This window comes from Paenibacillus pectinilyticus (genome assembly GCF_001700435.1).
GTDB lineage: Bacteria > Bacillota > Bacilli > Paenibacillales > NBRC-103111 > Paenibacillus_E > Paenibacillus_E pectinilyticus.
The window spans coordinates 115,722-231,064 of sequence record NZ_LYPC01000027.1 but is presented as its reverse complement, the minus strand read 5'-3'; the positions used below and the strand labels follow the sequence as shown (position 1 = coordinate 231,064).

Below are 115,343 nucleotides of genomic sequence, written 5' to 3'. Positions count from 1 at the left end.
ACTCGCTATCACTAACCACAGTTACCGATGGTTCACTCATCAGATCGCCTCCTCGATGTCATCTTCCATGAGAATTCGCTCGATGTTATGCATCGCTTCACTGAACCCTGGGGATTCAAACGTTCGCGGATGCTCAATCTTGATCGAGAACGTCTCCGCTATCTCGCCATCCTTCATCACTACAACCCGATCGGCCAAATACACAGCTTCACTAATACTATGGGTGACAAAAAGGATCGTCGGCTTCAGCTTCGCACAGATGCGCCTAAGCTCCCTTCGCATCATATCTCGGGTTAGAATATCTAGCGCCCCAAAAGGTTCATCCATCAAGAGGATTTCAGGTGAACTGGCTAACGCCCGCGCGATGCCGACCCGCTGTTTCATACCGCCGGATAATTCAGCTGGGTAATGATTTGCATAATTGTCTAACCCAACAAGCTGTAGAAACTCCCTGCCAATTTCTTTGGCTCGCGCTTTCGGCAAACCCTGTACATCCGGTCCAAAGGAGATGTTCTCCAGCACGGTGTACCATGGAAATAGTGCATGATCTTGAAAAACCATCCCCCGCGATTTCGATGGTCCCTTAACGGGCTCCCCATCTACCGTGATTTCTCCCTCATCGGGAAGCAAGTAGCCAGCAACCATGTTCAATAACGTTGATTTCCCACAACCGCTATGCCCTAGGATGCAAATAAACTCATGTGAAAACACAGTCAAATCCACCGATTTCAGCACCGTACGATCTCCGTAGCTTTTCCCTACCCCTTTTACTGTTAGCTGCATGCCCTCTTCCCCCTTCTTCTACTCAACGTTTCCATCAATCAATACCCGTTGTATGCAATGTAAGCGTGAATCACACACAAGGTTGTATACAATCTTCCGTATAAAAAAAGCTACCTTCTGAGAGGAGCATGGCTGCGCGATTTAAAAATATCCGTAAGTGATTGTGTCTTCGCCTCATGTTCTTCAAAATCCAAAGAAGCTTCGATTTCTCTCAGATGTTCGACCATAAAGTTTTCAGCATCATCGACATTCCCGTCACGAAGAGCTGTTAAAATTTGTTCATGATCATGACAATATCGATTCTTCTTCATCCCGTAAAAGGCGATAATCACATACGTGAGCGACACCAATTCTTCTAGGTAGCGATAATAGTAATAATTGCCGGCGATCTCAGCAATCCGCAAATGAAAGTCGCCTGTTATCCGCAACGCCCCCAACAAATCCCCTTGATGATGTGCTTCATGTTCATCGTCGAGCATTATTGCCAGCTGGCTAAATTGTTCCTCTGTCAGCTTGCTGCTTGCCTTACGAATCGCGGCCGCTTCAATCACTCGGCGCATTTCAAACACTTCCTTCGCTTCATGAGCGGATGGACAGGCAACGAACGTTCCTTTATAGGGAATGACCGTAACTAATTTCTCGCTCGCCAATCGGCGCAGCACATTACGCACCGGGGTTCGACTGACTCCGAAGGACTCAGCCAGCACTTCCTCCACGAGCTGCATGTTCGGGCGAAGTTTTTGCTCAATGATCGCGTCTTTAATCGCGGTGTACATCTCAAGTTCATTCGCTTGTAGCATAGGCACCGTTCTCCAATCACCATGGTGTGAGGTAAGATTTACCATGATCGTAATGAAAAATGGGCATAGCGTCAATATACATAACATCATTTTGGTTGTATTTTAGGATAACAGACAAGAATTAGGCTTTTATTTGTGCTTTCTAATAAAACATTTGAGGAATTTGAGTAAATTCATATATTTAATGTTAGATTATATGACATAATTTTCACTTAAACTTTTTTTACACCATAGCAAAATGGCATGCATCAACGAACAAAGAAATCATAGCCTCATATAGTAAAGAAGGATGGTTATATCGTTATTGGGAATGTTAGTCAAAGGAGCGCAACCTGCAAATAAGTGGTTAAATCATCCAACTAAAAGGAGCTGATCCGATGAGTATCAAACCGAAAATAGCTGCAATTAGCGTCCCTTTTGATCTTGGGGCAGGTCGTCGTGGCGCAAGCCATGGACCTAAGGCCATTTTGGATGCAGGATTACTTCAAGCATTAGGACAAATGGATTACACGGTCGATCATGTTGCTGATATTCGTCTCGCAGACGATACGGCGGCTCCCTTAGATGCGCAAGTGGATGCAACGAATCTGAATTACTTTGCTGAAGTCATTGAAATCAACACCCGACTTGCCGAGCAAGTCGCACAAGTCGTGAGTCAAGATTATTTCCCACTCATTCTAGGTGGCGATCATAGCATTGCAATCGGCACATTAGCCGGATTATCCAGTCATTATCATCATTTAGGGGTCATCTGGATTGATGCTCATTCTGACTTAAATTCAGCCGATACAAGCCCTTCAGGAAACATTCATGGGATGTCGCTTGCGGTCAGCCTCGGGATTGGGCACCCGATGCTCACGGCTATCATGGGGAATAAACCGAAGGTGAAGCCGGAGAATATTGTGCTCATTGGCGCAAGATCATTAGATGAGGGTGAGAAGAAGCTGATCCGTTCACTCGGGATCAAATGTTTTACCATGTACGATATTGATCGCAAGGGTATGGCTCAAGTGATGCAAGAAGCCATCGATTATATACAAATACGGACCGATGGTGTGCATTTAAGCTATGATGTGGACTCCGTGGATCCCATTGAAGCACCGGGAACAGGCACCACTGTTAAAGGTGGACTTCAGTTCCGCGAAGCTCATCTCGCTGTGGAAATGCTGCACGAAGCTGGCATCGTCACCTCTGCCGAGTTCGTCGAAGTGAATCCCCTTCTGGATGACAGCAATAAGACTTCACAGCTGGCCGTCAGTCTGATCAGCTCTTTCTTCGGTGAGCAAATCTTATAATCACGCGGTTAGGGGATGTGTCTTCTACCGGCAGGACTGAAAAAAGGGTGCCCCTCGCCATTACATGGCTGGGACACCTTTTATGTTTTTCACTTAATCCATTGGCCGCAGCAGTCGGTCACCTGCAATGCCTGGTGTGGTCATTTGGATCGGATCCAAGATTTCTTCAATCTCGTCGGACGTGAGCAGACCTCGTTCCAGAATCAATTCTTTCAACGTTAATCCTGTGCGCACAGCTTCCTTCACTAATTGCGCGGCTACTTCATAGCCAAGATGCGGATTCAGCGCTGTGACGATGCCGAAGCTCATCTCAACGTAATTTTTACAGCGCTCACGGTCCGCTTCCAAGCCTTCTATGGCGAAACGCTCGAATACGCTGGCTGCATTACGCAATATTTTCAGAGACTGCAAGAGGTTGAAGGCTAGAACGGGCCCCATAACGTTAAGCTCGAACTGACCCGCTTCACAGGCAAGGCAGATCGTATGATCATTCCCGATCACTTGAAACGCCACCTGATTCACCACTTCAGGCATAACCGGATTTACTTTCCCCGGCATAATCGACGACCCTGGCTGTCTAGGTGGCAGCTTCAGCTCGCCTAAGCCAGCACGGGGGCCAGAAGCCATCATGCGGATGTCATTACAGATTTTCGATAAATTCACGGCACATACTTTCAGTGAAGCGGAAAGCTCCGTGTAAGCGTCCATATTCTGAGTGCCATCCACGAGGTGCTCGGCTAATTCGATCGGAATAGCGACTTCGCCTTTCAAATGGAACATCACGCGCTCCACATATTCGGGCTTCGCATTGAGCCCCGTGCCTACAGCAGTCGCGCCCATGTTTACGATTAGAAGGCCCTTCGATGCCTGCTTAATACGATTAACATCACGCTGCAGTACCCGTGCATAGGCACCGAACTCCTGTCCCATTCGGATAGGGACGGCATCTTGAAGATGGGTTCGGCCCATTTTGATCACATCATCAAACTCAATTTCTTTCCGGGCAAATGCGGTTTGCAAGGAAATCAGTGCCTCTAATAATTGCTCCGACAGCCGATAGGCAGCAATTTTGATCGCGGTGGGGATGACATCATTCGTAGACTGCGACATATTGACGTGATTATTCGGGTTGCAATGAAAATAATTACCTTTTTCCTCCCCGAGCAGCTCTAACGTGCGATTAGCCAACACTTCATTCATATTCATATTTATAGAGGTCCCTGCGCCGCCTTGTATCGAATCTACAATGAACTCTTCGATAAGCTGGCCTTCACGCACTTCTTCAGCAGCTTTGACTAATGATTCTCCTATCTTCTTGGGCAACATATGCGTATCCATATTCGCAAGTGCGGCAGCACGCTTAACTTCAGCCAAAGCTGTAATCAATTCGGCATGGATTTTAACGCCTGTAATAGGGAAATTTTCGATGGCTCGCATCGTTTGAATGCCATAATAAGCTTGAGCAGGTACTTGCTTTTCACCGATAAAATCTTTCTCAATGCGATACGTCATTCTGTTCACCGATCCTTTTTCATCCGAATTCTTACTCACACGAGGCATGGTTATTTTCCGCTGAAAGTCCGGCACTATTCGTACAGTGGTCAATTAAATTATGCGCCGCTTGACTCCTATTATATGCGAAGCCTGTCATCCTTCGCTAATCTAAGAATACAATGGATTACATCCTCATTTCAAAGGTCTAATTTTCTGGGAGGAATCGCCTATGCCAACCAAAAGCTCCTACGTTATCGAACAAACTGAGAAATATGGCGCTCGTAATTACAACCCCTTACCGCTCGTTATTTCGAAAGCAGAAGGCGTATGGGTTGAAGATCCAGAAGGCAATCGGTATATCGACATGTTAAGTGCTTATTCCGCACTCAATCAAGGGCATCGCCATCCGCATATTATTCAAGCATTACTAGACCAATCAGCAAAAGTCACGTTAACGTCGAGAGCTTTTCACAGTGAACTGCTTGGCTTATTCTATGAAAAGTTAGCGAGCTATACAGGGAAGCCGATGATTCTCCCGATGAATACAGGGGCCGAAGCGGTGGAAACAGCCATTAAAGCAGTACGGCGCTGGGCTTATGACGTGAAAGGCGTTCCCGCAGACCAGGCAGAAATCATCGTCTGCGAAGGAAATTTCCATGGTCGCACCGTGACCATCACGTCTTTCTCCTCGTCGCCGGAGTATCAACGCGGCTTCGGGCCTTTTACGCCGGGCTTCCGCATCATCCCCTACGGGGATGTGGAGGCGCTTCGCGGGGCCATCGGGCCGAACACAGCCGCTTTCCTCGTGGAGCCGATACAGGGCGAAGCCGGGATCGTGATCCCGCAGGATGGCTATCTGCGGGCGTGCTATGAGCTTTGCCAAGCGAATCAGGTGTTGTTCGTGGCGGACGAAATCCAGACGGGATTCGGCCGCACGGGCCGCCGCTTTGCCAGCGACTGGGAAGGCGTCACGCCGAACCTGTACGTGCTCGGCAAAGCCCTCGGCGGCGGTGTGTTCCCGATCTCGGCCGTAGCCGGCGATCGGGAGGTTCTTGAGGTGTTCGAGCCGGGCTCTCACGGCTCGACGTTCGGCGGAAATCCGCTCGGCTGCGCCGTCGGGATCGCCGCTCTTGAGGTGCTCGAGTCTGAGAAGCTCGCAGAGCGCTCGGATGAGCTTGGGGCTTATTTCCTGAAGAAGCTTCAGGAAATACAGTCGCCGCGGATCAGAGAGATTCGCGGCCGCGGACTGTTTATCGGTATTGAGCTTACCGTTGCTGCGCGCCCTTTCTGTGAGGCGTTGAAGGAAAAAGGCTTGCTCTGCAAGGAGACCCATGAGCATATTATTCGTCTTGCGCCACCTCTGACTATAACGAAAGAAGAGTTAGATTGGGCTTGGCAGCATTTATTCGATGTGTTGAATGAAACGACGACATAACGACAAATAAGCAGATTTCGCCCTCTGAAGTGACGACGCTAAGCGAAAAGATGCAAATCTGCATCTTTTCCCACCATATTTATCCTTTACCTAACATTCCGCTAAAAAAGGAGGGTTCGCAGGCATTCTTCATGAAACGAACCTTTTACCGGAATAAAGATGTATATTTGCAGTTTTGTGCTCGGATTGAGTCGGATCGGATTTTTCATTGGACACTAGTAGAGGCCAAATCGATTAGCTCCTTTGTTCCTGGCTATTAAAAAAACAAAGCCATCTCTTAGGTCTGTTTAGACCTTTAGAGACAGCCTTGTCTGAGTGAGCACTTGCCGAATAGGGAATCCTCGTGTGCTTATTGATCAGAAATCATGATAATACGTGCGATAAGCCCACGGCGTGTGCGTATGAGTCGCATGAGGTGCCAGTTTGAGCGCATACTTGCATGATAAGCAATCCTAACGTGCCTATTGCTTCTGATCTCAAGATTATTCGTACGATAAGACCACTGCGGGTGCTTCTTGGTCAAAAGAAGTTTGCTGCTCTAAATTAAAATGAAACACACTCGTCTTCACTATTCCCTTACAAACACAAGCTCCCCAAAATGCTGAGGTATATGAAAATTTACAGCACCTGTCGGCGACCACGCCCAGTAGTGGCGGACCCCATCGCGGTCATCATCGATCCGGTACACATTCCAATGCCACACCGTACCATGCGTAGGAACTTCAGCATTATCGAGATCAGCAAATGGAATCCGCACCTCATACACGCGCGATCCTTCATCTGTCCCATCTGTGACCACAGCTTGAAAACCATTTGCGATCCAAGATGTATCGACATCTTTATTCCCATCCAGCTTGTTGTTGATCTTCGCATCGAACAAAACACCTCGCGGACTCACCTCAAACTCATAATAGGTAGTACCTCCACCTTGGGTATCGATGAATACCTCGACAACGTCCTCGTTATATAGTGGCTCATCGCGCTGGGTCATTGTGGACACCACATGGTCATCTTCGCATTCGTAGCGAATGTGCAGACTGTCTTCCGTCCAGTAAGCTCTAAACCGTGTTGCCAGTCGTGGCTGTTCACCTGTAACTACGTCTAACATTCCCTCTACTTGCGCTTCAGCCCAATTCACTTGATTGCCTTTATCTATGTACCTACACACATACTTCATTCGATCTCAAGCTCCCCCACGTGTTTGGTTCATTAATTCTTATATCTTATATTAATATCATCCAGGTTAGAAAGGAAACTTGAAATTTGATCACGTGCTTCTGATTTCACATCTTTCAACCACGATGCTTCCAAACGTTCTACCGCTTCAATGCGTAAATCCTCATATTTGCCCTTCGCCTTCTCTGTTTCACCCGCCCGATTGGACGTGTACATGAAGAGCGAAATCCCCGCGAGTAACATCCCGCATAGGAGCTTATTGGATATCAATAAATCCAAGATAACGAGAGCATTCCCTCCAGATCGTACAAGCACATCACGATACAGCATATAAATGACGCCTAGCAAAATAGCCGCGGTCACAATAGATAAATAGGGCTGCCTCATCTTGAGTTTGTCCCATTTTTTCTTCCTATCCTGCAACTCTCTCAACATCACTTCTGTATCTTCACTTACATTGATATTAGGTCCAAACACAGCATCTCCCCCTCTTTACCATGCTATGCTTGTCTACGCCCATTCTTTCCATAAAAAAAAGACCAAGCACATCACTCTTCACGCTTCGCCGAAGATGCACCTGGTCTACCATCCTATTAGAAATAACAATAATTTCGATTAGAAACGTTTTTTACCTACTAAAAACTTTTTATTTCCTTTTTTAGCCGCTACTGGAACGTGCTTGTAGCTGCGAACCATTTGCGTTTTACAAAGCGGGCATGTCGGTAAAGCTTCCGTTACGAATTCTTTGCGAACCCAAGCTTTACACTCAGTTCCTTTACATTTCCAAATCTCAATCTGTTCAACTTCTGGCTTCTGTTCTTCCGTTACAATACTCGTTGTTGTAGACATTTCAATTATGAACTCCCTGCTTCTTATATTAGACTACTTATTATTATACAGATCGAATCGAATATCAAGTCTTTCCCGTATTCAAATGTATTTACCAATGGTAGAATAGACGAAGCGATTGCAATTTAGACACAAAATACAAAGGCAGGAATATCGCATGACCACTTTACTACGTGAATGGAAGCTACAATTTGAGGGCTACAGCCGCAATATTAAGCTATTCTTCTGGTTTAATTTTGTATGGAACCTGGGAATTAGCATGTTTGGTCTGGTATACAATCTCTATGTTCGAAGCTTGGGCTATAATCAAACGACTGTCGGCAGCATGGTGGGCATGACGTCCCTCGCCGCGGCGATCATTCTGATCCCAGCCGGTATTATGAACGATCGCTTCGGTCCGAAGCGCGTCATTTCTTTTGGCCTTATTTTTACCATTGCCGCATTAACCGCACGTTCTCTCATTGAAGTGGAGCATGGCATGCTCATTGCAGCCTTCCTAGGCGGGATGGCTTTAGCCGTCGTTTCGGCGACGATCCTCCCCTTTATGGCAAATAACTCAACTCCGCAGCAACGTGTTCATCTGTTCAGCCTGAATATGGCGCTCGTGATGCTGGCGAATGTTATCGGAATTGCCCTTGGCGGTATGCTCTGCGATTTCATCCAATTCATGCTCGGTGTTGATGAGATTCATAGCTTGCGGTACACCTTGCTGATTGGTGTAGCGATTGCAGCACTGGGTGTCATCCCGATGTCTTTATTCGAAAAGAGTGATCAAGAAGCCGCGCCACGCCGTGACTCCTTGAACTGGAAGCTCACATGGCGTGAGCATAAAACGTCGATTCAAGTCATCAGCATTTTCTGTTTGCTCGGCTTGCTTTCCGCGCTCGGCGGCGGGATGATTGTTCCGTACCTCAACGTCTATTTCGAGGACCGCTTTGAAGCGTCGAAATCCGCGATCGGAATTGTCGTCGCACTAGGACAAGCTGCCACCGGGGTAGCTTTTCTGATCGGACCGATGATTGCCAAACGTTTTGGCGAAGTAAAGTCCGTTGTGTATTTGCAGCTTAGCTCCATTCCCTTCCTGCTTATAACGGCATTTTCGGCTAACTTTTATTTATCGTCCGGCGGTTATTTATTCCGTCAGGCACTCATGAATGCCGCTAATCCTTTCTACAACTCGATCAAAATGAGTTATGTCCATCGCTCGCTTCGCGGGCTTGCCTCAAGCTCAGGTGAAGCTGTATTCAACCTCGGTTGGTTTATCGCTTCTCCGATCAGTACAGGCCTTGTTTTCCGATACGGCAGTTATTTCGGATATGCTTACGCTTTTTGTATAACAGCAGTTGTGTATTCGGTTATTTCCTTCTTATTTTATTTCTTTTTTGGCAAGCAACGTTTTAAAACGCTTGAATAATCTCACAAAAAATAGGTTCTTTCCATCGTTGACGTAGGCGAAGGAAAGGACCTACAATAGAATGAGAGCGCATTCATAAGAACTTCTGTCGGTTGAGATGGACATTCGAATGCGAGGAGGAGCACTGCCTATGCGGAAAAAAATCATTTTTAATGGACAAAGTATCGTCTTAACGTGGTTGATCTCCTATATTGTCGTCCTCCTTTTACCTGTGGCCATCGGCCTATTATTGTATGTAGAGTCCAATCGTACGCTCAAAGAAGAAATTCAACAAGCGAATGACTCCTTACTCAAGCAGGTTCGCGAAGTCATGGACAACCAGTTCAAAGCGATGGAACAGCTAAACTTCGAAATCACCTGGAATGTGAACGTGCAAGAGCTGCTCTTTTCCAATAAATATGAGACTTATCCGAAGGATTACCCTTATGATGCTTATCAAATCACGAAGAACTTATCCCTGTACAAAACCTCCTATCCATTGATTGACTCTTTCTACATCTATTTGAATAAAGATCAGTCGGTGCTTCTTCCTACTACCGTTCGTTCGATCAATTTCGCTTATCAAACGTTGCACATGAGCAATGAATTTTCTTTCGCTTCTTGGCAATCCATTATGACCCGCACCAATTTCAAAGGATTTATCCCGATGTACCGCATTGGTGATGATAATGCGCTTCGCAAAACCGTAGCTTATGTCAGTACATATCCTGCCGAACACGGGCAGCCACTGGCTACCAACGTCATTATGGTCGATCAGTCCCGCATTCTCGGCGCCATTCAGAACATGGAAATTTTCAATAAAGGGCATGTTCTTATCCTCAATGAACAGAACCAAGTGCTCGCGGCATCCAATTCATCCACTACACTGCCTACTGATTTCCCTTATGCCAGTTTAGAGGGCGCTACCAACTTTTATTTCAAAAGCAACGACGGAGAGAAATATGAAGTATTTAATATCGAATCGCCGCGCTCCAAATTAAAATACATCTCGATCATGCCGAGCACTACGTATTGGCAAAAAGCGTCTCATGTTCGGAATCTCACTTATTTAAGTATGTTGATCAGCCTCTTAGGCGGAGGATTACTAACTGTTATTTTCTTAAGAAGGAACTATAATCCTGTTCGCCGTCTCGTTCATGCCTTTTCCAAAAAGCAATCGCCTCAATCCGGGGCGCGCTATAATGAATTCAATTTCATTCAGGAAGCATTGGATAGCACGTTAATTGAGATGGCTGATTTCAAAAGCAAGGTGGAGCAGCATCGGCATATTGTCCGATCTCATTTTGTAGAAAAGCTGTTAAAAGGCAAGCTCGATGGCAAAATCCCGATCGCCGAAGCGTTAACTACCTTCGATATGAAGCTCGACCGCAAAGAGTTTGCTGTTATGCTTTTTGTGATCGATCAGAGTGAATCCTTCTTCGAGCGCATCACCCACATGCCGGAAGAAGAGAAATGGAAGCTACTCCAATTCATCGTCAGTAATGTGGTTGAGGAACTGGTCGCTCAGCAGCACCGCGGATATGTCGCCGAAATCGATGATACACTCGCTTGTCTAGTGAATCTCACGATGGAGAATGGCGCTGGCTCCAAAGAGGAATTGATTCGGATTGCCGATGAAGCCCAAACGTTCCTTGCCACCACGTATGACATTCACCTGACTATTGCCATAAGCAACATTTATGATCATATTTCCTGTGTTCCGCAAGCCTTCTTAGAAGCTTTGGATGCGATAACCTACAAGCTTGTTATGGGCGGTCATGAAATTCTAGCCTACACGGATCTCCAGCCGAATACCCATTGTGATAATCCGACAGGCTATTATTATCCGATGGGCGTCGAACAGCAGCTGCTGAATGCCCTCAAGTTCGGTGAACTTACGGAAGCGAAGCAGATTCTAAATGAGATTGTGCAGAAAAATTTTGTAGAGACGAGTATTTCGGTTTCCATTACCAAATGCCTCATCACAGGCTTGATTTCAACCATTATGAAAAGTCTCAATGATACGGGCGGCCTGCAGGAAAGCTTCTTCATCCGCAATCCGAAGCAGTTGGATCGGTTGCTGAATAGTAAAACCGTGTCAGACATCGAATTGCAGCTCAGTGAGATGCTTACACAAGTATGTGCGTTCACAGCTGCCAAGCGGCAGCATGCCAATTCGCTGACGAAACAGAAAGCGTTGCAACAGCTTGTTGAACAGGTGAATACATTTATTGAGCATAATTACACGGACGCGAATTTGAACGTATCCATGATCGGCTCCCATTTCGACCGTAAAGCGACGTATCTCTCTAAGCTTTTCAAAGATTATGTAGGCGAAGGGTTATTGGATCGCATCAACAAAGTACGGATAGAGAAGTCCAAACAGCTGCTTGTAGGAAAAGAACATACGGTTGGCGATGCAGCCTACGGGGTTGGCTTCAATGACATTAACGCTTTCATCCGCGTATTTAAGAAGGTCGAGGGTATTACACCAGGGAAATATAAGGAATTACTTGAAAAATAAATAGGCGGGGGCGGCGAAATAGCTGCCCTTTTTGTTATCCTTTCGCTCATTTTATCGATGTAAATACGTGAGAAAAACTTCTATCGAAGTCCTTCGAGGATGTGCGACCGCGTTTTATAGGTAGTTTTTATCGCCAATTATCAAGACGTTTTCGGGAACCGAAAAGTTATACTTTCTAATGTGGTAAAAAAACGTTAAATTGGCTTTTTTCATGAAAGGATTGGATATTTTGTAGAGTATTTTCGTGATTATCGAGAAGCCATTGGAGTTTTTCAAGATACCCAAAATGTAAGCGTTACCATATAGTAAAGGCATAGCACAGGCAACCAACAACAGTGACTTCCGATGCCTGGTTTTCAAGTAGATACCACCGATTTCCGTACTGCTTACGATGCCAGTTTTTTTGGCGAAAAACTTTGAGGAGGTCAACACATGAAAAGAAACAGCAAAAAAATGTTCACCATGTTGGTAACCACATCTTTAATGGGAAGTTTAGTTGTAGCTTGTTCTTCTAATTCATCCACATCCACGAACAGCCCAAGCCCGGCGGCTTCTGCGGGTACAACAACGACAACAACTCCGAGTGGAGCAACTGCTGCTACATATCCGCTTAAATCGGACAAAACCCTAACTTACTGGGGTGAGCTGCCCGGCAACGTAACTGGGGTCAAAGCAACACATGCCGATATCCCCTTCTTTCAAAATTGGCAAAAGGTCACAGGTGTTCCTCTCAAATTCACAGCACCACCGACGAACCAAACTACACAATCACTGAACGTTTTGTTAGCAACTGGCGATCTGCCTGATATGATCGAATATAACTGGCAAGGGGATTTCCCTGGCGGTCCTGAGAAAGCCATTAAAGACGGATATATCTTAAAATTAAATGATACGATCGATAAATTTGCTCCGAATTTGAAGAAGTATTTGAAAGAGCATCCCGATGTAGATAAACAAGTTAAAACAGATAACGGCAGCTACTATGTGTTCCCTTTCATCCGCGGCGACGATTATCTGCGCGTCTATCAAGGACCGATCATTCGGAAGGATTGGTTGGATGATCTTGGCCTTCCAGTTCCACAAACCATCGATGATTGGTACACAACACTCAAGGCATTCAAAGAGAAAAAAGGCGCAACAGCCGCATTCTCCGTCGTCAGTGTGCCTAGACCTTTCCAAGAATCAGGCAACGGTGCCTTCGCTGAAGCTTTCAATGTCGTTCGTGATTTCTACATCGACGATAGCGGCGCCATTAAATTCGGTCCCGCTGAGAAAGGCTTCAAAGACTATCTCGCAACCTTCCACAAATGGTATGCAGAAGGCTTAATTGATAAAAACTTCGCAACAGCCGACGGCAAAGCTTTGGATGCCAACATGGCTTCAGGTGCAACGGGCGTAACTGTAGCGAATGCTGGCGGCGGTATCGGCAAATGGCAGCCGCTCATTACAGCTAAAGATCCTAAAGGCGTGCTCATTGGCGCTCCATATCCTGTTCTTAAGAAAGGCGACGTGCCGTTCTACGGTCAGAAAGACCCTGCGAATGCACCAGGCGGATCAGTAGCGATTACGGCTTCTTCCAAAAATATTGAAACTGCAGCGAAGCTGCTCGATTATGGTTACTCCGATGCAGGTCACATGTTCTTCAACTTCGGAACAGAAGGTACTTCCTACAAAATGGAGAACAACTATCCGAAATACACTGATTTAGTCATGAACAACCCGGATAAACTAGCTCCTGCACAAGCCCTATCCCTCTATATCCGCGGTAACTACAATGGTCCGTTCGTCCAAGACAAACGTTACATTGAACAATATTTAGCGATGCAAACACAGCGTGATGCCGTAACCACTTGGTCCAAAACCAACGTAGATAAACACAAATTGCCGCCAATTACAGCAACACCAGAAGAAAGTACAGAGCTTGCGAAAATCATGACAGATCTGAACACGCTCGTGGATGAAATGACGCTCAAAATCATCTTAGGGACAGAGCCTGTTGATAGCTTTGACAAGTATGTAGAGAAATTCAACTCTGTGAAATTAAGCCGCGCGATCGAAATTAAGAAAGCATCGTTGGATCGTTACAACAAGAGATAATAGGTACCAAGGGGCGGGGAGCTGCTTAGCTCTCCCCCCACGCTTTTAATTTCTGCGGCGAAAGGAGAGTTATTATGCGTAAACCAGCGGCGGTTAGCTTTCCTGTACGCTTTAAACGCGATTTTCTGTTAAATAAATACCTTTACCTCATGATGGTTCCCGTATTGGCTTACTACTTTACTTTCCACTACGCGCCGATGTATGGAGCCTTAATTGCTTTTAAAGAGTACACCCCGATCAAAGGGATTCTCGGGAGCCCCTGGATTGGCTTTCAGAATTTCCATGATTTCTTTACCAGTTACTACTTCTGGCGGATTCTGAAAAATACGGTCATCATTTCTCTTTATTCCCTTTGTTTTGAATTTCCTGCCCCTATTATCCTGGCGATTCTGATTAATGAACTAACGAATAAGAAATTCCAACGTTTTGTGCAAACGGTTACGTATATGCCCTACTTTATTTCACTTATCGTCATCGCCGGAATGATTAAGGATTTCACGAATAATGGCGGCTTAGTGAATACGTTACTGACCTACTTTGGCGCGAATGATACAGCAATGCTCCAGAAGCCTGAGCTGTTTCGAACCATATATATTTTATCGGAAATTTGGCAAAAAATTGGCTGGGAATCGATCATTTATCTAGCTGCGCTTATGAGTATCGATCAGGAGCAGTATGAAGCTGCCCGCATGGATGGGGCCACCCGACTGAAATCGATTTGGCATATCACCCTGCCAGGCATTCTACCAACTATCTCAATCATGTTCATTCTTCGAATGGGTAATCTACTCAATGTCGGATTCGAGAAAATCATCCTGCTCTACAACCCAAGCACCTACGATACCGCCGATGTTATCTCATCCTTCGTTTATCGCAAAGGTTTGCTCGAATTCGGATGGAGCTTCTCCTCTGCTGTAGGCCTCTTCAATTCGGTGATCAATCTTGCTCTGCTTGTAACAGCCAATAGAATTAGTAAACGAATCAGTGAAAACAGCTTATGGTAGGAAGGAGGAACTAGGATGAAAATCAACTTTTCAGACAGAGTGTTCATCACCATTAACCATGTTCTATTACTGCTATTAGTCGTGTTAACCTTGTATCCACTCATCTATGTTGCCTTCTCTTCCATCAGCGACGGCGCTCAACTGCTTACCCATAAAGGCTTCTTATATCGACCGCTTGGCTTCAGCTTGGAAGCTTACAAGAGTGTCTTCCACAATCCCGCAATTCTAAAAGGCTATCGCAATACCTTATTTATCCTCGTTTTTGGCGTTGCCACGAACTTAATCGTCACAGCCTTAGGCGCTTATGTGCTTTCTAGAAGAAATGTCATGTGGAACAAGGTCTTCATGTTCATCGTCGTGCTCACCATGTTCTTCAGCGGTGGCCTTATCCCGATGTATCTCGTCGTGAAAGGGGTCGGATTAATCGACTCCTTGTGGGCAACAATTTTACCATTCGCGGTGAATACGTTCAATTTAATTATTATGCGTACGGCCTTTATGGCGGTTCCTGAAAGCCTGGAAGAATCCGCCAAGATCGACGGTGCCAACCATTTCCACATCCTTTTCAAAATCGTTATTCCGCTGTCTATGCCTGTCATTGCCGTTATGATCTTGTACTATGCCGTTGAGAAATGGAATGGCTGGTTCTACGCCTCCATCTTCCTGAAGAACCGAGATTTGTATCCGTTGCAGCTCACCCTCAGGGAAATCTTAATTGCGAACAATACGGATGCCATGTCTGCCGGAGCGAATGCGGCCGATCAGTTCCAGCTTGGAGAAACAATCAAATATGCCACCATCATGGTAGCCTCTGTGCCGATTCTAGTTCTCTATCCTTTTGTTCAAAAGTACTTCGTAAAAGGCGTCATGATTGGTGCTGTCAAAGGGTAAAAGATAGGCGTCGTCTCCTCCATCACGGAGGGACGACGTTTTCAGTTATTCGGACAAAATAATTTCCTCCGATAGGCTTACGCAGAGACTCCCTTTCAACTTGGCCATACATTATAGAACAGAGTCTCTTTTCCATTCGTCAGGAGGAATCATCATGCATCTAGATCTAGGCTGTGGCGATCATAAACATATAAACTTCTTTGGTATTGATAAGGTGGACGCTCCTGGTGTTGATTTGCTATGTGACATAGACAGTGGTATTCCACTGCCCGACAACACTGTTGAATTTGTGATGGCGAGTCGCAGTCTGCCGTATGTGACTGATCTTCCAGCGGTCTTATCAGACATCTATCGCATCTGCAGTCACAAAGCCATCGTATGTGTGCTGGCACCGTACGCGCACCATTTTCGGCATGTGTCTAACCCGTACTTGAAGCATAAATTTGATGAATATACCCCGCGTTATTTCACCAATTCGTTTCTTCAACCGCCAGGCGGCCAGGTCTGTCCCCCAGTCCCCGACTACAACAATGAGAAGGTACCCTATGATTTCCGCCTGATCCGTATGGAATTTTTTTACGAACCGCCCTATTCCACTACGTTGTACGAGCAAGATGAATTGGATATGTTACAGTATGTTCAACCGAATCTAATTAGCGAAATTATGTATCATTTTGTTGTGTTGAAACAAGAGATTCCAGTTAAGGAATGGCATCGGATCTGCCATCAATCTTATTTTGAGCCAGACCGAGTCTCCTCACTGCGACTTCAAACGCCTTTACCAGAAGTTCCCGCTGAATCCACTGTTCCTGACGATACGACAACAAACAACAGTCCCCTGCCAACCCCCGAAAAATCAAAAGTGACGCCTAAGAAGAAACCAAAATCATCCCGCTAATTTTTTTCCCTGTAAATGATCATGTTTTCGAATTAAGCTCATATCTTAACACCATCGGTCTAATTTCCTATCCAACTCAACCCGTTTACTCACCGGCATCTAGGTGAACGGATTCATCTAGGGGGTGACAATCATCGCTTTCGTCGTCAGGGCCACACTTAATGCAACTGGCGCGATTACGTTCACCGGGAATACACTTGGCCTAAGTCGATCCGATACTGCAGGTCAACCGGGAACACTAGACAGCATTGGTGCTTTTACGACCACGAATACCGCGCTAAAATACGGAACCTATCCCTCAGGTACAACCAGTCTTTATACACAGAACAACTCATCAGCCATCTTAACACTTCCTACAGGTAGTACCATCTTGTATGCGGAGCTAATTTGGGGCGGGACCTATATTAATGGCACGGTGAATTTAAGTGCGGCTATTAATAACCCCGTCAGTTTCACTACGCCCGCGGGCACCTTTAGTGTGACACCTGATTCAGCCACGAGTAGTGAATTCGACCTAGGTGGAGGCGCTTCTGGGTATACGCGATCAGCTGCCGTTACTTCACTCGTTCAGCAAGGAATGGCTGGCACCTATACAACTGGGAGTGTTGTAGGAACCATTGTTATTCCCAGTGATCCAACAGCCAATCATGCTGGTTGGACGCTAGCCGTTATCCTTCAGAACACCAGTTTGCCTTTCCGAAATATGTCACTTCGGGTCGGTGCCGTGCTCGTTCAGTCTACCTCTCCCCCTGTCAATACCACGATCACCGGCTTTGCCACACCTGTCACAGGTGCGTTAGGCGGCAGAGCCTTATTCAGCGCTCAGGAAGGAGACGCAAATCGGACAGGTGACCAGGCGTTATTCGGACCGACTAGCGCTTCCTTGGTCGCTTTATCAGGACCCAACAACTTTGCCACTAACTTCTTTGCTTCTCAAATCAATAACGATGCAGGAAACCTCAATACGACAGGTACATTCGGCTCACTGAATCAGATCAACGGAACGCCTGGCACGAATATCAGTGGAGGCAGGCAAGGCTGGGACATTACGAACGTTGATATCTCTGCACGACTAATTAACAATCAATCTTCAGCAATCTTGCAGCTTACCACATCTGGCGACGCCTATGTCGTTAACGCAAACGGCATTCAGGTGGATATTAATGCGCCTAAGATTAATGTCACCAAAAGCGCGAATGTCAGTGGAACCGTCCTGGGCGACACGATTACGTATACGGTGACAACCAGCAACACAGGAACAGCAAGCGCAGCAAGTATCGTACTTTCCGATGCATTGCCTGCGGGCTCCACCTTCGTCGCCGGCAGTGTCGTTGTCGCTGGCGTAGCCAAACCGACCTTTGACATTACATCAGGGGCTCCGCTAGGCTCTCTTGCGTTCGGCAGTTCCATTACCGTGACGTATAAAGCCACAATCACCAGTATTCCGAGTCCGTCTCAGGTCGCGAATACAGCGAATGCCGCTTTTACCTTCCAAAGTGTCGCAGGCGGTAACGTTATTACGGGCGTTATTCCATCCAATACGGTGACGACTCCTGTTTACGCACCGAAAATTGCCATCGTGAAATCGGCCAATACGGCGAACGGCTCTGTAGGAAGCAACGTCACGTACACGCTTCAAGTGTCCAATACAGGGAATATCGGAGCCATCGTTACGGTTAGTGATAATATCCCTTCTGGCACGGCTTATATTGCAAATAGCTTTAAAGTAAACGGCGTTGCCGTCCCAGGTGCCAACCCGGTAACAGGCGTCAACATCGGAACCGTTGCTGCAGGCGGCACTTCCACCGTCACTTTCGATATTTTAATTCAAGTGCTTCCATCGCCATCTCAATTAATCAATAAGGCGAATAGTACATACACGTTTCAACCACCTGATGGCCGTACCATTAATGGATCTGCTGATTCCAACACACTGACCATTCCGGTCCGATTGCCAAGCGTGAATGCCGTCAAAAGCACGACGGTTATCGATGCAGTCGTTGGGGATACATTCACTTACAGCACTTCTATCACGAATTCCGGGACGGAGAGCGTCACCAATGTCATCCTGACGGATGCGGTGCCTGCTGGTGCCGTATTCGTATCCGGATCGGTTGTTGTTGGCGGTGTTTCCAAACCTACGGCTGTCCCGGGCGGCGGAATCACCGTCGGCACGATTGCAGCAGGCGGTTCCGTCACCGTCACCTTCCAAGTGACTGTTACCTCCCTGCCCGCTTCCTTCCAATTAGCCAATCAGGCAGGGATCTCGTACAGTTCGGGAACATTTAACGGCACTACGTTAACGAATACTGTTACCACGCCAGTCTATCAGCCGCAAGTTTCCGTCACCAAGAGCATCAATAGTACGAATGCCACCGTAGGAGATACACTCACCTATACGTTACTTGTCAAAAATCAAGGAAATATCGCAGTACTACCGACCATCGTGGATACGATCTCACCATCAACCACCTTCGTGGCCGGCAGTGTGACGATTAATGGGGTTTCAAGCCCCGCTTCCAATCCGGCCTTAGGGATTCAACCAGGATCTCTTGCGGCGAATGCGACAACCACCATTACGTTCCAAGTTATTTTAGTGAACTTACCATCGCCTCCAAGGCTCACCAATCAAGCGACGGCGAACTATACGTATCAGCCTCCTGATGGACGTACGTTATCAGGCAGCGTTATTTCGAATACGACGGATATTCCAGCCTCAGCGCCTAATCTCACGTCAACCAAATCGGTATCTCAAACCTATGCCGCAATAGGTGATCTACTTACCTACTCCGTGGATATTAAAAACACGAGTCCCGTTCAGGTCAGTAATGTGGTCCTGAATGATATTGTACCGACAGGAGCCACCTTTCAATCCGGCAGTGTAACCGTGGATGGCATAGCTAAGCCAAGTGCAGACCCTAACGCTGGTTTCACGATCGGTTCTTTGGGTGCGAACGTCACCACGCATGTGGTTTTCAAGGCGTTGGTCACTTCCGTGCCCAGTCCTCCGCAACTGGATAACCATGCGAACACGAGCTTTACGTCCGGCTTGTTCTCAGGATCTGTGACATCGAACACGGTCACGACCTTTATTCAACAGCCGATCGTATCCCTGAACAAAAGCGCAACGCCATCACCTGCCGTACTCGGCGATCTCATTGCCTATACGATTGTCGTTCAGAATTCAGGCAGTACGAGTGCGAACGTAACCATCTTCGATAATATTCCCGCTGGCACAACTTTTGTTGTGAACAGTGTTATCGTGGATAATGCACCCATGCCTGGAGTCGATCCTGTCAGTGGCATTCCTATCGGTACGCTGCCCGTTGGCGCAACTCGGACCGTCATGTTCGAAGTAAATGTGATCTCCCTTCCCACGCCGCAGCAAATTGTGAATCAAGCGACGGCTGGGTATACCTTCACAACGACAGATGGACGTACACTGAGTGGATCTGGAATTTCAAATACCGTCACGGTTCCGGTCTCAGCGCCTAACGTTATTGCCATGACAACCAGCAATGTCAGCACTGCTGTACAAGGAGATACCGTTACTTATACCATCGTTGTGACCAACCAAGGCATTGAGAATGTGAATCATGTCATTCTAACGAGTGTTGCCGATCCAAGCACTTCATTCCTCCCCGGAAGCGTATTTGTCAACGGTGTCAACCTACCGAGCGCAGATCCGTCCACCGGTATTCCTATCGGTATCCTGGCACCAGGTGCGCCAGCTACCGTGACCTTTGAGGTGAAAATCACAATGCCAACGCCACAAATCGTCAACCAGTCAGCCGTCAGCTTTACGTCCGGAACCTTCTCAGGTTCCTCGAATTCCAATAACGTCGTCACGCCTGTCATTCAGCCGAATATGGCAGCTGTTAAATCGGCTAACACCGTCAATGCGACCGTTGGTGATACCGTTCTGTACACGATTGTTGTATCGAATACAGGAAATCTGCAGGGTGATGTAACGGTCACCGATACGATACCTACGGGAACCTCCTTTGTCTTGAATAGTGCGCTCGTTGATGGAACACCGCAACCAGGCGCAGACCCGATTACCGGCATTCATGCGGGTATCATTGCACCAGGTGCTTCCAAGAGTGTCAGCTTCTCCGTGCTAGTTAACACGCTCCCAAGCCCGCAAGTGTTAAGTAATACCGGGACAGCTACCTATACGTTTATGCCGCCAGATGGGCGTCTCATTACGAGGTCCGTATTATCCAATACGGTGTCATTTCCTGTGTCTTCACCTAATGTTCAGGTTGCCAAAAGTACGACGTCCACGGCCTTAACCGTCGGTGATACAATCACCTATAGCACCGTGATCACGAATAGTGGGATTGCATCTGTCAGCAATGTTCTTTTCTCAGATCCTATCCCAGCCGGCGGAACCTTCGTGCCAGGCAGTGTCGTTATTGTTGGTGCGCCAACCCCTGTTGTGCCGCCAAACCCTGCGAACGGGATCAGCCTTGGCTCCATTGCGGCCGGTGGATCTGTCACGGTCTCATTCAATGTCTTGGTCACATCGCTGCCATCGCCAGCGTCTTTTAGTAATCAATCATCGGTCAGCTTTACCTCCGGAGCGTTCTCAAGTACGACCTTCTCCAACACGGTTACAACGCCGATTTATCAACCCATTGTCAGTGTACTCAAAGGTTCCAACACATTAAATGCGCAGGTCGGCGACACGATTGTTTATTCCTTAAATGTATCTAATACAGGAAACTATCCTGCTTCTGTCATCCTGTCGGATACAATTCCAGCAAGTACCACTTTCTTGGTCAATAGTGTATTCGTAGGCAACCTGCCTTGGCCAGGTGCAGATCCAGCATCAGGCTTTTCGATAGGGACCGTTAATCCCGGAGATACCATTCCTGTTTCGTTCTCTGTCGTGATTGATACCTTGCCGAATCCACAAGTTCTCATCAATACCGGGACTGCCAATTATTCGTTCACGCTCCCTGATAATCGCACGTTCAATCGTTCCGTCCAATCGAATTCGGTTACGATCTCAGTCTCAGCGCCAGATGTGCTTATTGTCAAAAGTACAACGGTCACAGATGCTGTTATCGGGGATATCATTCCATATACATTCGTTATTACAAATGCAGGGATTGCCTCTATTCAAAATGTCGTGTTCTCCGATCCGCTGCCTTCCGGCGAATCATTCATCCCGGGCAGTGTTGTCATTACAGGAGCGCCAACACCACCTGTTCCACCTAATCCCGTATCTGGGATTGGTCTTGGTACCATCGCGGCTGGTGGGGTAGTAACCATTACCTTCAACGTCCAAGTCGTTGCACTACCGAATCCTGCACAATTGAATAATCAGGGCTCTGTCAGCTTTACTTCAGGCGTTTTCTCAGCGACTGCGTTCTCGAATGTCCTTACAACGCCGGTGTATCAAGCGATTCTTGCTGCAGTGAAATCGTCAAGCACCACGAATGCCACCATTGGCGATATGGTTATATACTCCATTTCCGTCACCAATTCCGGTAACATTCCTGCATCCGTTTCGCTTACGGATTCGATACCGAACGGCACAACCTTCCAACCTAACAGTGTCGTGATTAACGGTACCACCCAACCAGGAGCCGATCCTTCTGTTGGAATACCTTATACATCCAATCCTGGGGCAACTGACGTCATCTCTTTCGCTGTTGTGATTACGTCCTTACCTACGCCACAAACCATTGTAAATACAGCTACAGCCAACTTTACGTTTATTCCGCCAGATGGGCGCATCATTACAGGAACCGTCAATTCCAATACGGTTACCATTCCAGTGTCCGCACCAAACGTGAATATCGTGAAATCTTCACCAGCTACGGATGCCGTTGTTGGCGATATCGTGATGTACTCTGCTGTCGTAACCAATAGCGGAATTACGACCGTCAATCAAGTACAGTTCTTTGATCAAATGCCAGCTTCCACCAGCTTTGTCCCAGGCAGCGTAACGATCAACGGTGTGACAGCTGCTAACGCAAATCCAGCGAATGGAATTTCGCTTGGCTCAATTCTGCCAAGTAACTCCGTCACTGTGACCTTTAAGGTTACTGTAACTGCCTTGCCAGCTAGTCAAAACCTAACGAATCAATCTTCTGCCAATTTCACGACAGGTGTGTTTGCAGCTTCTGCATTCTCTAACACTGTTACGATTCCGGTCTACCAACCGATCATTTCCGTTGTAAAAAGCGCGAATACCACCAATGCAACCGTTGGCGATACCGTTGTTTACAACCTTACTGTGCTGAATACAGGGAATCTTCCTGCTAATGCCACCGTATTCGATACCATCCCAACAGGCACTGACTTCATTCCGAACAGCGTATTCGTGAACGGCGTGCCGCAGCCAGGCGTGGATCCTGCCACAGGTATTAATGCGGGGACGATCCCAGCAGGGGGCAGCGTCAATGTTCAAGTCACACTTTCCGTGACGGTTGATGCCTTGCCATCGCCTCAGCTGCTTTCCAACCAAGCCACAGCCAATTACACTTACTCACCGCCAGATGGCCGCCAGCTATCAGGCACAGTTAATTCGAATGTCTTAGTCATTCCTGTCTCTGCACCTAACGTCAATGTCGTGAAGAGCTCCAATGTCATTGATGCGATTGTTGGCGATATCATTACGTATACGGTTGTCGTGACCAATAGCGGCATCGAAACCGTAAATAATGTCGTGCTGACTGACCCGATTCCTACTGGAACCACTTTTGTAACAGGCAGCGTCACTGTCGATGGTATTGTTAAGCCGACACTTAACCCTGGTACAGGTGTACCTATCGGCTCGATACCTGCTGGCGGCAGCGTCACGGTGACATTTGAGGTGACGGTCGTATGACGACCGAACCTCAACCTCCCAAACATCTGATTAACCAGTCGATTGTCCGATTTAGTTCTGGCAGCTATTCGAGCCATTCTTACTCAAATATCGTAGATACACCTGTTGTAGGTCCCATCATTACCCTATGTAAGGGTGCCAATACAGGTAAAGCCGAACTCGGCAAAATCATCACCTATGCCATCGAAATCTCAAATAAGGGTAACTTGGATGCACAAGTTACCCTTTTTGACCCTATTCCTATTGGAAGCACATTTATCCCAAACAGCGTTATTGTAGATAATACGCCTGTACCTATGGCTAGGCCCGATTTGGGCATTCCTTTAGGGGCTCTCCATGTTGGTCAATCGATGGAGGTTACCTTTCAAGTTCTCGTCGTTGAAATCCCGCCTGGCCTGCAGTTAGTCAATCAAGCCAATGCGAACTATACGTTCCAAACCGCAAGTGGCCGTGAATCATCTGGGAGCGTAACATCTAATATTGTGACCCTGCCATTCGAAGAAACTAAGATTACATTTTGTAAACGCGCAAATACACTGTCTACTTTCATCGGAGACACGGTCACCTTTTATTTCACGATTACCAATCACGAAGATCATCTCATTCGGGATGCCTTCTTTCAAGATGAGCTCTCCGAGGGAGCTGACTTTGTCACAGGCAGTGTCCAAATCGGACTCGTGACCTACCCGTCAGCGAATCCTTCCACTGGCTTCCCTCTTGGGGATATTCCCGCGAATGCCGAAGTGAAGATACAATTTCAGAATCGGATTACTTCCCTTCCACCATCTGAACATATCGTAAACAAGGCGCTGCTCACCTTTATGAACGGTGCTCATAAGGAACATGTTACGTCTAATCTTGTTACTTTACACGTGTACGATCCTGCTTTGACTATTGTTGAGACTGTCCTTCAGCAAGTAGCTACTTTAGGGGATACCTTGACCTATACGATTCAAATATCGAATCCTGGCAATATCGCTTGTCAGGTATGGTTATCCGACTTTCTTCCTGCGGGCACCTCTTATATCCTTGGAAGCTTAACCATTGATGGTATCCCTTACAGTCAATCCTTCCTTCCTAACAGCATTCCTCTTGGTTTACTGCAGCCAAACCTGCGATTTGTTGTCATGTTTCAAGTTACGGTTAACTCCTTTACGATTTCACCTGATCAGAAAGAGCTTACGAGCAATTCTACGGCGACTTTTACATTTCAACTGCCTGATGACCGAACCATATCTAACCGAGTTGTTTCCAATACCGTTCATGTTGCGCTCCTTCAACCCATGGTGTTTGTCAATTTAAGTGCCTCGCCGCTGCATGCAGAACCTTGCACGATCATTCATTATCGGATAGATGTCGTTAACACGGGGAATTTAGCTGTGAATGATGTGCGGCTATTGGATTGGATATCCCCGTTAAATACACTCCTGCCAGGTTCCTTACGCATAAATGGTGTCGCTGCTCAAGATGTTGAGGTCACTCAGCCCCTGCCAATTGGCAATCTGCCTCCACGAACGAGTACACAGATTGTCTATCAGGCAGCAATCCTTCCTCATCCTCACGCACGACGGCTAACGCTGCGAGTCGCAGCCATCTATGATTTCCATGTTAATGAGCCGATCCATACGAATACTGTTCTGTCCAATGTTGTCGTGATTCGAATTGAGCATGCCGATGAATGAGACAAAAGCCGTTTACATCCTTATTCCCTTCCCTTTGCTGAGGATGCCAAAAAAGGAGCTAAGCAGATTACAAGCTGCTTAGCTCCTTTGTCAAAATATTAGAGTTTATATGTTTCACATGATAAGTTGGCTATATTTGTCCATAAACGCTCCCGTCCTTGGAGGTCGGCTTAGCGTTTATTTTGCATCCTAATTGCGATCATTAATCGCTTTGATGATTTCGACAGGGATTTTCGGCTTACGATCATAGGTCAGCAGCCCATTAATCTCTTGCTCTACATCTGTCAATTGCGTATAGCAATAACCTTGAACAACACCGGAGTTCAGGAGTGGTCGAATGACCGCGCGCAGCTTTTGCTCATAATCCTCATCATTATCTGCACCTGAGTACCCCCAGCCTTCCCATTCGCTCTTCTTGTACGCAATCCCGCCGAATTCCGTGATCAGAATCGGTTGATTCTTGTAAGGGAAGCCCTCGACAAAAATGCGTCGATTCGCAGGCATCGCATGGATCGCTTTATCCGTCGAGCTGTAACGCTCAGCCAGCACTTCTTCGCGCCATTCATAGTCATGAATCGCATAGAGATCCGTATTCACCATCTCCCAGCCATCATTTGAAATGACAGGACGCATGGGGTCTAATGATTTGCTCAAATGATACATCGTAAGTGCATGCTGCTGTTGCAATTTATCGATTTGAATGTTCGGAACACCCCAGCTCTCATTGAGCGGCACCCACGCAATAATCGAGGGATGATTGTAATCCCGCTCCATGGAAGCCATCCATTCTCTTGTAAATTGACCAACGTATTTATCCGAAAACTCATAGGCATTCGCCGCTTCGCTCCAAACGACTAGGCCAAGCACATCACACCAGTAGAGGAATCTTGGATCCTCCAATTTCTGATGCTTCCGAGCGCCATTAAAGCCCATCGCTTTCGTCAGCTCAATATCTTGCTTGATCGCTTCATCACTAGGCGGCGTCAAGTTTCCATCTGGGAAATAACCTTGATCCAGCACCATTTTCAAAAAATACGGTCGATTATTCAAGCACAATTTGCCATCCTCAATGGATACCTTCCGCATTCCGAAATAACTGCTCACAACATCCTCAACTTCGCTATCGGCCAGCAGTGTGAACGTCACATCATATAGATTCGGTTTCTCCGGCGACCACCAGCCACCAAGACCATGATCATTGAAGTCATTCAGGCGAACCTTGCGTGTGCCAGTTGCACTTCGAATGCCGTACACATCTTCTGAAACAAGCTCACCCTTAAAGGAAATAGCCACTTTGAGCTGGTAGTTGGACGCTACTTGTGCAGGGATGCCTCCAATTTCATAGCTAATTTCAATTTGCTTAGCGTCGATATCTGGCGTCATTTTCACCTTATGCAAGTGGGCATTCGCAGAAACGGCCTCGATCCAAACCGTTTGCCAAATCCCCGTCGTTCTTGTATAAAAAATGCTGGCCGAATCCGCTTTCCAATATTGCTTCCCTCTAGGCAGCGTAACGTCTTGGCTGAAGTCGACAGCCTTCACGACAAGCTTATTAACTCCCGGCTCAAGCGCTTCCGTGATGTCAGCTTGAAATGGCGTATGTCCGCCTTCGTGCGTGGCCACCAACGTTCCATTCACCCACACCGATGCGAGGTAATCCACCGCGCCAAAATGCAGCAAAATCCGTTTATTCTCAAAGGCCGGCGGCAGCACAAGCTCACGGTGATACCATACGATATCGTGGAACTCGTTGCTCCCAATGCCACTCAATTGACTTTGAAAAGCGAACGGCACCTGAATCGTCTTCGAAAAGTTATGATTGCCCTGATGCCATTTCTGTTTCGTTCCTACGTTCTCATCATCGTATTCAAACTGCCACTCACCATTCAAATTCATCCAGCTATCTCGTACAAATTGCGGCCGCGGGTATTCGGCTCTCGGTTGGTTGCTCATAGAATGGGAAAACCTCCAATTATGTAATTTAAAAGTTAACTAAATAACGTTATAATACCTGTTTTCATTATGCGATGCCCCGCTTATATTGTCAATATGCGTTATTTAATTAACTTTAAGGTTACATTAATATAGACTTTTTCTCCACTCAATAACTTCTCCATTTAACTTTAGCTGGAAAACCTCCAGTTATTTCTTCACTTTGTTCAATAAAATGTAAAATAACTGGAATTTATGCAGCTAATTTTAGCCTTTTCTCTTTAGTCACGGAAATTATGGATAATTAGCTGTACAAAATCCATTTAATTGCTGCACAGTGAGGAAATCGCAAGAAATAGATGGAGTTTTTCCATTTATTTCGAAATCTTGGTTTTCACCTGCTGAATCCAAACAAAAATGATCAACATAAGAAACCCAAGTTTGTAAACAGCATTCAAACACAAAAAAACTGCCCCCACATAGATCACTCTTCGTGGTGGCAGCTTCTGGTGTCCTAATGCTTTGTTACTCTTCTTGCTCTTCTTGCTCTTCTTGCTCTTCTTGCTCTTCTTGCACTAATACTCTTCTTGCTCTGTTGCTCTTGTTGTTCTTGTTACTCTCGTTGTCGCTAATACCTCATGATACCCTAGTCCATATACCCAGCCATACCGTTTTTCATTAAATACTCCATCTCCGCTTCCAAAATCGTATCCACGGCAAGCTCACTCAGCTTCACGTCTGGACGGCTAAGAATATGATCAATCAGGTCGTCGCTGTCGATATCTACATCACCTTTCGAGCTTTGTTCCGCTTTGGCGATATAAGCTTTCTCATGCTTCAGAACCAGTTCAATTTGCTTCGGGTCCGCCTTTGTTTTGCTGATGATGAATTGAACAAGCTCCTGCTCATTGATTGGGGCAGTCATTCTTCTCACTCCTAGTTGGTTAATTCACCTATTGTACCACAAGTGAGCAAAAAGAGACCCACAGCAACGGGCTGCGGGTCTAAAGTTTATATTTAAAAGGGGGTCGTCTTTTATTATAGGCGATGATCATGAATGCCAGATGAAGATTATATTTCTTTTATATTACAATTTTACATCAATGATGTAAGGAACGATGAACACTTCGTTATTTTGCTGAAACTGTCCCCAAATTTTGTAGATACCCTTTTTAGGAAATTGAATGGAGAACTTCGCGATTGGACCCGAAGTCGCAGCATCATCCGTCGGATGCACATGCACATACTCTTTGCCATCCTCACTAATCGCAACCACATGGCCTGCGCTGCCTAAATAGGGCTGCAAGTTCGTCACAGGCGCTTTCGTCGCCCCCTGTTTAAACGTAAACACCATATCCAGCGGCATCCCCGCCATGACATGGTCAAAAGCCAAGGTAACCTCCTTGTCGCCAATGAGCTTCGTGAGGCTCCTATCCGGCTGCAGCTTCACAGCCTTAGGCTCCTTCCCATTGATGGTGACCCAATGGGATTGCACGGTTTCCCCTAGGCCCGTCGGCGTATAATCAGCGATAAGCTGATAATGGCCGCCCGCGGGGAACGTGGTCTCCACATCGAAGCGTCCCTCGCCCGCGTAGGTCGGATGGAGATGATCGAAGTACGACAGATCTTCGCTCACCACGATGAGATGCATGAGCTTCTCATGCATGATGTCGAAGTTCACGACCGGCCGATCCCATTTATTCTGAATCAGCATCGTGATCGTCGCTTTCTCATTGGGCAAATAGTGCGGTGACACGACCGAAAAATGAGCGACTGCGTCATTCCCATGCTGGTGCGTAGCCGTGGAAGACATCGACATCCCCGCCATACTGGATGGATCGGACATATCAATGGTCGTCGTTGAGGCAGAACCACAGGCTGTTAATAGCATGACCATGCAGCATGTTACAAAAAGGATCGCTTTCATTCGCTTCGGCTTGGCGTGACGGGTGCGGCAAGAATACTTAAGCCTAATGAGCATAGCGCACATAGGAAAATTGCGCCTCCCCACAGCTCCGGCGGCCAGTCGAGTGTGTGGAATAATTTTAAACCTATAAAATATAAGCCCCAAATCAGCACGGGCAGAATAAAGAATACGCCTTTGTAACGCCAGTCGGTGACTTCCCTCTCTTTGATCCCGTGGAACAGGACATCGCCAATAATGCCGCTTATCAGCAAAATCACAATCGATCCATAGTGCGCGAAGCCATCCAGCACCGCTAGAAATATCGCTTCAAACAGGAAGAAGAACGTAACTGTCCCGAATGGGAGCTTCCATCTGCGCAGCACAAACATCAGTGGAATGACGAGAATCATCGTAGTCAACATGAAATCAACAATGGCTCTGCCAATCGCGTCTTGTTCGCGGGCCATCCATAAGTTTTGCCGGAACGACCAGGCATACATCAAGAAGAAAGCGAACACGGTGAAGGTGAGGCCAATGGAGGTTAGTGCCGGCAGCAATTGGCGGAACGTCGGCGCAGCTCCCTTTTCAGCGTGGCTGATCGCCCGATAAGGGCTTGTCAGAATCATCAACGCGCCAGCTAACAATAGCAGATGTGTGGGACTTAGCAGCGCTGCAATATTTTTCTCAATGCCGAAGACCGTATGCCAATACATATCACCAAGTCCGCCGATGAAAAAGAGGATGACTCCAGCTACACCAAGCTTGTAGCCAACGGGGATTGCCTCGGTCCATGTCGCGTAGCGATGGGTGATTTTATTCATGCGAATCATCATAAAAATCCACACGGCGCAAGCCAAATACCCGGAGTATAGAATACCGTGCCATGGTGTGAAAAAGGTTTCAACCGCCCCATGATTATGAGCGAAGCCATCAATAAATAAGCCAATAATGAGCCACATCCCCATGATCATCGTGATCGAGTGCTGGGATGCTCCCGTTCTAACTTGCGATGGTGTTACCGTCATTGGCATCGACACAACCTTCATCTCCCTATCCGATATAGACTAGATTTAACTCCTCAGGTGTGGCTAACCCCTCCTTGATTACTTGCTGGCGCAACGCCAGATATAATTCGGCTCTCGTCGTATTATAGTAAGGAAGAACGAATAGTACACCGATTCCAAGCGCAATGATCCCCAGCAAGTACCAACCGATAAAAGATAAATCGAGAACGAACATACGCCATTTGTGTCCCTTCGTCATCTGATTGCTGAGTTGTACCGCTCGTTTCCGGCCGATGGTTGGGTTGTCACCCAAAATATAAGGCACCATTCTGTACGCATACGTTTTGACGATCCCTGGGATGATGAATAAGAGAAACCAGAGAAAATTCAGTAAGCCAGCCCAAAACATCGCAGCGACAATGCCTAAATATTTGCCGCTTCGGAAGGCATAGAGGAAATAGTTCAATTCAACCTCACCTTGTGAGGCTTGTTTAAAATATTGGTGCGCATTCACCTTAAATGGCGTGATCACAAAGATATTGAAAGCAATGACGCACAACCCTGCCACGATGGCAAATAGAATGATGAAGAGCAGAATCGCAACGCCGACACCACCGCTTATATCTCCAAAATTCGAATCCCCCAGCCCCATATGCATGCCGGAAAAGTGATTCGATGAGTTCGTATTCCAATTCCCCGAACAGCCTCCGATCCCCCCACTAACCAAAGCTAATAACAAACTTACAAGAAATGCTTTCCAATAGGATGTTCGTAGTACTTGTTTAGCTCTGCTTTTTAACTCTTTACGCGACCAACTCACTTAATCACTCCTCAAATTAGCTATATACCATCCTATTTTAACTTACAAAGGACTAGAACAGTACCAATGTTTGCCAAAGTTTTCATTAAGTTTACAACGAAAAAAAGAGCCCACTTACTCGGCTCCCTGCGTCACCCAACAACCAATCCTACTAATTCCGATAAACGGACAGGCCTCCCATTTGCACATAATAGGATCCAAAACTATCTGCCGATGCCTTCGTCGTTAGCACTCTGAGATAACTATAGCTTTGGTTGCCTACCCAAAAGTTCATACGCTGTGTGGCTCCAGGTGCTGTGAAGCCTGTAATGTTTTTCAGCGTTGTCCATGTCGTCCCATTGTTCGATCCTTGGATCTGAAAATCCACCGGGAAGCACCACGTGTCCCCGCTTGAATTCCTCGGATAGAGGACGACTGTGTTAAAAGCCGTCGCTCCCCCGAAATTGATCGATGCCGATTCGCTCACGGCACTTGTCGTATACTTCATGCTGCTCCATGTTGTCAGCGGATCCCCATCGGTCAGCGTGCTGCCTGGCCAACCAGTTAGTGCAGAAGACGTCGTCACTGTCTTGCCTAGCGCGAGATCATTCTGATACACCGAGATTTCGCCAAGCTGCACATAATACGATCCAAAGTTGTCTGCAGAGGTCTTAGTCACATACATACGTAAGTAAGCATAGGTTTGATTGCCCACCCAAATGCTGGCACGTTGACCAGCTCCCGGTGCTTGGAAGCCAACTTGATTAGAGATTGTTGTCCAACTGCTCCCATCATTAGAGCCCTGCACCTGGAAATCAATAGGGAAACAACAAGCAAAATTAGTCGCAATATCGTTTCGCGGCGTAAGAACTACCGTATCGAATTTCGTCGCTGCTCCGAACGGTATAACTGCCCATTCCGTAACCGCACTTGTTGTCTGCAACTGGCTGCTCCATGAGGTGGTCGAGAGACCGTCCGTCAAGTTGCTCCCTGGCCAGCTAGTCAGCGCAGAGGATGTTGTGACTGTTTTCCCTAAGGCAAGATCACTGGATTGCGAAACATTATTCGTAAAACTAATCGTAGCTGTTGCCGTTGAACCACTATTGCCTGTGAATGTGATCGTTTTGGTGTATGGCGTATTTGCCGTTAGTCCGGCTGGATCAATGGTAAAATAGACCTCCTGCTCGCCTCTCAGATTCCCGGAAGGGCTCAGCAAATTCAACCAACCGCCCTGTCCGGTTGCTGTCCAATTCTCCGTTAGTCCGCCGCCTGCGTTGACTAGCTTAATTTTGTGATGCAGATTAACATTTTCATTCGTCACATTTCCGAGTGAAATGGTTGGGTTTGTCACTTTGATTTTAGGAGCTGAAACGGCATTGATGACACCGACGGTGTTCGTTTCGGTAAACTTTTGTACCCCGCCTTTGGAGGCTGTTAATTTCAACTGCAATTGCTTTGAACCCGTAATACCGCTAGGAATCGTGAAGCTGATTGGCTGTGAAACCGTGCTTCCATACGCAACCGCAGACGTAAACGAATTGCTGGCAAATGACGTATACGCACTGGTAGCTGGGTCTGTATAACCAGCCTCCCAATTGATCTGCACCGATGTGCCTGTGTTTAGTTCATCATTGTAAATCAAAACCGTTTGATTAACAGCATTGCCGCCTGTATAGACAGTTGGGCTCGCCCCGATCCGATTCAATTGATCAAACTCCTTATCGAATGCGGCCACAGGCGCGAAGGAGTTCTGATAATAGCTGTAACCATCCCCTTGGATGACTGTCGGATAGTTCGTATCAAACGGGTTGATCAAGGGCCGATACAAGGATACCGGTTTCAAACCGGAAGCCGACATGTCGGACCACACAGGATGGATCGTTGCCTCAATGGGATCAAACGCATATTCATAATTGAAAAACGGTCTGTAATCCGCCACACCTGCGTATCGGGCTCCTCTGGTAATTCGCCCGACTTCCTTCACGTATTGCGCTTGCGAGATGACATTCGGACTTCCGCCAAATGGAGCCGTTGTCAGAACCGAAACCGTTGTACCGTCGGAGCTGATTGTTGGGTATCCGTGCGAAGGTGTCAACGATTCGCCTTCCCCTACTGGTTTCGTTGTCCCTCCGGAATAAATCCCATATAGATTTGTCGTATTGAATACACCTAACGGATATCCGCCTGTGTAATGAAAGTTATACTCATCATCGATGCTTAGATTGGATTGCTGACCATCATTATAGATCGGTCTCGTCGTGTCATAAGCAAGAATAGCCGTGCGAAGATTCGGCATTAACGTAGAAGCATCTAACGCATTCCACGCTTCATTCGTCGATGAATACATGATAAGGGATGGATGATTTTTGACTGCTTTCACCCATTGTGTGACCCATTCTTTGGCATGATTAATCGAGGCTGTGCCATAATCAAGCAGCCGTTCGGGCTGCCAATAGGGTGATTCATCTATCAGCATCATCCCTACGTGATCCGCATAGGTGTAAATCTCATCTGTTAACACGCCTCTGACATGGAAACGCAGTACATTCAGATTCAGTGCCTTAGCTTGATCAATATACGCTTTGATCATTTGGTCAGCCGAAGCTCCAGCTGGGAGATTATACGTATAATTCAGATCATTGGATGTACCTCCTGCATTCAGAAAATCAAGCGTATCCCCTCTGAGATTGGCACGCAGCCCATTTAGCGTATAATAATTCGCACCTGATACACGAGTAAATTGCCGAAAGCCAAACGAGGTGGATAAGGAGTCCACCATCACTGAGCTAGCATCCACCAAGCTGGTTGACAGGTTGTACAGTTTGGGATCCGAAGGCCACCAATACTTCGCATTCGTCCAAGCTATATTCGAGAGAGACACCGCTACACTCGAATTCGCTGGGATCGTCACCGATTGATCGGTCCATGATTTTTCCAAACTTCCCCCATCCAAGGATGCCGCATTTTTCAAAGTCACAGTTTGGCTGGTACTGTTGTTATTCGTAATTGTCTCCTTTAGCGTGATCACATCATTGCTTGGATCCGTATCCCCTTTCAAGTCTGTTATGACTTGCACATCCGTTACGGCAATCTTTGGCTTACTGCTTAAGCTGACGTTGCCTCCGATGCCTCTTCTTCCAATACCTGTGAGATTCTCGGTCCCATATGGATAGGTAGGTTTCCCCGCATTCAATGCATCAGCGGGAAATGAGGCTGAACCGTACACATGAAGCTCCAATGTATTGCTAGACCCAACGGTAACCCAATTCGTAATGTCCAAATCATAGGGAAGCAAGGTCATTAAATAATTACCGGAAGCTGGCAATTGGACGCGGTTCCCGTTGATATAGAGCGCTCCTAAGGACGAAACACCTGCAAAATCCATATAAATTTCCTCACCTGACATCGAGCTAGGAACGGAAAAGTTTGTCTTATAAACGCCATACGTTAGGTTCTGCCAGTCTGCCGGGTAATTATTAGAATTGGTGTCATCCCAGTAAGAAGGTACATTAATCTGATATCGCGTAGTGCCGTTATTGGGATAAAAATTCCAAATCCCATTCAGCGAAACTTGATCTCTTGCGTAGGGGCCAGCATGGACGATGTTACCCCCTGGGAGCAGCAAACTATTCAAAGCGAATAAGATCAGTGTTGCGCATACCATCCTCACCAAGATTTGTCTTGCCTTTTTCATAAAATCCCTCCATTGAATAACGAATTTAGTTTGGTTATCTCTCCACTGCTCCCTTTTACATCGAATAAAACTTGATTTGCCAGTTTCCGTTCTTGCCCGGATTCATCCAAGTCAGCATAATGCGGAAGCATGATGGAAGACCAGCCATTGGTTGATGACCGTCAATTCGTTCTGTCTGCAGCTGGAAGCACTCGCAGTCATATTGCATGACGATATTCTGATCTAACCGTACATGCCCTGGTGAAATCATCTCAGGTTCATTCATCACCATGAAGACACACGACAAGCTATCAACACTTCTTGCCAGCTCAAATTGTTCCTTTAGTTCAACGCGCGAATCACCTCCTCGAAATAGCTTGATATCACGTATCCAGCTTCTTACACCCGCTTCTTCCGGGTAGGCTTTCGCTATATCAAGCGCGAAAGAGACGGAATCGACGTCTAGCTTGTAGTCCACATCAAGAGCTCGATAGTCGGAACCGTCTCTTTGTTCATAACCACCAATCAGCGGTACATTGTGGTGAGAGGATCTAATGTTCCACAAATCGTACCGTCCTTTACTAAACGTCATCTTCGTGTAAGGCTGCATCCCGACATCGATAAGGACCGGCTTACCATCGTAATAGAGAATAAAGTTACCCACATCGTTATGGTTATGGTGGGTTTCCTCATTGTGACCGCCTTTGGCTGCTAGGAAGAAGCCTTGGGAAGAACCTGCATGTTCTCTAGCAATCATGTACGCTGTGTCTGGCAGCCAAACGTCCTGCACATACGGATAAACAGCCGGATGCGCTTTCATTTCGCTATAATCAAAGGCATTTCTCAGAAGTCCATATAGGGATACGATTTGCGTGTCTGCATCCAAGCCTTTCGCAGCTAACAGGGCAGATGCAAATGAGGTGAGATGCGAATCACCGATGCCAAGTCCGTAACGATATACCGTGTATGGGGCTGGTGTAGCCTTGAAACCAGAGTCGGAATAATTCACAACATACTGGCCATCAATGTGTCCACGATATATGAATCGGCCAATCTCTTGAACGAGAGGCTCTTGGAACAAATCCACCTGACCACCGGAACTCCTTTTGACCCAATCACAGAAGTTGCATAACGAACCGCCCGCTCTACTCCAGTAGCCTGGACCTTCCGTACAAGCGCCATCCGCTGGATAGACGTCCATAAAGCAATCCACGATTTGAGCTAATCGCTTGATTGAACGTGTAACCTCACGATCATCCTCCTCCATGAGCAGATAAGTCATGAGTACATTTTCCGAGCACCATGTCGTCCAATTGCTAATCTCCATGCCTTGATCGACCATACCCATCCACCAGAAATCATCCCGCTCCCAAAACGGTTCAAAAATGCGGCGCTTCAATTCAACTTGAATCCGATTCGGAATAAGCGGGCTGATCTTCCGCAATTCACTGCCTAACAGATAATGAATCCACGCTAACATCATCCCCGTTTCTGCAGCAAAAAGATCGATCAATGGCTCTTCGACATTGGGAAGCGGCTCATGCCCTCCTTGCAATGACAAGTAATTATGCGCATGCAGCCACCACGCACTTTCCTCGCACACAAGCCATATCCCATCAATGATGCTATCTAGGAATCTGCCATTGCCTTCGATACACTCTGCGATCACCATCATGCTTAAAGCCTTACGACGCTCAAAATAGTAAGCTTGATAGCCATCACGCTTACCTTCTCGTTCGAATTCCATAAACGAAGTCGCTGGAATGACCGACCACGCCTGACCTAAATAACGTTCACCAAGCTCCATATGGATCCTTCGGACATCCGCCGGTAACGCTTCCCACCTTTCTCTATCTTCAAAAGCAGGCAGATCATTACCACGAAGAGGGGCAGCAAGCAGAATCTTCTCATCGTAAGCTTTCATTTTTGCAGCAAACATGTCATTCGTCTCCTTCGCAACAATTGAAAACACGCTCGCCCCCAGATGTTGGGTAGCGAGCGGTCAAAGCGCTATTCCTTATTTCGATGCGGACTTACCTGGATTCATTGGATCAAAGTTAGGGTATTGAATTTTGGCCGTTTTTCCTGCAGCAATCGCTTTATCATACGCATCATTGTAACGTGTATTTAAGTCGGCGATTCCTTTGTCAATGTCTTGTGCGCCTTGAATGATGGCATTCATCACGAATGCGGAGTCATTGCCTTGCGCTTGAACACCTGTAGGGTTCGGTGGATATACTTTGTCTGTATCCGTAAAGCCAAGTGCCGGCCATTTCTTCAAATTATCCGATTGTTTCGCATGTGAGATCACACTCGGCACCATAACAATACCTAGACCTTTCTCGTGATAACCCGTCAATAGCTCATCACTGTATAAGTAATTCATGACTTTCCAAGCTTCATCTGGATGCTGGGTATGTGCATTCGCCAAGAACCATCTGCCCGCGACGATAATTTGTTGCGCCCCTTTCACAGTTCCGTCAATTGTCGGAATTGGAGCTACATCCCAATCTTCTTTGGTTGGGAATTGCGTCGTGTATACACCTGGTTCTGCATGGGTAAGACCGAAGTACATCCCGATTTTACCAGCAGCAAATTGTGTGCGCAGCGGGTCAATATCTAAGGAAGTCGAGCCAGGGAACATCGCACCAGAGCTATAGAGATCTTTGAATGCATTCAAAGTTGGTTTATAACTGCTGAAATCATATTTGCCTTGTTTAAAATCATACCCGCCATATACGCCGCCATTGCGCATGTTAACGAATTCCAAGGAACGACCGAATGCGGATCCTGGCGATTTTAAATTCATCGCAAAGCCATAAATCCCTTGCCCTTTCAGCTTATCGGTAATTTGCTTCGCATCGGCAGTCAGTTCAGCCATCGTTTTAGGAGGCCCAGCAATACCCGCTTTCTCGAAAATCCCTTTGTTATAAAATAATCGAGCCGTACTGCCAATCGCTGGGATCGAGTACGTTTTGCCGTCTTTCATGTTCACGCCATCCAAGAAGGCGCCATCACCAAATCTTTGCTTAAATTCCGGTGTTAAATATTTATCGAGCGGCAACAAATCACCTTTCGGTAAATGATCCGCATAAGCTGTACCGCCATCGAAGAACACGTCAGGTCCTTCATTCGTTGACATCGCAATATCCAGCGATTGATTATAGTTCTCGGAGTAGATTTGATAATCAATCTTAATGCCATCTTTGTTCGACTTGTTGAACGTATCCACCATGTTCTGCATATAGTCCTGATCATGACGGTTGAGGGTCCACACTTTAATCGTTGTCGTTGTCTTCGGTGCAGTTGATGCGGTAGAAGACGTTGCAGCAGCCGAAGCTTGGGGAGAACTGGTTGCGGAACTTGTCGTTGTACTCGAAGCACAACCTGCCAACACGGACAACGTCAATGGTACTACTGCTAACGTGTAACCGATTCTTTTCTGTTTACTAGTCATCATTCGAACCTACCCTTTCGTTTTTCGTTTTATTGTAACCCCTTACATGTTTACGCTTTCAGTATAACGCAGCTTTTTTTACGAGATAATCAAATATCCTTAGATGTTATGTATGGATTCTGCAGATTGTCGGCTTCGCGATACTCCGTAGGTGTTAATTGAAAGTATTTCTTGAAACAGCTTGAAAAGTAACGTTGTTCTTCATAGCCAACCTTTTCAGCAATTTCCTGGATTTTCAAACTATGGTCCCTAAGTAATTCAGCAGCCTTCTCCATTCGAACCTTGGTCAAATATTCCACGAAGGATTCCTTCATTTGCTGTCTAAATAATTGTCTTAAATAATTGGGATTAATGAATAGCTTCGCAGCCAAATCCCCCAATGACAAACTACTGTCAGCATATGCACTCTCGATATAGACTTTCGCTTTATCAATATAGCTGACCATTTTCGTAGCTCTGCTTTTCTCCATTTCCTTGAAGCAGAGAGTCAACAGCTCCGTGAACCATACCTTCATTTCCTGAAAATGCTCATGCCGGTACAAGTTCCAATACGGATCCGTCGCCTTGTCTTGGAAGAACCAGCCAGCTGGAATGCCGCACTGTTCCATGAGACGTATGAAAGCCATCGTATGATTCATAACAGCAAGCTTAACCCAATGCGGATTCGCTTGGTCATTCTTCTCATAATAGCGAAATACAAGCTGAAGCTGTTCCAGCGCCTGTTCTTTCTCATATAGCTTCACTAGCAACAGGAACTGCTCAAACAAAGCATCCACTTCATTCGCTTTAGGCACTTCGCCTGTACCAATTTCTTCATAGTTAATCAGGATCCTATCCTGTGAGGAAAATGTGTACGATACCGCTTCTACAGCTTGCATATATGACGTATGGACGCCATCTACGGAGTCAGCAATCGCGCCTAAGCCAATTTGTATTCGCAAGGACATCTGCTGTAAGGATTTGGCCAGTCGGACTAAGCTCTGTTGAACCGTTTGGAAGAACAGATGTTTGCGCTCATTCCCTCCAATAATCATCGTCAACTGCCCCTCCTTTTCAAAAAAGGGATAGCATTCGGCCAAGCTCGAAGAGCCACTCATGATTTCATTCACAGCTGCTGTCACCAAGGCTTCATTCATCTGATCGTGCTCGCCATCTTCCCTGCGAACCTTGAGAACAGCGACCAGATAGGCGCTTGACTTACATGCAATACCAATAATGGCTGCTTGCGTTTCGAGTGCAGGAGATTGAATGTCTCCAGACACCCATTTCCGATAGAGTCTTTCGCGATATAACGGTAAACTTTCATTCACCAGGAGTTGAAGCTCTTCTTTATTTTTAAGCAACGAATAGCGTTGTTCGATTTCCAATGCAGCTTTCTGCACACGTTCCACAATGGCCTGCGATTCCAATGGCTTCAGTAGATAGTCCACGACACCAAGCTGTAATCCTCGCTGCGCATACCCGAAATCATCATATCCGCTTAAAATAATAATGTAGACATCCGGGGATTCCGCCTTCAGTTGTTCAATAAAATCAAGGCCATTATACTCTGGCATTTGAATGTCCGTAATCACCAAATCGGGCATGACATTTAGAGCTACCGTCAGCGCCTCATCGCCATCTTTGGCACTAAAGACTTGAAATTCGGGCAGATGTCGTGTGATCGCTTCCATAATTCCTTGCCGAATAATCGGCTCATCATCAACAATCAGTACTTTAAACATAACTCGCCACATCCTCTCGCTGTATTTGCGGAATCCATGCTGTCATACACGTGCTTTCATTCAAGATAGACGAAATCTCAAGCCCATAGCGTTCGCCAAAATATAATTGAATACGGTCGTGTACATTGAACAAACCATAGCCATTGTCTGGGTCGGCCAGCTTTTCATCTAATCGTTTACGCAAAATAGCCAATTTATACGGATGAATACCTGCCCCATTATCCGTTACTTTCAGATAGATGCGTTCCTCGCTAATCCCCACACGAATCTGGATATAACCAGGGCCCTTCATCCTTTTAATCCCATGATAAATCGCATTCTCTACGAGTGGCTGCAGGATCAGTTTGGGCGTCATCAAATGCAACAGACTTTCTTCAATCTCTAAGTCATACGTAAACGCGTCACCATAACGTATTTTTTGAATAGCCAAATAGCTGGACACATGCTCAAATTCCTCTTTGATCGTAATCATCTCTCTGCCTTTACTTAGCGTTGTGCGAAAAAAGGTGGCCAGATCTGTCGCCATTTGGCTGATTTCCTTCTGATCATTTCTTTCGGCCAGCCATTTCATGGAGTCGAGGGTATTATAGAGGAAATGAGGTGTCAATTGCGAGATCAGCGTATTCAATTCGGCTCGCCTTTTCTGGATTTCCTTTTGCTGCACTTTATCCTTTTCCTGCTGAAGCTGAAGAATATAGGTGTTCATACTTTGCACCTGCTCTTGAATTTCCTCAATCATGAAATTGAAAGTACGACTTAATTTACCAACCTCATCGTTATAGGGATAATCAAAGCGAACGTCAAATTGACGAATGCGAACTCGCTGCATGGATTTTTCCAGAATACTTAGCGGACGGCTAATTTGCGTGCTCAACCAGAACCCCAGCAGGAGGCTAATTGCAACGAAAACAAGGACAACCTCCACCACATAGACTTGAATCCCTCGTAATTGCTCCTTCAAAGTTTGTTCTGAGCGCAGCTGAACGATCGTCCACGGAGGTACTTTCGTCTGGACTTGATTGACGAAATAAGCGCCATTGCTTAATTTGACTGTTTTATTTTCTGAGGAGCTTCCCCCTGTTTTCGAATCCTTCAGCTTCCATTTATGTGTCAGAAAATCCGTCATTTCCGCCGAATTATCCGATGCTACAACGTCTCCTTCTTTCGTAACAATAGCCGCATGAATGCCTTTCTCCGATTGCGCTGCCAGGAGGTAGTTCATCAGCATATCTTCATTGAGATTGATCACCATGAGCAAATCTTGATAGCCACTGACGGACATCCGCAGAACGAGAGGAATCGTTTGCTTCGGAACCCGGTATATTTCTTGATCAGATAAGGGCAGCCAGTAGACCGACGCATTCGGCAAACTGGCTATTTTCTGGAAAATCGCCGTATGCGTAAAATCCATCCCAAAAGGAATGGACAGAGATAAATCATAGAAGGTGCTTTTGGGCGTGTAGAGTAACACCGAAGAAACGAATGGTTCTGAATACCGAATTTCAGCGAATACGCTGGAAAAATAGGATAGGGCAGGTGCGTAATATTGCGGCTCCTCATTGATCAAATAATGCTGAGCCATCTCGCTAAACGTGGTATCAGAGCGAATACTATAGACTCGGCCTATCGTTTGTTTCATTTTCTCATCAAAATAATTACTGACCTGTGTCAAAATTTCTGTGGATTGAATTCTGGCCGATTCTCTTGCAAGCGTTACCGAATGACGATAGAAAAACAGTCCTAACAATCCAGTGGATAGTAGGACAAGCAGGAAACAGAGCAGTGCTATTTTCATTTTCAGTCTCGCATTGAGCCAAGCATTCATAAGCTTCATCTGTCTAACCATCCTAATCAGCCTTTTATTGAACCCGCCGTTAGCCCGCTAATGAATTGCTTATTGGTAAAGAAGTAAACAATCAAGATCGGAAGCAGCGCGATCGAAGCTCCTGCTGTCATAATGTGCAATTCCGCTGCCGCATTCGCTGAGTATCGTAGACCCACCACCGCTACAGCAAGCGGACGAATCGCCGGGTTCGGTATACTGAAGACGAGCGCGGTCACATAATCATTCCATGCCGCCCGGAAGGAAAATAAGGCAACCACGCCAAGAACCGGACGGATCAGAGGCAGAATCAGGTTCCAGTAAATTCGGAAATAGCCGGCTCCATCCATATAGGCGGATTCATCTAAGTCCTTTGGAACGCTTTTGATAAAGCCTTGTACGAGAAAGATGTTGCTAGCTTGCCCGCCAGTTAACACGAGCGCAAGCCCTACCAAGTTGCCAGTCAAACCAATCGTGTTCATAAGCTTATACTGCGGATATAGAATAATCGGACCAAGTGCAACAAACATAACAGCTAGGTAACCCGTAATCAATAGTTTTTTACCTGCAAACTGGTGTCTGGCCAGTACATATCCTGTTAGCGAGGACGTGATAAGCGCAATGCCCATCGTGAGCACACTTAGTATGATACTATTTCCAGTATATTTAAGAAATTGCGCCTTGCGGAAGGCGACAGCATAGTTCGAGAATAACCATTCTTTGGGCCAGAAAGAGCCCCCTCCTTGCAGTTCCATATTAGATTTAAGTGAACCTAACAAGGTGTAAATGACAGGATATAAAGTAAATACGACAATAATCAGGAGAAACAATGAAAGTCCAATGAGGCCAGCGATCTTCCTAGTCATAGCTGTTATGCCCCTCCTTTAATAAATTTTATCAAGCTTACGGGAGATGTACAAGAATAGAAGTGTAATCATGCCCAAGATTAATCCTGTCACCATACTAGCCGCTGCCCCATACCCGATCTGAGCGTGGAAGGCGGAATTGGGATCGACTGGGAAAAATAATTGATAAATATATAAGAAGACCACTTTCGTCTTCGCAAGAGGTCCACCGCCTGTTAAGACGAGAATGCTCTGGATATCTTGGAAGGCACTCACAATAGCCAGCATAAGGATAACGCGAAGCACAGGCCCTAACATCGGCAGCGTGATATAGAACATACGTTTCCAGAAGGTAACACCATCCAAATCGGCACTTTCATAAACATCCTTAGGAATCGTTTGAAGTCCGGCTAGGAAGTATACCATATAGTTACCTAATCCTCCCCAAAAGGCCACCATGATGACCGAAAACATGGCGAAGTGGTTGCCCAACCATTCGATTGGCGCATGGATGATTCCAAACATCATGAAATAACGATTAACCTCACCGTTATACACGTTCAAAAGCAGATAAAACATCATCGCCATGACGGCGGAACTCATAATCGTGGGACTGAATACGATCGCCTGCAGCAGACCATTTCCGCGAAATCGAATATTTAAAGCCAAGGCTACTAGAAAGGCAAGTGGAATCACAATGAGTAGCTTTCCCAAAACATAGATGCCCGTCACTTGAAGTGACTGCCAGAACACAGCATCTTTCGTTATGAGCTGAACAAAATTGTCGAACCCAACGAATTTAGGTTGATACACACCATCATAATCATAAAAGGCATAGCGAAGGGACCAAATAATGGGGTAAATACTGAGCGATAAGAAAAGCAATAAATTGGGGACCAGCATGACATATATGGATGCCTTCGATTTCAAGTCCATCTACCTCGTTTCATCTAGGAAATGACCATTCCCGTTGTAGTTAGCGCTTACAAATCAACTCTACCACAACTAAGTCTGTATCCTTTAGGAACAAATGAAGAGGTTATGTTTAAAATCTGCAGTTTTTTCTGAAGGTTAGGCGCTTAAGACTTTCTATATTCAGACGGACTTTTCCCCTCCATGGCTTTGAAAGCCCGGCTGAACGTTTGAATATTGGTATACCCCAATGTGTCGGCAATGTCGCTTAACGAAGCTGTCGAAAATTTAATTAAATTCTTGGCTCTTTCCATCCTGATCTTCTGTTGGTAGTGGATGGGTGTCATGTTAAACTGCTGCTTGAATAAGTGAATCAGGTGGAATTTGCTGATGTGATAATGTGCAGACAGATCGTCGAGCTTTATTTTACTATTCACATTCAGCTCTAATTCCTTCCGAATGCTCATGAGCATATCCGTATGTTCATTCAATCTCATTTGACGATCCCAGTACTGCTCTCGCATAAGCAGAGCGAGCAATTCTAGGAGGCAGCTCTTCATTCGCAGCTCTGAAAAGGGCTGCTTCGTCTCGTACTCGCGGATCAATTCAAACAGCAGCCGCTCCAATTCAGCTGCATGACGGGGGCGAATATGATTGGGTAAATCATAAGGAGGAAATGAAAGTTCATCCGTTCGAAACCACCCCTGCTCGGCAGCGGTCATGTCATGGAACTTTTTGAATGAAACGGTAACTTCATGACGGTCCGGCAGCATATGCAGGTCGAAATGCACATGCGGTTGGCGTATGTGTTTGGATTCATACATCTGAATGGCATGTCGTTGATTAGGCTTAAAAAGAAAAAAGTCGCCAGGTAAGCCTAGATACATCACGTCTTCGACGGTAATGGCAAGTTGGCCTTCCATCACATACAGGAGTTCATAATCCCAAATCACGCGTTCCTCAACCGACCACCGTTCATCAATGGGGCCGTCCATCGCAACACGAATAAAGGGTGAGACATTATCTAATCCGGCTAACATTCGCACATCACTCCACAATAAGTGTTAAATCATTAGCAATCCATGCTAACGAAAATTCCTTATTCCTATTGTACAATGGTTTGCAGATAACACAATAATTGATAATTGAGGTGCTTCGATGAACATGCCATTTGGTTTAGGATCTAGCTTATCTTCTGCTTCACTCGTCAACAACGTTCGCAGTCGTTCTATCTCGGCAGAGAATCCCAATGGAGAGAAGGGAAAAGGCGGTCAGGCCGCGAATCATCTTGGCGTCGGCAGAAAAGGACGCCCTTTCATTCCAATTCCTGCTGGTGCAACGATAACACTGGCGGAGATACAAGGCCCGGGAATCCTTCAGCATTTCTGGCTGACAGTGGCTGATAAGATGCCAAACTGTTATGCACAGGAAGGCAGTTATCTGTTCCGGGATCTGGTTCTGCGCATGTATTGGGACGGCGAAGAGCTGCCTTCTGTAGAAACGCCATTAGGAGATTTCTTTTGCAACGGCTTTGGCATTCGTACGAATGTGAATTCCTTGCCCATTTCCGTAAATCCAACAGGGGGCATGAATTGTTATTTTGCAATGCCGTTTCATAAATCGGCGAAGATTACGATTGAGAATCAGCATACCGAGGAGATTAGCCATCTATTCTATACGGTTAACTACACGTTAGTAGATGAACTTCCACTCAACACCGGGTACTTCCATGCACAGTGGCGTAGAACCCGCAGTACAGAAACTGGGCAGGATTATACCCTTCTAGATGGGGTTCAAGGATCAGGTCAGTACATAGGAACTTATCTGGCGTGGGCAGCACTTGAACGACACTGGTGGGGTGAAGGAGAGATTAAATTTTATCTCGATGGCGACAAGGAGTGGCCGACCATTTGCGGAACAGGCGTAGAGGATTACGTAGGTGGCGCTTGGTGTTTTACAGGAGAGACAGAGCCTGAATCGTATTCGACACCATTTCTAGGCTACAAATACTATAGTGAGTCTGCGAAGGTGGACAGATCCTATGGGCAAAAGGTTCCCATGCATGGGATGTATCGTTGGCATCTGCCAGATCCGATCCACTTTGAAAGCGATCTCAAGGTGACGATTCAAGTCATCGGACATGACTCGAAGCAGCTATTTGAGCGTTCGGATGATATCTCGTCTGTGGCCTATTGGTATCAATTAGAGCCGCATGCTGTATTTCCAGCTCTTCCATCTGTTTCAGAGCGATGGCCTAGATAATTGGAGTACGACAACAAGGTTGCCCTTGATGTGCTGGGCAACCTTGTTTATAGTGCTGATAGTAAATAAGACAAACAAAGCTTTACATAATTAAAAAGAGGTCAGCTAGTTTTTCACTAGTTGACCTCTTTTAGCTAATTTACAAAGGATAATGACAAGCGGCCCAGTGCCCCTCACGGATTTGCAGTAATTCTGGCTGTTCTTCTTTGCATCTTGCAGTTGCTGCAGGACACCGCGTGTGAAACCGACAACCCGAAGGCGGATTCGCTGGTGAAGGAATTTCCCCTTGGATCTCTATCCATGCTCTTTTTTGAGTGGGATCGGTCGAGGGAATCGAAGAAAGCAGCCCCTTCGTGTAGGGGTGGGAGGGGTGCTGAAATAACTGATCGGTTGGAGCAATCTCGACGAGTTTACCTAAGTACATGACACCGATTCGATCGGATAGATGGCGAACAATATTCAAGCCATGAGCAATAAATAAGTAGGTTAGCCCTAGTTTTTTCTGCAGATCCTGCATTAAATTTACGATTTGTGCCTGAACAGATACGTCCAGTGCAGATACGGCCTCATCAGCAAGGATGAACTTTGGATTGAGAGCGATCGCTCTCGCTATACCAATCCGCTGTCGCTGCCCTCCCGAGAACTCATGCGGAAATCGATCATACATCGTGCGATTTAAGCCTACTAGCTCCAACAATTCTTCTACTTTTGCCCGTTTCTCTGTCTTGCTAAATGAATCATGGATATCGTACGGTTCGCCGATAATATCGCCAACCTTCCAACGCGGGTTCACAGAACCGTAGGGATCTTGGAAAATGATCTGCATATCTCGGCGCGCTCCTTGCAATTCTTTGGTCGAAAGCTTGGCTAATTCCTTTCCTTCGAATAGAACCTTACCCTCTGTTGCTCTCTCCAGCTGAAGCAGAACGCGGCCTAAGGTTGATTTGCCACTGCCGGACTCACCGACTAAACCAAAGGTTTCCCCCTTCTTAATCGAGAAGGAAACATCATCAACTGCCCGTATATTGGATTTCGATCGGCTGAATGTGCCTTTTCCAATCGGATAAAATTTACTTAAACCTTTAATCTCGAAGAGTGTCTCGCCAGGTGAAACCTGATTTCCAATTTCATCAGAAGATCCTTGATCTGTATACGTATTTGTATTTGCAGTTGTATCTACAACCGCTGCATCCTGCACCCAGTCTTCAAGCCCCACTAATTCTTCCGCATACCAACATGCCGTAAGACGTTCATTGACTAAGCGTAATGGCGGGCTGTCTTTCGCACATCGTTCGGTCGCAAACGGACATCTAGGATGAAACCGGCAACCTGAAGGCATATCCGACAAATGGGGAATCGTACCTTCAATGGAGAACAAGCGAGCTGTACGATTGCTATCCATCGTCGTAATCGATCGCAGTAACCCTCTCGTGTACGGATGGTGTGGTTTATCGAACAATTGTTGAGCACTCGCTTGTTCAACGATTTGTCCAGCGTACATCACAATGATGGTATCCGCCATCTCAGCGGCAATCCCCAAATCATGTGTGATGAGCACTATGGACATATTGAACTCTTCTTTCAACTCCTGCAGCAGATGAAGGATCTGCGCTTGAATCGTCACATCGAGTGCCGTCGTAGGTTCATCTGCAATCAACAGCTGTGGACTGCAGCTCAATGCCATAGCAATCATCGCTCGCTGCAGCATTCCGCCTGAAAGCTCGCCAGGGTATTGGTTCATCCGGATTTCTGGCTCTGGAATGCCAACACGCTTTAATAAATAGACAGCCCGCTCCCAAGCTTGTTCACGATTCCCTTGGTTATGCTGAATGATTACTTCGATAATTTGACTGCCAATGGTGAAAACCGGATCGAAAGCAGCCATGGGCTCTTGGAACACCATAGCCATTTTCTTCCCGCGTAATGCTCGAAGTTCTTTCTGTGATAAAAGGGTTAAATCCTCGCCATCGAGTACGATTCGACCGCCGGATATCCGACCATTTTCATAATCGATTAAGCGCATGACTGATTTGGAAGTAACCGATTTGCCGCTGCCAGATTCTCCAACGAGACAGATCGTTTCTCCTACGCCAATTTTCAAAGAAATGTCTTGAATGGCTGTGAAAGATCCCTTATTGGTTTTAAAAGCTACACTTAACTTGTCAATCTCCAGCAGTTGCTTCAACTTGCGCCGCCTCCTTGTTATGCTCATCTCTGCTTGGGATCCAAGGAGTCACGTAGTTTATCACCAATTAAATTCACAGATATAACGAATAACGTGATGGCTAGGCCGGGAAACGTACAAATCCACCAAGCCACTGTGAGGTAGCCTCTCCCTTGCGAGAGCAGCGCTCCCCAATCGGGGATTTCTTTGAGCACACCCAGACCAAGAAAGCTTAGCCCTGCACCGACCAATATCGATGCACCCAAGCCGATTGTAGACATCACTAAGAGTGGTGACCAAGCATTAGTTAGCACATGGCGAAAAAATATACGTACTTTAGACGCTCCAATAGACCGAGAAGCTGTAATGAACGAGAGATTCTTAATACTCAGAATCTGACCTCGCATAACTCTTGCATACTGCGGTATGGACGCTGCTGCAACAGCAAAAATCAGATTAAATAAATGAGGACCCAGTGCGGCAGCTATCGCTAACGCTAACAGAATACCAGGAATCGTCATAAGCACATCGATAATCCGCATGAATATGGTGTCAACAACGCCACCGATGTACCCAGATAATGCCCCGATGGTTCCCCCAATGATTCCCCCTGCGAGTACAGAAGAGAAACCAATAATGAGAGAATCACGGCTGCCATAAACGACAAGACTGAATATATCTCTGCCAAAATAATCCGTTCCAAATAAATGAGCTTTGCTTGGCGCATGCATAATTTGATCAGCGAGCATCGCAGTCGGTGAATAAGGTGCAATCCATTGCGGAAATAGGGCGCAACCGATAATAAACAAGGCCACAATAGCCGCTAAATAAACCAGGATTTCTGATGCGTTAAGGGTCCTCGGTATCTGACTAATGCGAAGAGGCCATTTCTGCCTTTGCCAGATAGGTCTTGTGGAAAGAACATCCTTCATTACCTCTCATCTCCTCTCCAATAGGCTTTCATATCCGAACTAGTGTGTTCGACGAACTCGTGGATCGATGAATACATAAGAAATATCGACTAGCAAATTAACAATGACATAGATAATTGCTGAGAAAAAGACAACGCCCTGAACAACAGGCAAATCTTTGGACATGATGGCGTCCGCGAGAATTCGGCCAATCCCTTGTCTGGAAAAAACGGTTTCGATCACGACCGTACCAGCCATCAGATCTCCGATATGAATGCCAATAATTGTGACCGCTGGTATTAATGCATTGCGAAGCGCATGTCGATACATGACTAGTCGTTCAGAAAGCCCTTTGGCACGCAACGTCACAATGAAATGCTCATTAATCACTTCTAGCATCGAGTTGCGAACCATGCGAACGATAAATCCAGCTCCAATAAAGCCAAGTGTAAGTGAAGGAAGCACAAGGGTAATTAGCCCGTTTGATCCCATTGCCGGAAACCAACCTAGGGATACCGAAAAGATCAGAATCAGCAGGATACCAGACCAGAACGTTGGCATTGAAATGCCGAACAATCCAACTATGCGAGCCAGAACATCGATCCATCGATTGCGGTGTACAGCGGAAATGACACCAAGCCCTACACCGATGATTGTGGAAATAAGCGTACTGGCTACAGTAAGGGCCAACGTAGCAGGAAGATGTTTCAGAATCTTGGGTAACACTGGTTCACTATTCAATAGCGACTTACCGAAATCCCCATGGATCATCGCCATGAAATAGTGCCCAAATTGAACGTAGAAGGGTTCATTCAGTCCGAGCTGATGTCTTAGGTTGGCAATCGCCTCCGGTGACATCGAGGCTGGATCAACCATAGAGAGCACTGGATCTCCGGGAAGCACATACAGAATACAGAAAACAAGGATTAAGGAACCAAGGATGACCAGCAAGGAAACTACTAGCCGCTCTGTTAATATCCTGCTCATATCGATTAGCTCCTTATTTCGTTATTTTTGAATAAACGTATCATTAAAGAGCGGGTAACCCAACGAGTCGAATTTCAAACCTTTCACGGTCTTCGATGCGGCAACTGTGTAAGGGAACACGTAGATCGGTATGATAACGGCATTATCAATAATAGATTTCTGAACTTGTTTGTACAGCTCTGCGCGCTTCTTATCATCAGGCTCAACAGCCCCTTGCTCCAGCCATTTATCGACTTGCGGGTCTGCAAGGCCAGGCAGCGTTGGGCGAGCCTTTGGATCGCTCGTATGGTAGAAAGCGTAAAGTGCATTGGGATCTGAGTTCACCTGGCTGTTGCCATAAATATCGTAGTCACCTTTGGTATAGACGACATTGGCTGTATCCTTTGTAATTTCTACTTCAGCAACAATCCCTACTTGTTTCAACTGCTGTTGGATGATGACTGCGATGTCATTACGTTTCTCACGATTTGGTGATCCGTCTACATAATGCAAAGTAAGCTTCTTACCATCTTTGATACGGATGCCATCTGCACCTTTGAGCCAACCTAGTTCATCCAGCAGCTTATTCGCTTTCGCAATATCTGGTTTAACGCCATTTTCTAGTGATGCATCATACCCGAAAACTCCCGGAGATAGAGGTGACCAAGCACGTGGATACGTTCCTAAATATAATGTTTTGACAATTGCATCCACATCGATTGCTGCTTGAAGCGCTTGCCGGGCTTTCAATTCACCCCATGGTGCTTTTCGTTGATTAATAAATAACGTATAGGGTAAGCCATTGGTATTGACTTGGAGCACTTGGAGACTGGTATCTGTTTTCAAAGAAACAATATTCTGCGGAGGAATCGTCTCTCCAGCAAGCACTTGTTTACTCTGAACACTACCGATCCGAGTCGCTTCTTCTGGAACTATACTGAATGTAATTTGGTCCAAGTAAGCTTTCCCTTTATTCTCAACAATCTCAGGTGCCCAGTTATAGTCAGGGCTGCGTTTTACTTGAATAGAGGCATTCTCATCCCATTTTACAAAAGAAAAAGGACCTGAACCTACCGGGTTTTTACCAAATTGATCCCCATATTTCTTGGCAGCCGTAGGTGATACAATCCCAAGTAAAGCTTGGCTTAGATTACCTAGGAACGCTCTGGAAGGTGTTTCAAGATTAATCTTTATCGTGAACTCATCAATTACCTCAGACGATTTATAAGGCTTAATTAAAGCTACGGAATTCGCTGCCTTCGTTGCAGGATCGAGAATGCGATCGTAACTGTATTTCACAGCTTCGGCATTAAAAGGCGTTCCGTCGTGAAACTTTACATCTTTGCGCAGCTTAAACGTGTAGCTTAAACCATCTGGAGAGACCGTCCAATCGGTTGCAAGCCACGGTTTAATCGTGCCATCAGGCAATTGAACAACCAAGCTATCATAGATGGTGCGAAGCACCCTTACGGCAACGGCAAGCCCACTGCGATGCGGATCTAAGGAATCAGGGGAAGTTGCAAGTGCATAAGTAAGCTCCCCGCCGATAACCGCCGTTTGTTTGCCTTCTTGTTTAGGGCTTGAGGATGACGATGCATCCGAGCCTCCACTGTTTGTTGAACCGCACCCCGTTAATACCAGTGCAATAGCTAACGATAACGCACTAAATTTGATCCAGCCTTTTGTTCTATTCATTTTCAACGCTCCCCCCTAAATTCGCAAACTCTATTAGTTATTTACAGTCTCTTTCGCATAACGATTTGTTGGAAAAGGAAGACCCAAATTACCGCGAAGCGTATCCGCCTCATATTCCGTCCGATAGATCCCTCGTTCCTGTAAAATAGGAATGACCCCATCAACAAAATCATTCAACCCATTAGGAACGCCCGATCCCACGATGAATCCATCTGCCGCTCCGCTTTCGAACCATTCTTGAATACGATCCGCAACTTGTATTGGCGTACCAATGAAAAGTGGACGCGGTGTAGCTGATTCCAATGCGACTTGACGAAGGGTTAGGCCTTTCTCCTTTGCATTCTGTTTAATACGATCTGTTGTGCTTTGGAAGCTATTTTTACCCAACTCGCCTAAATCTGGGAACGGAGCATCCAAACCATATTGGGTAAAATCATGATGTTCAAAGAATCGGCCCAGATAAGCAAGTGCTTCCCCAATTGTCACCAAGTTGGCCACTTCCTGGTATTTACGCTCTGCCTCTTCTTCCGTTAAGCCAATGATCGGACCAATCCCAGGCATAACGACAATCTCTTCGGGATTTCTTCCGAAGCCCGTTGCTCTGCCTTTCACATCCTCGTAAAAGCGTTTCGCATCCTCAACGGTTGGATGGCCTGTAAAGATCGCATCAGCCTCTTTGGCTGCCAAATTTTTACCATCTTCAGATGAGCCTGCCTGGAAAATAACAGGTCTTCCTTGCTTCGATCTTCCAATATTAAGCGGTCCCTGTACGGAGAAAAATTCGCCCTTATGATCTAACCGGTGTAGCTTTTCCGGATCGAAGAATACCCCCGATTGTTTATCTCTTGTAAAAGCATCATCTTCCCATGAATCCCATAATCCTTTGGATACCTGCAAATATTCAGATGCAATCCGGTAACGTTTGGGATGATCTGGATGCTCCTCTAGCTTCTTATTGTAGTTCAGCGCTGAGCCTTCCAACGGGGATGTAACCACATTCCAACCTGCTCTGCCATCGCTGATATGATCGAGCGAAGAGAATTGTCTGGATACGGTGAATGGTTCACTATATGACGTAGATAGTGTACCTACCAAACCAATTTTGGAAGTTACCGAAGCGAGTGCGGATAAGATCGTAATGGGCTCGAACCGATTTAAGAAATGAGGAATCGATTTCTCATTGATGAACAACCCGTCTGCGATGAATAGTAAATCAAATTTACCCGCCTCCGCTTTTTGTGCTTGCTGTTTGTAATACTTGAAGTTCACACTGGCATCAACAATCGCATCCGGGTGTTTCCAAGATGACATATTGCCGCCAACCCCATGAATAATTGCACCGAGTTTCAATTGTTTTTGTTTTGGCATCCTAATTCCTCCTCATGATCAATAACTATAATTCCAATTGTTTTACTTGGTTTTAATCTCTATTTGTACTGTATCACCGGCATTTAGAGCGGTCAATCGTAGATAAAGATGTTCTATTGTTAAATAGATTTGTTCTATGTAGCGATTTTTTTCCAATTGAATTCCTTCAATACATCCAGAAATAAGTCTGACACATAGAGACTGGATTCTTTCAATGTAACGAGCGTTGTACGCAGCGACAGCCCTCCTAATGCCTGAATATTGATAGGTACCAGATGTCCCTCTTTCACTTCTTGGCGTACACACAGTTCTGGCAGAAAGGATATCCCCATTCCTTTGGATACAAGTTTCTTGGCTGTTTCCAAATTATCGATTTGATATTCAATTTGAGGCGGATGATCCAGCGTGGCAAAAAGTCGATGAATCTTTCCCCAATCCAGTGACCCACATTCAAAGAAGACAAGAGATTCACGACTTACATCATTCATGGTCAAAGGTTTCTTTGTCACAAAAGGATGGTTAGGATAGACGAAAAGACGAATAGGATCCTCATAGTAACCCAGATTTTCTACATACGGATGAGTCACATTACGGACAAATCCAATATCAATTTCTTTATTGAGCAGCATCTCCAGAATGACTTCTGTTGGCGCAGTTGTTAATTTGATTTGGAGTTGAGACCGTTGCTTTTTAATAAATGGTAGAATTTCTGGAATGACATAATTGGAAACAGATACGGTGCATCCGACTCTAAGTTCACTGAATGCTTTGTTTACATGTTGAATCTGCTGCTTTCCCTTTTTATAGGTTTGAAGTATTTGCCCAGCAAATGGAAGGAATTGCTTCCCTTTATCTGTCAGAGTGAAGTTTCTCCCTTCTCTCTCAAATAGCAGGGTGTTCAAATCACGTTCCAACGATTGAATACGGGCCGTAACTGAAGGCTGAGATAAGAACAAGGCATCTGCAGCCTTATTGAAACTGTTATAATGAATGACATAGACGAAAGCTTCGAGATTTTCAATATTCATTTGCCTATTACTTCCTCTCTCACTCACACATGCAAGCTCTGATCAGCACGCTTAGAATTGACCGCCATACGCATCCATGCGGCTCCAAGAAGTGTTACGCCAGTAAGTAGGAATACGAATTTGATCCCCATCCATCCTCCAATTCCCCCACCAAGTAAAGGACCAAGCACAATGCCGAATTGACTTGCTGATTGGTTCAAGCTCACTGCTCTTCCTCGGAAATCAGCCTCAGCATATTTCACGATAAGTACATTCAGCGCCGGATATACAGCAGCAAAGAACAAGCCATAACTGAATCGGAGGATGCCAAAGCCAATAAGTTGATGTACGCCGAGCTGCAGCAGATTGCCGATACCACCGCCGATCAACCCAATGACCAATATCTTCTCATACCCAATCCTTCCCCCAATAATTCCCCACCGTGGGCCCATAATAACTGTGGCTACACCCACAGCCGAGAAAACAATTCCCGAGCTAAGTGTAGCTTTATTGACACTGCCGCCGATTTGCACCACATAGAGCGTCAGCAACGGCTCCAGAATCATGACGGAGGTGGTAACTAGTAAAGTTAACCCAAAAACACCCATTAATCTTGTGTTATTAGCAGCTTGTTTCAGGTCTCTAATCAAACGAGGGCGAGCCCCAACAACACGCTCACGTACCTCCTTAACGCCTACGAGTACGATCAATGTGGAAAGCAACGTAATAAGTCCCGATGCGATGAAGCATACTCGCAATCCCATCCACTGGCTCAACACGCCTCCCACAAGCGGGCCAATAATTCCTCCAGCTGCTGTTGCTGTTGATATCACGCCGAGCGCATACCCAACGTGCTTCTCCGGTGTATTCGTACCGACTAAAGCGATGGAAGCAGGGCCAAAACCTGCCATAAGCCCTTGAAAAATCCGAACAAGAATGAACGTGAATGGATCATAAACCAAATAATTAGCAAAATGAGCTAAAGCTAAACCAATACCTGAACGAATTAACATCGGTTTCTTCCCAAATTTATCAGCTAACGACCCCCAAAAGGGCGCACACAGACCACTAATCAGAAAGCTAATGGAAATGGAAACACCAGACCATACTTCAAGCCTATTCTGAATACCAAGATCATTTTGTAAAAAAATAGGGAAAAACGGTACAGAGAGGGTATACGCGATATGGTTAATAAATAAGCCCATCCATAACATATATAGATTACGTTTCCAATAGCGCTCCATTTGTCCCCCTGTCTACCATCTGCGTATGAAAAGAACCTTACAGCCATCAGCTGCAAGGATTTTGGGCGTCATGCAGCATCGCTTTAGCTGAGTATGGAGCGGATAATTTCTATGATTGCGATCTTCTCGAGATCACTTACTAGCGGGCGCTGTTCTTTTAAATAATCAAACAAGGATTTCCTCACATCTTCATCCACTTCTGAAAGTGGCCTACCTCTGCCTTCCCATTCGGGGTGTAGATTCCAAAAATCATCGACCCAATCCCGGCTTAGATTCGTTATTTCATCGGGTCTTTCTGAGAAGTAGCTCAATTCCTCTCCCGCTCCATTGAAAAACACGTAGGTCGGAATATGATTACGTCCGTCTGCATGTAAATAAGCGGCAGCGATATCTTGATTGTCTGGATCTCTGAGTAGAATGTGCAGCTTCAATTTACCTGTTTCATGTTCAATTTTGCCGAATAACGGCAGATTGGCAACCACATCGCCGCACCAGTCATGGGCTAGCACCAACACATCCACCTGCTCTGGAAGCCCCTTGAAATAAGCCGATTCCTGCTCAGTCAGCGTATAGTGTTGGAAGTTCTCATGAAGCCTATCCACGTTTACCTTGGCATTGCTAATAAATTGGTTGTAAGTAAGCGCTTCTTGAAAAGCTCTTTTCCTTCTTTCCACAGAAATCCCTTCTGCTTTTTGAATGCTCATAGCTTCATCCCTCCAAAAATGTTCTTCATACCCTTAGCGCCACCGGCGAACGTTCCCATACACTACTCGGAATCTCCCGACGTAAAACAGGTACAACTTCGGTAGCAAATCGCTCCATCTGCTCCCGCTGCTCCGCTTCCGTTAAGCCATCTACACTGATGCTGACCACTTGATGCCCATAGGCTTGATGGTAATTCAAGATCTTCTCGATCACTTGATCAGGGCTGCCGATCAGTACTGGCCCATTTTTCACATTATCCTCGAGGTCTTTAAAAGGTGAATTATTGTGCTGAGAGGCAGCCGTAGCATGGAAAGCATCGTAATAAGGACGATAACGTTGGATTGCTTCCTCCGTCGTGTTGGCCAGATATAAGCTGCCAAAACCTGAACCAACAATTGCGTGTTGAGGATCATGGCCGTAATGGGCTAATCGCTCGCGATAGTGATCGATTAATGCCTTATATTTTGCCTGTGGGTGAAACGTATTCGAGGAGAAAATGGGTTCACCATATTTCGCAGCCAACTCCGTTGACAAGGTGCTTGATGCGCTGCCATGCCATACGGGGATTGCCTGTTGATAAGGTCTTGGCTGTGTTGTCACACTGTCTAACGGTGAACGGAAGCGTCCCTGCCAGGTTACGTTCTCTTCGTTCCACAAACGCTTCAGGAGTGCATAACGCTCTGCAAGTGATTCCCATTGTTCCTCTTCGGTAATTCCGAAAAGCGGATAGTGGCGTGGGTCGTTGCCTTTGCCAATAATTAACTCTATTCTTCCTCCTGAGAGATGATCAAGTGTGGCATAGTCCTCAGCTACTCGAACAGGGTCGAGCACACTTAGCACCGTAACTGTCGTTATCAGGCGAATGCGGGAGGTCCTCGCTGCGATCGCGGTTAGAACTACCGGCGGGGAGGAAGAGATAAACGGTGCTCCGTGACGCTCCCCCACACCATAAGCATCAAACCCGAGTTCTTCTGCGAGGACGGCCTGTTTCAGCACATTCTCGAACTTCTGATGGGTAGTGAGTGTTTCCCCGTTTATTGCATTTGGTATATTCATCATTAGGCTAAATAAGGCAAATTTCAACGTATTCAAACTCCTTTCTGCGCCGCCTATTTCATGCTTACTCCATTTTGAAAATAAAAAAAGCATGGATTCAATAATCCATGCTTCCGGATGACCAGTCAGCTTTAATTCCGATTAATTCAATATGTTTTATAAGTTTTAAGTTATCATCGTTACTCGGGATTGTCAATTCATGCTTTCAATACCTTTATAGAAAAATTCTATCTATGAATTTCATACATTAATCATATCGATTGGACAATTTTCAGCAAAAAGAGCAGCCCCCCAATAAGGTGAGCTGCTCTGCTTTTGAATCTATAAGCTATTTCTTGTTCAATTTATCATAAATAGCCTTGCCATCCTTGGTAAACCAATCCTGAGACGCTTTGATCACATCTTGTCTGCCGGCCGCGTCCGCCTTTTTAAAATATCCATTCATTGCCAGCCTCTATAGAATTCATCACCTGGGAGGGTATAATCTTTGCCATTTCATCACGAAAAGCACGATGGATAGGAATTGCATCGGCTGTAATCGCATGCACCTAGAACCCAATGATGAATCACATCCTATACATGAGAAAAACTTCTATCGAAGTCCTTCGAGGATGTGCGACCGCGTTTTATAGGTAGTTTTTATCGCCAATTATCAAGACATTTTCGGGAACCGAAAAGTTATACTTTCTAATGTGGTCAAAAAGGACACGAATGCCCCTATCGGGTTCCGTGTCCTTTTTATTTTCATGTAAAATTGTGAGTTACAAATCCCCATATGGGTAGGTATTTGCATCCGCTATAACCGGTTGACTTGGAGTAGCCAGAACAAGGATCTTGCCTTTATCCAGCTCGCTTTCCAACCGACCGGACTCCACATCAGGCACACCGAGCGACCTCATCTTCGCCCGCAACTCATCGCCACGAGATCGAAATAGATTGGCTATAGACGTTAGCACGCCCACTTCCGACATCGTAATTTGTTGTGCATTCGTGTAATTGGCAATGAAGTCCGTACCTTCAGCACTATGAGTCAGTACATAAACATGATCTTTTTCAAAGCCTTCTCTATACAACTGCTTTATTTTATGCTGCGTTTCTTGAAGATTTGATGTGATACTTACTCTCGTAAAAGTACTCATGGTAAAACCTCCTCGTTTTGTAGTTTCTCCATTCTTTCAAGCCTCTGATCCAACCTTTCCAGCAAAACCTTAATCTCCATATTTTCCTGCTCCGCACGATAATTAATGGCCAAGTCAAGGATTGCCTCCTGCTTATCTTTTGCAGCTTGTCGATTCTGACTCATGAGAATGACGGGTGCTTGGAAGGCTGAAATGCAAGAGAGAATAAGATTAAGCAGGATAAATGGGGGTTTATCGAAAGCGAAGCTCATGAGATTAAGAAGCATCCAAATGATTAAAAACAAACTAAAAAGCAGGATAAACGCCCAACTTCCGCCAAATGTTGCTATATGATCAGCCAGCCGGTCAGCCCGAGAAGTCTTCTTCTCCTGCTGCTCAATCAAATGAGACTTAATGTTACCTTTATACGCATTGACCATGGAGGCAATACGTTCTAATTGGTCATTGTCCAGTTTAAAGTTAGGATCATTATCTAATTCATGAAACAGCTTCTCAGGTGTACCATCATCTACAGCTTGAGTCCCTTCCCTCTCTTTTCCTAACTCTTTTCCCATTTCTTCCCCTTCTTCCCTTACCAAAAGTACATGCGTGTACTTATGAAGTCACACCATTTTTTTCTGCCACAAAGGGGTGGGTGAACTGTCCGCGTAAGATAGCCCCTTGTTCCACAACAACCTGCTTGTCCAAAATAACATGATCCAAATAGGCGTTATCTGCGATTGCACACTGATGCATCACGATACTATTTTTGATACTAGCGCCTCGATTCACCTTTACCCCAGGAAACAAAATGCTATTTTCCACATAGCCTTCAATGCTGCAGCCATGCGCGATGAAAGAGTTGCGAATCAAGGCATTGTCATGACAAGCCGTTTCCTCTTCGACCTCTTGCTTTGTATAGACGGAATCTTGGTTAATCATAAATTGATGCCATCCATGCGGTTGCAGGAGGTGCATACTATGGGCATAGTAACTATCTATCGAATCCATAATCGCCACGTACCCATGATTGGCGTAGCCTTGAACATCCATATCGGCTAAGTGGCTCCAGATGACATCTTTCAAGTACCTCTCACTTCCACGCCTCATACTCTGCTCGATTAACTCAATTAGTAGACTTCGTTTGATGATCATCGTATCCAAATCAATATTCTGAGGTTTTAAGCTTGGCAGAGCATGGTAAGTAGGCGTGACGCTGATGACTCTACCCTGATCGTTCATTTCCAGGTTATAGGCATGACCAATATGGGCATGACGATCCATTTCCGTTAAATGTTTATAGAGAATCGTAATATCAGCGTCGTTGCTGAGATGGTAATCGACCATATTTTCAAAATTCATATGATAGATGACACTGCTGGGTGCAATCAGTATATACGTTTCGTTGCAATCTCTTAACAAATCAATATGACTGTACAGATGTAGCAAATCCCCCTCCGTATCCTTAACCAGATTGCCAATCGTAGAAAAAGGAGGAAGAACAGTTACACCGCCCTCCGTGGTCGTATCTAAGCCCCAATGATGCCCATCACCCACATGATCGAGCAGGGAGTCTGCTTTGGCATTCGACAACAGCATGACCTTCTGAATACCCGAATTGCTCATATTGGAGAGTGCGAAGTCGATCATCCGATAACGACCGGCAAAAGGCACGGCACCCACACATCGATTGCGTGTTAGCGTAGATAAATCATCTTGCTCATTCATCAAATTGATCATTCCAAGAACATCCTTCATCGTTCTCTCATCCTTCCGAAGGGATATATTTGAAGATAACTCCTGCAAGTGGCGGTATGTTAACCATAATACTGTAAGGATTGCCCTGACAGGACCATTCCTGGGTTTCCAACATGTTCGCATTGGTCATTCCTGATCCGCCAAATTCCGGCTTATCGCTGTTAAAGACCTCTTGGTAACGTCCAGGCTCCTCAACCCCAAGGCGATATCCTTCATGTGTTTCAGGCTTAAAATTGTTAATGATAATAAGCTGTTCATTGTTCGTCTTTGATTTTCGTAAGAGTATCACGAGACCATCCTCTTTATCGTCCGCATTTAAGGATGTAAGGCCATTCTGCTCGAAATCAAGTTCCCATAAGGCTTTTTCCGCTATGTAAAAATGATTCATCTGCTTCACAAATTCCGCAAAGTGCTGGTGCTCTTCAAATTGCAGCAACTCCCATTCCAAGGAGCCCTCTGAATCCCAATCATCCATTTGACCGAATTCATTGCCCATAAATAGCAGCTTTTTACCTGGATGTCCCATCGTATACGTATAAAGTGCACGCAGATTAGCAAAACGCTGCCAATTGTCTTCCCCAGACATTTTACCTAGCAGTGATTTGGTCGGAGGATCCATTTCGTCATGTGAATAAGGCAAGACATAATTCTCATCCCTAATTCCCAGAAGCGACTGGGTCAACCGATCTTCCTGTCCGCTGCGTTCGGTTTGATTTTTTTTCATATATTCCAGCGTGTGCCACGTATAGGCTAGATTCCATTTGTAATTAAAACCTAGTCCGCCATACGCAACTGGTGTTGTTACACCAGGATACGAACTAGAGTCTTCTGCAATCATGAGCACATCCGGATATCTGGCAAATACGACCGCATTCAATTTTTGCAGAAAGGCAATCCCCTCCAGATTCTCCTCTCCACCCTGTTCATTCCTAATGCATTCCGCTTCTGGTCGTTCAAAATTCAACGTCAACAGGCTATAGACAGCATCGATTCTTAGTCCATCCAGATGATACATATCCAACCAGAACAGCGCATTTGAGATTAAAAAGCTAACGACTTCTGGCCTGCCATAATCGAAAATATAAGTCCCCCATGTCGGATTCTCACCCTTGCGGCTGTCTGCATACTCGTAGAGATGTGTCCCATCGAATCGAGATAAGCCGTGCACATCTTTGCAGAAATGAGCGGGGACCCAGTCCATAATCACGCCCAGACCTTTTTGATGACACTGATCAACAAAGTACATAAAATCTTTCGGAGATCCAAAACGGCTTGTCACCGAATAATAACCAGTTACCTGATATCCCCATGAAGAGTCAAGCGGATGTTCGGCTAACGGCATCAGCTCAATATGGGTATAACCCCGCTCGAGCACATAGTCGATAAGTTCATCTGCAAAGTCCACATAACTGTAAAAGCTACCGTCCTCCTTGCGTTTCCAACTACCCAAGTGCACTTCATAGATGAGCAGTGGCTGCTGCAAATGTTGATTCGACGAATTATTCTCCTGCCAGACTCCATCCTGCCATTCATAATGTTCAAGCGAAGTAACAATGGATGCTGTTTCCGGCCGAACTTCCGAATGAAAAGCGTAAGGATCCGATTTCAGATAACGATCACCGTCCATCGTCACAATTTCATATTTATATAAAGTGCCTTCCTCCAGTTCGGGAATAAATAGTGTCCAAATGCCTTCGTTCATTGCCATAGCATGATGGCTGCCATCCCAGCCGTTAAAACTGCCAGATACGTTCACCTCTTTGGCATTGGGCGCCCACACCGCGAAGTTGACTCCTTTGCAGCCATCGCGCTCTTCGAAGTGAGCCCCAAGAAATTGATAGCTCTGATACTGTGTGCCCTCATGCAATAAGTAGTAAGCATCCGTGTTGGATACCGAGGCAATTGTCGTCATTCTATTTCCTCCCGCGTGTTGAATTTATTCTATATTACACTTATTTAGGCGGACTGAAACAACAAACGCACAAGCTTATTCCCATGTGGGAAAGCTTGTGCGTCACGCTTTCTTTTTGGACAACGATTATAACTTCTCCAACGCCTTAACGTTGCCGAAGACCGGCATCGTCGTCCCCTTTACGGGTGCGGCCCAGTAAACGGAATTCGAAATCACCTTCAGGACTTCCTGATTATGGTAGGTTGGTGAGGTTTCATATCCAGGTCTAAAGACGAAAATCTTCCCTTTGCCTCGCGTATACGTCATACAAGAAAAATTGAAAGCGTTTTATAATGGTAGGCTTTGGGTTAATTCAACCTCCCTTCAAGCTAACAAAAAAAGAAACACGATAACCCCAATTGGGTTCGTGTTCCTCTTCTGAATCTACAATTAATTATAGAGCATAACATATTCAAGCAGGATTTTGCTCGTAAAACGCGATGTACTGAAACGGAAGGAATCGATGGTCTGTTCAACTATCCACTTTTTACTCCAAAATCTGTTTCCCCGCCTTATGCAACGCATGTAGCGCAAAATCAAGATCTTCCCGTGTATGCTGAGCCGTGACAATAAAACGCACGCGACCTTTGTCCATGGCCACCGTCGGATAGACGATCCCTTGGGCATAGACACCTTCTTGCAGAAGCAAATCAGAGAACTGCATCGTCTTTGCTGGATTCCCCACGATAACAGGAATGATCGGCGTCTCGCTGGCACCTGTGTCGAAGCCCAGTGCTTGCACCTTCGAACGGAAATAAGCAGCGTTCTCCCAAAGCTTCGCGATGAGGTCACCGCTTTGCCCAAGCACTTGAATGGCCGAGAGGCAAGTAGCTGCTACCGCCGGTGTTTGAGACGTACTGAACAAGAAAGGCCGCGCTTTATGAATCAGGTAGTCTTTGACAACTTGGTCACAAGCTACGTACCCTCCAACAGCGCCAACCGCCTTCGAAAGGGTGCCGATCTGAATGTGCACACGACCATGTAAGCCGAAATGATCCGTCGATCCCTTGCCGTTCTTGCCAAGTACACCGCTGGCATGGGCATCGTCTACATAGACAAAGGCATCATATTTCTCAGCAAGTGCTACAATAGTCGGCAGCGGGGCGATATCGCCATCCATGCTAAAAACACCGTCCGTCACAACAATACGCTTCTGAAATCCAGCACTCTCTTTTAACGCTGCTTCCAACTGATCCATATCTTTATGGGCAAATACTTTCCGCTGCGCTTTCGTTAACCGAATCCCGTCAATGATGCTGGCGTGATTTAACTCGTCACTGATGACGACATCATCTGGTCCAAGCAGCGAAGCTAGAACCCCTTGATTCGCCGTAAAGCCGGATTGAAACACAAGTGCCGCTTCGGTTCCCTTAAATCTAGCAAGCTCTTGTTCAAGTTGATCATGGATATCAAGCGTCCCTGTGATGGTTCGTACCGATCCGCTACCAACACCATATTTCTCAATCGCACGAATAGCCGCTTCCTTCATACCAGGATGCTCGGTAAGTCCTAAATAATTGTTAGAGGACATTTGCAGTACCGAGCGTCCATTCAATGTCATCCATGCACCAGAACCGCTCTCCCATACGGTCAGTGGACGGTAACGGCCCTCCATCTGCAATTGCTCCAGTTCTTGCTGTAAGGTGTTCCAACTAGCCATGAATCGCACACTCCTTCATTGAGGGTAATTGTATTTCTGTATCATGTAAAAAAACGATTTTACCGCATTGCCCTGATATCATTAGTTCAAAGGCTTTCTCATAGTCATTCAGTGAAAATGTGTGCGTGATAAGTGGTTTCAAATCGATTCGTTTCTGATCGAGCAAACCTTTTAGCTGATACCATGTCTGGTACATACGCCTACCGGTAATCCCTTCAATTCGCAAGCCTTTGAAAATAATATGACGTGATAAATCAAGCGGCACTTCTTGTGTAGGAATGCCGAGTAAGGATACTCGCGCTGCGGAGGCCGCTGCCTCAAATCCACCGCGAATCGCATCTGGGTATCCTGACATTTCTAAGACAACTTCAGCGCCTTCACCGTCGGTATAAGCTCGAATAGCACTTACCATGGATTCTTCTCGGCTATTGATGATATAGTCAGCGCCCATTTGCTTCGCAAGTGACAAGCGATACGAATTAATGTCAACAGCGATCACAACGCCAGCTCCGCTCGCTTTGGCAACGGCAACCGCCATCAACCCGATGGGCCCAGTACCGATGACAACAACCGACTTCCCAACGATTTCACCCGACAAGACAGTCTGCACCGCATTACCCAGCGGGTCTTGCAAACAGGCCAGCTCAAACGGCATATCCGGCCTGTTGTGGATGACGTTCGATGCTTTAACAACCGCATATTCCGTAAAACAGCCTGGCGCTGTAATCCCGAAGCTAACCGTATTCGGGCAGACATGCGCGTTGCCGGTTCGGCAAGCTTTACATACACCGCATACGATGTGGCCTTCGGCTGAAACATGATCTCCGACTTTCACATTGGTCACTTGGCTGCCGATCTCTTCGACCACGCCAGCGAATTCATGACCGAATACATTCGGTGTTACGACTGCGCTTTCCGCCCAGTCATCCCATTTATAGATATGGACATCCGTCCCGCAAATCGAGGTAGCTTTTATTTTAACCAATACTTCGTCGGGTCCACAGTGTGGTATCGGGACTTCACGTAAAACTGCACCAGGTCCACGAACCTCTTTTACAAGTCCGATCATCGTCTCTCTCATGTTGTATGCCCCCTTTTTCAAAAGAAGAAAGTTTACTATATTAACTTTTTGTGCGTTATCTTGCATATACAATATATTATACATACGGATGGTATATTGTACATATCTGTTTGAAAATATTTCGCAGCTATGCTAAATTTGGTTTATACTTGAGGTACTTGTAGGAAGAGGAGAAATGAATGGATCAAGAGCAAATTCATAAAAAGATCGGGAAAAACCTTCAGAATATACGTAAAGCAAGATCACTCAGTTTGGATCAGGTCGCAGAATTAACGGGTGTCAGCAAGGCGATGCTTGGTCAGATCGAGCGTGGTGATTCCAATCCAACAATTTCGATCTTGTGGAAAATCGTAAACGGACTTCACATCTCATTTACTTCGCTGATCGAGGACAATGTCCCCAAAGTGACCCATATCCACCTCGATGAAATAGAACCTTTTCTAGAGGAGGATGGGCAATATCGAGCATTCCCTATCGTTCCCTTTGAGCAGAAAAAACAATTTGAAATCTACACCGTTGAAATTGAAGTCGGCTGTACCCATGCCTCGGAAGCACATTATGACGGCGTGGAAGAATACATTTTGATGATCAGCGGTGCGCTTCGACTCCGTATTCAGGATGAAACCTACGAGTTGAAAGCCGGAGACGCCATTCACTTTTCCGCCGATCAGCCCCATGTTTATGAGAACATCGCAGATGAGAAAACGATGTATAACACGATCATTTGTTATCCTTTGTAAGTAGGGAGAAAGAAAGAGCTTCTACATGCAGATTGTTCTGCACGGTAGAAGCTCTTTTCTTACAACATACTCTTTAAACATCTGGTAGCTGATTTCGATTGTTTCGCAACTTTATTGTAAAATGAATTGTCGTTAATTCTGTGAAAAGGATGGGATATCGTGTTAAATGCTTCTTATTGGTTAACAAATGTGAGATTAGAGCAGGGCTATGTCAAAGAAGACGGACAAATCGTCGGTACACATACGAAAATATGTCATATTAGGATTGACGGTGACACCATAGCTGAAGTGATTGGATCAGAATTGGAGCCTAAGGGACATCTTCCCAAGTATGATTGCAAGGAGCTCCTGCTGCTGCCCTCTTTCGAAGAAGCGCATATCCATTTAGATAAAACGTATTATGACGGACCTTGGAAAGCGGTTAACAAAGCTTCAAGCATTTTCGAGCGAATTGAAGAAGAAAAAATATTATTACCTAAACTACTGCCTATGGCAAGACAACAAGCAGAGCGTATTTTGGCGCTTATTCAAGGCTTTGGTGCCACGCATGTTCGCAGCCATTGTAATATCGAACACGTCAGTGGACTGCACCGTTTAGAGGCAACCAAGCTAGCTTTGGAGACATTCTCTGGTAAAATATCCTCTGAAATTGTTGCTTTCCCGCAGCATGGGCTGCTTCGATCAAATTCTGCCCAGCTCGTAAAGGAATCCTTAGTAGAAGGAGCGACTCTTGTCGGTGGGGTAGATCCATATACGGTAGATGGCAATATTGAAAAGTCATTGCAGACGATGGTAGAGCTAGCAGTTATGAACAATGCGGGTATCGATCTTCACTTGCATGATCGGAATGAAGCTGGAAAGCAAACTTTGCTGCGGCTGGCTGATTTGACGGAAGAGGCTGGCTTGCAGGGCAAAGTAACCATTAGCCATGCGTTTTGGTTTGCTAGTGCTCCTGAGCAGGAATCAGAAGAGGTAGCTGCACGGATGTCTTCTCTGGGCATGTCCATAGCCTCGACGGTGCCAATCGGCAAGTCCACAATGCCTCTCCCCATGCTGCATAACAAAGGTGTTCATGTAAAATTAGCAACAGACAGCCTGACGGATCACTGGTCTCCTTTTGGAAATGGAGATCAGCTGGAGAAGGCTGGACGGTTCGCTGAATTATATGGGTATAACGATGAATATTCACTCTCTCAATCCCTGGGATTCATTACTGGCGGGATAACGCCGCTCGACCATACAGGTGAGCAAGTATGGCCAAAGGTTGGTGACATCGCAAGCTTTGTGCTCCTGCCTGCCAGTTGCTCGGCAGAAGCCATAGCGCGAAGAACTAATCGTCAAGCTGTATGGTACAAGGGATTGCTCGTAAGCGGATCTTTGTGAACTTATCTCGATGAGGACAACAATACAAAACACCGCGGTAGCTTATATAATAATAAGTTACCGCGGTGTTTTGTTTATAAAACGTAATCTAGTGTTTACTCAATCTAGGTACATTAATAGGTTAACCACGCGAGCCATGCTAAGCTGAAGGATTGCCTTTCGAATTTGACAGCATCAGCCCTCGTATAAATCATATCCGCAGGAAGGGTTGGTGGATCTACCGTTGTCGGCGTTTCTCTGGTTAAACGAACATACTCGCTGCCGTCTCCTGTAAAATTGAACGTTCCCAGAGTAACCCACCCCGACGAGCCGACAGTCGCATCGAGATATGTGACCTCGGTAACTGACTGATGCTTCACTTCCACTTTGACATGATTATCATTGGCCGTTGTATGGACGAGCTTGTAGATCGAGACCGTATATCTCCCCTCAGGAAACTGAGCCTTCCATGTCGCGGATGATCCTTGTACGGTAGAGTAACGTGACTTCACACCAATCTTATAGCCAGCTAAATTACTTTGGCTCCAAGAACCTTCCGTTGTATATAACCCTGCCGAATTCGTGCTGTCGACGATAACCGTCAGATCCCTGATCGCTATCGCCAAAGGCGGCGTTGTTAAAGTCACTCCGTCCATCGTTACCGTGGCCCACACCGAGATGTGATCCGTTTCCCCATCTAGGCTTTGAAGGGTTAACAAACCGCTGCTGTTCACTTCAGCCAGATCGGTTCTATCAACAAAATACTGCACATTTGCCTGGGTCAAATCACCGATCAGACCGTTATCCAAATGGCCAGTTACGTTCAGTTGAGCAGCTTGAGTCATCTGCAAGTCATCCCGATCCGACTTGATGGCCACCGACTCCAGTTGGAGCGCGCTATTAGGATCCACCCACATCATGGCATCAGCAACTACCCGCGACTTGTTGGCCTTATTGGATAGTTCCACATACCCGCTATCCCCTGCTGCAAAAGGATAGGCCCCCAGGAACACCCACGTACCATTGGCCGCTGATTCATCAACGGTTACCGTTTCGGAGCCCCCGCTATAATTAACGGTAAATGAGGCATTGGTAGCCCAATTTTCACTCGTGGCGGTTATTTGCGGGAGCTTGTAATACACGCTATAAGTGACAATTTCAGGAAGATCTGGACGCCAAGCAATTTTACTTGTTGCTGTGCCAGTGGTCGATTTGGCATACACGTAGTTATCATAGTAGTAGTCATTGGCCGTTGTATCTCGTATCCAAGTGCCTTCTGTCTCAGCCTCCGTATTATCTACAACGATAGACGATCCTTCGTGCCATGCCGGTTGGACCGGCGTTACCGCTACCTGATCCGGCAGATATAACGTCCGCTTGCGGGTCTGTTTGCCGTCGGATTCCACATAATAGGTGAACGTTTGGGATACATCATTTACCCGTATCGACCATTCCATCGGATAGATCGTGTCTGGAACGGTCGTGTACGTGGCCCCGCCATCCAAGGAGTAATGGATCGTCGCTGGCTTTGTCGTTTTTGCCTCCACGTAAGCATCGTAGGACGTTTTGTCGGGCTTGACGATCAGCATGCCTTTAACAGCATCTATTGGACTGTGGACATCGAAGAAATAACTTGCATCCGATGTATCAGCTGTTCTAACCTGATGCAGCGGCACATCAATGTCTAGTCCCTCTACAGTAATAGCGGTTATTCCCTTACTTGAAACCGTGGCCTGAATGATTCCGCCACTCATAACCGATTGCTCCGGTGTGCCATTATCACGGATAATCGTTACGTTATAATCTTGTGCTGGGTTGAACCCGATCATTTGCGCATTCAGTTCGATCGGTGTCTGTACTTCAGAGGTCGACTCGTTAGTTAAACTGATGTAGAATTTATTTCCGCTTTCTCCCGTAATCCAGTTCAATTGCGGATTGTTGGTTTGGATAATCCCTTTGGGCATCCAAAGCCACACGTTCGAATTGCCGTAGAATTGACCTGGTTTATTCCCATAGAGGTGATATTTGAACCATAAGAAATTAGTTTCGAATACGGAAGGGAAGGTAATACTCCCATTTGATTTCAGCGATTGTTCGGTGATCAAATAATCCATCGTTTGCCCGAGCTGCGCCGGCATATGGTGATAATAGATGGATGTAGCCCCGCTAGGACCTTCCAGAGGAAAATCCGGTTCAAGTTGGCTAACCGCGAAGCCCTTATAGTAATAACCTGGATAGCTGGAATACCGTCCGATGACCGCATTATGGGCGATATCCTGCAGCAGTTTATCGCCTGTATAGAGCGATAATCTCAGCATAAATGGCGCCTCCTGCGCATTCATCCGATAATAACCGGTCGTACTTCCCGCTTCAAACGTCAACCCGTTGGGTGAAACAAGCCAATTATCCGCTTGTACGCCACCAGCTACATCCTCAGGGAGCTTGCTCCTAGGATATTCGTATTTCCCACTTTCCGGCCAATGGAACGACTCCGCGTAATTATACGTCTCAGGTTGCGGTATAATAACGGTGCCTTCAGGAACCGGACGAGCAACGAACATGGTAGCGTATTGTTTCGCTTCCTTGTACGCGGCATTCAAGTATTTGGGATCCTTCGTTTCTTCGTATAGCTCCAGGATCTCCATCCACAGCTTGCCATAATAATAAATAAACTCATTTTTACTCACATTTACGGTTGCAGGCGTATCAATATTTTGAGCGATATAGCTGTCTGCTGCATCTTTAGCATCTTGTAAATACTGCGCATCCCCTGTCATACGATACATCATAAGGGGTTGAATGACCGGCCCCCGATCTTTCTGATCCGGATCTCGCACAAGATACTCTTCCTGTCCCAGCGCCCCAATTCCTGCGGAAGTGCCGAGCATTTGATTGACAGCGGCTACGCTTGAAACATCGAACGGCAAGGTTGCCATTTTCCATAAGGACGGCACGCCGTATACGGGCTTCTGCGTTGGCGACCAACCGATACCATTTCGCGAGACACCGTACTGGATGGACGGCAATGCCCTCGTATCGTAGAGCTGGTCGTCTCCGGTCAAATAGTAAGCTCCTAGAAGAGCCGCATTCGATGTTGTTCGAACGCTGTCCTCGTTCTCAATATCAATGAAGCCTTTGGCTCGGTTCCACCAGCCGCTGGGTGACGGGACATAATTAACCGAATCATCCCCCTGCGGTTCGATTTTGAGCGCATCGATCATATTGAACATCGCATCTGTAAGCGATTGATCGGCGACATTTTCCCGATAGGCCGAATAACCGTACTCACTGCGGAGGATATCCTCGTAGGCCGCATACAGACGGCTCTTTTGAGCGATTAGCCCCATATGGAATTGATACGTGCTTTCCGCAGTCATCTGCGAATACGTCCCAAGTTGCGGCGCATAAAGGATCGGCTGCACGCTGCCTTCGTTATTGACAAGACTCATGCCAAGCCGTTGTTGGGAGACGCCTCCCGTCGGTTCAAACTCAACCGGAAGCTCATCAGACGGCACAAATACGCCATAAGTCAAAGCGTTCCCCGACCCGTCATTCTTTTCAACCAGACTCATCGGAGCGCTGAGCTCCCTTAAGCTAGTTGATTCAACCGAACCTACCATTTTGGCATGTGATCTAAAGCCACTTAACACCTCATTGACGCCAGAGACTGACTCTGTTGTGAAAGATTGATAACCAATCACGTAGTTACCATTCCGGCGAGGTATAAAGTCGAAAGAAACATCAGGATTGTCCCCTGCCATGGACCAGTTTACTTGTAAATCGTAATCGCTTCCATGCAAAGAATCGGTTAATACGGCAGTATGGCTATCAGGGAAACTGATCCCGTCGAATGTAATCCACCGTTTGTTCATTGTATCGTAGTAATTGGTTCGACTTCCTGCATTTCCATCTAATAAGACCCATTGTTCTTCAAGTCTTTCCGCCACATTATTGATGGGCACCCAGTTCCCTGTATCCGTGTCCTTATAGAACAGATCACGAACAATGGTTTTGCCTCCATCCCAAGCTGCTTCATAGAAAGTCGCCTTATAGTTTGCGTTTGCAATACTGCCTTTTTCCGTATAACTGAGATTCGCCAATGTGCGGCTGCGCAGCGGGGGCAGCGGGGGTGCTTGCTGCCGGATATTCCCCTCGAACTTGACCGCGTCGGCACGCGTAATAATCGTTCCAGTTGTAGGTTGCGTTCGTGTCAGCCTAACAAATTCGGTATCAGCACCACTGAAATAATAGGTACCCAAATCCACCCAACCGACAGACGGACCTGACGATGGCCTTAGATCCATAAACATAACATCCGTCATCCCATTGTGAACAATTTCGATTTTTACATTGCTATCTGCTTTGTCCGCCCAATCCAGCTTGTAAAACGATATTTTCGCCGTCCCTGCTTCCAAACGCGGATTCCAAGTCATGCTTCTTCCTACAGCATCTGTATAGTTGGAACTGGAATTATTGTAGCCCTTCACGCCCGTACTTGTACTCCAATAAGGAGCCGAGTATCCGTTATTTTTGTTATCCGCATCGACGGTGACAACACCATCCGTTGTGATGCTTCCATTATCAATGATGATCGTCTTATGAGGCTCTTTTTGCCCAATATTCCCTTCGAACTTGACCGCATCAGCGCGCGTAAGAACCGTGCTTGTGCTGCTGGTAGTCCGAGTTAATTTAACGAATTCTTCACCCGTCCCGGAAAAATAGTACGCTCCCAAATCAACCCATCCGGCAGGCGCCCCAAATGAAGGTCTCAGATCCATGAATTGAACATCCGTCGTGCCATTATGAACGATTTCAATTTTCACATTGCTATCCGCTTTGTCTGCCCAATCTAGCTTGTAGAACGATATTCTCGCCGTTCCTGCGTCCAATCGCGGATTCCATGTCATGGTTCTGCCTACTGTACTTGTATATTTGGAACTGGAATTATCATACCCCTTTACCCCTGTACTTGTGGTCCAATTCGGGGCCGAGTATCCGTTATCTGCATTATCTGCATCAGGGGTCACTACACCATCAACCGTGATGCTCCCGTCATCGATGATGAACGTCTTATAGGGCAAAGACTCCGCATCAGCGGTTCCTATTTCGAAATAACTTAGCGGCATAATCATCGTCAACATTAGAACAAGTATGAACAGCTTCTTTTTTATCATACAACTCACATCCTTCCCATGAAATGATTGCGCTTTCAATACTTTCAAGACATAATTCCCTCCTTTATTAGCATGATCGCAAAGAAACAATTAGCCCGATCCATTAGACTAATCCTCCTCCGTCTTTTTTATCATAGCATGTCACTTCACCATGAAATTTCTTTGATTTCAAGAATTTCTTATACGATTTTAAGCAAAAGACCTAAATGGCACTACACTGCTGGGCAGCAGTTAGATGCCATCTAGGTCTTTCAAGGAACACATCCGTTATACTGGCGGCTGCACCAACAACAATTTCCCCAGCTGGATTACCGTTTGATTGTACCAATCCAAGTGCTGCTGAACATGCTCTCTGCTTCGTTCATTGCCGGATGCCTCAAATACAGCCGCTTTGTCTGTCTTCTCGTTATCGATTTCGAAACGAACCGTATGGTTCCCATTCGGAAGCTCCGGTAAGAACACATACTGATTCCGATTATGATCGTTGTACGGTGTGAATCGGTCGACAAGGAACGGCTCCCCGCCATCCACCGTCACCTTCAATCTGCCAGAATCAGGCCCCCCGATATCGAACAGCCCGATGTGAGTACCTTGGAACTGCACCGTGATAGCCTCTTCAGGATCGACTGCTCGCCAAAGACCGGGAAACAACCAATCGTACTTGCGGGCCAGCTCAAAATCATCGGGAGTCACGTAGGACCATCCTGGGGATAAATGGGCATGGCCATCCAGCGGCAGCATAGCTGCGTACTCCCACGGGTTGGCTGGAATCAGAGGATCCTGAGGCAAGTTATGTTCAACACTTCCTGAACGATCTTGAAGTTCACGAATCGCCTCAAATGACCGAGTAATCGTATCCGTGTAAATCTGATGCCCCTCGGGAATGATCGGATGGATCGCATCATGCGTAAAAACAACAGCACCAGGAATGGTCTCTCCTTCACCTGAGCCCCCTGAAGTAAATATAAGCTTGCCCTCCGTCACCAATTGACTGACCGCTACACCCAGATGGATCGAAGGAATACCGTAATAGTCAGCCACTTCCTCCTGCATAATCGCTCCCTTCTGGATCTCCCCAGACTGAAATTCTGCCACATCCCGTTCCTTCAGTGTATAAACGAATAGAATATCGGTAAACCGATTCCGCTTACGGATTTGACGGACAATGCCTTCAATCCGTGCCTTCGATTCAGGAACACCGCCATCGTTACCGACAAATTCAACAAACACGAGATCAGGCTGATGGCGAAGCACATCCGTCTCCAAACGGGCACAGCCCAAATCCGAACCCGTACCGTCAATGCCTGCATTCACAGGGCGGATATCCGCCTTGGGATATTGCCCCTGCAGCCAATCCGCCGTCATGACCCTGTATCCTGCAGAGCGCGTATTACTGCCGCCAAAATAGACGATTGTCACGGTTTCCCCATTTTCCAACTTCTGAATGACATTAGGTAACCCTCTTCGAGGGAATAATTCCTGCATCGCTACTTCACCTGTCCTCACTTATCGTTTTTAGGAGCAAACAATTTGACAGCAAACACTTCATGATAAGGCGAACCGTACGTTGCGGAGAAATGAATCCGGATTCGAGTTACATATGTCGCATCCACTTTATGCTTATTCAACGTGAGATAATTTCCACGGATACTGATTTGCCTCTCGGTACCGTCTTCTAAGGTCAAGGTCACATCATAGTCTTGGATAAGAGACTCAATCGGATCGTCAAAATGCTCCAAGTCCAGCTGCGAATTGAAAACAAGATGGATTTCATCCAGATTTTTAGGACTTGCAAAACAAAGTTCCAACCATTCCTGTCCTTCCGTACGTTCGGAAATCCAGCCATTTGGCAAACCATAAGGTCTGGAATAGCCATTGATGACATTCTCGGGATTATACATATTCTGGGCTGGCAACAGGTCCTTAAAGCAAATGCTCTTATTAAATTTCTTTAGCTTCGATGGCTCTTCCGGCCTATAATGGAAGCTGACCGCTCCTGTTACCTTCTCTTCATTACCGTATACAGCAAGCCTCTCGGTACCTTCCAGCACGACATAAATTTTGTCGTCCGCTGGCTTCGTGCAGCCCAAATCCAGCGTAATCCAGTCGTCATAACCGGCTGCAATAGCCAAGCTGTACTCTTTTAACGGGCTGGTAGGAATATAGTTTTCCTTCCGATCCCCGCCAAACAACTTCACATGCAGCGTTTCCGAAGTTTCGGAACTATTTTTAATTGGGATCCGCACGCTCTCCACCACAGATGTCTGAATCGGCACAACCAAACATACCCCTTGCTCCAAGGGTATCGCCTCAGTTGGATGAAGATTGTCATAGCTGCGCTGAGACGAGGCACGAATTTGTAATCCGTCAGCGAAGTAAGGATCCAACTCCTCTTTAAGCCCTACAATCGTTTGCCCATCTCGAAGCAAGAGCGACTGCAGCTCCCCCATATGTGCTTCGACGATATCTGCGGGGTCTATCTCATATTTCAGGCATAATGAAGCGGCCGTCCCAACCGCCTGCCCCATACAACCGCAGGTTGCCATTACCCTTGTCGATCCGAAAGCAACATGGGTAGCACTGATATTGCGACCAGCGAACATGAGATTAGGGATATTTTGCGAAAATAAACTGCGGAACGGAATATTGTACAAGCCCGGTACGAAATTCCAGGCAGTAGCTGGTCCGTTATCGTAGATACCCTTTGCCGCATGTAAATCCATATACCATCCCCCAACGGATACAGCATCATCGAAATGGGGCTTTGCCGTAAGATCGTTCTGAGATAACATATGATTCCCAATAAACCGCCTCGATTCCCGTTTTCCCGGAATGGGGCATACATAATCCAAGATAAGATTGTCCACATCATCAAATTCGCCGCTATTTTTGATATAATCCCAAATCCCGTAAACCAATTTCCGCAGCTCTAGTGCGATGTCTTCATTATTTGTGATAATATCCATATGCCCGCCATATTCCAGCCACCACAATCCGCCGAGTCCGTTGATTTTTCTAGGAAAAGACCGATGGTTCAAACCTTTTCGGATACTATCAAAAAAGGGCAGCTTCGTAATATCATACGCAAAGCCAGGCCTCTTGTACGGCACGTGATACTCTACATCGCGGGCTTGGAAAAGGATCGTGTCTCCCATGGTGTAGTGGTCCGCCACTTCAGGAGCCAAGTCCTCCTGGTATTCATGCTTCGCTTCTCTCCCCCATCGGAAGTGAGCACCTGCCTGAAATCCGACAATCCCGTCGCCGGAGCAATCGATATAGGTTCGGCTTTCAAAACGAAATTTCCTTTCGGAAGCTAATTGAAGGCCATCCACCCATTTGATTCTGCCGTTCTCCATGCCTGTTTCATGCACGCATGTATTCAGAAATAGCGAAATATTAGGCTCATCATAGACCATATCCAACAAGACCGTATCCGAAAGCGAAAGCATAAGCTTTTTGTTATACAACGGATTATAGTGGAAAATCTTTAACTTTAGCTCTTCCACCAGCCCGCCCTCACGCGCATAATAGGATGGACTTTTTCCGAGATAGGCAGACCCATTAATATGAACTCTAACCTCGCTGCTGGCATTCCCACCCAGAACCGGCCGATCATTAATAAGTGATACTTGCAGCCCTTGACGAGCAGCAGCAATGGCGGCACATATTCCTGCAATTCCTCCGCCTACGACGGTTACATCCGCTTTAATAAGCTCCATTTTGATAACCTCCATGATAAGATACATCTCTCATGGTAGTCCTTTTAAACCCCGTTTTTTTACATAATTTCGCGAAAAACTCATACATTTTTTTGCAAACTTATTTCGATTCATACCGTGTCATTTTTATCCGATATTGCTTAGGTGTATCCCCCGTGTATTCTTTGAATAGTTTACAAAAATACCCTTCATTGACAATTCCTACTTCCTCGCAAAGTTCCAATAACGAATAATCCTGAACTTTTAACAACTCGAGAGCCAGTTGTATTTTTTTTCGATTGATGTAGCTGATAACGCCTTCGTTCATTGTTTTTTTAAAGAGGCTGCTAAAATACGATGGCGCTAAATTCGCATCCTCGGCAATCGCCTCCAAAGTTAAACGCTGTTTCAAATTTTTCTCTATAAACCGCATAGCACCCATAATTTCTGCCCGATGTAAAAGTTGACCAGCGTGAACATATTCGAATGTAAAGTCACTAATATAGGCTAGTTGCTCCTGAAATGCCATAAATTCGATGGGAAACTCCGCTACATCCATGTTTAGTGTGTTCCCCGATTTAAATTTTGCCGTAATGTCTCTGTAAAAATCCCAAAGCATCGGAGCCATGATGGTCTTATGGATTTTATGATCGGTGACAAATTGGTTTAAATTCGCAAATTCTTTCTCCAGCTCTGCCTTGGCAACCTGTCTTTGCACCCAACCAAGAAATTCAGCCAGTTTCTGCTGAAAGTCCACTCTTCTGTCATTATGGTAATGGAACCGATGCGCCGGTGTTTTGACAACTTTCTCTGCATGATAATAGAAATCCTCACTCACATTGTGAGCTTCTGTATAAGCTTGCTTGATCGATTCCCAACCTCGATGCGGACTGCCAAAAGCTACGGATACCCTTTGATTCAAATATTGATGAATATGAGAGACAATCTGGCTTCCCAATGCCTGGCAAGCATATTCCGTATCCATGCTGCTACGATTATTTTCCCAAGAAAGGAAACCAATAAAACGATTATCAGACAAATCTGTAGCTACACCACTGCCACAATTCATAACCGTTTCTTCAATGACATTCGTAATTGCATACTTCAGGATGTTTTGGTCAACTGCCGAATATTCATTTCGGAAACTTTCATACTGATTCATTTCAACAATAAAGCAGCAATAGTTAGCTTGGAAGAAATGGAACTGCATCCGATTCGCGAAATTCGATGCCCGATGAGAAGGTATTTCGCCTCTGATCAGCTCGTTGAAAAATTGCTTGCGGACTCTATATTTATTTTCAAGAACAGATACGTTTAATGTTTGTAATTCCTCTTCTTTTTTCTTAACCTCATCTAAATTTCCAGCTGCCTTCATCAAAGCTCGATCCAAATCCGCTTCATTCAACGGAACCTTAACGATGTACTCCAATACATTGGCGTGAATAGCTCGCTGTGCGTATTCAAATGACGAATAGGCGGTCAACAGAATGAATTGGGTATGCGGCAGATCTGGCTTTAACTGCTCGATCATCGCTATCCCATCCATTCGCGGCATAACGATATCCGAGATAACGATATCCGGCTTTAGCTTTAAAATTTCCTCTATCCCCTTCTGCCCATTATTCGCTTTTCCCACTAACTGGAATCGACTTTCTTTCTGGGAGAGTTCGCTAAAAAATAGTTCCAATCGTTGAATGATTAGATCTTCATCGTCCACGATGAAGCAGGTGTAGTCTCTCACTTATCATGCATCTCCTTCAAACAAACCTACCGGGAATACGGCGCGGACACGGGTTATTTCCTTCGGTATGCTTATAATTTGGAGCCCGAACTGCTCCCCGTAGTGAAGTCTTATTCGACCATGAATATTATGTAATCCAATTCTTTTCCTTTTTACTTCCAGATCACTCGGGTCTGTCGTTAAAATATGCTGGATTCGATCCGCTGGAATTCCCTCGCCTTGATCAATGACCTCGATCATAACGATGTCGCCCTTCCTGTACGCATGAATCGTAATCGGACCTTCGATTCCCCCTCCGTTATAGCCATGGAAGATACTATTCTCCACAATGGGCTGCAGCAGCATTCGAAAAACCGGGAAATCCATTAATCCATCTTCGATACGCTCAATCAAGTTGAAGTGCCTGTTATATCGAATGTTCTGGATCGCAATATAGTCCGCTACGTTTTGCAACTCCTGCCGTAGTGAAACCTTCTCCGAGGCATCGGCGATCCCGTATTCCAAGGATGCAATGAGAGACGCGATCACCACATCCACTTTCTCTATTTGGCCGAGGCGTATGACATTGCTGATAGATCCAAGCGTATTATACAGAAAATGAGGATTTATTTGAGATTGCAGCACTTGGATTTCCAGCTTTCGCTCCAGTTCATTATGAAGCTCTCCTCGCCGGATCAGTTCCACAATTTGCTGCAGCATACGGTCGAAGGCACGGGAAAGGTCGCCGAATTCATCGTTTCGCTTAATGGTAACTGTTGTTGTCAAATCGCCTTGCTCTACCCGCTTCATTTTTGTTTTGAGTGCATAGAGCGGATTCCTTATATATTTGGCTATCAAAAAGGAAATGAACAAGCTTAAAAGAAAACCTGCTACTAGAAGTCCGATATAAAAGGTTTCCAACCGGGACAACGCTGCTTCCAAACGAGATTCATCGTTAATCGAAATGATGGACCAGTTGAATTTCTCCGTCGGTTTCTTCAGAATGGAGACTGGTAAGCCCTCTTTTGTATGCAGTTGAAGGCTTGTTCCCGTCGTATCCAAAATTTGTTCCGCTGACGTTTCCCCGATTGAAAAAGTATGATCTTGGATATTCAGCGGTCCTCTATTTTCCGAAAATCCAGCAATAATTTTGCCCGATGGGGTGATCAGAGCCAGATTCATTTGTTCTTTTTTATTAATCTTGAACAAGGTTTCTTCAATGGCGTTTAGATCCAAATCGACTGCAATGGCCATAGGAAACGGAGAGCCGTTCAAATATCGCACCATCGTAACGGTCCAGCCGGAATACTTCGATTTATAGGGATCACTGACATATGTCGTTCGTCTGTTCTTATCGGCCGCATCAAACAAAGGTTTTCTGTCCGATAAAGGCTCATCAAAAATTCGCGTAGTCGTACTTCCGCCTAGAATGGATAAATCACTTTTGATCAAGTAAATGTTGCTGACGTAATTACTGTTGAGTTCATATAGCTCTCTTAATTGCTTTTTGATCACTTCTGTATTGTCAATGTTGGCATTCACCGACGTTTCTACCGAGAATAAGATCGTCTGGAAGGAAGAAAAATTAACTGTTAAATACTGGTCAACTTTGTCCAAAATTTGGTTCATGTAATAAATATCGTTGGTTCTTATTTCCTTTTGAACATAGCGATAGGACAATTGGCTTATTAAGATGATGCAGCTTAATACAAACGCAAACACAATCAAAAATAGTTTTAAAGGCAAGCTGATTCTTCTTCGCATCGGTCATCTTCCTTTTAAATCCGTATTCTACTAAGCATAGCATAGGACAACAAAGAGAGGGGCGATTTATCGCCACTCTCTTCGTTTATTTACTTGATTAGGCCAGCTTCTTTAAATTGCTTAACAGCTGTATCCTTATATTTCTGCATGTCGAACTTGGTATCTAATGTTTGGAGGAAAGTATCCCAGTTGGTAAGAGGGTCTTTACCCGTCATGAATTTAACTAAGCTTTCATTAATGAATCGTGTGCGGTCAGCTGCCAAGGTATCGCTTGGGTCTGCAGTCAATAAATTCCCGGGCAACGTAGGACCCACATATTGCTGATTGTTCGTGAACGCTTCTGCCGTCTTCGGATTCTGGAAGCTGAAGTACTCGGCATCATCGCCACGACGCGGCATTCTATAATGATCAACCCATAGGTACTTTTCTTTCACTTCCTTGGATAATTCAGAGTTTTTATTTTTGACCTTACCATCCACGATATCCCACTGAATGCCTTTAAGCCCGTATGCGAAATACGGATAGGCTTCTTTGTCCGTAAAGAGATATTCCAGCATAGACAAGATTCGAATGATTTTGTCCTTGTCCGCTTTCTTGGAAATGGCCCACGAATTGCCTTGGAACGATTTTCTCTCTACAATTTGATCGCCATATGGCCCTTTCATTGGAGGAATGACGATCCATTCCGGTACCTCTCCGCCGATTTCTTTCATTTTCTGCTGATAATCCGGCTCCAGTCTGCGTGCATCTCTGATCATGAAGCCAACTTTACCTTTAAATAACTTTTGGTCCAATAAATCAGGCGTAGTCATCGTCACCCAGTCGGGGTCCACAACTTTCGCTGTCATCATTTTATTGATGTAAGCGAGCGCTTCTTTCATTTTGGGATCGGTAAATAGGAACACCGGTTTATTGTCTTTCACATCAATGGCGGAAGGCGGATTAACACCAAACATCCACATCAAGCTATCGAAGCCATAGGTTTGCAGGTTGCCTTCTTTATTCATACCGCCAATGAATCCGTACGTATCGTTTTTACCATTTCCGTCTGGATCTTTCTCTGTAAAGGCTTTCATCACTTCAAACAGCTCGTCAGGGGTTGTCGGCACTTTCATATTCAGCTTTTTTAACCAATCGTTGCGGATAAAGAAGCTGCGACTGATACCGTTTACATTATCATAACCCGGAACTCCGATGGTTTTTCCCAGATAGGTCGTCGCTTCCCAGGAGTCTTGACCAAAACGCTTCTTTAGTTCAGGGAATTGATCCAAGTATGGCGTCAAATCCGCAAGAACACCTTGATCATAATATTGCGCGAGATCGGCTCGACTCTTCAAGAAAAGCAAATCGGGAATATCCCCGCCAGCAATGAGGGTATTTAGTTTGGTTGTCGCTTGCCCTGCTTGAGGAACCATCATATCCAAGTCAATGTTCACTGCCTTCTCCAACATTTGACGTTGAATATCTTCCTCACGTGGAGGTATCGGCGCGGCAGCATTAAACGTACCTTGGTTAAACATCGAAATTTTCATTTTGGTAGCAAACTTGTTACCCTCAGATTGAGGGCTGCTTGAAGTTGTCGGCTTCACTTCATCTTGGTTCCCACATGCTGACAATAGCGTTCCCAGCCCTACAATAGCAGCCAGAACAGTACATGTAATCTTTTTACGTTGCATATTGACCTCTCCTTTTACTTATTTATATATTATCACGGTGTCCCCGTAACAACCTAGGTAGGAATTTCCTTTTAACCTTTAATCGATCCCATGAGCACACCCTTAGCAAAATGCTTTTGCATGAATGGATAAACGATCAAAATGGGAACCGTAGTCACGATAACAGCAGCCATTTGCACGGCAAACTTGCTAACCGTTGCGGAATTGGCCATCGATTCAGAACTTTGTATTGAAACGTTAAGGAGTATGTTGCGCAAGACAACTTGCAGTGGCATTAAGTTCGCATCGTTCAAATAAACAATGGCATCAAAATAACTGTTCCAATGCCCCACGGCATAAAATAGGGAAACAGTAGCAAGTACGGGCATGGACAGGGGTAAAATGATACTCCATAGCGACTGAAGCTCACTTGCGCCGTCTACCCTCGCCGATTCCTCGATTTCAGCAGGCAATTGCTCGAAGAAGCCTTTAATGATCACCAGATTAAATGCACTGATGAGAGTGGGAATAATCAATACCCACGGACTGTTCAGCAGTCCTAGAGAGCGGATTAACAGATAAGTGGGTATCAGCCCTCCACCAAACATCATGGTAAACACAATGAATATTAGAAATATGCTGCGTCCTGGTAAGTATTTTTTGGATAACGGATAAGCTGCCATGATCGTAAACATCACATTTAGCGCTGTGCCTACAATCGTTCGAAACAACGTAATTTTATACGCCTGCCCGATACCATGAGAAATGAAAACTTCTTTATACGCTACAAAGGTAAAGGATTCTGGAATAATTACAATTCCTCTTCTTAACACTTCCGATTCTGACGTCACCGAAACAGCAACCACATATAAAAAGGGAAGAAAGCAAAGTAGTGATAGTACAATTAGAATCGTATAAACGGCTGCTTGCCATACTTTTTCCCCGAATGTCATGTTGATCATTTTGAAAACCACCTCACCATATTTGCCCATCGAATTTTTTGGCGATCTTGTTCGCAGCCAGAACTAATGCAAATCCGATGATAGCTTTAAACAATCCCACTGCAGTAGCCAAGCCAATCTTCAGACGCTCCAATCCTTCACGGTAAACCCATGTGTCGATAATGTCGATCTTCTCCTGGTTAAAGCTGTTGGCAAACATGAATATTTGATCAAAGCCAGCGTCCAGAATATGGCTTAATTTCAGGATCAGCATAAGAACAATGACGCCTCGAATGCCGGGTAATGTGACGTGCCATAGCTGCCTCCACTTGGAAGCGCCATCCATTCGAGCTGCTTCATATAAGCTTGGATCAATGCCTGCTAATGCGGCGAGATACAATATCGCTCCCCAGCCAATATCCTTCCATATCTCAGATAAGATAATCAGCACTCTACCCCAAGCTGGTTCCGTTAGAAAAGAAATTGGCTCAAAGCCATTTTGCTTTAAAATCATGTTAAAAAGGCCATCCCCTGGGGCTAATAAAGCCACCATCAGTCCGTAAACAATGACCCATGACAGAAAATGGGGTAAATACGTGATCGTTTGTACCACTTTCTTAAACCATTGGGTATACACTTCATTAAGAAGCAACGCAAGTAGGATGGGAGCGGAGAAACCGAACAATAGCTTATACAGCGATATGATAATCGTATTTCTCATAATGTCCCAGAAATAAACACCATGAATAAAATCCTTGAAATTCTTCAATCCCACCCACGGGCTATCCCATAGACCCAATGCCAAGTTATAGTTTTTAAAAGCAATAATGATTCCCGCCATGGGAATATATTTGAATACGGCAAAGTAAACCAATGCCGGGAATAAGAGTGCATACAACACTTTATACTTCTGTATCGTTCTTATCCATGAATTCCGCTTTTTGGGAAGGGGCATGGCGTCCGCTGCCAATTTCGCTTGCATGTCATCACCTCGTCTTTATTTATATTTGTATAATAGCACCCCCCTGACGGATAAATTTCTGTGATTTCTAGAATTTCTTACAAGATATTAAGTAGTAGGTTTCTGGATACTTCCCATACAGGTAGGCATAAATAAACAAAAAAAAGAATGGTCTGCCTTTGATCAGCAGCCATTCTCCCCTTTATTTGAAATGTCCCTTCGGCTTTTTCCCGCTCCATCGTTCATCTACTTTCTCATTCACCGACTGGTACCTCGCATCAACACTAATCCGGTACTGGTTCGTCGTATTTTCAAGGGAGCAATGCATCAAGAACATGCCAAAGATGAGTACATCTCCTGCCTGAAATTCGGTCGTTGCCCACTTACCGCCAAATTTCTCCGTAATGAACAACGGATCATCCGTATAGTGATTAACCCCATCACGATCAGAATCCTTGGAACCATAGGATGCCTTCAATTTCTCGAAACGGTGTGAGCCCAGGCAGATGGCTAGCCCGCCCATGTCATAGGGGACATCTCCCAGCGGGGACCATACCGTATACACATTATGAGTTCCTCTCCCCATGTAAACGATATCATAATGAGCCCCTGTGAAGTCACCTTTTCCAACAGCTCTCAGCCATTTGTAATGGTAGGTTAACGATTTGTCACCAAGAAATTCATCAAAGAAGCGCATAATATGATCGCCATTCAAAACATTTAAGAGCGCAGGCAAATCTTCATTCGTTCCCCCCATGAAAATGGTTTTGCTGCCATCGGCCATCACGCCATCCTCAAGCTGTGTGTCGCGATCTAACTTCCCCATCTGAGCCATTTTTTCCAAAATGCTTGTACGAGCTTCCAACACCTTGTCTCGATCATGAAATCCGCGAATCAATAAGTACCCATCCTCTTCCATTCGCTCACGCAATGCTCCGATATCATGAAAAATATCATTGGAGCTTCTAAGTTCCTCTAAATGCTGCCCATGCATCTCTAGTTCACGGTTGCCGACTTTCACCATCATCTTCATCCACTCTCCTAAGTTCTTAATGGCTAACTTATAGTTTAAGTATAGGTTGAACAGGTCATTTCAACCATGGATTAGCGTTATCATTTCATGTATAATCGTACAATATTGAAGAACGACGCGAAGGAGAACACTATGACCTCTATTAACATTCCTTATAAGTTAGAGAAGAGAGAAGTTCCTCTCCCTGTATTTCACTCCATCTGGCAGGTACAAGTCGATAATAGCTATGAAGTATTGAATCGAGAGGGCTTCAAAATCCCATGTCTCTTCCTTACTTATGATGGGAAGGGTAGCATTACATTGGGTAATCATACGTATGAGTTGGAGAAAAACACCTTTTTCTTCGTGGAAGACAGTATTCCTACCATGTACAAATGTCTGAATAACAATTGGAAGTTTTACTTTCTAGATTTTAGTCAGCTAAACATGACCCGTCATCTACAACTGCCAGTAATGGAAGTGATCTCTACCGGCAAAATGGCAGAAGTCATGCAATTGTGCGAACGGATGATTGACGGCTTAATTGTTCAGCCCCATGGCTATGAATATGCATCCAACATCTCGCTGCAAGAATTGTTACTCTTGCTTTCTAGGGAACATTCCTTGGTTTCCCTTTCTCCTCACAGTGAGCTCAATCAAATTCTCATTTATATCCATCGAAATTTAGATAAGCAAATTCGGATCGAAGACCTGCTCCAGCTATGTGGCTGGTCGCGTACGACATTTTTCACCCGGTTCCGTGCTCTGACAGGCTTATCTCCAACCGATTACCTCTTAAAACTAAAGCTAGCGGCTGCGAGAGTTACTCTCGAAACCACTAGCTTATCGTTGAAAGAAATTGCAGCTAAGCTGCATTTTTATGATGAATTCCATTTTTCCAAGCTATTTAAGAAAGCATATGAGCAATCTCCCAGTACGTACCGGAAGGTGAAAATGGGAACTGAGAAGCCATAATACGACTAGTTCAAAATCTTAGTAGCAAGCCAAGCAAGATCCGCAATATCGATCACACCGTCCTGATTAACGTCAGCAGCTTTAATGGAATTCCAGTCAGCATCCGCCGAAGTTGCTCCATAGTGCTTCGCAACAATAGCCAAGTCACCAATACTTACTCTAGTATCGTTGTTCAGATCTCCTGGTGTTCCCATATTGACTGAAGCTTTGAAAGTTGCAAGTGCAGCACTTAATGTACTCGCTGTCTGTGCAACATCATCTTGGCTAGCATTCGCAGTATTAATGACCGCAAGTGCCGTACTAATGGCCGCAAGTAGATTCGCTTTAGATCCAACTGGATATTGACCAACTAGCGTGCCCTCCGCTGCCCCATCATGCCATTGCTGAGCTTCCGATATGAGTGCTTGCAAGGCGGCTTTATCCACATATGCAATGGCAATGCCATGGGAAGTGACTGCGAGACTTGTTTCATCTCCAATGGCATTCGCGATCAGCAGCTTGGAAATCGTAATCGTCGTACTCGCCGATTCGTGAAGTGATTTGGATTTCCAATGAAGCTGCAACAGATCGTTGTTAGCAGTGGGCTCCGAATCCCCTCCTATTTTGACCGCAATAATGCGGATCTGACCATCTGTCAGCTTCTTATCCACAATGGTAAAACCATCACTGACAGATTCGACACCAACAAATTCTACTTTCGTTGGATCGTAGGTAAACGTCAAATCCTGAGCTAAGATGTTATCCGCTGTATTAGCCAAACCGTAGGTCAAATCAAACGCACCTCCAGTCATGACCGTATTCACACCATCGAGAAGAACTTTATTAGGTTGTTCCGACTTAGCTGGTACGACAACGGGCAAGCTCACAGTCACCGCTTTGGTACCATCGGATGTCCGCGTCACTTCCAAAACGAGATTCACCTTGTTCTCCACACCAGAGGGTACGATCGTTCCATCCAGTTGAATGACAGCAGGTTGATCTGTACTTCTAATGGCAACGCTATAGCCAGCTGGCACATCTGGCAGTATCAAACTGCTGGCATCCTGCGTAGGTGCAGCGATGCTCGTAATGCCTGCAGCAACTTGTGCAGCTGTGAGCGCTTGCGGGTGGGTTAAATCATCCACAATCAAATCATCCACAACAAGTACAACATCTATAGCTGATAATTGCGGCTGTGCCGTTTGTTTAACCGAATCAATTGCAATGTAATAGTCGTCCTTAGCACCTGTTTCAAAATCTAATACCGCGGTCGCAGTACCTGTTGATTTGATAATCGGCAGCGTAAAACCAGGAATTAGAGACTTGCCTGTACCTGTTGCAGAAGACAACGGCACGCTAAAGGTCGGACCATTCGATCTTGATTTGGCCGAGAGCTGATACAGACCGGCTTTATTCGCCTCATAATTCATGCTGACTTTATAATGGATATTCGGCAATAGTTTCAACGTTGATGGCACGGTTGCCAAGAGCTCAGCAACAAGTGGTGTACTTGCATTTGAAATGAAATCTTGTTCGTTCGACTTCAAGGAGAAATTCCCATTAATCACGTAGGTCATCGGCTGTGAAATCGTAGGATCAGCTGCTTTCTGTGCGTCACTTACCTTTTCTGCCAAATGCGTCTGCCCGCCGCTCGAAGCTGCTTGGAACATAAAGGGCCCATAACCTTCTGAGACATTTTCGAAGTCTTCATAGAAGTAATGAGTGCCAAAATCCGTTTTGCTTGGATTCTCCCACAGTTTCACATCATCCCACCATACATTGGAACTCGCAACGCTCGTGGCATCCGCTTTCAAGTAAATCGTTGCTTTTCCCGTGGCATCCGCCGTAAAATCAACCTTCATCCTTTGATAGTACGTATTCTTGAATTTACTAGGCTCTTCTAAGTTCTTAATCTTCGATGAAGTGATGAAATTCGTTACTTCCGGCCCGCCGTAGTTTTTTACGCCAATCGTAACCGTTCTATCCGTGGTGCTGCGTGACTTATTTTCGCTGCCGGTCGATGTAGTCGCGTTATTGATGTCTACCCAAACGGAGGCAGAGTACGTTTTCCCAGCTTCAAGTCCATAGACGTTCTGCGTAATCGTCGCATCGTCTTTCCCAGCTGCTTTCAGGAAGTTGTTCTTCAACGAATCGTGCTCTACGGTTACATTCGCAGCTGTCGCATTCGTTGTAGACGTTTTCTCCCAGGCTGTAAACGTACCGCTATCAAAACCTGGATCCTTCACTGGCCCGCCGAATCCGAAATCACCAGCTTGCTGTGTATCTGCCTGTTGTTCATCCGCTTTGGATTTGTAAATCACATACGGCACACCGATGGTTGTATTACTGATCGTTACGGAACCGCCCGTAACTGGCAGCGTACGATCCCAAACACGTCCTGTGTCCGTAAGCTTATACATTTCAATGGAAGATAAACCGCCCCAGCTGTTAGGCAATTCCCACGTTGTTGAACCACCTTTTGGATTCCAGTAGTAGATCTTGGATTCATTTTGTGGATCCCATGGCAAGAAGAGTTGGCTCTTCTGGTTACTTACATCTAATTGACCTACACCTGTGTCTCCCCAGTCTTTATGGTTCAACACATCATATTTCGCAATCGTTTTACCATCCTTCTTGAGCGAAGCTGTGCCAATGATATAGTTAGAATCCGCGCTATCTGCATGATATTCATCCAAGGAAGCGACGACTCCGTCCTCAAAAACGACTGTTTTATCCATACCAGAAGCATCATGCGTTGTATTCAGAATAGGGAAATGCTGCATATATTTCGTTAACAAATTGTTATTATAAAATAAATCAATCCCGTTCTGAATGTCCGTTCTTCCTTGCCAAGTACCCACTCCAGCTTGCAGCATGCCTCTCAATAAAACACTGGTATACGGGCTTGGTGCCTGGAACGTGTCTTGATACTGGTTTTTAATAAAACGGATAATCTGACTGCCCGGGGTTTTACTTGGATAATAAGGATCCGTTCCCCAGTGGGTCCAAATCACATTTTCCTCCATAGGTCCAGAGAACTCTGTCGCAAACCAGAAGCCTAATTTGTTCTGAATAATGTTAGCAAATTGATTCGCGTGCCAACCTGCTCCGCTATATACGTCATCATAAATCATTGCGAGGTTAGGGACCTCTTGTCTAAGCTGTGTATATCTTTTCTCCAAATCCCCGCCTGCTAAATCTTTAGCACGATCAGATGGATACGTAGGATCAACCCAGTCATAGTTCGAACTCGTGCTGCCCCAATTTTCGGGTTTGGCATAATAAGCATCCGGATCTTGACCATCAATGTTCGTATGAACGCCGACTTTCACATTGTATTTTAACCCTTCATCGACAAGTGTGTTAAAATCTTTCAGCCCACCTTCACGAATGCCGAAGTGACCCGCGAGGTCTGGATGACTGTCATCATGCCCTTCTGCCTGATATCCTTTTTCCAAAATAAGCTGTCCGAAGCCATCGTACAAATTGTAAAGCTTCTTCGCATTATCCAATGTGCGTAAGAATGGGTTTTGCGCTAAGCTGTTGAAGTTCATCGCGATATAAGAGACATAATTATTAATTTCGCTTGCACCGGGATGGAGATTCACTGACCATACATTGCGGAAATCAATTGCTGCATCTTTCCAATCCGCTGTGCGATCATCGTTCCGATCCGGAGAAATGATGATCTTTGATGAGAAATCAAATTTTGGCGGGAATTTGCTGTCGTCGATGATATCTCCTCTTGCCTTCCAAACCCCGTTCCACATCGAAAGCTGCTTATTGATGTCATCGGGCTCGTTGGCAATATTCATGACAATTTTAGCTGGCGTGTCAACAACGTCATTCATGAGCGCTGCCGCCAATGTGCCATCACTAACAAAACCATACGTTCTTAGCTTACTGTCTGCCGTTTGATCTTTTAATTTCGTTCCATACGTGGCGTCATTGGTATAGAACTCATCATTCATCTGATTCCACTCCCCCGTTACCCAAGAGGACGCCCCTTGTGCATCGGGATTGCTGCTCGACACCGTAACTAACTTATGATTGGGGAATTCCACCGTTCGTACTTTATAACCCGCAGGCTCACTGTTGATATGCGTTGTCATGTTCACGATATTGCCCGTGACTTTATACGTAACAGTCATCTTCACAGTGCCTGCTGCCTCTTCTGAGTTATCGTCCACAACGGGAACGTCTAGTTGATAAACGACCGTATCCCCTGCCGTTTTCGTTGCACTTTGTACCGTTGCGAAGCCGTCATTGCCGTTTATTTTCACATTGTATAGAAAATCAGTTTGGCCTTGCAGGGTTGCATTCGAAGCCTCACTGCCCAGCCACGTATAACTGCGTACGGTCGGGAAGCGGTTATCCAAGGTTACACGCAATTTGTCAGATGCGATTGAAATCGGCAGCAGCGTAGTCGGTTGTGGCGGTGTTGGCGGGATATACGCTTCTTGCGCGATTTGACTGATCGTTATATTTTTCGTTGTAAACCAGCTTCGTAAGCCTACCTTGCCTTCAGCGACTGGGAAATCCGCACTTCCGCTGCAGACCAACGTGTCATTCAACCAGACCTTAATGTTCTTACCGATGTATTTGATCTTGAGTGTGTAATCGGTATTCGCTGTCATGTTAGGCCCGCTGGTAGTTAGATCGCCGTAATGCGATGCATCCGTTTGCCAGCCCCAATTACCGTTTGTATTATAGTAAATCATCGCGTAAGGCTGTGAAGGTGAGAGGTATCTGAAAATAAATCCGATACGTCCCGTATCGATATTCGTTCTGAACTTGATGGTGTATGTACCATCTTGAATCGGCAGCGAATCGTTATCATAGATTTCCCCAAACAGATTCGTGATGTTCAGCTGATTATTCACGATTGCTGGTGACGGCGAGTAAGCCGTTCCATCGATTTTATGCCAAGTGCCAGTTAAGCCATCGTTATAATTTCGGATGTACGTCGTTGGTTTCGGCGGCGTGTAGACGTCACCTTCTTTATACGTAACTTGCATATCATCCATATAGGTGGTTAATGTTCCCGTGGAGCTAGCTGTGTAACCCTGACTGCCATTCACAACAGCCATCCCCACTTGTGTACCCGTATAAATCTCCGCACCATCCACGGTAACTGTATAGGTATCCCCTTCATAATCTACACCCACATTGTGTACCGTTCCAGGACTTAGAGGTTGAGGCGTACTCGTTAAGTTATACGAGACATCTGCACCGTCTTTTTTCCCCGTCAACGTCCAATTACCAGCGCTATCAGTTTTTACTGAGCTCCAGTTACGCTCATCAACATATCGGAACAAAAGTCCTGCAGTGCTATAAGTGCCGTTCAGCTGCAGTTTGGTCCTATAGGTTCCATTCATCGCCAAAGGCGACTTGCTGTCCACCACTTGGCTTGCGCCATTGGTTGTGATTACTTGAGCAACCTTTCCAGTGAAGCCTGGTAGAGGTGTTTTGAGGGAATACGTAGGAACTACTGCACTCGCAGCTCCCATTTGTAAGCCTGGTGTGGCGTCATCTGTAAAATTCCTAGTATAGACGACCGCATTCCCCTTATCGCTATCTGTTACTTTCACATCATCGATATTCAATGTCTTGGTAGCGAAGTAAGAGCGAAAGCCAACCTTGCCACCTGCTATAGGCAACTTGCCTCCTGAGGTTGACGTGTAAGCAAGCGCACCATCGATGTAGACCTCGTACGTATCCCCGCTGAATGTCATTTTGAAAGCATATGTTTTACCTGGATCCAGTTTAATCGTCTTGTTCAGATAGGAACCCCACACTTCACTGCCCCCATTATTCCCATCCCACAACCAACCGTTCGTGTCACGGGAAACCATCGCATAATGTGTTGGATCCTTATATCTGGCAATGAATCCGAACTGCTCAGAAGCCCCTCCGTCAATGTTCAGCTTGGCTTCAAAAGTTCCATTAGCCACATCAGGCATATCGTTAAAATAAAAGATTTCATTGCCGCCATTCGGATTTTGCGCAGCTAGAAATTGTCCGTTCATTTCCGAGTAGGTAGCCCTTGCGCTTACCGCTGTGTCGGACGTTACAGCCCCTTTATCAGAGAGGTTGACTTCTGTACCTGTTTCGAAATCGTTCGTGTAGGTTACGCTCTGCCCACCCGCTGCCCATGCCGTAGTATTGCCAAGTACCTGTAACACACCTGGTAACGGTAGTAGACTTGTTGCTAAGAGTGTAGTTGAAAGAATTACGCTTAATTTACGCCTGATTGCCCTCATCTCATAACCTCCTGTTTATTAGTGGGATGATCCATAAGTGGCCTTGCCTATTGCGACAACACTCATCATGATACAAAATGTATCTTCTAAGGCATAACGAATCAAGTGTATCCTCAACGAAAATACACTTAGATCGTCCAATTCCTTTACCCGTTCATCCTACTATCCCGATACAATTTCGGGCTGTATCCCGTCGTTTTCTTGAACATTCTGCTAAAATGCTCCACGTTCAAATACCCAACGGCTTCAGCAATATACGTAATTTTATTCCCCTTCTTTTTCATTAACCGTTTCGATTCCTCAATGCGTAAATTCGTTAAATATTGGATGAAATTACAACCAAGCTCTTTGGTAAATTGCTTACTTAAATAGCCTTCACTAACACCAACCATCTCGCTAATCAATGTAAGGTTAACATCTTCCGTGTAATGGAGATCCAGAAATTGCTTGGCTAGTAAAACGACACTGCTATAGTGATCCTCTGATGTCTTTCCGTGAATGTGTTGAAATAACTGACTGCAAATGCGATGCAGCCAGGTTTTCGTTTCATCCAATGTCTCCAAACTCTTCATATATTCAAAAGGATGCTGGAGTGCTTCGTCGAGGTCATCCCATCGAATACCTTTTCGATAAAGCAGCCCCCCAAGCTCCCAAAGCAAATCCTCAAACGCGGTGTGAACATCTTGCGGTCTCCAGCCCCATGTTTGCCCAAGCAGAAGCTCCATCTGCTCAAACTCCTTAGTCCATAACTGGGCATTGCTTTGTTCTAGCGACTGCGCAATACCTGCTCCCGTTGTTTTCAGTGTTACCTGCAGCTTCCGAGCATGCTCAGTCCCGCTTTCAGTACCATATTTCCCTAACTCCATACAACTTTCAGGGTAGAATACCTTATTAAATCCAGCAAAATAACTCATGGATGCTAAATGAGCTGCTTGCTGATACAAACGGTACCACAACTTCAACCCGCTATCTAGATCACTAATCCCAATCGATACAGACACATTAACATACTGGTTTAGTCGCGTTTGTATCATCGAGAAGGCAGCCTGCACTTTTTCCCGAATCACACTTTCACTTCGAAATGCTGCGAACGAACAGAATAGCACGTATTGCGACTGGCTTTGCTCATAGAAGAGATGCTTCAGTGACATAGCCTCCAGAACGGTTTGCACGGATTGCATAATAAACCGCTGCGTCTGGTCATCTTTTAAACTTCTCCCCGTCCTTACAGCCTCAGATGAGCCTTGCGAAATGCTAATGACGGCAACCAACTGATTCGATTCTTCTAGCCACTCCAAGATACCAGCACCTGCAGCAACATAAGCCGATTCATCCTGCTGGGGATTGAGGGATATGAGTTGCCTAAGGATTTCACTTTTTCTGTCGATCTCTTCATCTGCACGTTGGACAACAGGCGTTGAAGTCTCTTGTGTTCGAAGTTCATTGACTGCCTTCAAAACTACGGGTACCAAGTGTTCCTCATCCATATCCGACTTCACAATGAAATCAATGGCGCCAAGCAAAAAAGCTTCTCTGACATAGCTATAATCGCTGTAGGCACTTAGCATGATCGCGACAGGTCTTCGCTTCTGTATAATTGCCGGATGCGCTCGCAGCAGCTCAATGCCGTTCAATCTGGGCATCTCAATATCAAGCAGTATCAGATCGATATCGCCGTGCTGCTCTAGAATAGCAAGAGCTTCCATGCCATCTTCCGCTTCAACAACCACCTGGATGTCCATACTATCCCAGTCAATCATATGTAGAAGCGCTAGACGAACAAGCGGTTCATCGTCGACAATCATCATTTTAAACAACCTGTCCATCCCCCATCTGTGAAGTTGATTCCTTCGTATTATCCTTTCACCGCACCATCCATAAGTCCTTTAAAAATATATCTTTGAAAAACAATATAGAAGATTGCACTTGGCAATAACACGATAATAATACCTGCACAGAGCATAGACAAGTCTGAACTGCGCGTACTCACAAAGGAAGTCAATGAGGTAGCCAACGTCGCCAACTTCTTATTAGGCATATATAATTGCTGAACGAAAATATCATTCATAATCGTTACACTTTTTAAAATCGCCAGAGTTGCCGTGGCAGGCAGCAGCAGCGGGAAAATGATCGAACGGAAGATTCGAACATACGAAGCACCATCCAGCATCGCACTCTCGTCAAGCTGTACCGAAATCTTTTCGAGAAATTGCATGTAAATGTAAATCTGCATAATATCGGTGCCAATATAAATCAGAAGCGGTGCCCCGAGCGTATTATAAACGCCGAGTGTATGCAGGAGTTGAAAGCGAGCAATTTCTGTCGTATAAGCCGGAATAATCATCGCCATCATAAAAAGAAGGAGAATCCACTTTTTCATTCGGAATTGAAACCGATTAAGTACAAACGCGGTCATCGTCCCGAGCAGCATATTGCCAAGCATACTCAACACGACAAGCAGGATCGAGTTACCAAGCCCACGAATCATGTTGCCTTCTTTCAAAGCACTCACGTAATTATCGATATGAAGAAAGCTCCTTGGAAGCGAAAACGGCGATGTTTCGGCAAGCTCCAAATTCGTTTTAAACGAACCAAATACAACGAGTAAAATCGGTACGAAAATCAAGATAGCCATAAGCGTAAAAAGCACATAGTACACGATATTAGCTGCTATACGCTGTTTGCTCATTGATCGCGTACGGCTTGGCAGCGGCTGCTTCCTCATTTGTTCAAGCGATAGTGCACGTTCCATGTTAAGCCTCACTCCTGTCTTTCACGATCCAAGCTTGCAGCGATGAAAAAATGATAATCATTAGTAAAAGAATAACGGCCATCGCTGAGGCCAGACCGTAATTGTTGTAAGTAAATGCCGTTTGGAGTGAAAAGAGTCCAAATGTGCTGCTTGCACTACCTGGCCCGCCGTTCGTCATAACAAGCGGAATGTCATACTGTAGAAGGGCTCCAGATACATTCATGAATAGTATAATTTCTATGACGCGTCGGATGCCTGGGAGCGTTACATACTTTTGCTGCTGCCAAAAGTTTGCCCCATCAATTTCTGCCGCTTCGTACAGGTCCCTCGGTATCGATTGAAGGCCAGCTAGAAACAACACGATATGCACGCCGCTGTAACGCCACAAAGAAACAACAACCAGGGAATAATTCACAATCCTCGCATCGCTCAGCCAGCTTTGAATCCAGGATTCAAGCCCGATCGCTTTCAAAAGCTCATTCAACGGACCATTGATCGGATTATATATGTAACTGAACATATACGCCACCGCGATACCATTGATAATGTAAGGCATCAACACCGAGAAACGGAAAAACGCGCTCCCTCGAAGTGCTCTTGTTAAGAGAACAGCCATTATGATTTCGAACGGTATGGCAATGGCATGTAAAATGAAATAAGTGACGTTGTTTCTAATGGCATGCCAAGCCTCAGGGAAATCAAACAGCATTTGCTTATAGTTGTTAAAGCCAATGTACTTAAAACTCGGGCTATACCCATCCCAGCTCGTAAAGCTGTAGCGAAACAACTGCAAAGTCGGATAGATCAAAAACAATAGTAAGAGAGCAACAGGTACGAATAGAAACGAAACGATGACGACTTTCTGCTGCATGCGATAATTCATGTAATCACTCCTGTATACAAGAGAGGGCACTATTCCAATCGCTCAGATAGCACCCTCTATTTAATTACCTATTTGTTTGATTCAACCGCTTTCTTCCACTTGTTGTTCAATTCTTTTTCCAAGGTGTCGATTGGTTTACCCGAATATATTTCCTGTGCAGCTTTTTTGAAATCAAATTGTGCCGCACCGCTTACTTTGGCAAAGCCTTCATCCGTTGCTGAGTAGATGAATGGTTTAAACGGATATTTTTCTGTCCATTTGTTAAAGAAGGGAAGGTCCGTGCTCACGCCATTAATTGTTGAGAACTGTTGCGCCATATTAATGAAGGATTGGTACACATCTTTACTAAACATCCAGTCGAAGAATGCTTTCGCCTCTTCTACATTTTTACTGTTTTTGTTAATACCGATATTCATATCCGATACAGTCATGGATGTTAACGGCTCGCTTTCTGTGCTGCGGAAAGGAAGTGGGAATACACCTAAATCTTCATCTGTTTTCACTCTAGTCGCGTAATCACCATAATACCATTGGCCTGCAGCAATCATGGCTGCTTTATTGGATTCAAATAATTGTGTGGATTGATCAAAGGAAATGGATAGGGCATCAGGTCCCGCCAGCTTCTTCGTTGCCATTTCTTTGATGATCTTTCCAGCTTTATCAAATGTACTGCCATCTCCGAAAGGCTCCGGTGTCTTAGCCAAATTCGCTAAGTAATTCTCATCCCCGGACATAATGTGGGGGCCGAACTCCATGAATGGATAGAACGTCCAGTCTTCCTTGCCGCCGATTGCGATTGGCGTATATTTACCATTCGTTTTAATTTTATCCAACGTTGAGAGGAACTCAGGCATCGTTTTCGGTACGTCCAAGTTCAACTCTTTGAAAATGCTTGGGTGGAAGTAGACAAATTCCGAGAATGAAACGAGCGGTGCGCCTAATATTTTCCCATCAATCTTCGCCGGAAACTTATTATTCTTGGCCCCTGCTAAATCATCGAGTGGAAGAAGGGATTGTTTGTAAATTTGCATTTGTGCAGGCTTTAGGTAGAACAAATCAGGTAAATCATTAGCAGCTAATCGCACCTTTAAGTATTGGCCGCCGTTATCTGGTACCATCTCAATATCGACAGTCACGTTCGGCTTGAGCTTCGTGTATTCCTTCACTTTGTCTGTCCAGAATTTAAGATCCCCTTTGGCATCCCACATCGCAAGTTTTAACTTAACAGGATCCGCTGGTTTTGGCGTCGCTGCTGCGGCTTTACTTTCGGCTGGTTTAACTGAAGCTGCTGCTGGTGCTGCCGTATCCTTGGAGCATCCTGTCAATGCACTCAGCATAACAAGTCCGCCCACTAGCACCGTGCTTACGAATTTACTTTTTCCCATTCTTGAAACCCCTCCAATGAATGTTTCTTTAACTCGGTTGATTGTTTAACCTGTTTTTATCATACCCGAGATGAAAACGCATCCAAATGATCTTTTCGGCTATGAAGTTGATCTTTTATGAACTGCTTTACGCTTCCAACCGAAGTGGTCGCTCTTCTTCCTGATCACGATGAATAATCGGAATTTTCATCGATACTTTCGTCCCTTTCGGATCATTCGCAGTCAACATAATGCCGTATTCCTCGCCATGGTGCAGCTGGATCCGGTGATGGACATTGGCAACGCCCATGCCTGTAAACGTATGCGGACTGCGTCTTGTACGGAACTCCTCGAGCTGCTCTTCGGTCATCCCCTCACCATTATCGGAGATCACGATGTGCAGACTGCCTTCATGAATGCGTGCTTGAATGACGATTTTCCCGCGTGTTTCTTTGCCAGCCATGCCGTGTACAATGCTATTTTCCAAAATCGGTTGAAGCAGCAGCTTGAGTAAATACTTCGATTCTGCCTGCGGGTCAATATGCCATTCAACCTCAAACTTATTACCGTAACGAATTTCCATGATGTATAGGTAATGCTTTAAATTAGCGATTTCATCGGAAAAACGGATAAGCACTCCGCCTCTGTTAAACGAAGAAGATACGAGTCGCATTAAAGCATTGGTCATATTTCGGATATTGTCCACCTTACTGATCAGTGCCATTAGCTTGATCGCATTCAGTGTATTAATAAGAAAGTGCGGATTAATTTGCGACTGCAAGGCAGCGAACTCTGCTTTCCGCTTTGCTTGCTCTTGTTCTTCTCGCTGCCGAAGAAGCAGCTTAATTTGATCAAGCATATGATTGAACGTTCTGCCCAGCGCTGCCATCTCTGCAATTTTAGAATTCCCAATCTTGGCGTTCAGCTCTCCTTCCATCACAAGGGACATTTTACGGACTAATACGTGAATTGGCCTAGTTAAACTGTGAACTAAATAAAAGGAAATTAGCAAAAATACAACGATAACCGCGATGGTTGCGAATAGGACGAATTTAAAAATACGTTCATAATTAGCCGTTACTTTACTGTATGGGATCTCTTGAATCGCTTTCCAACCTGTATCTCCAACGCTCGCATAGGTGACCATCATTTGACGGCCGCTCACCTGATCGATAAAATGTCCCTCACGCGCACCGCGGATTTGCTCTAGTTTGGCCGGTGTTAAGCTCGATTGCTCCCAATTGTAGCTGGCTGTGACAACTTGACCGTCCTTGCTGACAATGACATAGGTGGAATCATCGTTAGGTTGCTGCCGCAAGATTTTATCAAATGCTTCCTCATTCAATGAAAAATAAATCACTTCGACATTACTTAGCGTATGGTAGTCACTGGGTGCAATCGCGGCTGTCACGGCTAACGGCTCCCTCACACCGTATAAGAGCGTTTCCTGAAGACTAAGAAACTGCACATTATCCTTTTGTTGAAGTAGCTTCTTGTACCACGATTCTGAACGCAGCTCCTGCTCGTCCTTGGTCAAGTTCTGCTTATACGAATACACGCCGCCATCTTTATAAAAAAAGTGGATCGCCAGCAGTTGGCTGGACATGGAGTAAGTGTATCTGCTCAACGCAAGTGTAAGGTCGTTGATATACTTGAATCGATTGCTCTCATCCGCTTGATGCAAGGATGTTGCAGTTGATAAAATATCTCGATCCACACCAACGGCAGCTGCAGCGTACTCGATTTTACTGATCTCCTGCTGGGCTGAATAGGTAACAGCATGCAGTGTTTGCAGGGTCCGTTCCGTTGTTTGCTGTAATAAATCGCGCTTGTATACTTGAAGAATCATGGTAGAGATGGTCACGATCGGAAAGACAACCATGACAACTAACAAGATATGGAGAGTCACTGAAAACGACCATGGCTTAGCAAATAACTTCAACATCTTCACCCCGTAATTTCAAATATGAAAATAGGACTTCGTAAACATACATTCGGGCTGAGAAGGGCGATGTCCTCTAATAGCATAATTCATTTAAACCCTTACAAAAAAATATCTGCCCTAGGATATTCCTAGGGCAGATATTTTTTTGTAACGACTTGACCATTATAACTTTCATCAATATGAAGGTTGTAAATCAAATATATGTTCGGACTGCTGCCAAAAAGTCTCAAAACAAAGCCCGGTTTTATGATGCCATTCCTTTTCCGCCTGTTCATCAATCGTTCGATCAGGGATCATTTGTGTCTGATCATACTCCGTCAGCATGATCAGACAATCTTCGTGAAGATATAATTGTACCTTTGTATACCCAGCTTCGATAAGATGCTTAACAATTTGCCGGGGGATGTGGTCGTGCAAAGAACGATAATCAGCGATACGCTCTCGATGCAACCGAGCCACACGAATTTCTCTCTTTACTTTGGGATTCATCCACGGCTCCTCCTCACTTCTCTCGGCCGCTAATTCTACCTGTATTTTGGGGATTAGCCCAAGGTGTTTCATAGGTCGGCTGGTTGACATAGCGATTCATCGTCATGTGCAGACGAATGCCGGCTCCAGGAAGCAGTTTGACGAGGAACCATTTATTGTTTGCCGGTAATGTTTCTTGAACGTGATCTTCTTGACTCGTAACCGTAACTATTTCAAACTGATGCTCCCCAAACATTCCTGCCTGAATGATGATCTGCTTATCTGCGAACAAATCAAGATTGACCAGATTTAACGTTACAGAATCTGCATGAAGCGCTTCGACCAGCGCAGCTGTGCCGTCCGGCAATCCCGGGCGCTCCAGATCCGCATTAAAGTAGCGCACGCGACCGTGCTGCAACCCACCGTGCGAAGTGTGCATCGGTGACCCTAGCGTCAATTGCAGCAGCCCTTCAAAGTAAACTGGGCACATTTCCTGCCATTTGTGAATGCTTGACAGCGCTCCAAGGCTGAATCCGTCAGAAATCCAATTGTTCGGATCTCCTTCTTCAGAGCGCATTTTCTGAAGTTGGCGAGAGACCAATTTGTAATTCGCTTCGAGAATTTGCTTCGGATAATCCGGATTCTTCCCACGCATGTAGTGGAACCATTGGACCGTATTGCCATTATAGTGCTTGGTATTCTTACCCGTTATCGGATTGGTTCCCGAATATTCAGGTACATCAATATCAAGGTCATACGACAATTTATCGATCCGATCTGCACGGGCTGCGTCCTCCTCCGCCATAGATACCGTCCACAGATGAATGGGATACAGCGGATTTGGCAACCGATAAGATGTCCAACCACTATCGAAATGCTTGGTCGGTGTCACCCAGCTTCCATTCTCTTCATGGCCAAGCTCCCAATTCCGATCCAATTGCTCTCGCGCTAAACATAAATAGTTCATATCGCCGCTCAGCAGCACGGCGTTCATCGATGCATTGACAATAGGTTCAATAATCGTCAAAAATCCGTGCGGCCAGCGCCAACCATAATAGCCGCCCCACCATTTGCCATCGTTATATTCACCGATTTCACCGGAAAGACCAATGTTATCGGGAATGATCCCGCCGTTTTGTTCGGCCCGTTCCCTCCAGGCATGAACGTAATCAAGGACCCACTTTTTTAGTTCAGCATCGCCAGAATACATATAGGCGTTGGCGATAGGTCCAGTTGCATTCAGATTCAGCGGGACATCCCCCTTCGCCATACGTTCATTCATGATGCGAATGAGATTTCCATACACGTGATCGTCCGACCATGGACATGTTCCACTGGCAAAATCCACACCGGGAATGTCTTCAAACGGCGCCAAATAGTTGTCGAGGATTCCTCGATGTGTACACCAATCTTCTTCGGACATTTCATGCCGTGGCCCCCGGCTGCCGGTAATCGGCGACCGAATCAGCTTTTTCTCGGCATCATAGTTGTGCGCTTCCGCATCCTTGCCGGTATAGAAGCTTGCAAATCGTTGTGCGCGCTGTACGTTTTTCAAATGGGAAGGAGCTGCCAGTCCAAGGAAATAAAAAAACAAATAACCTTCTCCATGATGCATCCAATCGTAATAGCTATCAAAATCACGATAAATTTGCCCGTATTCCGTCCACTGCCACGTAACACCTTCCCAAATTCGCAAAGACATTTCACGAAGTTCTTCATCTCCGCCAAGTGCGTATAACAAGGCAAGGTACATAAATCCTTCATAAGGATCATCCGAGCCGTCCATCCCCGGCCATTCGCTGCGCCAGATGAGAGTACCATCCGGACGGACATACTTCTGGACAAATTCCTTCGCAGCTTGGTTCAGCGTTTCGAAAAGCTTACATTCCAACAGCGCCCAAGCAGGAGGTGTCCAGTTATCCTTGGCTGTAACTGAAGGTACCTCCAATGGTTTCCTTAAAAGTGTCATATCTTCAATCCCACCTTGCCCTTTTGCATAATTCGAACTTTATTTTACGATCCGATATGATAGCCGCCATCAACTGGAATTTCCGCTCCGTTAATCCAACTAGAGCGACTACTAGCGAGCATGACGATTACATTTGCAATTTGCTCAGGAGTCGCCACATTTCTCGCCTCTTTATAGATTTGCTCTATTTCTTTAGGCGAACGATGGGTCATACTAAACCATTCGTTCAAAAGCGGCGTCGCCGTTCCACCTGGCATGATCGCATTCACTCGAATATTCGCCTCGCGAAGATCCATTGATAACCCACGGCTCATATGATTTAGTGCGGCTTTCATCGCATCATAGACGAGATTGTTAGAGCAATTGACAAGCCGATTAATCGAGCTTACATGGATTACGGCACCTTCGCCGCTTCGCTTTAACCAAGGGAGCGCCTTCTGCGTTAGGAAAAATGGCGCTTTGACATTCACTTCAAACAATGAGTCCCAGTCCTCATGCTGTATATCTTCCATCGGTTTATTACAAATAAGCGCCGCATTATTGACAAGGATATCCAATCCTCCATAATGATCGACGATTCGTTCAACAAGCTGCTTGGGCGCTTCCCGTAAGGATAAATTTTGGCGTATGAAGACAGCATCTCCACCAAATTCGCTTATTTCTTCTACAACCTGACGTCCCCGTTCTTCATTCATGCCGTGAACAGCCACCTTTACGCCGTTTCGCGCAAGTTCAATCGCAGCCGCTTTGCCGATACCGCTTGTAGAGCCGGTAACAAGTGCTATTTTGCCATGTAAATCTTCCACATTCTCACCTCTTTGATTTAAATCTTATTTCACATAGTAAAAGTCGATTCAGACTTCAATTCTTCTCTGAAATCGTTAATTCGGATAACCCGATTCTCCAAGCGAGATTTTTCAGCGGCAAATGCCATGAGATGACTTTCGACAGAAGTGCTCGCTGATGTGAGCCCCGCTTCCTGTCCATTCTGGCGGACCAATCGCACGAAATCCTGCATGATACGTTCATCTCCCCCGCCATGCCCTTCCGGTGGTGCTTCAAGGCGGATGAGCTCCTTCTCTCTTGTCACAAAGCTAGTAACCTCGATTTCGTTCCTTTCCATATCCGCTCTAATTTGACCAAGGGAACCCATCAGCTTCACCGATCTCCCGCCTTCAAATGTAAAAGCGCTCATCGTAAAAGCAACCGTAACCTCGTTATCAAATTCGATATTGACAACCTGATGATCAACAACATCATTATCGCTGTGGTATACGCATCGGCCGTACGGACCTTCCTTTAATGCATGAAGGACACCTTCATCGCTTGTATCGCTGCTGACAACCGTTCGCATAACTTTATTAACCCAATCATCGCGTTCAATGTATATTTTCGGTGCGTAGTAAGGACATTCATCTTGAACTGGACAACCGTCCAAACACCTTTTAGGAGCGCCTTCCGGTGCATTCTCTTTCTTGAAGTGCGTTAATCCGCCAAAGGAAGAAACCTTGGTGCAATTGGCATCGGCAAGCCATAATAAAATATCCATATCGTGACAGCTTTTGGCTAATATCATAGGGCTAGATTCTTTGGATTTTCTCCAATTACCCCTGACAAAACTATGGGCATAATGGGCATATTCAACATTTTCCGTATGCTGGATCGAAACCAGTCTGCCGATCCGGCCTTGCTGCAGCAGCCCTTTTATCGTTTTAAAGAAGTCGGTATATCTCAACACATGGCAAATCGAAAATATTCGCTGATACTTCTCTGCAAGCTCCCCCATAATGATGCATTCCAATGGGTCGTGCGACATCGGCTTCTCAAGTAGAACATGATACCCTTTCTCGAGCGCTCTGCTAGCTGGTTCAAAATGCATCTGGTCCTGCGTGCAAACCAGCATAGCGTCAGCTAACTTCGGCAAATCTAATATCTGTTCCCAACTTTCGTAGCATTGCTCTACTGGAATGTTATGATCAATTTGAAATTGTTTTCTCCGAATGGGGTCCGCATCAGCAACCGCGACAAATTGAATTTGTTCCGGATATTTAATCGCATAGGTTGCATATGCTCCTGCGCCTCTTTGTCCGGCACCTACCAGGACTGCTGTAATTTTTTGCATAATAAATCCTCCCTAAATGGTCCGTTATTTTATCAAGTTCATCGTATACGTGCTGTTAGGCTCCAAGATGATTGTTTGATAATCCAGCATGCTATTTGCATGTAATATTTGCAATGACTCTTCATCGTTTTCAACAAGCACTTTAACCTTGGCTGTAAATTTAGTTGTATTAGATAAGCGAACCGTAAGCTGAACCGCATTGTCCACAACAATCTCTGCATCAATATGATCAATTGCGCAAACAGTTCCCTTATTTTTTTGAATATAAAGACCCGGTACTTCAAAATAAGTAAGCATATTGGTCACTTCGCACCAGCAGGAACCGCCTAGAACGCCGCCAACATTCGCTTTGCCTTCCCAGTCGCTTGTATTGACTCGTTCCCCCATCCAGCCAGGAGGCGAATATGTATCGCTTGGCTCCGAATCCCAGGAGATTCTTAACGGGCGGTCTTCCCTGGACATATATTGCGGGATATTATGCGCGATTTCACGTAACAGTTCCAAATAAAATTCATTCGATGTAGCGCGATAGAGCTTTAACAAAGACAGTCCCGATAAGGTGCAAATGCCTGGCGCGGCATGCTTGTTTTGCACACTCGCCCACACTGAGCCTATAGAACGCAAATCAAGTTTATTAAATTCCGAGGTGATCGGATATTCGAAGTTATAGGAGACGCACCAAGTGGCACTAAGCTTGGCTGTATCCTCAGCCATCAACAGCCATTTCTTCACCCCCGTTTCTTCGTATAAAACGACATAAGATTCCAGCAAGGCAAAGGCCGATTCACTGTCCGGACATTGACAAATCTCCCCTGGTCCGCCGGTCGTTACACCTTTTCCAACAAATTCATCATAGAATCGCTCAGCCAGCTGAGAAGCAACTTCCACATATATGGATTCATTAAAATATTTCCCCGCCAAGGCGAGTCCAGCTGGGGCAATTCCTGCAGAAGCGCTGCCGCCAACAATGATTTCTTCTTGGTGGACATCAATGAATTGTCCAAATTGACCGTTATTTTTCCACAGCCTAATAAAAGCATCGCAAGCTTTTTTCAGCCCTTCCCTCCAAAGAGGAGGTATGTTAACTTTTAATTGCTCAAGAAGCATGAATTGCTTGGCGATAAAGTAAATCGCATCTGCATTTTTTCTCACAAGCACACAACTAATATCATCTTGATCCCTGAAATTATCGCCATACAGCTTCCCTTTGCAATGAATTCCGTAAAAAAAACCAGAAGGCGCTTGAACTTTTGAGAAAAAGAAGTCCAATGTTTTGAAAGACCTTTCTTTAGAAAGCTCGTTTCCGATCGCAAACATCGGGTACGTATTGATTGCACCTCCAACCCAACCTGTCTGCCATTCCCCAAATACCTCATGTGTCGAAGTCGATGACCGATAAAAATCTTCTTCTTGCTGCCAGTTATCCCGATTGTACTTTTCTTCTAATATATCCCACGAGGCAGAGAATGGGATCTCATGACGCAGTTGCGCTTGACCGGTCAAATCCTTACGGATTTTCGCAAAATAGTCAAACAGCTCCGGAATATCGTTGCAATCAAAGAAATATAACCGAAATTTCAAGGTCACTTCATCATTTTCATGAAAATCAATGCCATAATCATCTGAACTCTCTTTCGAATTGCACATGCTGTACGTATAACGTCTAACAGCAGGCGCGGACAATGTAATGACAGCTTGCGTTCGAAGTTCATTTTCTTCCAATGTAATGCCAGAATCGCCAAGCGAAGTCCCTTGATGTGTCAGCATGAAAAAACCTTTTTTCTGCTCGCGTTTGAAACACCCCACCGCAGGGGTAGCCAGATCGCCTGTTCTCAATTCCATCATAGACAATCCTTCTTCCCGGTTTAACCTGGGAACATCCGTTATCGTTGTTGGAATATGGGGGCCGATCTCATCATCCCTAGTAAGCATCGGAGGATAAACTTGATCGCTGACTTTAAATCGGTTTCCATCGTAGGCTGCCGCAGGCATGAGCACATAGTTCATCTTCGACCAATCATCGAGAACCATGCTAACCGATACATTGGCTTGAGTGACTGAGCCTTTCGCCACCTTGAATGTGACTTCACAATCCACGGCATTCTCGTTATTTGCAGTTCTTAGACAGGTATAACGGATATTCCACAAGGAATCTTGCAGCGCTAGCGTTTGGTCACCAGACGCCTCGGCCAACGTGCTTTTGACAGAGTGCCTTGCTTGTGAGCCTTCATAAGTAGTCAGCTTTATTTCTAAACTGCAATTATCTTCTATAAATTGGGTGCTGCCTTTTTCCACCTTTTACACCTCGTCTTCTATTGGTCCATTCTATGTAACAAACTAACCTAGCTCAGCAAAGTCTTGAAGTGTGACGACCGGGTCACGCGTGCCGTGCAGTTCAAAAATGATTACTTCATTTGCACCTTCACGCAGAAGCGGTCCTGGAATGTAGAGTGTTTTTTGCGGGCCGATTTCCCAGTAACGTCCGAGATTAAAACCGTTGAGATATGCTACTCCCTTCGTCCAACCTTCGAGCTTCAAAAACATATCACCGATCTCATCTACATGAAACTCGCCTTTATAAAATGTCGGCGTATAGGAACCATCTGCTTGTTGTTCTCCGAAATTAAGCCTAGACAAATCATCGAGAGGAAGCGTATGGATCGTCCAATCGTACAAAAACATCCGTTCGAAACGAACGCCTTCCGTAATCCCTTTCGGATCTTTTAAGCTATAGCCATAATTAATTCGGCCCATATTTTCCACTAAAATGCTTAAAGTCGCACCTTCCGGTGGGATTTCTGCCAGAATATCATTCACTTTAATTTCGAGTGTCTGATCATGTGTATTTCTTTCAACAACACCCTGATAGACCCCATCAAGGAAAATGAGCGCACGGTCATGCACGTGCTGGAGCACAATTTTATGTTTCGCTCTTGGACCTGATATCTGTGTCGAATATAGAATAAAACCATAATCCTGATCCAACTGCTCCATCGTTGCCGTACATTTACTTGTGATCGGAGCGGATAACGAATCAAGCGATTCAAATAACCGCGCTTTTTCCGTCAGACGGATATTGCCGTAATGCTTCTTTCGGATGGGAGGCGGAAGCTCTAAGCCTGTCATATCTACATACTTGGAAATCAATTCGCGGACTGCGATATATTTGTCCGTAATATCTCCAGATTCACTTAACAACGCATGATAGTCATAACTAGTCGCGGTAGGTTCATATTTCCCCAAGTAATTGGCGCCATTATAGAAACCGAAGTTCGTCCCCCCATGGAACATATAGAAGTTGACGGATGCGCCCATTTGCAGCATGCGGTCCAATACGTCCACCACATCGTCAAATCCTCTCACGTGGTGTTCATCTCCCCAATGGTCGAACCAACCGTTCCAATATTCCATACATACGAGTGGCTTATCCGGTTGATATTCCTGTAACTTGTCAAATGCTTCTTCAGGACGCGATCCGAAATTGACTGTCGCCAAAACGTCTGGGATGAGCGTACCTCCTTGAAGATTGGCGTCGTCATAGCCGTCTGAGGTGAACAGAAGCACGTCCATACCGCGCTTGATCATAGCTTGCCTTACATACGCCAGGTATTCCTTGTCGTTGCCATAACTTCCGTACTCATTCTCAATCTGCATAGCTATAATAGGTCCGCCATTTGTACATAAAAGCGGCTGGAGCCTTGGCAATAACTCGTCGAAATAAGCGTCTATTTTAGATAAATAGGGCTGATCGTAACAACGCAACTGCATCGACGGGTCTTTGAGAAGCCAAGCAGGCAGCCCGCCAAACTCCCACTCCGCGCAAATATACGGGCTCGGCCGTACAATCACGTGCAGCCCCACTTCACCAGCCAACTGGATAAACTGCTCAATATCTGCGATTCCCTGAAAGTTATATTGACCCTCTTTCGGTTCATGCATATTCCATGCCACATAGGTTTCAACGGTATTAAACCCGCAAGCTTTTAGCTTCAACAGTCTGTCCTTCCAATATTCAGGCACAATGCGGAAGTAGTGCATGGCTCCCGACAGAATTCGAATGGGGTTTCCGTTATACATAAACTGTTTTCCTTCAATCGTGAATGTAGCCATGTTACATCTCCTTCAATAACATTTTATAAATTTAATCATCTTGATGGACAGTGCCTCTACCCACATCTTCACCTTACTAGATCATAAAAATATGAAAACAGAAAAAAACATAACTTCCTTCGACAATTAGATATGTGGTTCTCTAAAAAATATACATTTCATCGAAATAAGGTGTTTTTCAACAATTTCAACAGAAAAAAAAGCACTATACTGTACTTATTAGATAAATACAGCATTGTGCTTATATTAATTCAGGCTGTCCAGCAGTGATTTCAATTGAGGATTAAGGTTCAATGCATTCAGAATAATTGTTAAAGCCTCCGATCGAGTGGAGCTGCCTTGCGGATCGAATTTCCCGTCGTCCTTGCCGCTGATAATGCCGGCTTCTGCTGCATCTTTGATGGCATCCACAGCATAAGAGCTAACGCTGGACATATCCCTAAAGTTGCCTCTGGCAGCATCTTTGTCCACATGATTTAAATTGATGATTCGTGACAAAATGATCACCATTTCTTCACGGCTGATCGTTTGATCCGGCTTGAAGGTTTCATCTCCATAACCGGCAATTACCCCTGCGCCTGCAAGTTTCTCAATAGCTTCTTTCGCCCAATGGCTGTCTATATCTTTTAGTACAACCGATTGAACAGCGCCGCCGTTGATATCAAATACTCGCGTAATGATTGCGGCAAACTCGGCGCGTGTAATTTTACCGTCAGGTTGGAAAGTACCATTCTCGTACCCCTCGATAACGTGCAATTTTACGAACGTGCTGATCGTCTTTTCGGCCCAATGTCCATGAATGTCAGCTATTTCAATCTTCGCATTCGATTTCTTGGCTTCCTCTACTTTGGATTCAAATGAATGAACTAATTTGATTACATTAATAATGTCATTATTAAATACATCAGCCTCAGGTTTGCCGTTACTCACTTCAGCTATTTGAGCGGATACCTTGCTATTGCCCGAAACAACTGTAGCCACTAACTGTGAATTCAATAGTTTCACGCTGTCCAGTGCAATATCCGCAGATCCCTGTTTAACGGCATGAAATGTAAGTGTAGCAAGCGTTACATCTCCGTTTCGGCCCAGCGTATTGCCTAATTGCGTATGCGCAATTTGAATTTTATTCCCGTTCACTATTGGATTAACGGCATATCCGTTACCTGCACTTACACTCTTAACAAACGTCAAACGGCCGGTATCATAGGTTAAATTGACCTCATATGCGTACATATCGCTTACTTGTTTTCCACTCAGCGTCACTTGGAAGTCATCCCCTGCGGATATACTCCCTTTCGGAATAGAAAGCACAATGGCCGGACCAGCGCTTGCTTGAATGACAAGTTGGGGAAGTAAGATCATGGGCAAAAGAAGCATCAGACTGAATTTGAAAAGTTTTTTTGCCATTAACGAGATCCTCCCTTTCAGTAAATACTTCTAAGAAACGGAGGGAGAAGCAACTCTCCCTCCTATGGTTTTTTATTGCAAGATCGCTTTCGCAACGATTGCAAGGTCAATAATATCAACCTTACCGTCATGGTTAACATCCGCTTTCTCATTCCAGCCCGCTTGACCTTGTTGTTTGCCGTATGCTCCTGCAACAATCGCCAGGTCTCCAATAGAAATGCTTCCATCTCCATTGACGTCTGCGGTTATTTGCTTGGTATCAAACACTTGAAGAGCCGCATCCAGTGCTGCTTTCGCACTATCCACCTGCTGCTGGGTAGCATTCGCATTATTTGCTGTTGCATGAGCTGTATCGATAGCCGACTTCAATGGCGCTTTGGCTCCAGTCGCATACAGTCCATCCCTATTGCCTTCGACTGCTGCATCGTATTTCGCCTGAGCGTTTCCGATCGAAGCATTGAGCGCCGATTTATCTACCGACACACTTGATATGCTAATTTGTACTTCGCGGGAAGCTCCATCTACTTGCAGTTCATTCCCCTGTATATTGGCAATCTTTACATTACCTACAGAAACTGTTGTAGCGGTTGCCTGAGCCAGCGATTTGACCGTAAAATTAAATGTCAACAAGTCACCTTGCGCAAGCACGCCTTGGTCCGCAACTGTGCTGGATACCACCATCCGGATATGCCCAGGCACAGCCTCTTTCTGATCGATGACTTGGAAACCTTCCTTCAGAGATGTCACCGAATTGAATTGTAATTTCAACGGATCATAGTGGATTGTCAAGTCCTGAGCATATACTTGCTGATAGACACTTTGCGTAACGCCAGTCAATCCCATGGTTACATCAAACGTTTGGCCAGGAATTACCTGCTGTATGCCAGTTAATGTAGTTTGAGCGGCTGATACTGCTGGTTGTACGATCACTTTTTGCAAAACATCGCCCGCATATTGATCAGCAGCAGCTATCGCTATGAATGTGCCGGACTTTGCATACATCGCTGGATCAACGTCTGCGAAACTTAACGATAAGTCTTGAGTTCCATTTGTAAATTGGGCGCTGATCGACTTTGCAAGCGTCGGCGCCGTGCCTGCGGTAGTCGAGACACTTTCAAGTCCACCAATCGAAACGAGCCCATCAACGGTTACAGTCGTACTTACGGTTTTGTTTAATCGTGCCAGTTGTCCACTTACCATGAAAGTTCCATTATTTTTATACTTGGATGGATCCACAGTGTCCCAAATAATATCTTCAGATTGATTGACGCCATCCCCAAAAGTAACATTGGTTTGTAATGGCAACACTGGAGCAATTCCAATCTTTGTCGTAAGCGGCGCGATTGCTCCTATCGAAGAGATTGTATATGGTTTGTCAATGAAAATCGTATAGTTCTTGCTGCCTGCCGACGTAATTTCCGATAAAACCAGCGTGTTTCTTCCATTTTTCAAGGTTGAAAGTGCTGTCGGTGTTGTATAATCGGCGAAATTATCAGTAATATCAACCCCATTAAGCAACACTGCAGTGTTCGCACCTGCCAACACTGGTTTCGGTCTGATCAGCGTGACCGGTTTAGAATTATCGACGATAGCTGCTCCGTAAAGGTAATAGGATGGATTAAAATTTCCGGACAATGCAACGTTGCCGAGATTGAAATTAGTTCCATAATCTACGTATGTTGGGTTTGAGGTTATTTTGATATTGTCAATTAATACGGTTGAATTGATCCCCCCAAAGGCCACACCCCCTGAGGTGTATGAACCATCGGTAGCAGACATCAATTTGGTTCCATCTAAAACAAACCCGACTTTACCGCCATACGTCTGAATCTGGAAATCATGCCAGTCGGTCGCAACAAATCCGCTTGGTAACGCAGCTTTTCCAAGCGAGGTGTCACTTGAAGAAGTATGCTTGGTAATTTCAAAATACTCGGTACCTGCTGGAAAACCGGCAGTTCCATTTTTATTCCTTCGATAGATAACTTGATAGCTGGCTGGATTGCTTTGCGTTGTTCCATTAATTGCAGCAGTCGTTACAAATATTGTGAAATTATCATAAGCTTGACTAAGTACATTATTGGAACCCCAACCCACGAATTTCCATTTCATATTGACAATATAGTTGTTCCAAGCAGCGCCAGTTTGATAAAAATTCTTTCCATCTGTAACTACGTTTTGCAGTACTTTATTACTTGAATTGGTTGGATCGGAAATAACGCTCATTGCTGATGTACCGCTAAGTGTAAAGCTAGGCACGATACCATCTTCAAAATCTTTGTCCAGCTGTGTTTTATTGTCATTAGAGGAATCATAGACCGGAGCAGCAGGTATGGATACTGGACCAGGTTCTGGCGCAGTTGTACCGCCATAAATGTACAACTGGTCGTAATAGCTCACTCCCTTGCCATCATCTGACCCCAAAGCGACAGAATTAAACTGGGTAAGCGTATTCAAGGTGGAGACAAGCACGCCATCCACGTACAGTTTCACATCGGTACCACTGGTATAATCCCATTTCATTTCGTGCCAGCCATAAGTCCGTGGAACCGAGGTTGCCGTTTCTGTTGAACCATTCAATACGACATAATAGCTGCTGTTTACCGCAGTATCCAGCCCCATCCCTACAGCGTTAATTCCATCGTCGACTCTTGCCAGCGATTTGACCGTTGATGAAATGGTAGTTCCGGAGCTGTAAGGAGCTTGATTACCGCTTTGTCTGTCAAACAATTTCACAGAAACAATTTTATTGAGATTATTCGAAAAATTCCTGTATAACACAGGCTTACCACCACCTGCACTGTCACTGTCGATCTTTAAGGATTGCTTTCCACCCAGTACACCCTCAGACATCCACTCGGTTGTAACAACGGGAGCCGCTCCTCTGTATGACCATTTCGAAAAATCTAAATCTTTTTCAAAATTATCCTTGAAATAGATGTTATTTGGCTCCTGAAATGCATTTCTGGATGATAAATAGACGCTTGGGAAGTCCACACTCACACCTATGTGTGCATAGTCCATTAAGGAATCGTCGAATGTATGTAGCTGATTGGTATGGGAACCGAAATCAATGTTGGTGTTTGTATATGTGATTTTGTCGCCATAGTTCGTTGTCGTTTCTACTTCAGCATTAAAATGCTGCGGGTTAACGATTTTCAGATTACTTATTTCAAATCCCGATGCGCCCATATCCAGGTTCATTCCGTTAGGCGCTATATCTCTCATGCTTGGATTGGACCCTACATTGTCAATAAGCATCTGATTAATGTAGTTAGGCTTGTAATTAGCCGAGCCCTTGTACAGATAGCAAGCGAAGAAAGCGCCGTCATCACCGCCATCCTGCTGACTGTCGTGCAAATAAATATAGTCAAACGTGTTATGATGCGAATACATATCTTTCATAATATTGAAGTTAGCGTCACCGTTTGGAAATGCAGTGCCGCCGTTCCGACTATAACCGGCTGTAACAAAGATGCCTCTTCTTGGTGAGTTATAAATTTCCAAATGTGAAAATGTGTTATAACCGGAGTTGTTGATTGTTATTCCAGAGGTTTGACCAACCAATTGACCTAAATCATGAATGATCGTATTTATTACCGTATTATAACTACTATAGCCGTTCCCGTTAGCATCACCACCCACGCCTGGATAGCCGCCTTCTAGATTAATACCACCATGACCGGTATATTCAATAAGGGAATTATTAATATCCGTGTACTGGTTAGCAAGATAAAGTTCGATGCCGAACATTCCTGCATTTTTAATATGCGTTTTGGTGATCGTAATGTTATTCGTATTGGTCAAAGTAATGACGCCAACCTGAAATTCTTTCCTTTCCGATTGTTCAGCATAAGACGGCTGCGTGCTTCCCGCAGCTTCGGGAGGGTAATAGCCCAAGCCGGCTCCTGCGTCGCCCCAGTTCCAGCCATAGCTGTAGTAGTCAGGGAAGTTGGTATCTTTAAATTCCAAACCGCTGAATGTGATGTGCGACACCATACTTGTACGCGACGCACCTTTGATATCAATGATCTTCTCAACAGCAGGAATCACGATATCTTGATTGCTGATGTCCCCTGAACCGGATAATGGATAATAATACAGATATCCTGTCTTTTTGTTGAAGTAGTATTCACCTGGCTGATCCAAAAAGCCGAGATTGCCTTGCAAAAAGTATCTTGCACTGGAGCCGGTTTTGTATTTGGGACGAAATGCCGCTGGATTATTTGGATCGGTTTTGAAAGTAAGTGTACGCGTAGAATTATCTACGCCGGCAAGTGGAATCGTATCGGTCATCCAATCCCAATATCCGCCGTCCCACATATAGACCTGTGCGTCCAAATCACCGCGTGTCTGGGCATTTACCAATCCCGTTAATGACTCAGCATCCATATCACCTGAGTTATAGATCAAATTACTAATGCCACCGCCGGCTGACAGCATATAAGCAGCGGATGATGCAGGAAATCTAGGGTCGACTGTCAGATTCTGCGTTCGTGCCATTATCGCTCTGGTATCGTTAACATATAGGGTATTGAAGTTATTTCCTGTACCTACATACGTCTTGTATACTTTTCCGGCTGCCCTGGCAGGCAGATCTGCATCAGTGCCTGTGCGTGCCACAAGATTCCATGGAGAAGTTACTTTATTGCCGCCGATGAATTTGGCAGTTCCCAAGTCATTCAAATTCCTGTAGATAACATTAAAACCATTGGTTCCCGAATCGCTTTCATTGAAAGAAATCGTATTATTAATGTAATAATTACCTGAAGCAATAAAGACATAGATATCTCCTGTCATATTGCTTTTGATCAAACGCACTGCATCCCTAGCCGCTTGCAAAGTGGCAAAAGGATGGTCATAAGACCCGTCATTTGTATCGCTGCCAGAAGCTGACACAAAGAACTCCGCTTGTATCTTGTTCGAAGCTGTATTGGAACCGATTTCTGCAGCCTGGACACTTGTTCCTGAACTTAACACTGAGGCTAGAAGCATACACAGTGCCAAAATAATATTCATTTTCTTCTTAACCATATCAATACCTCCTAAGTAACACGATTTATCATTCACCTTCTGTTCAATTCTCTGTAAGTGCTTTCAAAAATATTTGTTGATCAAGCAGAATTCCTCCGGAAATCGGAGGAACTCCACCTGATTGACATTATTTATTTGCTGCTTTCCATGCATCCAATTGCTTTTGCTTCTCAGCAATAATTTTGTCTGCTCCCGCTTTTTTCAATTTATCGAGCATTTGCGGCAAGTATTTGTCAGGATCAACAGTACCGGTTGAAATCGCATAATACAGCTCATCGATAATAGCGTCGCAATTCGCTTTTTCCGCCTTAACAGGCGTAAAATCAAACACAAAGCCCAATGCATTAGAAGGGATCGCATTTTTATTGAGATCGCTCCACATTTTAATAAACTTGCCGTCGACTTCTCCGCCTTTAGGATCTCCCTCAGATAAGAAGGAGTTCGTCATATTGCCGAATTCCCATGGAGAGATAATTTGGTACCCGCCGTCTTTATTCGTCTCAATTCTGTTATCGCCAACTTTTTTATAGTGTTTATCGGCAACTCCCCAATTAATTAAGTTGAACACTTCTTTATCTGTGTTGAGGAGATTAAGGAACATCATCGCTCTTTCCTTGTTCGGCGAAGTTGCCGAAATTGCCGTGATTGTGGAAGCCGCTTTATCTGTCGTCAATAATGGTTTTACAAACTGCAGGTCGTAAGACTGTACATCTTTGTTTGCGTTCGACATTCTGCCTGTGGATTCCATTCCTGCTTTTTCAAATGCAGCGGTGTCGAGATCAATTTGCCCCCATGTCATGGCATTCTTACCGGCTTTTTTATCGGATTCCATATCCTTCAATGAAGCTGCATCTTTTCTTAAATATCCTTTTGTATACCAATCTCTCATCATGGTCACAAAGTTTTTGAATTCAGCTGTTTCAAATTGATTCACAACTTTGAGACTGGCGTCATTGACATAGATCGCGCCTGGCGTTATCGCGTCGCCCAGCGCTTCAAATCCGAACATAGCAGGAGCATTGGTGAAGATATCTTCCTTCTTGCTAATTCCGAATGGAACGAGATTCGGCTCATTCTTTTTAACAGTTTCCAAGAATGGCGTAAGATCTGACAGCTTCGTAACGGATTTCCAGTCGAACTTATATTTGTCGGCTACAGATTTTTGAATGAGATATCCGTAACCTGCTGTTGCTTGTTGGAAGTTAGGCACCCCAAACGTCTGCCCCTTTACTTTAACGGCCTTCCAGAAAGAATCAGGTACCGAACCTTTTAGACTTGGCGCGTATTTGGCGAGCAAATCATCCATCGGTGCGAATGCGCCTTTGGCTGCGTTCTGGTAGAAGTTGTTCGCCCAAGTGGACGTAAACGCGAGGTCGTAAGGCTCCCCCGAAGCCATAAGAACATTCATTTTTTCGTCATACGTACCCCAATCAACGAGTTTTAAGTGAACTGTCGCGTTTATCTTGGGTTTGATGAGTTTATTTAATTCGTCTTCTACGCTAGCAAGATCTTTTTGAGGCGTATTCGGGAAATAATAGGTAAGCTCCACCGGTTTCAAATCTTTCGATGAATCCGGTGTTGCCGATGGCGCTGCTTCTTTCGTTGGTGCAGGCGTTGTGGTTGCTGTTTTGTCGCCACAACCAGCCAGCGCGATAGAGAGAACAAGACACGGTACCGCGATGGTATTTGCAATTTTCTTCATTTTTTTCATGATGCATGACCTCCATAATTTTTTATTTTATATGCTAAACGGGTGGATACCCGGTAAAGCCAAGCTTCAAGATTTTACTGCGCCTAATGTAAGCCCTTTAACAAAATATTTTTGCAGGAAAGGATACGCTAGAACGATCGGCCCTACAGCCAAGATACAAGTAGCCATCCTTGCTGTCTCATCTGGAAGATTGGCCGCTGCTTTCTCGACCAAAGGATTCCCTGACAGATAGGCGATATTGTTCATAATGGATTGAAGAAGGAATTGAAGTGTGAACAATTTGTTGTTGTCGATAAAAAGCGCAGACGTAAACCAATCATTCCAATAAAAAACAGCTACAAAGAGCCCGATCGTAGCCAATACAGGCGTCGATAATGGAATCACCAGTTTTACAAAGGTGTTAAATTCGCCAGATCCATCGATCCGGGCTGATTCAATAATGGCCTCTGGAATTGTTCGGAAAAAGTTTCTCATAATTAAAATATTCACAGATGAAACTAGATAAGGAACAAACAGAGCGAAAATGGTATCTTTCATATGTAAATATTTGGTAATTAAGATATACCATGGTACTAAGCCCCCATTGAAAAGAAGGCAAAAGACGACAAGGAAGGCAACGATGTTTTTATACTTCACTTCCCGTCTTGAAAGGCTGTAAGCAAACATCGAGGAGATCACAAGATGCAGCAGCGTCCCCACGATCGTAACGATAATCGTTACACCATAAGCTCTTAAGATAGGGGAGTTGCCGAGCAAAATAAACTCATAGGCTTTGAAGGTGAAATCCCGCGGGAGAATGTGATATCCGTTCTTAAAAATGGATTGCTCGCTGGATAACGAAATGGACAACACAACAAGCATAGGGACGATACATAAAACCGAATACACCATAAAACTAAAATTGATCATCAAATTCGATAATTTCATGCGATTCATTTCAACTTCCTCCTGATCGTTTCCGTAAGTAATGACTTGGGCTAGAACAATGCACTGTCACGATCGTATTTTCTTATCACATAATTGGAAGCCACGACAAGGATGAATCCAACGCAAGACTGGTATAAACCGATTGCGGAAGACATCCCGAAATCGTTCATCTTTTGAAGCGACCTGAATACATAGGTATCGATGACATTCGTTGCACTAAACAGA

At 45.4% G+C, this 115,343-nt stretch carries 75 protein-coding genes (1 of these 75 only partly in view); 14 read left to right on the top strand and 61 right to left on the bottom strand.

Translation table 11 applies throughout. The features are described from left to right. Positions 1 to 39: 39 nt before the first annotated feature. Both A8709_RS22785 and A8709_RS22780 read right to left on the bottom strand, forming a co-directional pair. Complete coding sequence (locus A8709_RS22785; RefSeq protein ID WP_065855472.1) at positions 40 to 783, bottom strand: ABC transporter ATP-binding protein; 744 nt, start codon at positions 781 to 783, stop codon at positions 40 to 42. Positions 784 to 893: 110 nt separating this feature from the next. Beyond that, on the bottom strand, positions 894 to 1,583 hold the full coding sequence (locus tag A8709_RS22780) for a GntR family transcriptional regulator (RefSeq protein ID WP_065855470.1): 690 nt from the start codon (positions 1,581 to 1,583) through the stop codon (positions 894 to 896). Between the two features lie 383 nt (positions 1,584 to 1,966). On the opposite strand from A8709_RS22780, the gene rocF reads away from it, so the two are divergent. Next, positions 1,967 to 2,878 carry an arginase gene (rocF, locus tag A8709_RS22775; RefSeq protein WP_425262353.1) on the top strand — a complete coding sequence of 304 codons (912 nt, stop codon included), beginning with the start codon at positions 1,967 to 1,969 and terminating at the stop codon, positions 2,876 to 2,878. A 93-nt stretch (positions 2,879 to 2,971) separates the two neighbouring features. Here rocF and A8709_RS22770 read toward each other — a convergent pair whose 3' ends face one another. Beyond that, on the bottom strand, positions 2,972 to 4,399 hold the full coding sequence (locus A8709_RS22770) for an aspartate ammonia-lyase (RefSeq protein ID WP_065857280.1): 1,428 nt from the start codon (positions 4,397 to 4,399) through the stop codon (positions 2,972 to 2,974). A 202-nt stretch (positions 4,400 to 4,601) separates the two neighbouring features. Here A8709_RS22770 and A8709_RS22765 point away from each other — a divergent pair, with 202 nt between their 5' ends. Next, positions 4,602 to 5,807: an ornithine--oxo-acid transaminase gene (locus A8709_RS22765; protein ID WP_065855466.1), complete on the top strand. Its 1,206-nt coding sequence runs from the start codon at positions 4,602 to 4,604 to the stop codon at positions 5,805 to 5,807. Between the two features lie 568 nt (positions 5,808 to 6,375). Here A8709_RS22765 and A8709_RS22760 read toward each other — a convergent pair. The 3 genes from A8709_RS22760 to A8709_RS22750 form a co-directional block, all read right to left on the bottom strand. Continuing rightward, positions 6,376 to 6,984 (bottom strand): carbohydrate-binding family 9-like protein, encoded by a 609-nt coding sequence (locus tag A8709_RS22760; protein ID WP_065855464.1) that lies wholly within the window; start codon positions 6,982 to 6,984, stop codon positions 6,376 to 6,378. A 32-nt stretch (positions 6,985 to 7,016) separates the two neighbouring features. Next, the gene (locus A8709_RS22755; protein ID WP_065855462.1) at positions 7,017 to 7,460 is read right to left on the bottom strand and encodes a DUF2663 family protein; all 444 of its coding nucleotides are present in this window, start codon (positions 7,458 to 7,460) and stop codon (positions 7,017 to 7,019) included. Between the two features lie 138 nt (positions 7,461 to 7,598). Further along, on the bottom strand, positions 7,599 to 7,832 hold the full coding sequence (locus A8709_RS22750) for a cold-inducible protein YdjO-related protein (RefSeq protein ID WP_065855460.1): 234 nt from the start codon (positions 7,830 to 7,832) through the stop codon (positions 7,599 to 7,601). Positions 7,833 to 7,989: 157 nt separating this feature from the next. Here A8709_RS22750 and A8709_RS22745 point away from each other — a divergent pair, with 157 nt between their 5' ends. The 8 genes from A8709_RS22745 to A8709_RS22705 all read left to right on the top strand — a co-directional run bounded on the left by A8709_RS22745 (position 7,990) and on the right by A8709_RS22705 (position 25,165). Next, positions 7,990 to 9,246, top strand: coding sequence for an MFS transporter (locus A8709_RS22745; RefSeq protein WP_065855457.1), 1,257 nt, complete (start codon positions 7,990 to 7,992; stop codon positions 9,244 to 9,246). Positions 9,247 to 9,376: 130 nt separating this feature from the next. After that, positions 9,377 to 11,749 (top strand): helix-turn-helix domain-containing protein, encoded by a 2,373-nt coding sequence (locus tag A8709_RS22740; RefSeq protein ID WP_065855454.1) that lies wholly within the window; start codon positions 9,377 to 9,379, stop codon positions 11,747 to 11,749. A 432-nt stretch (positions 11,750 to 12,181) separates the two neighbouring features. After that, the gene (locus A8709_RS22730; RefSeq protein ID WP_065855450.1) at positions 12,182 to 13,846 is read left to right on the top strand and encodes a type 2 periplasmic-binding domain-containing protein; all 1,665 of its coding nucleotides are present in this window, start codon (positions 12,182 to 12,184) and stop codon (positions 13,844 to 13,846) included. 74 nt (positions 13,847 to 13,920) lie between these two features. Continuing rightward, positions 13,921 to 14,850, top strand: coding sequence for an ABC transporter permease (locus A8709_RS22725; protein WP_065855448.1), 930 nt, complete (start codon positions 13,921 to 13,923; stop codon positions 14,848 to 14,850). Positions 14,851 to 14,865: 15 nt separating this feature from the next. After that, a complete protein-coding gene (locus A8709_RS22720) occupies positions 14,866 to 15,741 on the top strand; it encodes a carbohydrate ABC transporter permease (RefSeq protein ID WP_065855446.1) in 876 nt (291 codons plus the stop codon). Between the two features lie 154 nt (positions 15,742 to 15,895). Continuing rightward, a complete protein-coding gene (locus A8709_RS22715) occupies positions 15,896 to 16,639 on the top strand; it encodes a class I SAM-dependent methyltransferase (protein WP_065855444.1) in 744 nt (247 codons plus the stop codon). Positions 16,640 to 16,763: 124 nt separating this feature from the next. Then, positions 16,764 to 23,483: a DUF11 domain-containing protein gene (locus tag A8709_RS22710; RefSeq protein WP_084225327.1), complete on the top strand. Its 6,720-nt coding sequence runs from the start codon at positions 16,764 to 16,766 to the stop codon at positions 23,481 to 23,483. Continuing rightward, a complete protein-coding gene (locus A8709_RS22705; protein WP_065855443.1) occupies positions 23,480 to 25,165 on the top strand; it encodes a DUF11 domain-containing protein in 1,686 nt (561 codons plus the stop codon). The genes A8709_RS22710 and A8709_RS22705 overlap by 4 nt, the downstream gene beginning before the upstream one ends. Positions 25,166 to 25,354: 189 nt before the next feature. Here A8709_RS22705 and A8709_RS22700 read toward each other — a convergent pair whose 3' ends face one another. The 13 genes from A8709_RS22700 to A8709_RS22640 form a co-directional block, all read right to left on the bottom strand. After that, positions 25,355 to 27,118 (bottom strand): glycoside hydrolase family 2 protein, encoded by a 1,764-nt coding sequence (locus tag A8709_RS22700; RefSeq protein WP_065855439.1) that lies wholly within the window; start codon positions 27,116 to 27,118, stop codon positions 25,355 to 25,357. A gap of 625 nt (positions 27,119 to 27,743) precedes the next feature. Beyond that, positions 27,744 to 28,022 carry a hypothetical protein gene (locus A8709_RS22695; protein ID WP_065855437.1) on the bottom strand — a complete coding sequence of 93 codons (279 nt, stop codon included), beginning with the start codon at positions 28,020 to 28,022 and terminating at the stop codon, positions 27,744 to 27,746. Between the two features lie 162 nt (positions 28,023 to 28,184). Then, a complete protein-coding gene (locus tag A8709_RS22690; RefSeq protein WP_084225325.1) occupies positions 28,185 to 28,994 on the bottom strand; it encodes a hypothetical protein in 810 nt (269 codons plus the stop codon). Positions 28,995 to 29,020: 26 nt separating this feature from the next. Next, positions 29,021 to 30,040, bottom strand: coding sequence for a hypothetical protein (locus A8709_RS22685; protein WP_141692627.1), 1,020 nt, complete (start codon positions 30,038 to 30,040; stop codon positions 29,021 to 29,023). A gap of 13 nt (positions 30,041 to 30,053) precedes the next feature. Then, positions 30,054 to 30,827 carry a DUF975 family protein gene (locus A8709_RS22680; RefSeq protein WP_065855433.1) on the bottom strand — a complete coding sequence of 258 codons (774 nt, stop codon included), beginning with the start codon at positions 30,825 to 30,827 and terminating at the stop codon, positions 30,054 to 30,056. A gap of 151 nt (positions 30,828 to 30,978) precedes the next feature. Further along, entirely contained in the window at positions 30,979 to 34,500 is a 3,522-nt protein-coding gene (locus tag A8709_RS22675) for a glycoside hydrolase family 2 (RefSeq protein WP_065855431.1), read from the bottom strand. Positions 34,501 to 34,555: 55 nt separating this feature from the next. Further along, entirely contained in the window at positions 34,556 to 36,418 is a 1,863-nt protein-coding gene (locus tag A8709_RS22670; RefSeq protein ID WP_065855428.1) for a heparinase II/III domain-containing protein, read from the bottom strand. A 78-nt stretch (positions 36,419 to 36,496) separates the two neighbouring features. Further along, a complete protein-coding gene (locus tag A8709_RS22665; protein WP_208607733.1) occupies positions 36,497 to 37,939 on the bottom strand; it encodes an ABC transporter substrate-binding protein in 1,443 nt (480 codons plus the stop codon). Positions 37,940 to 38,025: 86 nt separating this feature from the next. Then, the gene (locus A8709_RS22660) at positions 38,026 to 39,660 is read right to left on the bottom strand and encodes a response regulator (RefSeq protein WP_065855426.1); all 1,635 of its coding nucleotides are present in this window, start codon (positions 39,658 to 39,660) and stop codon (positions 38,026 to 38,028) included. Next, positions 39,653 to 41,494, bottom strand: a complete 1,842-nt coding sequence (locus A8709_RS22655; protein ID WP_065855424.1) for a sensor histidine kinase — start codon at positions 41,492 to 41,494, stop codon at positions 39,653 to 39,655. Before A8709_RS22655 ends, A8709_RS22660 begins: the two co-directional genes overlap by 8 nt. Before the next feature lie 17 nt (positions 41,495 to 41,511). After that, positions 41,512 to 42,348: a carbohydrate ABC transporter permease gene (locus tag A8709_RS22650; RefSeq protein WP_065855422.1), complete on the bottom strand. Its 837-nt coding sequence runs from the start codon at positions 42,346 to 42,348 to the stop codon at positions 41,512 to 41,514. Positions 42,349 to 42,366: 18 nt separating this feature from the next. Beyond that, positions 42,367 to 43,257 carry a carbohydrate ABC transporter permease gene (locus A8709_RS22645; RefSeq protein ID WP_425262344.1) on the bottom strand — a complete coding sequence of 297 codons (891 nt, stop codon included), beginning with the start codon at positions 43,255 to 43,257 and terminating at the stop codon, positions 42,367 to 42,369. Between the two features lie 149 nt (positions 43,258 to 43,406). Next, complete coding sequence (locus A8709_RS22640) at positions 43,407 to 44,279, bottom strand: AraC family transcriptional regulator (RefSeq protein ID WP_065855419.1); 873 nt, start codon at positions 44,277 to 44,279, stop codon at positions 43,407 to 43,409. A gap of 118 nt (positions 44,280 to 44,397) precedes the next feature. Between A8709_RS22640 and A8709_RS22635 the strand changes: the two genes are divergently transcribed. Then, the gene (locus A8709_RS22635) at positions 44,398 to 45,501 is read left to right on the top strand and encodes a glycoside hydrolase family 172 protein (RefSeq protein ID WP_208607732.1); all 1,104 of its coding nucleotides are present in this window, start codon (positions 44,398 to 44,400) and stop codon (positions 45,499 to 45,501) included. A gap of 139 nt (positions 45,502 to 45,640) precedes the next feature. Here A8709_RS22635 and A8709_RS35495 read toward each other — a convergent pair whose 3' ends face one another. From A8709_RS35495 to tdh, 16 genes are all read right to left on the bottom strand, one after another. Beyond that, positions 45,641 to 47,686: a dipeptide ABC transporter ATP-binding protein gene (locus A8709_RS35495; protein ID WP_341833434.1), complete on the bottom strand. Its 2,046-nt coding sequence runs from the start codon at positions 47,684 to 47,686 to the stop codon at positions 45,641 to 45,643. A 23-nt stretch (positions 47,687 to 47,709) separates the two neighbouring features. Continuing rightward, complete coding sequence (locus A8709_RS22625) at positions 47,710 to 48,597, bottom strand: ABC transporter permease (protein WP_065855414.1); 888 nt, start codon at positions 48,595 to 48,597, stop codon at positions 47,710 to 47,712. Positions 48,598 to 48,636: 39 nt separating this feature from the next. Continuing rightward, a complete protein-coding gene (locus tag A8709_RS22620) occupies positions 48,637 to 49,563 on the bottom strand; it encodes an ABC transporter permease (RefSeq protein WP_065855412.1) in 927 nt (308 codons plus the stop codon). Between the two features lie 21 nt (positions 49,564 to 49,584). Then, positions 49,585 to 51,237, bottom strand: coding sequence for an ABC transporter substrate-binding protein (locus A8709_RS22615; RefSeq protein WP_065855410.1), 1,653 nt, complete (start codon positions 51,235 to 51,237; stop codon positions 49,585 to 49,587). Positions 51,238 to 51,270: 33 nt separating this feature from the next. Continuing rightward, positions 51,271 to 52,605 carry an LLM class flavin-dependent oxidoreductase gene (locus A8709_RS22610; protein WP_065855408.1) on the bottom strand — a complete coding sequence of 445 codons (1,335 nt, stop codon included), beginning with the start codon at positions 52,603 to 52,605 and terminating at the stop codon, positions 51,271 to 51,273. A 134-nt stretch (positions 52,606 to 52,739) separates the two neighbouring features. Further along, positions 52,740 to 53,633, bottom strand: a complete 894-nt coding sequence (locus tag A8709_RS22605; protein ID WP_065855406.1) for a LysR family transcriptional regulator — start codon at positions 53,631 to 53,633, stop codon at positions 52,740 to 52,742. 23 nt (positions 53,634 to 53,656) lie between these two features. Beyond that, positions 53,657 to 54,856: an MFS transporter gene (locus A8709_RS22600; protein WP_065855404.1), complete on the bottom strand. Its 1,200-nt coding sequence runs from the start codon at positions 54,854 to 54,856 to the stop codon at positions 53,657 to 53,659. Positions 54,857 to 54,939: 83 nt separating this feature from the next. Beyond that, positions 54,940 to 55,560, bottom strand: coding sequence for a thioredoxin family protein (locus A8709_RS22595; protein ID WP_065855403.1), 621 nt, complete (start codon positions 55,558 to 55,560; stop codon positions 54,940 to 54,942). Between the two features lie 25 nt (positions 55,561 to 55,585). Continuing rightward, complete coding sequence (locus A8709_RS22590; protein WP_065855401.1) at positions 55,586 to 56,644, bottom strand: LLM class flavin-dependent oxidoreductase; 1,059 nt, start codon at positions 56,642 to 56,644, stop codon at positions 55,586 to 55,588. A 734-nt stretch (positions 56,645 to 57,378) separates the two neighbouring features. Continuing rightward, entirely contained in the window at positions 57,379 to 57,756 is a 378-nt protein-coding gene (locus A8709_RS22585) for a YflT domain-containing protein (protein ID WP_065855399.1), read from the bottom strand. Further along, the gene (locus A8709_RS22580; protein ID WP_084225319.1) at positions 57,753 to 58,310 is read right to left on the bottom strand and encodes a DUF1003 domain-containing protein; all 558 of its coding nucleotides are present in this window, start codon (positions 58,308 to 58,310) and stop codon (positions 57,753 to 57,755) included. Before A8709_RS22580 ends, A8709_RS22585 begins: the two co-directional genes overlap by 4 nt. A 40-nt stretch (positions 58,311 to 58,350) precedes the next feature. Continuing rightward, positions 58,351 to 59,493 (bottom strand): glucose-1-phosphate adenylyltransferase subunit GlgD, encoded by a 1,143-nt coding sequence (gene glgD / locus A8709_RS22575; protein ID WP_065855397.1) that lies wholly within the window; start codon positions 59,491 to 59,493, stop codon positions 58,351 to 58,353. A 7-nt stretch (positions 59,494 to 59,500) separates the two neighbouring features. Next, on the bottom strand, positions 59,501 to 61,405 hold the full coding sequence (gene glgB, locus A8709_RS22570) for a 1,4-alpha-glucan branching protein GlgB (protein WP_065855396.1): 1,905 nt from the start codon (positions 61,403 to 61,405) through the stop codon (positions 59,501 to 59,503). A gap of 126 nt (positions 61,406 to 61,531) precedes the next feature. After that, positions 61,532 to 61,711 (bottom strand): hypothetical protein, encoded by a 180-nt coding sequence (locus tag A8709_RS33805; protein ID WP_425262343.1) that lies wholly within the window; start codon positions 61,709 to 61,711, stop codon positions 61,532 to 61,534. 220 nt (positions 61,712 to 61,931) lie between these two features. Next, a complete protein-coding gene (locus tag A8709_RS22565; protein ID WP_065855394.1) occupies positions 61,932 to 63,104 on the bottom strand; it encodes a glycine C-acetyltransferase in 1,173 nt (390 codons plus the stop codon). Beyond that, complete coding sequence (gene tdh / locus A8709_RS22560) at positions 63,097 to 64,185, bottom strand: L-threonine 3-dehydrogenase (RefSeq protein ID WP_065855392.1); 1,089 nt, start codon at positions 64,183 to 64,185, stop codon at positions 63,097 to 63,099. The genes A8709_RS22565 and tdh overlap by 8 nt, the downstream gene beginning before the upstream one ends. Positions 64,186 to 64,364: 179 nt before the next feature. On the opposite strand from tdh, the gene A8709_RS22555 reads away from it, so the two are divergent. Both A8709_RS22555 and A8709_RS22550 read left to right on the top strand, forming a co-directional pair. Continuing rightward, positions 64,365 to 64,925, top strand: coding sequence for a helix-turn-helix domain-containing protein (locus A8709_RS22555; protein WP_065855390.1), 561 nt, complete (start codon positions 64,365 to 64,367; stop codon positions 64,923 to 64,925). Positions 64,926 to 65,084: 159 nt separating this feature from the next. Continuing rightward, positions 65,085 to 66,308: an amidohydrolase gene (locus A8709_RS22550; protein WP_065855388.1), complete on the top strand. Its 1,224-nt coding sequence runs from the start codon at positions 65,085 to 65,087 to the stop codon at positions 66,306 to 66,308. A gap of 113 nt (positions 66,309 to 66,421) precedes the next feature. Here the strand turns inward: A8709_RS22550 and A8709_RS22545 are convergent, their stop codons facing one another. The 9 genes from A8709_RS22545 to A8709_RS22505 form a co-directional block, all read right to left on the bottom strand. After that, on the bottom strand, positions 66,422 to 71,509 hold the full coding sequence (locus A8709_RS22545; protein ID WP_065855386.1) for a golvesin C-terminal-like domain-containing protein: 5,088 nt from the start codon (positions 71,507 to 71,509) through the stop codon (positions 66,422 to 66,424). Between the two features lie 219 nt (positions 71,510 to 71,728). Then, positions 71,729 to 72,946, bottom strand: coding sequence for an SGNH/GDSL hydrolase family protein (locus A8709_RS22540; protein WP_065855384.1), 1,218 nt, complete (start codon positions 72,944 to 72,946; stop codon positions 71,729 to 71,731). A gap of 17 nt (positions 72,947 to 72,963) precedes the next feature. After that, the gene (locus tag A8709_RS22535; RefSeq protein WP_084225315.1) at positions 72,964 to 75,180 is read right to left on the bottom strand and encodes an FAD-dependent oxidoreductase; all 2,217 of its coding nucleotides are present in this window, start codon (positions 75,178 to 75,180) and stop codon (positions 72,964 to 72,966) included. Between the two features lie 100 nt (positions 75,181 to 75,280). Beyond that, positions 75,281 to 76,900, bottom strand: coding sequence for a response regulator (locus A8709_RS22530; protein WP_065855381.1), 1,620 nt, complete (start codon positions 76,898 to 76,900; stop codon positions 75,281 to 75,283). 3 nt (positions 76,901 to 76,903) lie between these two features. Further along, entirely contained in the window at positions 76,904 to 78,643 is a 1,740-nt protein-coding gene (locus A8709_RS22525; protein ID WP_065855379.1) for a sensor histidine kinase, read from the bottom strand. 89 nt (positions 78,644 to 78,732) lie between these two features. Continuing rightward, the gene (locus tag A8709_RS22520) at positions 78,733 to 80,319 is read right to left on the bottom strand and encodes an extracellular solute-binding protein (RefSeq protein ID WP_065855377.1); all 1,587 of its coding nucleotides are present in this window, start codon (positions 80,317 to 80,319) and stop codon (positions 78,733 to 78,735) included. 71 nt (positions 80,320 to 80,390) lie between these two features. Further along, a complete protein-coding gene (locus A8709_RS22515) occupies positions 80,391 to 81,260 on the bottom strand; it encodes a carbohydrate ABC transporter permease (RefSeq protein ID WP_065855375.1) in 870 nt (289 codons plus the stop codon). Positions 81,261 to 81,273: 13 nt separating this feature from the next. After that, positions 81,274 to 82,221, bottom strand: a complete 948-nt coding sequence (locus tag A8709_RS22510; protein WP_065855373.1) for an ABC transporter permease — start codon at positions 82,219 to 82,221, stop codon at positions 81,274 to 81,276. Positions 82,222 to 82,402: 181 nt separating this feature from the next. After that, on the bottom strand, positions 82,403 to 83,227 hold the full coding sequence (locus A8709_RS22505; RefSeq protein WP_065855371.1) for a phytanoyl-CoA dioxygenase family protein: 825 nt from the start codon (positions 83,225 to 83,227) through the stop codon (positions 82,403 to 82,405). Positions 83,228 to 83,365: 138 nt separating this feature from the next. On the opposite strand from A8709_RS22505, the gene A8709_RS22500 reads away from it, so the two are divergent. Beyond that, entirely contained in the window at positions 83,366 to 84,187 is an 822-nt protein-coding gene (locus A8709_RS22500; RefSeq protein WP_065855369.1) for an AraC family transcriptional regulator, read from the top strand. Between the two features lie 5 nt (positions 84,188 to 84,192). Here the strand turns inward: A8709_RS22500 and A8709_RS22495 are convergent, their stop codons facing one another. The 17 genes from A8709_RS22495 to A8709_RS22415 all read right to left on the bottom strand — a co-directional run. Continuing rightward, a complete protein-coding gene (locus A8709_RS22495; RefSeq protein ID WP_065855367.1) occupies positions 84,193 to 90,429 on the bottom strand; it encodes an endo-alpha-N-acetylgalactosaminidase family protein in 6,237 nt (2,078 codons plus the stop codon). A gap of 146 nt (positions 90,430 to 90,575) precedes the next feature. Further along, positions 90,576 to 92,237, bottom strand: a complete 1,662-nt coding sequence (locus A8709_RS22490) for a helix-turn-helix domain-containing protein (RefSeq protein WP_244163327.1) — start codon at positions 92,235 to 92,237, stop codon at positions 90,576 to 90,578. Positions 92,238 to 92,284: 47 nt separating this feature from the next. Beyond that, positions 92,285 to 93,181 carry a carbohydrate ABC transporter permease gene (locus tag A8709_RS22485; RefSeq protein ID WP_244163290.1) on the bottom strand — a complete coding sequence of 299 codons (897 nt, stop codon included), beginning with the start codon at positions 93,179 to 93,181 and terminating at the stop codon, positions 92,285 to 92,287. A gap of 1 nt (position 93,182) precedes the next feature. Then, positions 93,183 to 94,064 carry a carbohydrate ABC transporter permease gene (locus A8709_RS22480; RefSeq protein WP_065855362.1) on the bottom strand — a complete coding sequence of 294 codons (882 nt, stop codon included), beginning with the start codon at positions 94,062 to 94,064 and terminating at the stop codon, positions 93,183 to 93,185. Between the two features lie 68 nt (positions 94,065 to 94,132). Continuing rightward, positions 94,133 to 95,449 (bottom strand): ABC transporter substrate-binding protein, encoded by a 1,317-nt coding sequence (locus A8709_RS22475; RefSeq protein WP_065855361.1) that lies wholly within the window; start codon positions 95,447 to 95,449, stop codon positions 94,133 to 94,135. A gap of 127 nt (positions 95,450 to 95,576) precedes the next feature. Beyond that, the gene (locus A8709_RS22470; RefSeq protein ID WP_065855359.1) at positions 95,577 to 97,373 is read right to left on the bottom strand and encodes a sensor histidine kinase; all 1,797 of its coding nucleotides are present in this window, start codon (positions 97,371 to 97,373) and stop codon (positions 95,577 to 95,579) included. Positions 97,374 to 97,547: 174 nt separating this feature from the next. Beyond that, positions 97,548 to 97,862, bottom strand: coding sequence for an L-rhamnose mutarotase (locus A8709_RS22465; protein ID WP_065855357.1), 315 nt, complete (start codon positions 97,860 to 97,862; stop codon positions 97,548 to 97,550). Positions 97,863 to 97,875: 13 nt separating this feature from the next. Next, positions 97,876 to 99,810 (bottom strand): DUF8034 domain-containing protein, encoded by a 1,935-nt coding sequence (locus tag A8709_RS22460; RefSeq protein WP_065855355.1) that lies wholly within the window; start codon positions 99,808 to 99,810, stop codon positions 97,876 to 97,878. A gap of 44 nt (positions 99,811 to 99,854) precedes the next feature. After that, positions 99,855 to 100,616 (bottom strand): SDR family NAD(P)-dependent oxidoreductase, encoded by a 762-nt coding sequence (locus A8709_RS22455; RefSeq protein ID WP_065855354.1) that lies wholly within the window; start codon positions 100,614 to 100,616, stop codon positions 99,855 to 99,857. 29 nt (positions 100,617 to 100,645) lie between these two features. After that, positions 100,646 to 101,932 (bottom strand): Gfo/Idh/MocA family protein, encoded by a 1,287-nt coding sequence (locus A8709_RS22450; protein ID WP_065855352.1) that lies wholly within the window; start codon positions 101,930 to 101,932, stop codon positions 100,646 to 100,648. 24 nt (positions 101,933 to 101,956) lie between these two features. Next, positions 101,957 to 104,227 carry a hypothetical protein gene (locus A8709_RS22445; protein WP_065855350.1) on the bottom strand — a complete coding sequence of 757 codons (2,271 nt, stop codon included), beginning with the start codon at positions 104,225 to 104,227 and terminating at the stop codon, positions 101,957 to 101,959. A 42-nt stretch (positions 104,228 to 104,269) separates the two neighbouring features. Next, positions 104,270 to 106,042 carry a glycoside hydrolase family 35 protein gene (locus tag A8709_RS22440; RefSeq protein WP_065855348.1) on the bottom strand — a complete coding sequence of 591 codons (1,773 nt, stop codon included), beginning with the start codon at positions 106,040 to 106,042 and terminating at the stop codon, positions 104,270 to 104,272. Positions 106,043 to 106,288: 246 nt separating this feature from the next. Then, positions 106,289 to 107,449 (bottom strand): S-layer homology domain-containing protein, encoded by a 1,161-nt coding sequence (locus tag A8709_RS22435; RefSeq protein ID WP_065855346.1) that lies wholly within the window; start codon positions 107,447 to 107,449, stop codon positions 106,289 to 106,291. 72 nt (positions 107,450 to 107,521) lie between these two features. Then, on the bottom strand, positions 107,522 to 112,480 hold the full coding sequence (locus tag A8709_RS22430) for a cohesin domain-containing protein (RefSeq protein ID WP_065855344.1): 4,959 nt from the start codon (positions 112,478 to 112,480) through the stop codon (positions 107,522 to 107,524). Positions 112,481 to 112,607: 127 nt separating this feature from the next. Beyond that, positions 112,608 to 114,191, bottom strand: a complete 1,584-nt coding sequence (locus tag A8709_RS22425; RefSeq protein WP_065855342.1) for an ABC transporter substrate-binding protein — start codon at positions 114,189 to 114,191, stop codon at positions 112,608 to 112,610. A gap of 66 nt (positions 114,192 to 114,257) precedes the next feature. Continuing rightward, positions 114,258 to 115,127, bottom strand: a complete 870-nt coding sequence (locus tag A8709_RS22420; RefSeq protein WP_065855340.1) for a carbohydrate ABC transporter permease — start codon at positions 115,125 to 115,127, stop codon at positions 114,258 to 114,260. 41 nt (positions 115,128 to 115,168) lie between these two features. Beyond that, positions 115,169 to 115,343 carry the end of an ABC transporter permease gene (locus A8709_RS22415; RefSeq protein WP_065855338.1) on the bottom strand. It continues 710 nt past the right edge of the window, so 175 of the gene's 885 nt are visible here — the last part of the coding sequence; the start codon falls outside the window, past its right edge; the stop codon is at positions 115,169 to 115,171.

Excerpts from the sequence above, each read along its gene's own strand:
- A8709_RS22485 (WP_244163290.1), bottom strand. The coding sequence starts at position 93,181 with ATGGAACGTGCACTATCGCTTGAACAAATGAGGAAGCAGCCGCTGCCA.
- A8709_RS22505 (WP_065855371.1), bottom strand. The coding sequence starts at position 83,227 with ATGATGGTGAAAGTCGGCAACCGTGAACTAGAGATGCATGGGCAGCAT.
- A8709_RS22540 (WP_065855384.1), bottom strand. The coding sequence starts at position 72,946 with ATGCAGGAATTATTCCCTCGAAGAGGGTTACCTAATGTCATTCAGAAG.
- A8709_RS22525 (WP_065855379.1), bottom strand. The coding sequence starts at position 78,643 with ATGCGAAGAAGAATCAGCTTGCCTTTAAAACTATTTTTGATTGTGTTT.
- A8709_RS22430 (WP_065855344.1), bottom strand. The coding sequence starts at position 112,480 with ATGGTTAAGAAGAAAATGAATATTATTTTGGCACTGTGTATGCTTCTA.
- A8709_RS22705 (WP_065855443.1), top strand. The coding sequence starts at position 23,480 with ATGACGACCGAACCTCAACCTCCCAAACATCTGATTAACCAGTCGATT.
- A8709_RS22450 (WP_065855352.1), bottom strand. The coding sequence starts at position 101,932 with ATGCAAAAAATTACAGCAGTCCTGGTAGGTGCCGGACAAAGAGGCGCA.
- A8709_RS22510 (WP_065855373.1), bottom strand. The coding sequence starts at position 82,221 with ATGCAAGCGAAATTGGCAGCGGACGCCATGCCCCTTCCCAAAAAGCGG.
- A8709_RS22640 (WP_065855419.1), bottom strand. The coding sequence starts at position 44,279 with ATGTTAGCCGGATTAGATAATGTCTCACCCTTTATTCGTGTTGCGATG.
- A8709_RS22650 (WP_065855422.1), bottom strand. The coding sequence starts at position 42,348 with ATGACTAGGAAGATCGCTGGCCTCATTGGACTTTCATTGTTTCTCCTG.
- A8709_RS22780 (WP_065855470.1), bottom strand. The coding sequence starts at position 1,583 with ATGCTACAAGCGAATGAACTTGAGATGTACACCGCGATTAAAGACGCG.
- A8709_RS22475 (WP_065855361.1), bottom strand. The coding sequence starts at position 95,449 with ATGGGAAAAAGTAAATTCGTAAGCACGGTGCTAGTGGGCGGACTTGTT.
- tdh (WP_065855392.1), bottom strand. The coding sequence starts at position 64,185 with ATGAGAGAGACGATGATCGGACTTGTAAAAGAGGTTCGTGGACCTGGT.
- A8709_RS22725 (WP_065855448.1), top strand. The coding sequence starts at position 13,921 with ATGCGTAAACCAGCGGCGGTTAGCTTTCCTGTACGCTTTAAACGCGAT.
- A8709_RS22520 (WP_065855377.1), bottom strand. The coding sequence starts at position 80,319 with ATGCAACGTAAAAAGATTACATGTACTGTTCTGGCTGCTATTGTAGGG.
- A8709_RS22490 (WP_244163327.1), bottom strand. The coding sequence starts at position 92,237 with ATGATGATTGTCGACGATGAACCGCTTGTTCGTCTAGCGCTTCTACAT.
- A8709_RS22695 (WP_065855437.1), bottom strand. The coding sequence starts at position 28,022 with ATGACTGCCCCAATCAATGAGCAGGAGCTTGTTCAATTCATCATCAGC.
- A8709_RS22720 (WP_065855446.1), top strand. The coding sequence starts at position 14,866 with ATGAAAATCAACTTTTCAGACAGAGTGTTCATCACCATTAACCATGTT.
- A8709_RS22675 (WP_065855431.1), bottom strand. The coding sequence starts at position 34,500 with ATGAAAAAGGCAAGACAAATCTTGGTGAGGATGGTATGCGCAACACTG.
- A8709_RS22690 (WP_084225325.1), bottom strand. The coding sequence starts at position 28,994 with ATGGTCATGCTATTAACAGCCTGTGGTTCTGCCTCAACGACGACCATT.
- A8709_RS22465 (WP_065855357.1), bottom strand. The coding sequence starts at position 97,862 with ATGAATCCCAAAGTAAAGAGAGAAATTCGTGTGGCTCGGTTGCATCGA.
- A8709_RS22605 (WP_065855406.1), bottom strand. The coding sequence starts at position 53,633 with ATGAATATTGAAAATCTCGAAGCTTTCGTCTATGTCATTCATTATAAC.
- A8709_RS22615 (WP_065855410.1), bottom strand. The coding sequence starts at position 51,237 with ATGAATAGAACAAAAGGCTGGATCAAATTTAGTGCGTTATCGTTAGCT.
- A8709_RS22700 (WP_065855439.1), bottom strand. The coding sequence starts at position 27,118 with ATGAGCAACCAACCGAGAGCCGAATACCCGCGGCCGCAATTTGTACGA.
- A8709_RS22480 (WP_065855362.1), bottom strand. The coding sequence starts at position 94,064 with ATGAATTATCGCATGCAGCAGAAAGTCGTCATCGTTTCGTTTCTATTC.
- A8709_RS22665 (WP_208607733.1), bottom strand. The coding sequence starts at position 37,939 with ATGATGACTAGTAAACAGAAAAGAATCGGTTACACGTTAGCAGTAGTA.
- A8709_RS22460 (WP_065855355.1), bottom strand. The coding sequence starts at position 99,810 with ATGACACTTTTAAGGAAACCATTGGAGGTACCTTCAGTTACAGCCAAG.
- glgD (WP_065855397.1), bottom strand. The coding sequence starts at position 59,493 with ATGAAGGATGTTCTTGGAATGATCAATTTGATGAATGAGCAAGATGAT.
- A8709_RS22610 (WP_065855408.1), bottom strand. The coding sequence starts at position 52,605 with ATGCCAAAACAAAAACAATTGAAACTCGGTGCAATTATTCATGGGGTT.
- A8709_RS22555 (WP_065855390.1), top strand. The coding sequence starts at position 64,365 with ATGGATCAAGAGCAAATTCATAAAAAGATCGGGAAAAACCTTCAGAAT.
- A8709_RS22750 (WP_065855460.1), bottom strand. The coding sequence starts at position 7,832 with ATGTCTACAACAACGAGTATTGTAACGGAAGAACAGAAGCCAGAAGTT.
- A8709_RS22425 (WP_065855342.1), bottom strand. The coding sequence starts at position 114,191 with ATGAAAAAAATGAAGAAAATTGCAAATACCATCGCGGTACCGTGTCTT.
- A8709_RS22500 (WP_065855369.1), top strand. The coding sequence starts at position 83,366 with ATGACCTCTATTAACATTCCTTATAAGTTAGAGAAGAGAGAAGTTCCT.
- A8709_RS22585 (WP_065855399.1), bottom strand. The coding sequence starts at position 57,756 with ATGAGTACTTTTACGAGAGTAAGTATCACATCAAATCTTCAAGAAACG.
- A8709_RS22635 (WP_208607732.1), top strand. The coding sequence starts at position 44,398 with ATGAACATGCCATTTGGTTTAGGATCTAGCTTATCTTCTGCTTCACTC.
- A8709_RS22740 (WP_065855454.1), top strand. The coding sequence starts at position 9,377 with ATGCGGAAAAAAATCATTTTTAATGGACAAAGTATCGTCTTAACGTGG.
- A8709_RS22745 (WP_065855457.1), top strand. The coding sequence starts at position 7,990 with ATGACCACTTTACTACGTGAATGGAAGCTACAATTTGAGGGCTACAGC.
- A8709_RS22760 (WP_065855464.1), bottom strand. The coding sequence starts at position 6,984 with ATGAAGTATGTGTGTAGGTACATAGATAAAGGCAATCAAGTGAATTGG.
- A8709_RS22580 (WP_084225319.1), bottom strand. The coding sequence starts at position 58,310 with ATGGGAAAAGAGTTAGGAAAAGAGAGGGAAGGGACTCAAGCTGTAGAT.
- A8709_RS22660 (WP_065855426.1), bottom strand. The coding sequence starts at position 39,660 with ATGTTTAAAGTACTGATTGTTGATGATGAGCCGATTATTCGGCAAGGA.
- A8709_RS22535 (WP_084225315.1), bottom strand. The coding sequence starts at position 75,180 with ATGGAGCTTATTAAAGCGGATGTAACCGTCGTAGGCGGAGGAATTGCA.
- glgB (WP_065855396.1), bottom strand. The coding sequence starts at position 61,405 with ATGACGACAATTGCCTCGGTATCCAACACGGATGCTTACTACTTATTG.
- A8709_RS22495 (WP_065855367.1), bottom strand. The coding sequence starts at position 90,429 with ATGAGGGCAATCAGGCGTAAATTAAGCGTAATTCTTTCAACTACACTC.
- A8709_RS22765 (WP_065855466.1), top strand. The coding sequence starts at position 4,602 with ATGCCAACCAAAAGCTCCTACGTTATCGAACAAACTGAGAAATATGGC.
- A8709_RS22655 (WP_065855424.1), bottom strand. The coding sequence starts at position 41,494 with ATGAAGCTTATGAATGCTTGGCTCAATGCGAGACTGAAAATGAAAATA.
- A8709_RS22515 (WP_065855375.1), bottom strand. The coding sequence starts at position 81,260 with ATGATCAACATGACATTCGGGGAAAAAGTATGGCAAGCAGCCGTTTAT.
- A8709_RS22440 (WP_065855348.1), bottom strand. The coding sequence starts at position 106,042 with ATGGCTACATTCACGATTGAAGGAAAACAGTTTATGTATAACGGAAAC.
- A8709_RS22785 (WP_065855472.1), bottom strand. The coding sequence starts at position 783 with ATGCAGCTAACAGTAAAAGGGGTAGGGAAAAGCTACGGAGATCGTACG.
- A8709_RS22435 (WP_065855346.1), bottom strand. The coding sequence starts at position 107,449 with ATGGCAAAAAAACTTTTCAAATTCAGTCTGATGCTTCTTTTGCCCATG.
- A8709_RS22730 (WP_065855450.1), top strand. The coding sequence starts at position 12,182 with ATGAAAAGAAACAGCAAAAAAATGTTCACCATGTTGGTAACCACATCT.
- A8709_RS22670 (WP_065855428.1), bottom strand. The coding sequence starts at position 36,418 with ATGTTTGCTGCAAAAATGAAAGCTTACGATGAGAAGATTCTGCTTGCT.
- A8709_RS22565 (WP_065855394.1), bottom strand. The coding sequence starts at position 63,104 with ATGGCTAGTTGGAACACCTTACAGCAAGAACTGGAGCAATTGCAGATG.
- A8709_RS22625 (WP_065855414.1), bottom strand. The coding sequence starts at position 48,597 with ATGAAGGATGTTCTTTCCACAAGACCTATCTGGCAAAGGCAGAAATGG.
- A8709_RS22420 (WP_065855340.1), bottom strand. The coding sequence starts at position 115,127 with ATGAATCGCATGAAATTATCGAATTTGATGATCAATTTTAGTTTTATG.
- A8709_RS22715 (WP_065855444.1), top strand. The coding sequence starts at position 15,896 with ATGCATCTAGATCTAGGCTGTGGCGATCATAAACATATAAACTTCTTT.
- A8709_RS22620 (WP_065855412.1), bottom strand. The coding sequence starts at position 49,563 with ATGAGCAGGATATTAACAGAGCGGCTAGTAGTTTCCTTGCTGGTCATC.
- A8709_RS22470 (WP_065855359.1), bottom strand. The coding sequence starts at position 97,373 with ATGTTGAAGTTATTTGCTAAGCCATGGTCGTTTTCAGTGACTCTCCAT.
- A8709_RS22600 (WP_065855404.1), bottom strand. The coding sequence starts at position 54,856 with ATGGAGCGCTATTGGAAACGTAATCTATATATGTTATGGATGGGCTTA.
- A8709_RS33805 (WP_425262343.1), bottom strand. The coding sequence starts at position 61,711 with ATGACGTATACGCGAGGCAAAGGGAAGATTTTCGTCTTTAGACCTGGA.
- A8709_RS22595 (WP_065855403.1), bottom strand. The coding sequence starts at position 55,560 with ATGAGCATTCAAAAAGCAGAAGGGATTTCTGTGGAAAGAAGGAAAAGA.